This is a genomic window from Streptomyces sp. NPDC038135, assembly GCF_055601245.1.
The window spans coordinates 55,258-167,525 of record NZ_JBVJXS010000003.1; the positions used below are offsets into that span (position 1 = coordinate 55,258).

Annotated in this window: 100 protein-coding genes, 10 tRNA genes and 1 other RNA gene (2 of these 111 only partly in view); 52 read left to right on the top strand and 59 right to left on the bottom strand. The window is 72.3% G+C overall.

Annotated features, from left to right (window positions below):
- The 10 genes from ACZ7JA_RS08645 to ACZ7JA_RS08690 all read left to right on the top strand — a co-directional run.
- On the top strand, positions 1 to 3,550 hold the 3' portion of the coding sequence (locus ACZ7JA_RS08645) for a phage tail tape measure protein (protein WP_470807759.1). The gene continues 803 nt to the left of window position 1, outside the view; only the last 3,550 of its 4,353 coding nucleotides appear in the window; its start codon lies off the left edge, out of view; it ends in the stop codon at positions 3,548 to 3,550.
- On the top strand, positions 3,551 to 4,549 hold the full coding sequence (locus tag ACZ7JA_RS08650; RefSeq protein ID WP_470807760.1) for a phage tail family protein: 999 nt from the start codon (positions 3,551 to 3,553) through the stop codon (positions 4,547 to 4,549).
- A gap of 14 nt (positions 4,550 to 4,563) precedes the next feature.
- Complete coding sequence (locus tag ACZ7JA_RS08655; RefSeq protein WP_470807761.1) at positions 4,564 to 5,721, top strand: siphovirus ReqiPepy6 Gp37-like family protein; 1,158 nt, start codon at positions 4,564 to 4,566, stop codon at positions 5,719 to 5,721.
- An 11-nt stretch (positions 5,722 to 5,732) separates the two neighbouring features.
- Positions 5,733 to 6,674, top strand: coding sequence for a hypothetical protein (locus ACZ7JA_RS08660; protein WP_470807762.1), 942 nt, complete (start codon positions 5,733 to 5,735; stop codon positions 6,672 to 6,674).
- A 1-nt stretch (position 6,675) separates the two neighbouring features.
- Positions 6,676 to 8,091, top strand: coding sequence for an SGNH/GDSL hydrolase family protein (locus tag ACZ7JA_RS08665; RefSeq protein WP_470807763.1), 1,416 nt, complete (start codon positions 6,676 to 6,678; stop codon positions 8,089 to 8,091).
- A 13-nt stretch (positions 8,092 to 8,104) separates the two neighbouring features.
- Positions 8,105 to 8,281 carry a hypothetical protein gene (locus ACZ7JA_RS08670; RefSeq protein WP_470807764.1) on the top strand — a complete coding sequence of 59 codons (177 nt, stop codon included), beginning with the start codon at positions 8,105 to 8,107 and terminating at the stop codon, positions 8,279 to 8,281.
- A gap of 95 nt (positions 8,282 to 8,376) precedes the next feature.
- Complete coding sequence (locus ACZ7JA_RS08675; RefSeq protein WP_470807765.1) at positions 8,377 to 9,168, top strand: peptidoglycan-binding protein; 792 nt, start codon at positions 8,377 to 8,379, stop codon at positions 9,166 to 9,168.
- Positions 9,169 to 9,180: 12 nt separating this feature from the next.
- A complete protein-coding gene (locus tag ACZ7JA_RS08680; protein WP_470807766.1) occupies positions 9,181 to 9,366 on the top strand; it encodes a hypothetical protein in 186 nt (61 codons plus the stop codon).
- A complete protein-coding gene (locus ACZ7JA_RS08685) occupies positions 9,366 to 9,791 on the top strand; it encodes a hypothetical protein (RefSeq protein WP_470807767.1) in 426 nt (141 codons plus the stop codon). The genes ACZ7JA_RS08680 and ACZ7JA_RS08685 overlap by 1 nt, the downstream gene beginning before the upstream one ends.
- The gene (locus tag ACZ7JA_RS08690; protein WP_470807768.1) at positions 9,788 to 10,162 is read left to right on the top strand and encodes a hypothetical protein; all 375 of its coding nucleotides are present in this window, start codon (positions 9,788 to 9,790) and stop codon (positions 10,160 to 10,162) included. Before ACZ7JA_RS08685 ends, ACZ7JA_RS08690 begins: the two co-directional genes overlap by 4 nt.
- 98 nt (positions 10,163 to 10,260) lie before the next feature.
- Here the strand turns inward: ACZ7JA_RS08690 and ACZ7JA_RS08695 are convergent, their stop codons facing one another.
- A complete protein-coding gene (locus ACZ7JA_RS08695) occupies positions 10,261 to 10,503 on the bottom strand; it encodes a GntR family transcriptional regulator (protein ID WP_470807769.1) in 243 nt (80 codons plus the stop codon).
- A 151-nt stretch (positions 10,504 to 10,654) separates the two neighbouring features.
- Here ACZ7JA_RS08695 and ACZ7JA_RS08700 point away from each other — a divergent pair, with 151 nt between their 5' ends.
- Complete coding sequence (locus tag ACZ7JA_RS08700) at positions 10,655 to 11,014, top strand: hypothetical protein (RefSeq protein ID WP_470807770.1); 360 nt, start codon at positions 10,655 to 10,657, stop codon at positions 11,012 to 11,014.
- A gap of 436 nt (positions 11,015 to 11,450) precedes the next feature.
- Here ACZ7JA_RS08700 and ACZ7JA_RS08705 read toward each other — a convergent pair.
- From ACZ7JA_RS08705 to ACZ7JA_RS08750, 10 genes are all read right to left on the bottom strand, one after another.
- Positions 11,451 to 11,523, bottom strand: a tRNA-Lys gene (locus ACZ7JA_RS08705).
- An 89-nt stretch (positions 11,524 to 11,612) separates the two neighbouring features.
- Positions 11,613 to 13,139 (bottom strand): amino acid permease, encoded by a 1,527-nt coding sequence (locus ACZ7JA_RS08710; protein ID WP_351661321.1) that lies wholly within the window; start codon positions 13,137 to 13,139, stop codon positions 11,613 to 11,615.
- 93 nt (positions 13,140 to 13,232) lie between these two features.
- Entirely contained in the window at positions 13,233 to 14,462 is a 1,230-nt protein-coding gene (locus ACZ7JA_RS08715) for a low temperature requirement protein A (RefSeq protein WP_351661324.1), read from the bottom strand.
- 5 nt (positions 14,463 to 14,467) lie between these two features.
- Positions 14,468 to 14,854 carry a nuclear transport factor 2 family protein gene (locus ACZ7JA_RS08720; protein WP_351661327.1) on the bottom strand — a complete coding sequence of 129 codons (387 nt, stop codon included), beginning with the start codon at positions 14,852 to 14,854 and terminating at the stop codon, positions 14,468 to 14,470.
- Between the two features lie 39 nt (positions 14,855 to 14,893).
- The gene (locus ACZ7JA_RS08725) at positions 14,894 to 15,499 is read right to left on the bottom strand and encodes a DJ-1/PfpI family protein (protein WP_351661330.1); all 606 of its coding nucleotides are present in this window, start codon (positions 15,497 to 15,499) and stop codon (positions 14,894 to 14,896) included.
- 4 nt (positions 15,500 to 15,503) lie between these two features.
- Positions 15,504 to 15,929 carry an ester cyclase gene (locus ACZ7JA_RS08730; RefSeq protein WP_470807771.1) on the bottom strand — a complete coding sequence of 142 codons (426 nt, stop codon included), beginning with the start codon at positions 15,927 to 15,929 and terminating at the stop codon, positions 15,504 to 15,506.
- An 88-nt stretch (positions 15,930 to 16,017) separates the two neighbouring features.
- The gene (locus ACZ7JA_RS08735) at positions 16,018 to 17,526 is read right to left on the bottom strand and encodes a GMC family oxidoreductase (RefSeq protein ID WP_389451669.1); all 1,509 of its coding nucleotides are present in this window, start codon (positions 17,524 to 17,526) and stop codon (positions 16,018 to 16,020) included.
- A gap of 36 nt (positions 17,527 to 17,562) precedes the next feature.
- On the bottom strand, positions 17,563 to 18,036 hold the full coding sequence (locus ACZ7JA_RS08740) for a VOC family protein (protein ID WP_393432853.1): 474 nt from the start codon (positions 18,034 to 18,036) through the stop codon (positions 17,563 to 17,565).
- A gap of 22 nt (positions 18,037 to 18,058) precedes the next feature.
- Positions 18,059 to 18,352: a putative quinol monooxygenase gene (locus ACZ7JA_RS08745; protein ID WP_351661341.1), complete on the bottom strand. Its 294-nt coding sequence runs from the start codon at positions 18,350 to 18,352 to the stop codon at positions 18,059 to 18,061.
- 32 nt (positions 18,353 to 18,384) lie between these two features.
- Complete coding sequence (locus ACZ7JA_RS08750) at positions 18,385 to 19,092, bottom strand: DJ-1/PfpI family protein (RefSeq protein WP_351661344.1); 708 nt, start codon at positions 19,090 to 19,092, stop codon at positions 18,385 to 18,387.
- Positions 19,093 to 19,457: 365 nt separating this feature from the next.
- On the opposite strand from ACZ7JA_RS08750, the gene ACZ7JA_RS08755 reads away from it, so the two are divergent.
- The 5 genes from ACZ7JA_RS08755 to ACZ7JA_RS08775 all read left to right on the top strand — a co-directional run bounded on the left by ACZ7JA_RS08755 (position 19,458) and on the right by ACZ7JA_RS08775 (position 25,415).
- Entirely contained in the window at positions 19,458 to 20,849 is a 1,392-nt protein-coding gene (locus tag ACZ7JA_RS08755) for an MFS transporter (protein WP_351661347.1), read from the top strand.
- Between the two features lie 62 nt (positions 20,850 to 20,911).
- Positions 20,912 to 22,075: a ferritin-like domain-containing protein gene (locus tag ACZ7JA_RS08760; RefSeq protein ID WP_351661350.1), complete on the top strand. Its 1,164-nt coding sequence runs from the start codon at positions 20,912 to 20,914 to the stop codon at positions 22,073 to 22,075.
- Positions 22,076 to 22,096: 21 nt separating this feature from the next.
- On the top strand, positions 22,097 to 22,780 hold the full coding sequence (locus ACZ7JA_RS08765) for a type 1 glutamine amidotransferase domain-containing protein (RefSeq protein WP_470807772.1): 684 nt from the start codon (positions 22,097 to 22,099) through the stop codon (positions 22,778 to 22,780).
- A complete protein-coding gene (locus ACZ7JA_RS08770; RefSeq protein WP_389306343.1) occupies positions 22,777 to 24,444 on the top strand; it encodes an MFS transporter in 1,668 nt (555 codons plus the stop codon). Before ACZ7JA_RS08765 ends, ACZ7JA_RS08770 begins: the two co-directional genes overlap by 4 nt.
- Complete coding sequence (locus ACZ7JA_RS08775) at positions 24,444 to 25,415, top strand: aldo/keto reductase (protein ID WP_351661357.1); 972 nt, start codon at positions 24,444 to 24,446, stop codon at positions 25,413 to 25,415. The genes ACZ7JA_RS08770 and ACZ7JA_RS08775 overlap by 1 nt, the downstream gene beginning before the upstream one ends.
- A 16-nt stretch (positions 25,416 to 25,431) precedes the next feature.
- Here the strand turns inward: ACZ7JA_RS08775 and ACZ7JA_RS08780 are convergent, their stop codons facing one another.
- From ACZ7JA_RS08780 to ACZ7JA_RS08850, 15 genes are all read right to left on the bottom strand, one after another.
- A complete protein-coding gene (locus ACZ7JA_RS08780) occupies positions 25,432 to 26,349 on the bottom strand; it encodes an NAD(P)/FAD-dependent oxidoreductase (RefSeq protein WP_351661359.1) in 918 nt (305 codons plus the stop codon).
- Positions 26,350 to 26,365: 16 nt separating this feature from the next.
- The gene (locus ACZ7JA_RS08785) at positions 26,366 to 26,806 is read right to left on the bottom strand and encodes a CoA-binding protein (protein ID WP_450745996.1); all 441 of its coding nucleotides are present in this window, start codon (positions 26,804 to 26,806) and stop codon (positions 26,366 to 26,368) included.
- A complete protein-coding gene (gene glgB, locus ACZ7JA_RS08790) occupies positions 26,803 to 29,040 on the bottom strand; it encodes a 1,4-alpha-glucan branching protein GlgB (RefSeq protein WP_470807773.1) in 2,238 nt (745 codons plus the stop codon). The genes ACZ7JA_RS08785 and glgB overlap by 4 nt, the downstream gene beginning before the upstream one ends.
- Positions 29,037 to 31,082, bottom strand: a complete 2,046-nt coding sequence (locus ACZ7JA_RS08795; protein WP_389306336.1) for an alpha-1,4-glucan--maltose-1-phosphate maltosyltransferase — start codon at positions 31,080 to 31,082, stop codon at positions 29,037 to 29,039. Before ACZ7JA_RS08795 ends, glgB begins: the two co-directional genes overlap by 4 nt.
- 212 nt (positions 31,083 to 31,294) lie before the next feature.
- On the bottom strand, positions 31,295 to 32,089 hold the full coding sequence (locus tag ACZ7JA_RS08800) for a MinD/ParA family ATP-binding protein (protein ID WP_351661366.1): 795 nt from the start codon (positions 32,087 to 32,089) through the stop codon (positions 31,295 to 31,297).
- Between the two features lie 22 nt (positions 32,090 to 32,111).
- On the bottom strand, positions 32,112 to 33,347 hold the full coding sequence (locus ACZ7JA_RS08805; protein WP_351661368.1) for a PP2C family protein-serine/threonine phosphatase: 1,236 nt from the start codon (positions 33,345 to 33,347) through the stop codon (positions 32,112 to 32,114).
- A 6-nt stretch (positions 33,348 to 33,353) separates the two neighbouring features.
- Entirely contained in the window at positions 33,354 to 33,854 is a 501-nt protein-coding gene (locus ACZ7JA_RS08810) for an ATP-binding protein (RefSeq protein ID WP_351661370.1), read from the bottom strand.
- A 14-nt stretch (positions 33,855 to 33,868) separates the two neighbouring features.
- Positions 33,869 to 34,180, bottom strand: a complete 312-nt coding sequence (locus ACZ7JA_RS08815; RefSeq protein ID WP_351661372.1) for an STAS domain-containing protein — start codon at positions 34,178 to 34,180, stop codon at positions 33,869 to 33,871.
- 26 nt (positions 34,181 to 34,206) lie between these two features.
- Complete coding sequence (glgX, locus tag ACZ7JA_RS08820; protein WP_470807774.1) at positions 34,207 to 36,351, bottom strand: glycogen debranching protein GlgX; 2,145 nt, start codon at positions 36,349 to 36,351, stop codon at positions 34,207 to 34,209.
- On the bottom strand, positions 36,348 to 36,689 hold the full coding sequence (locus ACZ7JA_RS08825) for an STAS domain-containing protein (protein WP_351661376.1): 342 nt from the start codon (positions 36,687 to 36,689) through the stop codon (positions 36,348 to 36,350). Before ACZ7JA_RS08825 ends, glgX begins: the two co-directional genes overlap by 4 nt.
- Positions 36,686 to 38,524, bottom strand: coding sequence for an AGE family epimerase/isomerase (locus ACZ7JA_RS08830; RefSeq protein ID WP_450752935.1), 1,839 nt, complete (start codon positions 38,522 to 38,524; stop codon positions 36,686 to 36,688). Before ACZ7JA_RS08830 ends, ACZ7JA_RS08825 begins: the two co-directional genes overlap by 4 nt.
- A 145-nt stretch (positions 38,525 to 38,669) precedes the next feature.
- Entirely contained in the window at positions 38,670 to 40,118 is a 1,449-nt protein-coding gene (locus tag ACZ7JA_RS08835; protein ID WP_470807775.1) for a maltokinase N-terminal cap-like domain-containing protein, read from the bottom strand.
- A 67-nt stretch (positions 40,119 to 40,185) separates the two neighbouring features.
- On the bottom strand, positions 40,186 to 41,403 hold the full coding sequence (locus ACZ7JA_RS08840; RefSeq protein WP_470807776.1) for an IS701 family transposase: 1,218 nt from the start codon (positions 41,401 to 41,403) through the stop codon (positions 40,186 to 40,188).
- A gap of 500 nt (positions 41,404 to 41,903) precedes the next feature.
- The gene (locus ACZ7JA_RS08845; RefSeq protein ID WP_351661384.1) at positions 41,904 to 42,599 is read right to left on the bottom strand and encodes an SDR family oxidoreductase; all 696 of its coding nucleotides are present in this window, start codon (positions 42,597 to 42,599) and stop codon (positions 41,904 to 41,906) included.
- Between the two features lie 47 nt (positions 42,600 to 42,646).
- Positions 42,647 to 43,993, bottom strand: a complete 1,347-nt coding sequence (locus ACZ7JA_RS08850; RefSeq protein ID WP_389306325.1) for a sugar phosphate nucleotidyltransferase — start codon at positions 43,991 to 43,993, stop codon at positions 42,647 to 42,649.
- 470 nt (positions 43,994 to 44,463) lie between these two features.
- On the opposite strand from ACZ7JA_RS08850, the gene ACZ7JA_RS08855 reads away from it, so the two are divergent.
- Positions 44,464 to 45,309, top strand: coding sequence for a helix-turn-helix transcriptional regulator (locus ACZ7JA_RS08855; RefSeq protein WP_351661388.1), 846 nt, complete (start codon positions 44,464 to 44,466; stop codon positions 45,307 to 45,309).
- Between the two features lie 435 nt (positions 45,310 to 45,744).
- Here the strand turns inward: ACZ7JA_RS08855 and ACZ7JA_RS08860 are convergent, their stop codons facing one another.
- Together ACZ7JA_RS08860 and ACZ7JA_RS08865 are read right to left on the bottom strand one after the other, a co-directional pair.
- Positions 45,745 to 46,575 (bottom strand): hypothetical protein, encoded by an 831-nt coding sequence (locus tag ACZ7JA_RS08860; RefSeq protein WP_470807777.1) that lies wholly within the window; start codon positions 46,573 to 46,575, stop codon positions 45,745 to 45,747.
- A 143-nt stretch (positions 46,576 to 46,718) separates the two neighbouring features.
- Positions 46,719 to 47,450 (bottom strand): class I SAM-dependent methyltransferase, encoded by a 732-nt coding sequence (locus ACZ7JA_RS08865; protein ID WP_351661392.1) that lies wholly within the window; start codon positions 47,448 to 47,450, stop codon positions 46,719 to 46,721.
- Positions 47,451 to 47,756: 306 nt separating this feature from the next.
- Here ACZ7JA_RS08865 and ACZ7JA_RS08870 point away from each other — a divergent pair, with 306 nt between their 5' ends.
- Complete coding sequence (locus ACZ7JA_RS08870; RefSeq protein WP_470807778.1) at positions 47,757 to 49,682, top strand: helix-turn-helix domain-containing protein; 1,926 nt, start codon at positions 47,757 to 47,759, stop codon at positions 49,680 to 49,682.
- 88 nt (positions 49,683 to 49,770) lie between these two features.
- Here ACZ7JA_RS08870 and ACZ7JA_RS08875 read toward each other — a convergent pair whose 3' ends face one another.
- Together ACZ7JA_RS08875 and ACZ7JA_RS08880 are read right to left on the bottom strand one after the other, a co-directional pair.
- Positions 49,771 to 51,933, bottom strand: a complete 2,163-nt coding sequence (locus ACZ7JA_RS08875; protein ID WP_470807779.1) for a DEAD/DEAH box helicase — start codon at positions 51,931 to 51,933, stop codon at positions 49,771 to 49,773.
- Between the two features lie 835 nt (positions 51,934 to 52,768).
- Positions 52,769 to 53,119 (bottom strand): metallopeptidase family protein, encoded by a 351-nt coding sequence (locus ACZ7JA_RS08880; protein ID WP_351661397.1) that lies wholly within the window; start codon positions 53,117 to 53,119, stop codon positions 52,769 to 52,771.
- 83 nt (positions 53,120 to 53,202) lie between these two features.
- On the opposite strand from ACZ7JA_RS08880, the gene ACZ7JA_RS08885 reads away from it, so the two are divergent.
- The 5 genes from ACZ7JA_RS08885 (at position 53,203) to ACZ7JA_RS08905 (ending at position 55,578) form a co-directional block, all read left to right on the top strand.
- Entirely contained in the window at positions 53,203 to 54,759 is a 1,557-nt protein-coding gene (locus tag ACZ7JA_RS08885) for a metallophosphoesterase family protein (protein ID WP_351661399.1), read from the top strand.
- Between the two features lie 80 nt (positions 54,760 to 54,839).
- Positions 54,840 to 54,912: transfer RNA gene (locus ACZ7JA_RS08890), tRNA-Glu, on the top strand.
- A 38-nt stretch (positions 54,913 to 54,950) separates the two neighbouring features.
- Positions 54,951 to 55,025 (top strand) — tRNA-Asp (locus ACZ7JA_RS08895).
- 24 nt (positions 55,026 to 55,049) lie between these two features.
- Positions 55,050 to 55,123 (top strand) — tRNA-Phe (locus ACZ7JA_RS08900).
- Positions 55,124 to 55,266: 143 nt separating this feature from the next.
- Positions 55,267 to 55,578: a hypothetical protein gene (locus ACZ7JA_RS08905; RefSeq protein WP_351661401.1), complete on the top strand. Its 312-nt coding sequence runs from the start codon at positions 55,267 to 55,269 to the stop codon at positions 55,576 to 55,578.
- A gap of 173 nt (positions 55,579 to 55,751) precedes the next feature.
- Here ACZ7JA_RS08905 and ACZ7JA_RS08910 read toward each other — a convergent pair whose 3' ends face one another.
- Entirely contained in the window at positions 55,752 to 56,834 is a 1,083-nt protein-coding gene (locus tag ACZ7JA_RS08910) for an ABC-2 transporter permease (RefSeq protein WP_470807780.1), read from the bottom strand.
- Positions 56,835 to 56,974: 140 nt separating this feature from the next.
- Between ACZ7JA_RS08910 and hrpA the strand changes: the two genes are divergently transcribed.
- The 3 genes from hrpA to ACZ7JA_RS08925 all read left to right on the top strand — a co-directional run bounded on the left by hrpA (position 56,975) and on the right by ACZ7JA_RS08925 (position 61,503).
- Complete coding sequence (hrpA, locus tag ACZ7JA_RS08915) at positions 56,975 to 60,919, top strand: ATP-dependent RNA helicase HrpA (RefSeq protein ID WP_470807781.1); 3,945 nt, start codon at positions 56,975 to 56,977, stop codon at positions 60,917 to 60,919.
- Positions 60,920 to 61,013: 94 nt separating this feature from the next.
- A tRNA-Asp gene (locus tag ACZ7JA_RS08920) sits at positions 61,014 to 61,088 on the top strand.
- 223 nt (positions 61,089 to 61,311) lie between these two features.
- Positions 61,312 to 61,503 carry a DUF6274 family protein gene (locus tag ACZ7JA_RS08925; protein ID WP_351661406.1) on the top strand — a complete coding sequence of 64 codons (192 nt, stop codon included), beginning with the start codon at positions 61,312 to 61,314 and terminating at the stop codon, positions 61,501 to 61,503.
- Between the two features lie 465 nt (positions 61,504 to 61,968).
- Here the strand turns inward: ACZ7JA_RS08925 and bldC are convergent, their stop codons facing one another.
- Together bldC and ACZ7JA_RS08935 are read right to left on the bottom strand one after the other, a co-directional pair.
- Positions 61,969 to 62,175 (bottom strand): developmental transcriptional regulator BldC, encoded by a 207-nt coding sequence (gene bldC / locus ACZ7JA_RS08930; RefSeq protein WP_003949541.1) that lies wholly within the window; start codon positions 62,173 to 62,175, stop codon positions 61,969 to 61,971.
- Between the two features lie 519 nt (positions 62,176 to 62,694).
- Positions 62,695 to 63,537 (bottom strand): DUF8083 family protein, encoded by an 843-nt coding sequence (locus ACZ7JA_RS08935; protein WP_470807782.1) that lies wholly within the window; start codon positions 63,535 to 63,537, stop codon positions 62,695 to 62,697.
- 198 nt (positions 63,538 to 63,735) lie between these two features.
- On the opposite strand from ACZ7JA_RS08935, the gene ACZ7JA_RS08940 reads away from it, so the two are divergent.
- Entirely contained in the window at positions 63,736 to 64,830 is a 1,095-nt protein-coding gene (locus ACZ7JA_RS08940) for a Leu/Phe/Val dehydrogenase (RefSeq protein ID WP_351661410.1), read from the top strand.
- Between the two features lie 328 nt (positions 64,831 to 65,158).
- Positions 65,159 to 65,407, top strand: a complete 249-nt coding sequence (locus ACZ7JA_RS08945; RefSeq protein ID WP_199211120.1) for a DUF3073 domain-containing protein — start codon at positions 65,159 to 65,161, stop codon at positions 65,405 to 65,407.
- Positions 65,408 to 65,473: 66 nt separating this feature from the next.
- Here ACZ7JA_RS08945 and purM read toward each other — a convergent pair whose 3' ends face one another.
- The 7 genes from purM to purS all read right to left on the bottom strand — a co-directional run bounded on the left by purM (position 65,474) and on the right by purS (position 73,227).
- The gene (gene purM / locus ACZ7JA_RS08950; RefSeq protein WP_351661414.1) at positions 65,474 to 66,541 is read right to left on the bottom strand and encodes a phosphoribosylformylglycinamidine cyclo-ligase; all 1,068 of its coding nucleotides are present in this window, start codon (positions 66,539 to 66,541) and stop codon (positions 65,474 to 65,476) included.
- 35 nt (positions 66,542 to 66,576) lie between these two features.
- Positions 66,577 to 68,106 (bottom strand): amidophosphoribosyltransferase, encoded by a 1,530-nt coding sequence (gene purF, locus ACZ7JA_RS08955; RefSeq protein WP_351661416.1) that lies wholly within the window; start codon positions 68,104 to 68,106, stop codon positions 66,577 to 66,579.
- A 202-nt stretch (positions 68,107 to 68,308) separates the two neighbouring features.
- Positions 68,309 to 68,752, bottom strand: a complete 444-nt coding sequence (locus ACZ7JA_RS08960) for an META domain-containing protein (protein ID WP_351661419.1) — start codon at positions 68,750 to 68,752, stop codon at positions 68,309 to 68,311.
- A 56-nt stretch (positions 68,753 to 68,808) separates the two neighbouring features.
- The gene (locus ACZ7JA_RS08965) at positions 68,809 to 69,606 is read right to left on the bottom strand and encodes a maleylpyruvate isomerase family mycothiol-dependent enzyme (RefSeq protein WP_351661422.1); all 798 of its coding nucleotides are present in this window, start codon (positions 69,604 to 69,606) and stop codon (positions 68,809 to 68,811) included.
- 416 nt (positions 69,607 to 70,022) lie between these two features.
- Positions 70,023 to 72,281, bottom strand: coding sequence for a phosphoribosylformylglycinamidine synthase subunit PurL (gene purL / locus ACZ7JA_RS08970; protein ID WP_389299996.1), 2,259 nt, complete (start codon positions 72,279 to 72,281; stop codon positions 70,023 to 70,025).
- Positions 72,278 to 72,958, bottom strand: a complete 681-nt coding sequence (purQ, locus tag ACZ7JA_RS08975) for a phosphoribosylformylglycinamidine synthase subunit PurQ (protein ID WP_351661428.1) — start codon at positions 72,956 to 72,958, stop codon at positions 72,278 to 72,280. The genes purL and purQ overlap by 4 nt, the downstream gene beginning before the upstream one ends.
- Complete coding sequence (gene purS, locus ACZ7JA_RS08980; RefSeq protein WP_250404436.1) at positions 72,955 to 73,227, bottom strand: phosphoribosylformylglycinamidine synthase subunit PurS; 273 nt, start codon at positions 73,225 to 73,227, stop codon at positions 72,955 to 72,957. Before purS ends, purQ begins: the two co-directional genes overlap by 4 nt.
- A gap of 312 nt (positions 73,228 to 73,539) precedes the next feature.
- Between purS and ACZ7JA_RS08985 the strand changes: the two genes are divergently transcribed.
- From ACZ7JA_RS08985 to ACZ7JA_RS09000, 4 genes are all read left to right on the top strand, one after another.
- The gene (locus ACZ7JA_RS08985) at positions 73,540 to 73,857 is read left to right on the top strand and encodes a histone-like nucleoid-structuring protein Lsr2 (RefSeq protein ID WP_250404435.1); all 318 of its coding nucleotides are present in this window, start codon (positions 73,540 to 73,542) and stop codon (positions 73,855 to 73,857) included.
- Positions 73,858 to 74,015: 158 nt separating this feature from the next.
- Positions 74,016 to 74,087 (top strand) — tRNA-Gly (locus tag ACZ7JA_RS08990).
- An 82-nt stretch (positions 74,088 to 74,169) separates the two neighbouring features.
- Positions 74,170 to 74,242 (top strand) — tRNA-Gly (locus tag ACZ7JA_RS08995).
- A 332-nt stretch (positions 74,243 to 74,574) separates the two neighbouring features.
- Positions 74,575 to 74,650 (top strand) — tRNA-Gly (locus ACZ7JA_RS09000).
- Positions 74,651 to 74,718: 68 nt separating this feature from the next.
- Here the strand turns inward: ACZ7JA_RS09000 and ACZ7JA_RS09005 are convergent.
- The 6 genes from ACZ7JA_RS09005 to ffs all read right to left on the bottom strand — a co-directional run bounded on the left by ACZ7JA_RS09005 (position 74,719) and on the right by ffs (position 83,494).
- Positions 74,719 to 75,618, bottom strand: coding sequence for a phosphoribosylaminoimidazolesuccinocarboxamide synthase (locus tag ACZ7JA_RS09005; protein ID WP_351661432.1), 900 nt, complete (start codon positions 75,616 to 75,618; stop codon positions 74,719 to 74,721).
- Between the two features lie 70 nt (positions 75,619 to 75,688).
- Complete coding sequence (locus tag ACZ7JA_RS09010; RefSeq protein ID WP_470807783.1) at positions 75,689 to 77,185, bottom strand: N,N-dimethylformamidase beta subunit family domain-containing protein; 1,497 nt, start codon at positions 77,183 to 77,185, stop codon at positions 75,689 to 75,691.
- Between the two features lie 234 nt (positions 77,186 to 77,419).
- Positions 77,420 to 79,408 carry a hypothetical protein gene (locus ACZ7JA_RS09015; RefSeq protein WP_470807784.1) on the bottom strand — a complete coding sequence of 663 codons (1,989 nt, stop codon included), beginning with the start codon at positions 79,406 to 79,408 and terminating at the stop codon, positions 77,420 to 77,422.
- 268 nt (positions 79,409 to 79,676) lie between these two features.
- Positions 79,677 to 80,927: a phosphoribosylamine--glycine ligase gene (gene purD / locus ACZ7JA_RS09020; protein WP_351661441.1), complete on the bottom strand. Its 1,251-nt coding sequence runs from the start codon at positions 80,925 to 80,927 to the stop codon at positions 79,677 to 79,679.
- Positions 80,928 to 81,025: 98 nt separating this feature from the next.
- Entirely contained in the window at positions 81,026 to 83,317 is a 2,292-nt protein-coding gene (locus tag ACZ7JA_RS09025; protein WP_470807785.1) for a DNA polymerase III subunit gamma and tau, read from the bottom strand.
- 78 nt (positions 83,318 to 83,395) lie between these two features.
- Positions 83,396 to 83,494, bottom strand: an RNA gene (gene ffs / locus ACZ7JA_RS09030) — signal recognition particle sRNA small type.
- A 72-nt stretch (positions 83,495 to 83,566) separates the two neighbouring features.
- Here ffs and ACZ7JA_RS09035 point away from each other — a divergent pair.
- Positions 83,567 to 83,654: transfer RNA gene (locus ACZ7JA_RS09035), tRNA-Ser, on the top strand.
- 199 nt (positions 83,655 to 83,853) lie between these two features.
- Here the strand turns inward: ACZ7JA_RS09035 and ACZ7JA_RS09040 are convergent.
- The 3 genes from ACZ7JA_RS09040 to ACZ7JA_RS09050 are packed head-to-tail and all read right to left on the bottom strand — an operon-like array spanning position 83,854 to position 85,519.
- On the bottom strand, positions 83,854 to 84,129 hold the full coding sequence (locus ACZ7JA_RS09040; protein ID WP_393432700.1) for a hypothetical protein: 276 nt from the start codon (positions 84,127 to 84,129) through the stop codon (positions 83,854 to 83,856).
- The gene (locus ACZ7JA_RS09045; RefSeq protein WP_470807786.1) at positions 84,126 to 84,359 is read right to left on the bottom strand and encodes a hypothetical protein; all 234 of its coding nucleotides are present in this window, start codon (positions 84,357 to 84,359) and stop codon (positions 84,126 to 84,128) included. Before ACZ7JA_RS09045 ends, ACZ7JA_RS09040 begins: the two co-directional genes overlap by 4 nt.
- 8 nt (positions 84,360 to 84,367) lie before the next feature.
- Positions 84,368 to 85,519 (bottom strand): MFS transporter, encoded by a 1,152-nt coding sequence (locus ACZ7JA_RS09050; RefSeq protein ID WP_470807965.1) that lies wholly within the window; start codon positions 85,517 to 85,519, stop codon positions 84,368 to 84,370.
- 256 nt (positions 85,520 to 85,775) lie between these two features.
- On the opposite strand from ACZ7JA_RS09050, the gene ACZ7JA_RS09055 reads away from it, so the two are divergent.
- Entirely contained in the window at positions 85,776 to 88,565 is a 2,790-nt protein-coding gene (locus ACZ7JA_RS09055; protein ID WP_470807787.1) for a SpoIIE family protein phosphatase, read from the top strand.
- Between the two features lie 107 nt (positions 88,566 to 88,672).
- Here the strand turns inward: ACZ7JA_RS09055 and ACZ7JA_RS09060 are convergent, their stop codons facing one another.
- The 4 genes from ACZ7JA_RS09060 to ACZ7JA_RS09075 all read right to left on the bottom strand — a co-directional run bounded on the left by ACZ7JA_RS09060 (position 88,673) and on the right by ACZ7JA_RS09075 (position 93,986).
- Positions 88,673 to 89,293, bottom strand: a complete 621-nt coding sequence (locus tag ACZ7JA_RS09060; RefSeq protein ID WP_389451729.1) for a poly-gamma-glutamate hydrolase family protein — start codon at positions 89,291 to 89,293, stop codon at positions 88,673 to 88,675.
- A gap of 22 nt (positions 89,294 to 89,315) precedes the next feature.
- Complete coding sequence (locus ACZ7JA_RS09065) at positions 89,316 to 91,136, bottom strand: copper resistance CopC/CopD family protein (RefSeq protein ID WP_470807788.1); 1,821 nt, start codon at positions 91,134 to 91,136, stop codon at positions 89,316 to 89,318.
- Between the two features lie 110 nt (positions 91,137 to 91,246).
- The gene (locus ACZ7JA_RS09070; protein WP_470807789.1) at positions 91,247 to 91,843 is read right to left on the bottom strand and encodes a GNAT family N-acetyltransferase; all 597 of its coding nucleotides are present in this window, start codon (positions 91,841 to 91,843) and stop codon (positions 91,247 to 91,249) included.
- Positions 91,836 to 93,986, bottom strand: a complete 2,151-nt coding sequence (locus ACZ7JA_RS09075) for a penicillin acylase family protein (RefSeq protein ID WP_470807790.1) — start codon at positions 93,984 to 93,986, stop codon at positions 91,836 to 91,838. Before ACZ7JA_RS09075 ends, ACZ7JA_RS09070 begins: the two co-directional genes overlap by 8 nt.
- A 137-nt stretch (positions 93,987 to 94,123) precedes the next feature.
- On the opposite strand from ACZ7JA_RS09075, the gene ACZ7JA_RS09080 reads away from it, so the two are divergent.
- The 4 genes from ACZ7JA_RS09080 to ACZ7JA_RS09095 all read left to right on the top strand — a co-directional run bounded on the left by ACZ7JA_RS09080 (position 94,124) and on the right by ACZ7JA_RS09095 (position 96,063).
- On the top strand, positions 94,124 to 94,726 hold the full coding sequence (locus ACZ7JA_RS09080; protein ID WP_351661469.1) for an HhH-GPD-type base excision DNA repair protein: 603 nt from the start codon (positions 94,124 to 94,126) through the stop codon (positions 94,724 to 94,726).
- Positions 94,727 to 94,788: 62 nt separating this feature from the next.
- On the top strand, positions 94,789 to 95,490 hold the full coding sequence (locus tag ACZ7JA_RS09085) for an HdeD family acid-resistance protein (RefSeq protein ID WP_351661472.1): 702 nt from the start codon (positions 94,789 to 94,791) through the stop codon (positions 95,488 to 95,490).
- 80 nt (positions 95,491 to 95,570) lie between these two features.
- On the top strand, positions 95,571 to 95,891 hold the full coding sequence (locus ACZ7JA_RS09090) for a hypothetical protein (RefSeq protein WP_470807791.1): 321 nt from the start codon (positions 95,571 to 95,573) through the stop codon (positions 95,889 to 95,891).
- A gap of 46 nt (positions 95,892 to 95,937) precedes the next feature.
- Positions 95,938 to 96,063 carry a hypothetical protein gene (locus ACZ7JA_RS09095; RefSeq protein ID WP_351661478.1) on the top strand — a complete coding sequence of 42 codons (126 nt, stop codon included), beginning with the start codon at positions 95,938 to 95,940 and terminating at the stop codon, positions 96,061 to 96,063.
- A 17-nt stretch (positions 96,064 to 96,080) separates the two neighbouring features.
- Here the strand turns inward: ACZ7JA_RS09095 and ACZ7JA_RS09100 are convergent, their stop codons facing one another.
- The gene (locus ACZ7JA_RS09100; RefSeq protein WP_470807792.1) at positions 96,081 to 97,652 is read right to left on the bottom strand and encodes a helicase HerA-like domain-containing protein; all 1,572 of its coding nucleotides are present in this window, start codon (positions 97,650 to 97,652) and stop codon (positions 96,081 to 96,083) included.
- Between the two features lie 115 nt (positions 97,653 to 97,767).
- On the opposite strand from ACZ7JA_RS09100, the gene ACZ7JA_RS09105 reads away from it, so the two are divergent.
- Positions 97,768 to 98,064, top strand: a complete 297-nt coding sequence (locus ACZ7JA_RS09105; RefSeq protein WP_004943146.1) for a type II toxin-antitoxin system VapB family antitoxin — start codon at positions 97,768 to 97,770, stop codon at positions 98,062 to 98,064.
- A gap of 121 nt (positions 98,065 to 98,185) precedes the next feature.
- Positions 98,186 to 98,797, top strand: a complete 612-nt coding sequence (locus ACZ7JA_RS09110; protein ID WP_389451945.1) for a LytR C-terminal domain-containing protein — start codon at positions 98,186 to 98,188, stop codon at positions 98,795 to 98,797.
- 117 nt (positions 98,798 to 98,914) lie between these two features.
- Here ACZ7JA_RS09110 and upp read toward each other — a convergent pair whose 3' ends face one another.
- Positions 98,915 to 99,550, bottom strand: a complete 636-nt coding sequence (upp, locus tag ACZ7JA_RS09115; protein ID WP_351661484.1) for a uracil phosphoribosyltransferase — start codon at positions 99,548 to 99,550, stop codon at positions 98,915 to 98,917.
- A 96-nt stretch (positions 99,551 to 99,646) separates the two neighbouring features.
- Here upp and ACZ7JA_RS09120 point away from each other — a divergent pair, with 96 nt between their 5' ends.
- The 8 genes from ACZ7JA_RS09120 to ACZ7JA_RS09155 all read left to right on the top strand — a co-directional run bounded on the left by ACZ7JA_RS09120 (position 99,647) and on the right by ACZ7JA_RS09155 (position 104,288).
- A complete protein-coding gene (locus ACZ7JA_RS09120; RefSeq protein WP_389451747.1) occupies positions 99,647 to 99,865 on the top strand; it encodes a hypothetical protein in 219 nt (72 codons plus the stop codon).
- 334 nt (positions 99,866 to 100,199) lie between these two features.
- The gene (locus ACZ7JA_RS09125) at positions 100,200 to 100,736 is read left to right on the top strand and encodes a tRNA adenosine deaminase-associated protein (RefSeq protein ID WP_351662144.1); all 537 of its coding nucleotides are present in this window, start codon (positions 100,200 to 100,202) and stop codon (positions 100,734 to 100,736) included.
- 56 nt (positions 100,737 to 100,792) lie between these two features.
- Complete coding sequence (gene tadA / locus ACZ7JA_RS09130) at positions 100,793 to 101,224, top strand: tRNA adenosine(34) deaminase TadA (RefSeq protein ID WP_351662147.1); 432 nt, start codon at positions 100,793 to 100,795, stop codon at positions 101,222 to 101,224.
- Between the two features lie 45 nt (positions 101,225 to 101,269).
- A tRNA-Ser gene (locus ACZ7JA_RS09135) sits at positions 101,270 to 101,354 on the top strand.
- A gap of 190 nt (positions 101,355 to 101,544) precedes the next feature.
- The gene (locus tag ACZ7JA_RS09140) at positions 101,545 to 101,724 is read left to right on the top strand and encodes a hypothetical protein (protein ID WP_351661487.1); all 180 of its coding nucleotides are present in this window, start codon (positions 101,545 to 101,547) and stop codon (positions 101,722 to 101,724) included.
- Between the two features lie 10 nt (positions 101,725 to 101,734).
- Positions 101,735 to 102,028, top strand: a complete 294-nt coding sequence (locus tag ACZ7JA_RS09145) for a Dabb family protein (protein ID WP_470807793.1) — start codon at positions 101,735 to 101,737, stop codon at positions 102,026 to 102,028.
- A gap of 175 nt (positions 102,029 to 102,203) precedes the next feature.
- On the top strand, positions 102,204 to 103,040 hold the full coding sequence (locus ACZ7JA_RS09150; protein WP_351661491.1) for an RNA polymerase sigma factor SigF: 837 nt from the start codon (positions 102,204 to 102,206) through the stop codon (positions 103,038 to 103,040).
- Between the two features lie 312 nt (positions 103,041 to 103,352).
- Entirely contained in the window at positions 103,353 to 104,288 is a 936-nt protein-coding gene (locus ACZ7JA_RS09155) for an RNA polymerase sigma factor SigF (protein WP_351661493.1), read from the top strand.
- A gap of 77 nt (positions 104,289 to 104,365) precedes the next feature.
- Here ACZ7JA_RS09155 and ACZ7JA_RS09160 read toward each other — a convergent pair whose 3' ends face one another.
- Positions 104,366 to 104,563, bottom strand: coding sequence for a hypothetical protein (locus ACZ7JA_RS09160; RefSeq protein ID WP_351661495.1), 198 nt, complete (start codon positions 104,561 to 104,563; stop codon positions 104,366 to 104,368).
- Positions 104,564 to 104,768: 205 nt separating this feature from the next.
- On the opposite strand from ACZ7JA_RS09160, the gene ACZ7JA_RS09165 reads away from it, so the two are divergent.
- The 3 genes from ACZ7JA_RS09165 to ACZ7JA_RS09175 all read left to right on the top strand — a co-directional run bounded on the left by ACZ7JA_RS09165 (position 104,769) and on the right by ACZ7JA_RS09175 (position 108,721).
- Positions 104,769 to 105,263: a MarR family winged helix-turn-helix transcriptional regulator gene (locus tag ACZ7JA_RS09165; RefSeq protein WP_351661497.1), complete on the top strand. Its 495-nt coding sequence runs from the start codon at positions 104,769 to 104,771 to the stop codon at positions 105,261 to 105,263.
- Positions 105,264 to 105,345: 82 nt separating this feature from the next.
- Positions 105,346 to 107,796 (top strand): MFS transporter, encoded by a 2,451-nt coding sequence (locus ACZ7JA_RS09170; protein WP_470807794.1) that lies wholly within the window; start codon positions 105,346 to 105,348, stop codon positions 107,794 to 107,796.
- Positions 107,797 to 107,899: 103 nt separating this feature from the next.
- Positions 107,900 to 108,721, top strand: a complete 822-nt coding sequence (locus tag ACZ7JA_RS09175) for a YceI family protein (RefSeq protein WP_470807795.1) — start codon at positions 107,900 to 107,902, stop codon at positions 108,719 to 108,721.
- 66 nt (positions 108,722 to 108,787) lie between these two features.
- Here the strand turns inward: ACZ7JA_RS09175 and ACZ7JA_RS09180 are convergent, their stop codons facing one another.
- Positions 108,788 to 109,483 carry an ANTAR domain-containing protein gene (locus ACZ7JA_RS09180; RefSeq protein ID WP_351661503.1) on the bottom strand — a complete coding sequence of 232 codons (696 nt, stop codon included), beginning with the start codon at positions 109,481 to 109,483 and terminating at the stop codon, positions 108,788 to 108,790.
- A 205-nt stretch (positions 109,484 to 109,688) separates the two neighbouring features.
- Between ACZ7JA_RS09180 and ACZ7JA_RS09185 the strand changes: the two genes are divergently transcribed.
- Positions 109,689 to 110,159 (top strand): PPOX class F420-dependent oxidoreductase, encoded by a 471-nt coding sequence (locus ACZ7JA_RS09185; protein WP_389300052.1) that lies wholly within the window; start codon positions 109,689 to 109,691, stop codon positions 110,157 to 110,159.
- 46 nt (positions 110,160 to 110,205) lie between these two features.
- Here the strand turns inward: ACZ7JA_RS09185 and ACZ7JA_RS09190 are convergent, their stop codons facing one another.
- A complete protein-coding gene (locus ACZ7JA_RS09190; RefSeq protein ID WP_470807796.1) occupies positions 110,206 to 110,964 on the bottom strand; it encodes a TetR/AcrR family transcriptional regulator in 759 nt (252 codons plus the stop codon).
- A 242-nt stretch (positions 110,965 to 111,206) separates the two neighbouring features.
- Positions 111,207 to 112,268: the 3' portion of a glycosyltransferase family 39 protein gene (locus tag ACZ7JA_RS09195; protein WP_470807797.1), read on the bottom strand. 1,149 nt of this gene lie beyond the right edge of the window; only the last 1,062 of its 2,211 coding nucleotides appear in the window; its start codon lies off the right edge, out of view; it ends in the stop codon at positions 111,207 to 111,209.

Sequence of the window (112,268 nt, forward strand, 5' to 3'; positions counted from 1 at the left end):
CATGACGGCCCAGATCGCCAAGGGCGGCAAGGGCGCCTCGGACGGCCTGCAGACCGTCCTTGACCGGCTCCGCAACATCAAGGACCCGGTCAAGCGCAACACCGCGGCGGTCGCCCTATTCGGCACCAAGGCCGAGGACATGGCACAGGCCCTCTACAGCCTGGACCCGTCCAAGGCCACCGACGCCCTGGGCAAGGTCAGCGGCGCCGCCAAGAAGGCCGGCGACGACCTCAGAGACAACGCCGGAGCGAAGTTCGAGCAGTTCAAGCGGCGCGCGCTTATGACGATCGGCGCGGCGGCCTCCCGCTACGCGCTGCCCGCGCTGCTGAAGTTCGGGACGTTCCTGCTGGACGACGTCCTGCCACCGGTGCGTACCGTGACAATGTGGCTGGCCGACCACCTGGCCCCGGTGATCCAGACCGTGGCAGACGTCATCTCCGGGACCGCTTCCTGGATCCGCCAGTACGGGGCATGGTTGGCCCCGCTCGCCGTCATCGTCGCCGGCCTGACCCTGGCCATGTCCGCCAACGCCATCGCCACCGGCATCGCCATGGGCGTGATGGCCGCCTACTCCATCGCGGTGCGCGGCGTCATGGCCGTGACCCGGGCCTGGGCCGCCGTGCAAGCCCTGATGAACGCCGTCATGTCGCTGAACCCGTTCGTGCTGGTCGCCATCGCTGTGATCGCTCTCGGCGTCGCCCTGGTCGTCGCCTGGAAGAAGAGCCAGACCTTCCGGGACATCGTCCTAGGCGCCTGGTCGGCGATCCAGGCCGGGGCGATGTGGCTATGGACCAACGGCATCAAGCCCATGGTCGACGGCTTCATGACCGGCCTGAAGTGGGTGGGCACCGCCGCGTCGTGGCTCTGGTCCAACGTGCTCTCCCCCACCTTCTCCGCCATCTCCACCGGCGCCCGGATCCTGGCGACGATCCTGACGATCGTGGTCTTCGGGCCCATCTACCTGGCCGTCAAGGCCCTCGGTGTCGTCTTCGGGTGGCTGTGGTCGAACGCGATCAAGCCCGTCTTCGGGTGGATCGCCGCTGGAGCTCAGCTCTGGTGGGCTGGCGCGAAGGTCGTCTTCGCTTACTTCATGGCCGGCGTGCGCCAGCTCGGCGCGGTCTTCGCCTGGCTCTGGCGGAACGCCGTGAAGCCGGTCCTGGGCTGGATCGTCGCCGGAGCACAGGTCGCGTGGGCCGGAGCCAAGGCGATCTTCGGCTTCTTCATGGCCGGCCTGCGCCAGATCGGCGGCTGGTTCAAGTGGCTCTGGCAGAAGGCCGTTTCCCCTGCTCTCTCCGGCATGAAGTCCGTGATCTCCACGGTCTACAACTCCGGGATCAAGCCCGTCTTCGAGTCCCTGAAGTCGGCGGTCGGCAAGGTCGGTGACGCCTTCGAGGCCGGGCAGAAGGCCGTGAAACGGGCCTGGGACAAGATCAGCGGAATCGCAAAGGCCCCCGTGAAGTTCGTGATCGACACCGTCTACAACGGCGGCATCGTGAAGGTGTGGAACAAGGTCGCCAAGGCCTTCGGTGCCCCCCAGCTGAGCGAGTTTCACCCCAAGGGGTTCGCGCGCGGCGGCGTGCTCCCCGGCATGTCGTCGTACCGGGGCGGCGACGACCAGCTGGTGCCGATGCGCAAGGGCGAGGGCGTCTACGTCTCCGAGGCCATGCGCGACCCCTACGAGCGCGCCCGCCTGCACGCGGTGAACGCGGCCGCCATGCGCGGCCAGTCACTGAGCCAGTATCAGGGCGGCTTCGCCAAGGGCGGCATCTTCGGCTGGGTCGGCTCGGCCACGTCCAAGGTGGGCGACCTAGCGAAGTCGGGTGTGTCCTGGCTGAAGGACGGCGTCAAGGCCTCCGCCGAGGCCGGGCTGAACGCCGTGGTTCGGCCGCTCATCGAGAAGATCAGCGGCTCGGCGTCCCTGTACCGGGACATGATCACCAAGATCCCGGAGCGGATCATCAAGGACATCGTCGGCTACTCCGGCAAGGCGGACGAGAAGCTGGGAGCGGCCGGCATCGGCGGCGGCGGCTTCAAGAAGGGCCTGGCCTGGGCCCGCACCCAGGCCGGGAAGCGATACCAGTGGGGCGGCAACGGCAACCCATCCTGGGATTGCAGCGGTCTGGTCTCAGCCATTGAGTCCGTCATCCGCGGCCAGTCCCCGCACAGGCGTTGGGCGACCGGTGCCTTCTCCGGCGCCACCGCCCCGTCCGGCTGGGTGCTGAACAAGCGCTCCCCCTACATGATCGGCGTCACCAACTCCGGCGTCGGCCACACCGCGGGCACCCTGAACGGGGTCAACGTGGAGTCGCGGGGCGGCGACGGCGTGGTGATCGGCTCCCGAGCCCGGTCCTACCGGGACAGCCTGTTCACCCACCACTACGGCTTCGCGGCCAAGGGTTACGCCTCCGGCGGCAAGCCGCGCGCCGGCGAGCTCGCCTGGGTGGGGGAGCTGGGTCCGGAGCTGGTCCGCTTCCGGGGCGGCGAGCAGGTCTACAACCACGCCGACTCCATGCGGATGTGGGAGGGCCTCGGCGCCCGCGGCTTCGCCAAGGGCACCCAGTTGTCCGGGAAGTACCGGACGGCCGCCCAGGAGAAGGCCACCAAGGAGATCCCCGGCGACCTGAAGGCCTTCAGCAAGTCACTGACCGGCTCGGCAGCGGACATCGCCAAGGCCGCCGGGGAGCTGACCAAGGACCTGAAGGCGGCCGGCATCGGCGGCAAGGCCCTCACGGCCTCGATCAGCAAGGCTTCCGCCAAGCTGCAGGAGTTGGCCAAGCGGCGCGACGCCGTCAGCGGCCGGATCGCTGAGGCCCGGCAGGCGGCGACCGACCAGGCGAAGTCCGCGAAGGACTTCCTGGGTCTGTCCAACCTGTCCTCGGCCGCCACGGTCGGCGATGTCCTGTCATGGATGGGGGGCCGGCAGTCAACGCTGAAGGGCAGTCAGGCCTCGATCGCCGCCCTATCCAAGAAGGGCTTGTCCCAGGACCTCATCGGCCAGGTGGTGGCCATGGGCCCGGAGAGCGGCCTGGCTGGGTTGCTGGCCGGGGCAAGCGCTGCACAGGTCAAGCAGCTGAACGCCATGGCCAAGTCGGGCGCCAAGCTCAGCGCGTCCTACGGGCGGACGACGGCAGACGCCATGTTCGACGCCGGGAAGTCCGGCGCGAAGGGATTCCTGACCGGGCTGCTGGCCGAAGAAAAAGCCATCAAGGCGGCCATGGCCAAGCTCGGGGCGGGCGCCATCAAGGCCATCCGTTCCAAGAAGGGCATCGACGCACACTCGCCGTCCCGCAAGGGCAAGCAGGCGGGCGCCGACCTCGGGGCCGGGCTGGTGGCAGGCATGGCCGCGGCGGGCCCGGCGATCGAGTCGGCAGCCGCACGGATGGGACAGACAGCAGGACGGGTCACGCCGCGCTCGAGCAGCGGGCAGCCGGCACCGCAGCCCGGCCACACCTACAACATCTACGCCCGCACGGCTGACATCACCGTGCGCGACCTGGAGCTGTTGCAGCGCCAACAGGACGCACTCGCCAGAGTGGGGAGGCCACGCTAAATGCCGCTGATTACCGCGCCGGTCGTCACCCCGCCCGACACCGGGCCACCGCCCGGCGAGGGCGGGGGCGGGGGTACGCCGCTGCCGCTGCCCGAAGTCGGGAATGCCACCGCTACCTATACCGACCCGACGGGAACGGTGTGGCCGCTCAGTGACCAGGCCGCCGGCTGGTTCACCCTCGCCGCCGGCGTGTCCGGGCTCGGTGCGGCTGGGTACGCGCTGACGACCGACGCCCACCCGCGCGGCGGCGCACGGCTGCGCTACGCCCAACCACAGCCGCGGGCGATCGTGTGGCCGCTCTACGTCTACGGCGACGACCACATGCAGTTCGTCACCAGGTGGCGGGCGCTCGCGACCGCGTTCACGCGGACCCTGCGCGACGGGCCCGGCTGGCTGGAGATCACCCGGCCGGACGGGTCTCGCCGGCGGATCGCGGTCTACTACCAGGAGGGGTTCGAGGGCCGCGGCACGAAAGGGTCCGGGATCGTCTCGGACGCCGCGGCGATCACGCTGTGGTGCGAGGACCCGTACTGGATCGACCCGACCGTGAACGCCGTGCACCGCGAGGCCAGCAGCCTGACCGACTTCTTTGTGCCCTACCCGACCGTCTCGTCATCGCAGGTTCTCGGCGCGACCACCGTGACCAACCCAGGCGATGTGGTGGTGTGGCCGACGTGGACCATCACCGGTCCCGCGAGCCTGATCACTTTCACCCGCACGTGGCAGGTCAACGGCCAGACCTTCGCTGAGTCCTTCGCTCTGAGCCCGTCGGCAGTCGGGCACGGCAACCTGGCCGCCGGGGAGCGGGTCACCGTTTCCACCGACCCGCCGACCGTGCGCTATCAGGACGGCTCGAACTGGGTCGGTGCGCTCAACTGGCCCTCGGCCACGTTGTGGGGGCTGGAGCCGGGCGACAACGAGGTGACGTTCCAGATCGAGGGATCCGGGCCCGGCTCGGCGGTGGATCTGGCGTTCAGCCCTCGATACGAGACAGCCTGAAAGGGGGGCGGCGGGTGGCCGTGCAGCTGCTCATCACGAACCGGAACATGGTCGTGCAGGGCGACCCCATCGACGTCTGGACGAACCTCGACGCGACAAAGAAGTTCAACGAGCCCGGCTCGGGCAGCGTCGACGTCCCCGCACGGCCAGACGTCATGGCCCAACTCCAGCCCGGAAACCGGCTGGTCGTCATCCGCGATGGCGCTGTGTGGATGGCTGGCCCTATGGAGATCCCCGCCGATTTCTCGTGGTCGGTCAGCGAAGAGCCGGGGTGGGGAAAGGTCACGATCAACTTCTCCGACGACCTCGCCACCGTGGCCGGCTACATCACATGGCCTGCCCCGGCCAGCGCGTGGACAGCGCAGCCCGCCAACACCTATCGGCAGATCACCGGCACGAACGCGGGAGCGATCATCCGTAGCCTGGTCGATGAGAACTGCGGGCCGGGAGCCCTCGCAGAGCGCCGAATCCCCGGGCTCATCCTGGACGACGTCACCGGCGCCGGCACCGTGTCGACCGTCAGTACGCGATTCGAGCCGCTGTTGGACGTCTGCAGGCGCATCGCTGTGGACGGCGGGATCGGATTCCGCACGCGGCAGGACGTCGGGCAGATCCGCTTCGGCTGCTACGCGCCCCGTGACCGTACAGCGACCGCGCGATTCAGTATCGGTCTGGGGAACCTGCGCGCGATCCAGTCGAAGCAGTCGGCGCCGACCGTCACACACGCCCTGATAGCCGGTACGGAGCCTTCATTCGGCACGACGGGGCGTACGCACCTTCAGGTCGCCGACGCTGCGGCGGCCGCCACGTGGTGGCGCGTCGAGAAGTACGTCGATGGCTCGGCGGCGAATGACACGAACGGTGAGCTCACACAGGCAGGCAAGGAAGAGCTCGCCGGCGGCGCCGCCCCGGTCGAGCTCGCCACGGTCACTGTCGATACGCCCGACCTCAAGGCAGGCAGAGACTTCGACCTCGGCGACAAAGTCACCGTGGCGCTCCCGTACGGCGTCGAGGTCGCCGACCTCGTGCGCTCGATCCACCTGCAGGCAACCCCTGAATCCGGCGAGTACGTCACGACCCTGGTCGGATCCCCCGACGCGACCACCGACCCGCAGCTGGTCAAAGCCCTGCGCACGCTCGGCCGCCGACTCGGCCGGCTCGAAACACGATAGGAGGTGCTCGCGTGGCGCAAGATTCCTGGCCGAGCCCGGCCCACAACAGCCGGGTGGTCAACGACGTCGAGTACGAGAAGATAGCCGCCCGCTTCTCCGGCGACGGCGTCTACGGCAGCCCCGCCGACACCGCAGTCGTGACCGCGGGCACCGGCCTCGGCGTGAACCTACGCCCCAACGTGTACGCCAGCGTCCGCGGGCACGCCTGGACCTCCGGCCCCGACGCAGTCAGCCTGTCGATCGGCCTCAACACCAGCGGCCAGATCCGCAACGACTACGTGATCCTGCGCCTGGACCGATCCACCTGGACCGTCCGCGCCGTCGTCAAGGCGGGCACCCCGGGGTCCGGCCCGCCGGCGCTCACACAGGACACCGGCGACACCGGCGTGTATGAGATCCCCCTGGCGCAGGTGCGCGTGATCAGCGGGTCCTTCAGCGTGACCGTCACCCGCAGCGAGTTGTACGTCGGCACCCGCGTCCGCCCGTGCACGTCGTCCACCAGCAACCCGGCCCCGGCCGCAGGCGAGATGGCGTTCGAGACCGACACGGGCGTCCTGCGCGTGTGGGACGGCGCCGTCTGGCGGGTCGTCTCCGACGACTCCGGCGTCATCGGCATCAACAAGTCCCTGTCGCCGTGGACGAACGAGGTCGAATCCGTTCTGCAGAAGCGCAACGGGGCCGTCCATCTCCGGCTCGGCTCGATGAAGCGCGCGGGCGGCACGCTCGGCGCGACCACCGAGTCCCAGCTGCCTGTCCTCATCCCCTCCGCCTACCGGCACCCGACCCGGGACCAGTACGGACTGGCGTACTGCACCGGCACCGAGATCGCGAGGTTTGCCATTTACTCCGACGCGCACGAGTCCCGACCCGGCCAGGTATGGCTGATCAACCACCCGTCGATCGCCACCGGGGACTTCGTGCTCCCGGTGTCCGGCATCAGCTGGGCGGTGTGACATGCGCTACCTGTTCGGCGCCACTATGGCGGACTACGTCGTACGGCCGACCGATGGCCTGTGGGGCGTCGCGCCCGGCGTGACCGTCACCTTCTGGAATGCTCCGGTCGGCGGAGTCCAGTACACCGACCTCCGCAACGGCGCCAGCGACTCGATCACCCAGGTCACCACCGATGAGCAAGGGCTCCTGCCGCAGTTCTCCGGCCCTGACGGGGTCACTGGCATGTGGGCGGACGCCGGCGGCTCTTCGCGCGCCTGGTTGGACGCCCATGGCGCGGCCACCCCGACTGTAGGAAAGGGCCTGTACGTGCCGCCCGGTTGGGGTGACTCCTGGAAGGCCAAGAGGGACGCTGCCCGGTCCGGGGGCAAGGCCAAGCTGATGTGCATCGGCGACTCGATCACCTACGGCTACTGGTCCAGCGATCTCCTCAGCAAGAGCTGGGTGGGCATCGTCCGCACCGCCCTGCAGGGCTCTTACGGCGACGGCGGCAGCGGCATGTTCTCCGCCAACCGTTCCGCCGAGTTCATCGGGGCCGGCCGGGACGCGACCGTTGCTCTCTGGCGGGCGAACGGGTCGATCACCAGCACGACGGGCACATGGACGGACACCGGCCTCTTCTACGGGCCCGCCGTCAGCAGCATGTACGCCACCGCTGCCGCCACGGCCACGTTCAAGGTCCGCGGTACCACCGTCAACATCTACACCCTGGCCGGGGTGAACACCCCGAACGCCGGCTACACCTACCAGATCGATGGGGCTGCCGCGGTCGCCGTCGCCGACCCCGGTCTCTCCACCGGCACGGTCCAGGTGAAGACGATCACCGGACTCGCTGCCGGGGACCACACGGTCGTCATCTCGTACAACGGCACGGGCGGGGCCAGGCTCCAGCTCATCGGCGTGAGCGCCGAGAACGCGTCCGGCATCGTCGTGGACAACATGGGCCGCAGCGGGGCGTCTACGTCCACGTTCTTCACCAGCGGCACCGGTAACACCCTGTGGAACGGCGGCTCGAGCAACGCCGCTGATCTGATCATCTACTCGCTGGCGATCAACGACGCCCAGGCCAGCGTCGCGGTCGACACCTGGGTCAGCAACGTGATCTCGACGCTGTCCACCTTCAAGGCAGTCAACGACGGCGCGACCGACTTGCTGTTCCTCTTCCAGCACCGAGGCAACTACACCACCGGCACGTTCTACGGCCAATACCTGACCAGGGCTCGCGGCCTCGCGGAGGCCTACGGGGCTGCACTGGTGAACGTCTGGCCCCTGGGACGCAACTCCTACAGCTACTGGACCAGCCTCGGCTACTGGGGCGACTCGGCCAACGCCGGCGCGCCCGGCACGGACGTCGTGCACCCCTCCGACGCGGGCCACCAGGCCATCGCCGACGCCGTCCTGCCCGTCCTGACTGCCTGAGTTGGAGGCTCGGATGCCACTCACTACGGCCGCCGCACCTCCGGAGTCGAGGCCGGTCCCAGCGCCGATCGCGGTGACGGACGGCTACGGCGTCAGCATCGGCGGCCTCATCCTGCACCAGGTCGACGGCCGCCTCGCGGTCCGCTTGCCCGACGGCAGCGACCGCTTCATCTCCCTCACCGACAGCTAGCGCAAGGGCCCCCAACCCGAGCCCGCTTCGCAGCACACCGCCACCGCCCCGCGCCGACCTCCCGGCCGGGGCCTTCGTCATCCCTGGAGCATCCGTTGAAGCTCGTCACCCGCGCCCAGCTCGGCTGGCCCGCGTCGGCCGCGCCGACACAGACGTCCACCAAGGGCGTCAAGGTCCACTACGAGGGCAGCCCGGTCAGCACCAAGCTGCTCACCGACCACGACGCGTGCATCGCCGAGTGGAAGGCCATCCGCAAGTCGCACCTGGCGAACAAGGCCGAGAACTACAGCGACATCGCCTACAACTACGGCGCCTGCCCACACGGCTACCTCCTTGAAGGCCGCGGCATCGGCAAGCGCACCGGCGCCAACGGCAACCAGCCCCTGAACATCGCGCACTACGCGATCGTCGGCCTGGTCGGCAGCGAGGGCCTGACCAAGCCCACCGACGCCATGCTCGGCGCGATCCGCGACGGCATCGACCTGCTCCGCAAGCACGGCGCCGGAACCGAGATCAAGGGCCACCGCGACGGCTATGCCACCACCTGCCCCGGCGCCGCCCTGTACGCCTGGGTGCAGAAGGGCGCACCTCGCCCGGGCGGCACCACCACTGCCGAGCCGTCGAAGAGCGCCCCGAAGTACGAGCCGTTCCCCGGCGCCACCTTCTTCAGGGCCGGCCGCCGCTCACCGGTCATCGCCGCCATGCACAAGCGCCTGGTCGCCGTGGGATGCGGCCGCTACCAGTCCGACGCCAACGCCGACGTCTGGGGATCTGGCGACGAACGCTCCTACGCGGCCTGGCAGCGCCACCTCGGCTACGCGGGCAGTGACGCCGACGGCAAGCCGGGTCCCACCTCCTGGGCCAAGCTCCACGTTCCCAACGTCTGAGAGGACGCACGCATGAAGATCAGTGAGGTGTTGAAGGCCATCGTCGGCGGCCTGGCGGCAGGAGCCGCTGCGGCAGCGACCGCGGTGCAGGACGGCCAGGTAACGGCCGCCGAGGGCATCACCATCGCCGTGGCCGTCCTCGGCGCGTACGGCGTCACCTGGTACGTGCCCAACAAGCAGACGCCGGGAGACGTCTGATGCGCCCGGCGGCTCGGCGGCTTCGGCAGCAGCTGGGCCGCCGTGGCGCACTCCTGTCCCTGAAGGGCGTGATGGCCGTCTGTTACGGCATGGGCCAGGTCTTCGCGCCGACCGGGGACCGCATCGGGCTGGCGCTGCTGCTGAAGCTGTGGCCGCTCGACGTCTGGGGCTGGGCATGGGCCACCGCCGGTGCCATCGCCCTGGTCTGCGCATGGCTACCGCCTCGCAAGGACTGGCCCGGCTTCCTCGCCGTCTGGCTCATCGCCACCCCCTGGGCGATGGCCTACTTCCTGTCCTGGTGGCCGCTGGACGAGTCACCTCGCGGCTGGGTCGTGGCCTCCATCTTTGGGGCCTGGGGCGGCGTGAACCTGGTGGCCATCGGCTGGGCCGAGCCGCCGCGCGCACGACCGGAGGACCCCGCGTGAGACCTGAGATGCTGACCGCGCTCAGCGCGCTCGCCGTTGCCATCGTCACCGCGATGGGCGGCGTACTCACCACCGTAGTCGGACGTCGTCAACCCCGGTCCCGCGGCGCCGACAGGCGCGACGACTTCACCGCGGTGACCGACAAGCTGAGCGAGCACATCGAGCGGCTGGAGCGCCGCATCGATGAGCAGCAGGAAGAATCGGAGCGGGACCGCGACCGCATGACCGCCCAGGACGTCGCCATCCGCTACCTGGTCGGCTGGGTCCGCGTGCTGGTCGGCTTCGCGCGGCGGGCACAGTTGGAGCCGCCGCCACCGCCCGAACCAGTCCCGGAAGAGGCACGCCCCTACCTGCACGACGTGGGACTCTGAGCCCCGGACCGGCCCCGGTGTGGGAGGCCGGCCCGGGACGCCTGTTCCCGCGCATACGCCCCCGCTCTCCCCTGCACGGGGAGGGCGGGGGCGTTCCGTCATGTCTGCGGGCTGTCCACCACGTAGGTTCCCTTGCCCCGTACCGTCTGGACCAGGCCGCGCTCGGTGAGCAGCTGCACCGCGGCCCGGGCAGTCGGCCGGGACACGCTGAATTCGTCGCAGATGCCGGCCTCGGAGGGAATGCGGCGGCGCGGCGGATAGGTGCCGTCGCCGATGCGGGCAGCGAGGACCGCAGCGATCTGCTCGTAGAGGGGTTCAGGCCCGTCGAGATCCACGGTCATATATCGACCGTAGGAGTCTTACGACAATGCTTCTCGCCAGGTGACGTGACCTGACAGCACCTGACAAGTAGCGGTAGCGTCGAAGCGTGGAAGACCCCCGCGACCGTGCGACCGGCCCGGGGGTGTGGCCGACTATCGAGGGAGAGTCGACATGGCGCACGGTACCGCCGAGCAGCAAGCGCCGGCGAGCCTCACCGTGGACTTCGGTGTGATGTCCATGCTTACCGTCCCCGAGATGAACGTCCTGACCGTTGCGCAGCGACGCGGAGCGCTCTGCGTGTGGTGCCCCGAACGGCTGACTGCTGAGACCGCGATCCCCTTGGGCGACCGCCGGTACGAGATCGACGGCGAGCAGATGACCGGCTTCCCCCGGGCCTGCCGTTCGTGCGGGCGCCGGGCCGCCATCCGCGAGGCTCGCGTCCACCCGCTGGACTGCCCGGTGTGCCAGGTGGCACCGCAGGACTGCCGCGAGATGGCGGCCATCAATCGGCTCGCCTCGGATGGCTGCTGATGAGCGCCACTGACCCAGGCTTCGCCGCTCTCCGCGCGGCCGGCTATTGCGGGCACAAGCACCCGAGCAGGACGGCGCACTGCACCAGGCCGCCGGGGCATCGCGGGAAGCACGGCAGCTACTACATCGGCCGCCGGGACCCCACGGACGCGGTAGGCCTTCAATGGCCATAGACCTCCGGCTGACTCTCTGACGGCGAATCGGGAGTCAGCCGGAGATAGCGGCCGCCCTGCGCCCCCGTCGCAGGGCGGCCCCACCAACCCTCCCCCGGGGGATGCTGCGGCCCAGCCGGACGCCGATCCGGCTGGGCCGCAGTGCTTCTTCCGTGGGTGACCGATCGACTCTCGGGCCAGCTTCGGGCCAGCAGACAGCCTTGAAGCCCCGTCAGAACGGCAACACCCCCAGCTCGGAGGCCTCTGAGCTGGGGGTGTTCCTGTAGGCCCTGTGGGACTCGAACCCACAACCAATGGATTAAAAGTCCACTGCTCTGCCAATTGAGCTAAGGGCCCAGGCGATGTTGCCTGTCCGAGCATAGCCGGACGCGGCCGGGTCTCCGATCGGGTATCGGCGACCCGGCCGCGTCGGGTGGGGGAGGTGACTAGTTCTCGACCGTTCCGGCCGGCTCGGGGGCGCGGGTGACGGCCGGTCGCAGGAACCAGTGGCGGGCCGAGGCCAGCCACCAGGTCGCGGCGAAGCCCAGCACGACGAGGACGGCGACCGGGGCGTAGTTGAAGGTCTTCCAGGTGACCGGGGAGACCTGGGGGAGCATGAACAGGACCGTGATGACCGCCACCCAGGTGACGGAGACCAGGCCGACGGGGATCGACCAGCGGCCCAGGTGCCACGGGCCCCGCTCGAAGGCCGCGCCCCTGCGGACCCGGAGGAAGGTCGGGACGACGTAGGCGATGTAGAGGCCGATGACCGCGATCGAGGTCACCGCCGCGTAGGCCGTGGAGTTGATGAGGTAGGGCAGACCGAGGGCGAGGGCGCCGAGCGCGGCCAGCCAGACCGCCGCCACGGGGGTGCGGGTGCGGGGGCTGACCGTGTGCCAGACGCGGGAGAAGGGCAGCGCGCCGTCGCGGGAGAAGGCGTAGATCATGCGGCTGTTGGCGGTCACCGAGGCCATTCCGCAGAAGAGCTGGGCGCCGATCACGACCAGGAGCAGGAGCTTGCCGGCCGTGGCGCCCAGCGCGTCCAGGAGGATCTGGGCCGGGGGCGCGCCGGTCGGGGAGGCCAGCTCCTTGTCGTACGACTGGATGGCGAAGGTGAAGCCGAGGAGCAGGACGAAGCCGGCGATCCAGGAGGTCCAGATGGAGCGGACGATGCCCTTGGGGCCCGCCGTCGAGGCGTCGTGGGTCTCCTCGGTCATGTGGGCCGAGGCGTCGTAGCCCGTGAAGGTGTACTGGGCCATGAGCAGGCCGAGCAGGACGACGTAGAGGCCGCTGCCCCAGCCGGTCTCGTTGACGAACTTCGTGAACACGAAGGACGCCGTCTGGTGGTGGTCCGGGACGAGGGCCAGCGCGCCGACGATCACCGCCACGCCCAGGACGTGCCACCAGACGCTGACGCCGTTCAGGAAGGCGACGATCCGGACGCCGAAGGTGTTCAGCAGGCCGTGCAGGAGCAGGATCGCCGCGAAGAGCAGGACGGTGCGGCCGGGGGTCACCTCGAAGCCGAACTGCAGGTTCAGCCAGGCGCCGAGGAAGGACGCGGCGCCGAAGTCGATGCCGGCCGTCACCGCCACCTGGCCCAGCACGTTGAACCAGCCGGTGAACCAGGCCCAGGCCGCCGCCGACCGGGGCGGCGCCAGGCGGTGGGCCCAGAAGTACAGGCCCGCCGACGTCGGGTACGCCGAGCAGATCTCGGCCATCGACAGCCCCACGAACAGGGTCATCAGGCCGACCGCCACCCAGCCCCAGGTGATCACCGCGGGACCGCCGGTGACCATGCCGAACAGGTACAGGGTCAGGCAGCCGGACAGCACCGAGATGATCGTGAAGGACACGGCGTAGTTCGAGAACGCCGACATACGGCGGGCGAGGACCTGGGTGTAGCCGAGCTGGGCAAGCCGTTCCTCGTCCGACGGCCCGTCCGTGCCACTCGTCGCTATCGCGTCTTCTGTCATGCCCCCAGCGATTCCCTTTCGCGCCCCGTGACATGCGTCACACGGATGTCGCCCTGGCGTGGATCCGGGTGTCGTCGGTGGGGTGCGGTGCCGTCAGGGGCTGTGCAGGGTGTGGGGCACCGCGGGGGCCTTGGTCTCCACGAGGATCTGGCAGGAGAGGCCGCAGACCAGGAAGGCCTCCAGCAGCAGGGGCGGAAGGCCGCCGCCGGCCAGGCCGAGGAGGGTGAACGCCGCGGCCAGGCCCAGGCGGGACCAGGCGCGCAGATCGCCGCCGAGACCGACGTTGAGCAGGTGGATGCCGCCGACGCCGAGCAGGAACACGGCCATGCCGAAGCAGAGCACCGGACCGCCGTCCAGCGCCGGGTGCCCGTGGCCGCGTGCGTTGGCGGCCTGCGCGGCGAGCAGCCCGCCGACGCCGGTCACCGTGATGCCGCCGTGCACGAACAGGTGGCCGTACACGTAGGCCTGGCCGGTGAGCCGCCACTGGCGCAGCGGTGAGGGGTCGACGTGGTCGAAGACCAGCCACCACTGGCAGGCGGCGATCAGGAAGGAGCCCGCGACCACGGCCATGGTCTCGGCGCGCAGCCCGCTGGCGGCGATGCCGATGGCGTTGAGGGCGACGACCTCGCCCAGCACGATGATGGTGAACAGGCCGAACCGCTCCGGGATGTGCGAGGCGTTGAACGGCACCCGCGCCACCGCCGAGGCGGACAGGATCGGTGTCAGCAGCTCGGCCAGCAGGCCGGCGCCCCACAGCAGGTAGCAGTGGGGCGTGGGCAGCAGCGCCGACACCCCCCAGATCGCCGCGCCGAGCCCGTACCCCTGGAGGAAGCGTGTGGTCAGGGTCCGGGCCCGGGGCACGTGGTAGTGCGCCCGCAGGTAGAGGCCCAGCAGGATCAGCCGCACCAGGAAGTAGCCGAGGGCGAAGCGTTTCGCTCCGGCGGTGCCCGTGAACGCCCGGGGCACCGCCACGGAAACCGACAGCACCGCCATCATCGCGACGATCATGATGAGCCGGTAGATCCGGTCGTCGTTGTCGAAGCGGTCGGCGTAGAAGGAGTAGCCGACCCAGGCCCACCAGATCGGGACGTACAGCGCCCCGAACCGCAGCACGCCCGCCCAGGTCGGGGCGTGCAGCAGGACCTCGGTGAGCTCGGCCACGGCCACCACGAAGACCAGGTCGAAGAAGAGCTCCAGGGGTGAGGCGGCCCGGTGGTGCCCCTCCTCGGGCACCCTGAGCCGCACCCGCCCCCGGTGCAGTCGCACCTTGCCGGTGTAGGTGCCGCGCGCGACGCCCGCCTCCGGCGCGCCCACCCCCCGCATGCCGGTCAGCCCCCGGCGACCTGGGTGTGGGCGTCGTCGTGGTAGCCCTTGATCTCGGTGATCAGGCCGTCGTCGCCGACCCGGAAGGTGTCGATGCCGCGGTCCTCCACGACCCCGCCGTCCTTCTTGTGGGCGGTGATGTGGAAGGTGAACGCGGCCTCGTCGCCGCTGACCACCACGTCGGTGACGCGGAACTCCACCCGGTCGACGACCTCGAAGACGCCGTCGAAGAAGGCGGTCACCGCGGCCCGGCCCCGGTTGGCGGGCGCGCCGACCGGCTCGTGCTGGACGACGTCCGCGGCGAGCAGGGCGGTGAACCGCTCCCGGTCCCGCTTGGCGAAACTCTCCGCGTACCCCTCGACGGCGGCGCGGATCTGCTGCTGGTCTGGCATGACTTCTCCGTACGTAGGTGTCGGGCGGTGCGTGCGGGGTCAGGCCTGCGCCTCCACCTCGCGGACGAAGGCGGCCATGAAGTCGCCGGTCACCTGGGGGTGCTTGGCGGTGATCAGGTCGCCGTCGACCACCAGGTCGGCGGTGCCGCCGTCCGCGTAGACGATCTCGGCGCCGGCGTTCTCCACGTCGCAGACGATGTTGTGCGCGCAGGTGACCCTGCGTCCCTCGAGCAGGGCGCGGTCGGCGCACAGCAGCCACAGCGAGTGGCAGATGGCGCCGACCTTGAGGCCCGGCGCGGCCATCGCGGCCCGCAGGAACTCCACCGCGGGCGCCTTGTTGCGGCTGCCCGGGCCCGGCACCTCCACCTGGTAGCGCAGCCGGTCCATGGCGTACGCGCCGATCAGGACCACGCCCACGTAGTCGGCGAGGTCCAGCGCGGAGACCTCGCGGGTGACGGTGACGTGCTCCTCGACACGGCCGTTGTCGGGGTTGCTGCCGAACGTGAGCGAGGGCTGCCCCCACAGGTGGGAGACGTAGTCGACGGCGTACCCGCGCCCGGGGAAGTACGCGTTGAAGTCGCGGAACTCCGACGGGTCGAAGTGCTCCTCGATCAGGACCGCGATCCGGCCCTTGGCCGCCGGCACCGGGTCAGCCGCCCAGACCGAGCGGGCCGAGGAGCTGGCGCGGGTCGAAGAAGGCGTGGACCTCCTTGATGCGCCCGTCCTCGATGCGGAAGATGTTCGCGCCGCGGACCGTGATCGGCTCGCCGGTGGGGGCCACGCCCATGAACACGCCGAGGTGGGTGCCGGTGATGGTGAAGGACGCGGCGACCTTGTCCCCCTGCTCCAGCAGCTCGTCGATGGTGAAGACGCGGTCCGGGAAGCCGCCGTACCAGCGCAGCGCGAACTCCTTGTACGCCGGCAGGCCGTGGATGCCGTCCGGGGAGATCGGGTTGTCGAAGACCACGTCGGGGGCGAGGATCTCGTCGGCGATCCGCAGGTCGCCGGGAGCGGTCAGGAACTGCTCGTAGTAGGTGCGGACGAGCTTGGAGCCCTCGTCGGACACTTCGGCCATGGGGTCAACTCCTCAGTCTTGGCGGGGATCACGGGCCCGGACCGCCGCCGCCGGAAGGTCGCGCGGCGGTCCGGGGCCGTCCGGTGGCTCAGGCGTCCGCGAGGAACCACCCGGCGGCGCGCTCACCGATGACGTAGCAGGTCAGGTTGGGGTTGGCGCTGACGTGCGTGGGCATCACGGAGGCGTCCACCACGCTCAGGTTCTCGATGCCGTGCACCCGCAGCCGCTGGTCCACGACCGCGCTCTCGTCGCCGCTCGGGCCCATCTTCGCGGTGCCGACCGGGTGCCACAGGGTGGCGGAGTTCTCCCGGATGTAGCGCAGCAGCTCGGTGTCGTCGTCGACCTGGGCCTGCGTGAGCTTGTCCGACAGACCGCTGGAGAGGTCCCTGATCTGCTTGGAGTTGGCGATGTCCCAGGCCAGGCGGACGCCGTCCAGGGCGATGGCGCGGTCGGCGTCGGTGCCGTAGGAGTTGAGGAAGATGTCCGGCTGGACGGTGGGGTCGGCGCTGCCGAGCGACACCCGGCCGCGGCACTCCGGCTTCTGCAGCACGCTCATCACGCTGATCGGCCGGTGGGTGACCGGGACGTAGCGGCTGACGAAGTACATCTGCATGTCGTTGAAGTGCTGCGAGCCCGGGTTGGTGTAGCGGACCAGGACCTGCACGTCCGGGTCGTCGGGGTCGGTGACGCCCTCGCGGGGCAGCAGGCCGACGGTGATCTGCTGGTGCTCGATCAGGTTCTCGCCGACGTTCGGCTGGTCCAGGACCACCTCGATGCCGAGGGCGCGCAGCCGCTGCTCCGGGCCGACGCCGGAACGCAGCAGGATCGCCGGGGAGTTGAGGGCGCCGGCGGAAAGGGTGACGTGGTCGGCGTACACCTTCTCCAGCCGGCCGCCGGTCTCCACCTCGACGCCGACCGCCCGGGTGCCCTGGAAGAGCACGCGGTGCACGGTGGCGCCGGAGCGGATGGTGAGGTTCTTCCGGCGGCGGGCCTCGGTGAGGTAGGCGACCGCGGTGGAGACACGCAGGTCGCCGCGGCGGTTCATGGGGATCGGGCCGACGCCGGTGGACTCCGGGTCGTTGTGGTCGGCGACGTAGCCGAAGCCCTGGTCGATGCAGGCCTCCAGGTAGGCGGCCTGGAACGGCACGAGCTGGTCGCGGGTGTGGCGGACGATCGGGGTCGGGCCGTTCTTGCCGTGGAACGGTCCGTCGAAGTCCTGGTCGTCCTCGATCTTGGTGAAGTACGGCAGCATCGAGCGCCACGACCACTCGTCGTTGCCCAGGTCGGCCCACTCGTCGTAGTCCGCCGGGATGCCGCGCAGCGCGATGGCGCCGTTGACCGCGGAGCAGCCGCCCGCCACCTTGCCGCGGGCGTAGGTGAGGGACCGGCCCGGCACCGCCTCGGCGCTGTAGCCCCAGTCGTGGTCCTCCACGGAGACGGTGCGCGCGTTGGTGATGTCACCGGGGATCTCGGAGACGTCCGCCCAGTCGGGCCCGGCCTCCAGCAGCAGGACGCTGACGCCGGCGTTCTCGGTGAGTCGGCTCGCGAGCACGGCGCCCGAGGAGCCCGCGCCGACGACTATGTGGTCATACTTCATGGGTTCTCCCTCTTGGGACCGCTACCGGGGCCGGGTTCACAGACCCGGGAACTCATCGGTCTCGATCCAGGTCTCGATGGCCTGCTTCTCCGCGAGATCGACGTACTCGTACCGGACTCCCAGGGCGTCGGGCTCCGTGATGATCCAGCCGGGCGTGGCGCCCTCCGCGCTCCGCGAGGCCGCCGCGACGCCGATGCCCTCGGCCGCGAGCGCCCCGAGCCGGCCCTCCATGTCCGGCTCCCAGAGGCCGAGGTAGAGGATCCGGCCCTCGTTGGCGGTGGAGAAGATCCCCTCGTCCCCGTCGGCCTCGATCAGCTCGTAGTACGGCGGGCCCTGTTTCGAGAAGGCGACGTGCACGACCTGCTCGTGCGGGTGCGGGTCCTCGAGTCGCGGATTCGTCACGTGCGCGGGCTTGGTGAATTCCAGGCCGTGCGTCCGCTCGTAGTACTCGATCGCCTTCTCCAGATCGGGCACGACCACGCCGATGTGGAAGTAGGGCTGCTCGCTCATGTCCGCTCCCTGTGATTCCCGTTCACTCGTCGACCGGGTCGTACGCGTCGAGCTGCGGCGGCCGTGCGAGGTACGTCAGCATCTCCGGGACGATTTCCTTGAGGTATTCCTTGGCGCTGTGTTCGGCGAGCGCCGCGTCGTCCACGTACTGCTCGACGACCAGGTACCTGCGGGGGGTGGTCCGGTGCCGTACGAACTCGAACACCGGGGTGCCCGGCTCGTTCGCCCGGACCTGCCGCACCAGGAGCTTCAGCACCTTCTCGAAGGGCTCCTCGCTGCCCTCGGCGACGTCCAGGACTGTGGTGCACGTGATCACTGGTCCTCCAGTTCCGCTCGGCGGGCGGGGCCTCAGTGCAGCGGCGGGAGCAGGATGTCCGCCGTCTCGTCCTGGATCTTGGCCTCGGCCCCGGGGTACGCGAACAGCTCGGTGCCCAGCTCGCCGAACAGGGAGTAGCCCTCGGCGGCGCGGGTGTCGAACCACATCGACATCTCGTGGCCGACCTCCTCGCCGAACAGGTGGTTGACCATCGCGAGGGTGCCGGCGTTGATCGAGGCGGCGCCGGCGGTGGTCCAGATGCGGTCCTCGGGCGCGCCGAGCCACATGCGGCGGGGCTCCACCACATTGGCGCCCTCCTCCTTCAGCCGCCGGGAGATGGGCGGGCTGCAGGTCACCGGGGTCTTGCCGAGGATGCCGGCGCGCTGCAGGATGCCGACGCCGACGCAGTTGGCCCCGATGAACTTCCCGTTGACGTGGTGGTGGCGGATGGTGTCGAGGATCCGCTCGTTCTTGGTGGCGGCGCCGGAGCCGCGGCCGCCGGGGACGTACAGCACGTCGTACAGGTCGTCGTCCCGCAGTACCGCGTGCGGCTCGACCCGGGCGCCCATCTGCATGGTGACCGGGCCCTCCTCCAGGGCCACCAGCTTGACCTCGATGTCCTCGCCGGCCGTCTCCTTCAGGTAGACCGCGACACCGATCATGATCTCCCAGGGGATGATGGTGTCCGACTCGCTGCACCGGTCGTACGCGAGCACCGCGATGCTCTTGATCTCAGCCATGGATTGTTCTCCAGTCCGCTCCGGGATTACCGGACCGCGGCATTCGCCGAACTCGGCGGCCTGCGCGGAATTTCCGGCTTCTGGTGGCGAAGCTAGCGCGCCCGGGAAAGGGCCCAGGAGCCTTCGGCGGATACTTTCTGAACTTCCGGCCGGGGCGTACGCAAGGCGCTTTTCCGCGACTCGCGAATACTTTCTGAACTCGCCGCGCAATACGCGGTGGGGGGCACCGGAGCGGTGGCCGCCGGGGACGGACGGGCGGCGGCCGGCGGTAGGACGGTCGGATCAATCACGCCCGCATCCGGCCGAGTTCACGAAGTAGAGGTGGGTTTCTGGCCGCACGCGCGGGCGCCCACAAGCCTGGCGGCATGACATCTGAGAGCTCTGAGCTGCTGACCCGGCCTGCCGGCGGGGGCCGGCAGGCACGGCGGAGCGCGGGGACGGCGGGTCGCTTCTTCGGCATTGTCGTGGGCAACTTCCTGGTCCTGCTCGACGCCTCCATCCTCAACGTGGCGGTGCCGGACCTGCGTGACGATCTGCACGCCTCGGCCAGTGCGCTGCCGTGGACGGTGGACGCCTACACCGTGGTGTTCGCCGGCCTGATGCTGGCCGCGGGCTCGATCGCGGACCGCTTCGGACCGCGCCGGATCTACCGCGCGGCCCTGATCTCGTTCGGCGTCGTCTCGGCGCTGTGCGCGGCGGCGGACTCCGCCGGCATGCTCATCGCCGGGCGGGCCCTGCTGGGCGTCGCCGCGGCGGGCCTGGTGCCGGCCTCGCTAGCCCTGCTCGCCGGGCTCTACCCGGACCCGGCCAAGCGCTCCCGCGCCGTCGGCGCCTGGGCCGCGATCAGCGCGCTCGGACTGGTCTCGGGGCCCGTGCTCGGCGGGGCCCTGGTCGCGCTCGGCGGCTGGCAGCTCGTGTTCCTCGTCAACCCGCCGATCGCGCTGATCACCGTGGTGCTGGCGCGGTCGCTGTCGGCCGACCGGCCCACCGCCCACCGCCCGATCGACTACCCCGGCCTGCTGCTGTCCATCGCCGGTCTGGGCGCGCTCACCTTCGGGCTCGTCGACGGCGGCACCGACGGCTGGGGGCGTGCCGTGCCGGTGACCGCCCTGGTGGCCGCGCTGCTGGCCTTCGTCCTGCTCGCCGTCGTGGAACGCCGCGCCGCGGACCCGGCGCTGCCGCCGGCGCTGCTCTCGCTCTCCCGGGTGCGGGCCGACCTGGTGGCGGGCTCCGCCGCCTCCTTCGCCTTCTACGGGCTGCTGTTCGCCATGACCCAGTGGATGGTCGAGGACCGGGGCATGTCGGCGCTGCGGACCGGGCTCGCGTTCCTGCCCATGACGCTGCCGCTCGCCGTCCTGCCGTTCTTCACCGGCCGGCTGGTCGCGAAGACCGGCACCCGGCCGCTCATCCTGTTCGGCCTCACCGCCGGCGCCGTCTCCGGCCTGATCCTCTCCTTCTCCGGCACCGAGACCCCGCTGGCGCTCCTCGTCGCCGCCCAGATCGCCCTCGCGCTGTGCGCCACCACCGCGATCCCGGCCTCGACGGCCGACATGGCGACGGCCGCGCCGCAGCGCTTCGCCGCCACCGCCCAGGGCGCGCTGAACGCCTCCCGCCAGGCCGGCTCGGCTCTCGGCGTCGCCGTGCTCGGCACGCTCGGCCCGATGCACCGGATCGGCCTCGGCGTCGTGGCGCTCGGCGTCGGCTCGGTCCTCCTCGTCGGCCTGCTCGGCCGGGCGAAGCCCGCGCAGGACGCCTGACCGGCCCGACCGCACTCCCCCGCCCGCCCTCACCCTGCTGACACGTTGAAAGGAAGCGAGCCATGACCACCGCCCAGGACGAGACCGTCTCGGCCCCGGTCCGGCGCAACGTCGCCTGGATCCGCTCCGCCCTCCAGACGGCGATCGAACTCGAGCACTCCACCCTGCCCGTCTACACCGCGGCGATGCTCTCGCTCGAGGTGCAGAACTTCACCAGCTACAACACGATCCGCAGCGTGCTGATGGAGGAGATGGTGCACATGTCCATCGCCGCCAACATGCTCGCCGCGATCGGCGGCCGGCCCCGGATCAGGAACCTCGACCCGAAGTTCCCCTCGCACGGCCTGCCCGGCGGCGTGGAGCCCGACCTGCACCTCGGTCTGGCCCGGCTCTCCAAGCCGCAGCTGCGCAACTTCATGCGGCTGGAGTCCCCGCTGTTCCTGCTCCCGGAGGAGTACGGCCACGAGGACTTCCCGACGATCGGCAAGCTGTACGCGCAGATCAGGGACGCCATCGTCGCCAACGCCGCCGAACTGCGCGCGGCGGTGCAGGGCGGCGGGGTCGCCAACCAGGTCGGCGACAACATCGGCTTCAAGACCATCGTGCCGACGCCCGGAGTGGACCCGGTGGACCAGCTGCTCGAGGGCATCGACGAGATCCTGCAGCAGGGCGAGGGCGCGGCCAGCGGCACGATCCGCACCGGCGCCGCCTACCAGCACGAGGAGTCTCACTACGGGAAGTTCGCCGAGCTCTGGTACGGCCGCACCTACCGCGAGCCGGAGCCCGCGGTCGAGCTGACCCCGGAGACCGAGGCCGTGCACTTCCAGGGCGCTCGGATCGACTGGCCGTCGGTGATCAACACGCTCGCGGTGCCCGCCGACGGCTACGACAAGCTGCTGGCCGAGGACCCGGACGGCAAGGAGGTCGCCGAGGCGCTGCTCGTCTTCGACCAGGACTACAGCGACATGATGGCCCACCTCGACGCGATGTGGAACGGCGACCCGGACCAGCAGTGGCCGACCTTCGGCGAGGCGGTCCACAACATGATGAAGCTGCGGGTGTTCTCCTCCTTCACCTTCATGCAGCGCCGGATCCCGCCGGAGCTCGTCGACGACCTGCCCCGGCTGTACCCGGCCGAGTTCGGCTTCCTGCACACCTACACCGACCTCGACAAGCCGGTGTTCTACGGCCCCCGCTTCCGCAATCTCAACGCCGCCCAGGCCTGAGCGCCCCGCAGGAGAGTCACCATGCCCCGTACGAAGAGGGTCCTCATCGTCCTCACCAGCCACGCCGAGCTGGGCGGCACCGGCCGCGAGACCGGCTTCTACCTGCCCGAGGTCGCCCACCCCTGGCGGGTGTTCACCGAGGCGGGGCACGGGGTGGACCTCGTCTCCGTGCGCGGCGGCCGGCCCCCGGCCTCCGGGACCGACCTCACCGACCCCGTGCAGAAGGCGTTCCTCGCGGACCCGGAGATGGCCGGGAAGCTCGCCGCCACCCCGCGGCCCGAGGACGTGGACCCCGCCGCGTACGACGCCGTCTTCTTCGCCGGCGGCCACGGCACCATGTGGGACTTCCCCGGCAACCCGGCGCTGTCCGCGCTGGCCCGCGACGTCTACGAGGCGGGCGGCGTGGTCGCGGCGCTCTGCCACGGGCCGGCGGCCCTGGTCGGGGTCCGGCTCTCCGACGGCCGCCCGCTGGTCGACGGCAAGCGGCTGACCGCGTTCAGCAACGCCGAGGAGGCCGCGGTCGGCCTCACCGGCGTCGTCCCGTTCGCCCTGCAGACCGCCCTGGAGGAACTGGGCGCCAAGCACGAGGCGGCGCCCGAGTTCACCGCCCACGCGGTGACCGACGGCCGCCTGGTGACCGGCCAGAACCCGGCCTCCGCCACGGACACCGCCATGGCGACGGTGCTGGCCCTGGCGGCCACGTGACGACGCACCCGGCCGCGGGCGGCGCCGCCGCGGGTGGTCCGGGCGCCCCCGTCGCGGGCGCCCGGACCGCCGCCGTGCCGGCGCCCGCGCCGCCGCGGCCCCCGGCGCCGGACCCGTACGCGACGGGCCGCGCCCGCTGGCTCGTCCTCGCGGTCGGGCTGACCTGCACCTTCCTCGTGGTCGGCGGGGTCTCCATCGCCAACCTCGCCATGCCCTCCCTGCAGCGGACCCTGCACGTCGGCTTCGGCGCCGTGCAGTTCGTCGTCGCCGGGTACGGGCTGGTCTACGCCGTCTTCCTGATCACCGGCGGCCGGCTGGGCGACGTCCTGGGCCGCCGCCGGGTGCTGCTCGCCGGCCTGGTCCTGTTCACCGCCGCCGTGCTGGTCAGCGGGCTCGCCCCGGACGCGGCCGTGCTGATCGGCGCCCGGCTGGTGCAGGGCTTCGGCGCCGCGCTGATCTACCCGCAGATCCTGTCGATCATCCAGGACACCTTCGACGGCGCCGAACGCAACTTCGCCCTCGGCCTGTTCGGCGCCACCATCGGCGTCGCCATCGTCGTCGGCCAGCTCGTCGGCGGCGCTTTGATCCAGCTCGACATCGCCGGGCTGGCCTGGCGGCCCGCGTTCCTCGTGCTGGTCCCGCTCGGCACCGCCGCGCTGCTCACCGGCCGCCGGGTCATGGCGCCGGACCGGCCGGCGGGCCGCCCGCACATCGACCTGGCCGGCACCGGTCTGCTCGGCGGCGCCCTGCTGCTGCTCGTCCTGCCCCTGCTGATCGGACCGGGCACGGGCTGGGCCTGGTGGAGCCTGCTGATGTTCGCCGCCGCAGTCCCGGCGTTCACCGTCTTCGTCCGCTACGAGCGGCACCTGGACCGCACCGGCCGCACCCCGCTGCTGCGCCCGTCGCTGTTCCGGCAGCGCGCCTTCGGCACGGGCATGGCCATCGGGGTGCTGTTCTTCATCACCATCGTCGGCCTGGCCGTCTACACCTCGCTGACCTTCCAGGTCGGCCTCGGTCTCGACCCGCTCCAGGCGGGCCTGGCCTTCGCGCCGGTCGGTGTCGCGTTCTTCGCCTCGTCCCTGCTGGTGCCCCGGCTGGTGCCGCGGCTCGGCAGGTCCGTGCTGGTCATCGGGCACGTCCTGCTGCTCGGCGGGCTGGCCGCCGCCTGGGCCGTCGTGCACGCGGCCGGCTCCGGCCTGTCGGCGGGCGAGCTGGCCCTGCCGCTGCTGCTGGTCGGCACCGCCCAGGGGCTGACGATGTCCCCGCTGATCGGGGTCGTCCTGACCGGCATCCGGGCCGACGACAAGGGCTCCGCCTCGGGCGCCCTGACCACCGCCTTCCAGGTCGGCCAGGCCCTCGGCGTGGCCGGGATCGGCACGGTCTTCTCCGTCCTCGGCGCCCGCCCCGGCGTGGCCGGTGCGTCAAGCCGTTACCAAGTCGCCTTTCAATCCGCCCTGTTGGTGATGGCCGCACTTACGCTGGTCTCGTTCGTCCTGGTATTCCGGCTTCCGAACCCGCACGACAGCCGGCCCCACCACCACTTCCTGTGGGTGCGGCACGGCCGCCGCACGGGCCTCGCACACGCCTTGTACCTGCTGACCGGCGGTCACGCGGTGGGCCGCCGGCTCGGCCACTGGTTCCACCACCACGAAGGGAAACACTGATGCGTCAGGTCGCTCTGGGCAGCCAGGGACTGCGGGTATCCGCGCAGGGTCTCGGCTGCATGGGCATGAGCCAGTCGTACGGAGTAGGCAACGACGAGGAGTCGATCAGGACCATCCACCGGGCCCTCGATCTGGGCGTGACCCTGATCGACACGGCCAACGTGTACGGGGCGACCGGCCTGTACGGCATCGGCGCCAACGAGAAGCTGGTCGGCTACGCGCTGCGGGAGCGCCGGGACGAGGTCACCCTCGCCACCAAGTGCGGCATCGCCGACGTGCGGCCCGGCGCCGGCATGGAGCTGCGCGCCGACCCCGACTACATCCGGCGGTGCTGCGACGAGTCGCTCCAGCGGCTCGGCGTGGACCACATCGACCTGTACTACCTGCACCGGATCGACCCGAAGACCCCCGTCGAGGACTCCATCGGCGCCTTCGCCGACCTGGTGAAGGCGGGGAAGGTCCGCTACATCGGGGTCTCCGAGGTGTCCGCGGACGAACTCGAACGCGCCCACGCCGTGCACCCGGTGACGGCCCTGCAGAGCGAGTACTCGCTGTGGAGCCGCGAGATCGAGGCGGAGGTGCTGCCCGCGGCCCGCCGGCTGGGCATCGGCGTGGTCCCGTTCTCGCCGCTCGGCCGGGGCTTCCTGACCGGCGCGGTCACCAGCCGGGACACCATGGCCGCGAACGACATGCGCCGCAACCTGCCGCGCTTCTCGCAGGACAACCTCGACGCCAACCAGAAGGTCGTCGACGTCATCCGGGACATCGCCGCCGGCCACGAGGTGCTGCCCGGCCAGGTCGCGCTGGCCTGGGTGCACGCACAGGGCCCCGAGGACATCGTGCCGATCCCGGGCACCAAGCGGACGAGCTACCTGGAGCAGAACACGGCCGCCGCCGATCTCACCCTGACCGACGACGACCTGTCCCGGCTGGCCGAGGCGGCCGCCCGCATCCAGGGCGCCCGCCGCTGACCCGCTCCCCCCCGCCTCAGTCCGCCTTCAGCTCCGGCGGATGCAGGAAGTAGTTGGCGGCCGACGCCGCCTGCGCCCCCTCGTGGACGGCCGACGTCACCTGGTGGGAGTGCAGCGCGGTGAGGTCGCCGGCCGCGTAGACGCCCGGCACGCTCGTCTTCTGCTCGGAGTCCACCTCGACGTAACCGGTGGGCGCGAGCCGGACGCCGAGCTGCCGGGCGAGCGTGGTCTCGGGGGTGGCGCCCTGGATGGAGAACAGCGCGTCCAGTGCCAGCCGGCGGCCCCCGCGGGTCACCACGGCGGTGAGCAGTCCGCCGGCGCCCTCCACCTCCCCGATCCGGTCGTGCACCACGGGGATGCCGGCGCCCTCCAGACGGCGGCGGAACTTCGGGCTGATCTCGTCGCTCGCGCTGTTCGTCAGCAGCCGCACCCGGTCGGTGAGGCTGTGCAGCTGCATCGCCTCGCCCGCGGCCGCGTCGGTGTGCCCGGCGACCAGGATGCTGCGCCCCCGGTTCTCGTAGCCGTCGCAGGTGATGCACCAGAACATCGACCGGCCCACGTACGACTCCCAGCCCGCGAAGTGCGGGAAGTGGTCGAGGACGCCGGTGGCCAGCACCAGCGTCCGGGCCCGCCAGGAGTGCCCCTGGGAGCGGACCGTGAAGCCGCGCTCCGCGTCGCCCTCGGCATGGGTGATCAGGTGGTGCGCGATCCGCGCGTTGGCGTACCGGCCGAGCTGCTCCCGGCCGAGCTTGCGCAGGTCGACGGTCGGGATGCCGCCCGGGAACCCCAGGTAGTTGTGGTTGGTCTGGTGGTGCGTGGAACGCCCGTGGCCCGTGTCGAAGACCAGGACCTCGCGGTTGTAACGGGCCAGGTAGAGCGCGGCGGACAGCCCGGCGGGGCCGCCCCCGACGACGACGGCGTCGGCATCCTGCATGGTCCTCTCCCCCTTCTCAGGTCGTGCGGCTGAGTTCCCCGGCCAGCTCCAGCTCCGCGTGGACCGCGCCGAGGCAGCGGTTCATGACCACGCGCAGTCCCCCCGCCACGGCGATGTCCCGCGCCTCGTCGGAGACGATGCCGAGCTGCAGCCACAGCGTCCGCGCCCCGATGGCGACGGCCTCCCGGGCCACGTCGGGGGTCTCGGGCGCCGGCCGGAAGACGTCGACCACGTCGACCGGCTCCCCGATCTCGAGCAGCGAGGCGAAGGCGGGCCGGCCCAGCACCTCGCGGTGGTAGGGGTTCACCGGGATCACCCGGAAGCCCTTGCGCTGGAGGTAGGCCGGGATCTCGTGCGCGGACTTGCCCTCCTCCACCGAGGCGCCCACCACCGCGATGGTGCGCGCCCCGCCCAGGATCCTGAGGTACTCGTCCCACAGGTACTCGCCCACGGTCATGTCCCCTCGTCGTGTCGTTCGCCGCCCGCGGCCCGGTGCCGGGGGCGCAGCCAGATGACGCCGAGGGGCGGCAGGGTGACCTCGACGCTCCACTCCTGGCCCTGCCAGGGCACCGGACGGGCCTGCGCAGGCTCGGAGTTGAGCACGCCCGAACCGCCGTAGCGGGCCGCGTCGGTGTTGAGCACCTCGGTCCACTCGCCGCCGCCCGGCACCCCGATCCGGTAGCCGTGGCGCACGCTCGGCCCGAAGTGGTGCACGCACACCAGCGGGCCGCCGTCGCCGTCGTACCGGACGAAGGAGTACACGTTGTCCTCGGCCGCGTCCGCGTCCAGCCAGGCGAAGCCGCGGGGGTCGGCGTCCAGGTCCCACAGGGCGGGCAGCCGCAGGTACAGGGCGTTGAGGTCGCGCACCAGGTCCCGCACGCCCGCGTGCGCGGCGTCGGCCGTGGCCGCCCAGTCGGTCCCGGTGTCGTGCGACCACTCGCTCTCCTGCGCGAACTCCTGTCCCATGAACAGCAGTTGCTTGCCGGGGAAGCCCCACATGAAGGCGAGGTAGGCCCGCGCGTCCGCGAACCTGCGCCAGCGGTCGCCGGGCATCCGGCCGAGCAGCGAGCCCTTGCCGTGCACCACTTCGTCGTGGCTGACCGGCAGCAGGTGGTTCTCGGCGTACGCGTACACCATGGGGAACGTCAGCGCGTGGTGGTGGTGCTGCCGGTGCACCGGGTCCCGGCCCATGTAGCCGAGGGAGTCGTGCATCCAGCCCATGTTCCACTTGAACCCGAAGCCGAGCCCGCCGTGGTCGGTGCGCCGGGTCACCCCGTCCCAGGCCGTGGACTCCTCGGCGACGGTGACCACGCCGGGGCAGCTCCGGTACACGGCGGCGTTCATCTCCTGCAGGAACTCCACCGCCTCCAGGTGCTCCCGGCCGCCGTAGGCGTTGGGCAGCCAGCCGCCCTCGGGGCGGGAGTAGTCGAGGTAGAGCATCGAGGCGACGGCGTCCACCCGCAGCCCGTCGACGTGGAACTCGGTGCACCAGTACAGGGCGTTGGCGACCAGGAAGTTGCGGACCTGATCACGGCCGTAGTCGAAGACGAGGGTGCCCCAGTCGGGGTGCTCGCCGCGCCGCGGATCGGGGTGCTCGTACAGGGTCGTGCCGTCGAAGCGGGCCAGCGCCCAGTCGTCCTTGGGGAAGTGCGCCGGCACCCAGTCGAGGATGACGCCGATGCCCGCCCGGTGCAGGGCGTCCACCAGGTACCGGAAGTCGTCGGGGGTGCCGAGCGCGGCCATCGGCGCGTAGTACGAGGTGACCTGGTACCCCCAGGAGCCGCGGAACGGGTGCTCGGCGACGGGCAGGAGCTCCACATGGGTGAAGCCCAGCGCCTTCACGTAGCCGGGCAGTTCATCGGCCAGCTCGCGGTAGCCGAGGCCCGGCCGCCAGGAGCCCAGGTGCAGTTCGTACACGCTCATCGGCGCCCGCTCGGCGCGCCGGCTGCCGCGCCGCGCCATCCACTCGCCGTCCGTCCACCGGTGGCGGGAGGTGAAGACGGCGGAGGCGGTGCCGGGCGCGGCCTCGGCCGAGCGGGCCAGCGGATCGGCCTTCTGCCGCCAGGTGCCGTCGGGCCCCAGGATCTCGAACTTGTACCGGCAGCCGTCGCCCACACCCGGCACGAACAGCTCCCACACGCCCGAGGCGCCCAGGGAGCGCATCGGGTGCCCGGCGCCGGCCCAGTGGTTGAAGTCCCCGACCACGCGCACGGCGCGGGCGTTCGGCGCCCACACCGCGAACGCGGTGCCGGTGACCGACCGGTGCTCGCACACCCGGGCGCCCAGCACCGTCCACAGCCGCTCGTGCCGGCCCTCGGCGATCAGGTACAGGTCCAGCTCCCCCGGCACCGGCGGGAAGCGGTACGGGTCGTCGGTCTCGCACTCGCAGTCGGCGTACCGCACCCGCAGCCGGTAGTCGGGCACGTCGTCCGGGCCGCCGGGCAGCAGGCCGGAGAAGACGCCGCCGCCCTCGTGGCGCAGCTCGGCCAGCACGTTCCCGGCCGGGCCGACGGCCGACACCGCCTCGGCGAGCGGCTTGAGGACGCGCAGGGTCACGCCCCCGGGTCCCGGGTGCGGGCCGAGCAGGGCGTGCGGGTCGGCCGTCTCCGACGTGGTCAGGCGCTTGAGGTCGGTGGCCGTCGGCCGGGCCGGGGCCGGGCGGACGGGGTGGGGGGAGACCGGCGGGTTCACGAGAGGTGCGTCCTGTCCGTGATGATGTGGGCGACCTGGTCGCGGGGGTCGAGGCGTACGTAGTTGTCGCGGCCCCAGCGGTACGTCTCGCCGGTCAGCGCGTCGTGCGCCTCGAAGGTGTCGGCGCGGTCCAGACCGAGGGCGGGGAGGTCGAGGTGGACGGTGGCCTCCCGCACGGTGTGCGGGTCGAGGTTGAGGACCACCAGCACCCAGTCGTCGCCGGCCCGCTTGGAGAAGCAGACGACGGCGTCGTTGTCGGCGCGGTGGAAGCGCAGGTTGCGCAGCCGGCGCAGCGCGGGGTGCTCCCGGCGCAGCCGGTTGAGGGTGGTGACCAGCGGGGCCAGGGTGTCGCCTGAGGCGTCTGCGGCCTTCCAGTCCCGGGGTCGGAACTGGTACTTCTCCGAGTCCAGGTACTCCTCGCCGCCCGGTCCGGCGGGCACGTTCTCGTACAGCTCGTAGCCCGCGTACATCCCCCAGGCCGGGGCCGCCGTCGCGGCGAGCACGGCCCGCACGGCGAAGGCCGCGCGGCCGCCGTACTGCAGGAAGGCGTTGAGGATGTCGGGGGTGTTCACGAAGAGGTTCGGGCGCAGGTAGGCCGCGCTCTCCTCGCCGCCCAGACCGGCCAGTTCGGAGAGGTAGGACTCGACCTCCTCCTTGGAGTTGCGCCAGGTGAAGTAGGTGTACGACTGGTGGAAGCCGATCCGGGCCAGGCCGTGCATCATCGCGGGCCGGGTGAACGCCTCGGCGAGGAACAGCACGTCGGGATCGGTGGTGTGCACCTCCTCGATGAGCCGCTCCCAGAACCGGACCGGCTTGGTGTGCGGGTTGTCCACGCGGAAGATGCGCACGCCGTGCGCCATCCAGTGGCGCAGCACCCGCAGGCACTCCGCGTACAGCCCCTCGGGATCGGCGTCGAAGTCGAGCGGGTAGATGTCCTGGTACTTCTTCGGCGGGTTCTCGGCGTAGGCGATCGACCCGTCGAGCCGGTGCCGGAACCACTCGGGGTGCGCGGTGACCCAGGGGTGGTCGGGCGAGCACTGCAGCGCGAAGTCCAGCGCCACCTCCAGGCCCAGCTCACCGGCCCGCGCGACGAAGTGGTCGAAGTCGTCGAGGGTGCCGAGGTCGGGGTGGACGGCGTCGTGGCCGCCGGCCGGGGAGCCGATCGCCCACGGTGATCCGGGGTCGTGCGGACCGGCGGCCAGGGTGTTGCCGCGGCCCTTGCGGTGGGTGGTGCCGATCGGGTGGACCGGCGGCAGGTACACCACGTCGAAGCCCATCGCGGCGACCGCCTCGAGCCGCTCCGCCGCGGTGCGCAGGGTGCCCGAGCGCGGCGGTTCCAGCACGCCCTCGGCGTTCACCGTCTCCGCCACGGCGCCCTCGGAGCGCGGGAACAGCTCGTACCAGGCCCCGTACAGCGCCCGCTCCCGGTCGACGCGCAGCGGGAGCTCCTCGGAGCGGGTCACCAGCTCGCGCAGCGGGCGGGCGGCCAGTACCTCGGTGACCTCGGCGCCGAGTGCGGCGGCCAGCCGCTCGTCGGGGCCGAGGGCGCCGTCCGCGAGCCGGGCCCGGGCCGCCGTCAGCACCTCGCGGGCCCGCCCCTCGTCGGACGGCAGGGCGTCCAGCGCCCGGTCGAGGAGCCGCGCGCCCTCCGCGAGGACCAGCTCCACGTCGATCCGGGCCGGGATCTTGATCCGGGCGGTGTGCCGCCAGGTCGCCACGGGATCGCTCCAGGCCTCCACCCGGTACGTCCACTCGCCCTCCCGGCCGGCCGCGACCTGCGCGGCGTAGCGGTCGGTGCCCGGCGCGACCAGCCGCATCGGCGTCCAGGGGCCCGGCACGCCGTCCGGGCCGGTCAGGACGACGTTGGCGGCGACCGCGTCGTGCCCCTCCCGGAAGACCGTGGCGGACACCTCGAACAGCTCGCCCGGCACGGCACGGGCGGGACGGCGGCCCGCGTCCACCTGGGGGCGGACGTCCCGCACGGGTATCCGGCCGACGGTGGGCGCCGGGCGACGGACGTCGGGCTTGCCTCGCATGGTCATGCCTCCTGGCACCTGGGTGCGGTCGTGAACCCGGCTGTGGCGGGCGCCGGGGGTGTCGGGGTCTCGGGGTCCCGGCTGGGGCGGGCGTCGGGGATCTCGGGCCCGGCCGTGGTCGGCGTCGGGGTCCGAGCCCCGGACATGGCGGGCGCCGAAGTCGGGCCCGGGCGTGCCGGGTCCCCCAGTCGGGGTCCGGACGTGGGGGGCCGTCGGGGTCAGGGGAGGGAAGGGGGGTGTGGCGGGGGGCGGCGCAGGGCCGTGGTGCCGTTGCTGACGTCGGTGATGATGCGGCGGTAGCCCGCCACCAGCGGATGGTGCGGATAGGCCGTGCTGAACAGCCGCTCCCCGGCCAGCGCCGCCATCTCCGGGGCGTACGGCAGGGACACGGTGACCGGGGCGCCGAAGGCGTCCGCCACCCTCGCGCGCAGCGGCTCGTGGGGCGTGCCGGACGGCACCAGGTTCACCGCGACGCTCAGCCGTCCGCAGCCGAGGCGCTCGGCGAGCGACTTGGTCTCGGCGGCGCCCGCCATGTCCAGCCGGTCCGCCCGGGTGACCACCACCAGGGCGTCCGAGCTGGCCATCGAGGTGACCGTCTCGTTGTTGAACCCGGCGTGGGTGTCGAGGAGCAGCACGTCGAGGGCGAGCGAGTCGATCAGCCGGTCGAAGCCCTCCCGGAGCAGGCCCACGTCGTAGCCGCGGCCCAGGATCTCGTTGATGACGCCGGCCCGGCTGCGGGCCGGCACCACGAAGAACCCGTCGTGCCCGGCGTCCGCCTCGGCCGGATAGGCGGCCTCCTCGATCTCGCAGCGCCCGATCAGGTAGTCGCTCAGGGAACGCCGGACGGTACCGAGCGCGTCCCCGAACATGACGTCCAGCGCCGGGGTCTGGATGTCGGTGTCGACCAGCGCGACCCGGTGGCCCGAGGAGGCCAGGAGCACCGCCAGGTTGGCGGCCGTGCTCGACTTCCCCGTACCGCCCCGGTACGAGTGCACGGTGATGATCTGGGACATGGTCTCCACCCGGGGTCCTGCGTCAGGAGGCGCGCCGGTGCACGGCCATCATGGTGATGTCGTCCGACTGCTCGGCGGGTCCGACGAACTCGTTCAGCACCCCGTCCATGTGGTCGAGGAGTTCCTCGCCGCGCACCGCCGCCCCGGTGAGCTGGCTGAGCATCAGCTCGTTGCCGAAGAACCGGCCTGAACCGGACCGCGCCTCGGTCACCCCGTCGGTGTAGATGAAGAGCGTGTCGCCGGGGCTGATCTGCGCGTATCCCAGCGAGAAGGTGACGTCGGGGATGACGCCGACCGCCGGTCCGGTGGGTTCCAGCAGCACCGGTTCGGCGCCGTCGGCGCTCACCAGCACCGGCGGGTTGTGGCCGCCGTTGATGTAGACGAGGTTGCCGGTCAGCGGGTCCAGGACGCCGAAGAACAGGGTGGCGAAGTAGCCCTGCCGGATGTGGTTGCGGGTCAGGTAGTTGTTGGTGCCCACCACCGCGTTCAGCAGCGGCGTCGCCCCCACGACGGGGATCGCGCGGGTCTGCTCCTCCCAGACGGTGGACTCGTTCAGCACGTCGGCCGCGATCAGGCTCTGCAGCCCGCTCTGCTCGGCGGTGTGCCGCAGCAGGCTGCGGATCAGCGCCATGAACAGGGCGGCGCCCACGCCCTTGTCGCAGACGTCTGCCACCACCAGCGCCAGCCGGCGCCGGTTGACCAGTTCGAAGACGTCGTAGAAGTCCCCGGCGACGGTCCGGGCCGGCCGGAAGCGGACGTCGATCTCCCAGTCGTCGGGACTGGGCAGGGTGTCCGGCAGGAAGCCGAGCTGTATCTCCCGGCCGATCTCCAGCTCCCTCTCGTAGCTGAGCAGTTCGGCGTGCGCGGCCACGTCCTGCAGGGTGCGGCTGAACTCGGTGCGCTCGTGGCAGTCGCGCAGCCGGGCGCGGACCAGTTCGGGGTGGAACGGCGGCACCAGGTAGTCGGCGCCCGCCTGGACGTGCCCGCCGAGCAGATGCAGGTCGTGGTCGGCGTACGCCACCACGGTGGGCTGCCGCCCCTCGTCGTCCAGCCGCCGTACGACCGCCTTCACCGTGGCCGGGGCGAGCCGGGCGGACACGAGCAGTACGTCTGTCTCCCCCAGCTCGCCCGGCGCCTGTGCGAGGGTCTCGCCGGGCGTGCGCCGGCTGACCTCGAACCGCAGCTCGCGCAGCGTCGCCAGCAGCTCGTCCGGGGCGCGGCGGTGTTCGTCAAGGAGCAACACCTTCGTGTGTGACATCTCGTCTCATCCGTCGTGGTGGCCGCGGCGGATCGTCAGCGTGCTGACGTTCCGCCCCGCCACCAGCTCGTAGTCGAAGCCGTCCACCGCCGTGAGCGCCAGGAAGACGCCGAGCCCGCCGACGGCGCGCCGGGCCAGCGGCATCTCCAGGTCGGGCGACTTCATCCCGCCGCGCGGGTCGAAGGCCGGGGCGTCGTCGACGAAGCGCACCCACACCCGGTCGGGGGCGATCCCGCCGTCCACGCAGATGTCGCCGCTCGCCCCGCGGTAGCCGTGCATCACGATGTTGGTGGCCAGCTCGTCGGCCGCCAGCCGCAGCCGGTAGGTCTCGCTGCTGCTCAGCCGTCCCGACCGTCCTAGCTCCAGGACGAACCCGGCGACCAGGTCCAGGGATTCGAGGTCGGCCGGGACGCGCAGCCGCGTCGCGGTCCGGGCGGCGAGCGGCAGGTCGCACCACTCCTGCTCGGCGGTGTGCTCGGCCGGCGCGGCCCCCGAGTCGATCGCCATCTCCGTGGCCCCTCTCAGGCGTCGATCAGCTCGATGCTGTGGTCGAAGCCGGCCAGCCGGATGGTGCGGCTCACCGGCTCCGTCGCCCCGATCACCGCGATGCGCACCTCGTCGCCCATCTTCTGGCGGGCGAAGACCAGGGAGCGCAGGCCGGCGCTGGCCAGGAAGTCGAGATGCCGGGCGTCTATCTCCAGCCGCACCGCGCCCTGCTCGGCCGCCCGGTCGATCAGGTCGTGGAAGCGGGGCGCGGTGGACGCGTCCAGCTCTCCCTTGATCTCGATCGTCGCGATGCCCTCGGACACGCTCAGGATTCCGTCGAACGACATGAACAGCTCTCCTTCTGTGAGGGGGTTCAGCCGGTGCGCCGGTCCCGGCCGACGAGGATCACCAGCGCGTGCGGGCCGAGGTGGTAGCGGCCCGGGTGGTGCAGCTCGGGCTCGGCGCCGAGCGGGCCGGGGCGGTGCGGGGCGCCCAGCCCGGTGTCGGCGAACAGATGCCAGGCCTGCCCCTCGGGCAGTCCGGGCAGCTCCAGGTCGTGCGACTCCCAGTGGGCGTTGGCGGCCACGTACACGTGGTCGTCGCGCACGGTGCCACCCCGGGCGTGACGCCCGCAGCGCATCCAGGCGAGGACCCTGCTGTGCGCCGACCAGTCCGGGTCCCAGGCCCGCACCCCGTGCCAGCCGAGGTCCGGGTAGCCGCTGCCGACCCGGTCGGAGCCGGTCGGGTGGTCGGCGGAGCGCAGCACCGGGTGGGCGTGCCGGAAGGCGATCAGGGCCCGGGTGAACTCCAGCAGCTCCGCGTTCGCCTCGACGAGCCCCCAGTCGAACCAGGACAGCGCGTTGTCCTGGCAGTAGCCGTTGTTGTTGCCGCGCTGGGTGCGCCCGACCTCGTCCCCGGCCAGCAGCATCGGCACGCCCTGGCTGGTCAGGAGGATGCCCAGCATGTTCTTCATCTGGCGCGTCCTGAGGCCGCGGACGTGCGCCGAGTCGCTGGGGCCCTCCTCCCCGCAGTTCCAGCTGTGGTTGTCGTTCGCCCCGTCGCGGTTGTCCTCGCCGTTGGCCTCGTTGTGCTTGTCGTTGTACGAGACCAGGTCGTGCAGGGTGAACCCGTCGTGCGCGGTGACGAAGTTGACCGACGCCGAGGCGGTGCGGCCCCGGTACAGGTCGGGAGAGCCGGCCATGCGGGTGGCCAGCTCGCCGACCAGTCCGGGCTCGCCCTTGACGAACCGGCGCACGGTGTCGCGGTACTTGCCGTTCCACTCCGACCAGCGGCCGTAGTTGGGGAAGGCGCCCACCTGGTAGAGCCCGGCCGCGTCCCAGGCCTCGGCGATCAGCTTGGTGTGCCGGAGGATCGGGTCGTGGGCGAGTTGCTCCAGCAGCGGCGGGTTGGGCAGCGGGGTGCCGTCGGGCGCCCGGTCGAGGATCGCGGCGAGGTCGAAGCGGAAGCCGTCGATGTGGTACTCGGACACCCAGTAGCGCAGGCAGGACAGCACGAAGTCGCGGACCACGGGGTGGTTGCAGTTGACGGTGTTGCCGGTGCCGCTGAAGTTGTAGTACTCGCCCTGGGGCGTGAGCATGTAGTACGTCGCGTTGTCCAGGCCGCGGAACGAGATGGTCGGGCCCTGCTCGTTGCCCTCCGCGGTGTGGTTGAAGACCACGTCGAGCATGACCTCGATGCCGGCCCGGTGCAGTTCCCGGACGAGGGTCTTGAACTCGTCTGCCTGCATCCCGAACCGTCCCGTGGCCGCGTAGCCGGCCTTGGGGGCGAAGAACGAGACGGTGTTGTAGCCCCAGTAGTTGTGGAGCCGGCCGCCGGTCGCCGGGTCGGTGCGCGGGTTGTCCAGCTCGTCGAACTCGAAGACCGGCAGCAGCTCCACGCAGTTCACGCCGAGCTCCGCCAGGTACGGGATCTTCTCCCGCAGGCCGGCGTAGGTGCCCGGCGCGCTCACCCGGGACGAGGGGTGCCGGGTGAAGCCCCGGACGTGGGTCTCGTAGATGACCAGGTCCTCGGTGGGGATGCCCAGCGGGGTGTCGTCGCCCCAGTCGAAGTCGTCGTCGAGCACCTTCGCCCGGTACGGGTAGACGTCGTCCCAGTCCGGTTCCCGGCCCCACACGTCCCGGCCCGAGATCAGCCGGGCGTAGGGGTCGCTGAGCACCTTGCCCGCGTCGAACCGGTCGCCGGCCCCCGGATCGAAGGGGCCGTCGGCGCGGAAGCCGTACTCCAGGTTCTCCGCGTCCAGGTCGAAGACCGTCATCGCGTACACGCTGCCGATGCGGAACTCCGGTGGGAACTCCAGTTCGGCCATGGGGCGCCGGGCGCCCCGCTCGAAGAGGACCAGCCGCATCGCGGTCGCCCGGTCGGAGTAGACCGAGAAGTTGATCCCCCCGGGCACCGGATGGGCGCCGTACGGGAAGGGCCGTCCGGCCCGGACCCGGTGGCCGCCGATCCGGCGGGTGGGGAACGCGTCGACGCGCTCACGTACGTCCGGGGTGGTCATCGGCCCGTGTGTTCCCGTGCCGCGTCCAGGTCTTCCTCGATCTCGAAGAAGTCCAGGAACCCGGTGGCGGACATCACGAACCGGACCTCCTCCGACAGGCCGACCAGCGTCACCCGGGTCTCGAGCTGCTGCGCCCTGCGGTGCACGATCAGCAGGGTGCGCAGCCCGGCGCTGGAGACGTACGAGACGCCGCCGAGGTCGATCAGCAGCCGGCTGCCCTGTCCGACGAACGGCAGGAGCTGGGCCTGGAGCCCGCCGGACGTGGTCGAGTTGATCTCTCCTTCGAGGACGACGACCGCGGTGTCGCCCTCGGTGCGGGAGCTGAGCTTGACGGTCATCCCGCCACCTCCGTCCGGGCCACGGGGGCCAGCCGAACCTTCACCTTGACCCGGCCCGACGTCTCGGGGAGCTGCACCAGCAGGCCCTCGGCGTCGAAGCCGGTGTGCGGCTCACCGTCGATCTCCACGGACTCGATGCGCACCGAGCCCCGCGGCAGCAGGTCGGGAGCCACCCGCAGCACCCGGCCCTCGATCAGCGCCGGGTCGGGCTTGAACCAGAAGTCCATCGCGCTGCCGCCGAGCAGCAGGTTGTTGTAGACGGCCGCCAGGTAGCACAGCTCCGCCGAGTGGTACATCGACATCGAGTGGCTGCCCTTCAGCCGCTCGACCCCGAGCAGGTACGGCAGCCCGCTGGCCAGCGTGTTGAAGTAGACGGCGCCTTCGTCGTGGTCGAGGAAGAAGGCGTTGTAGAAGGCCTGCGCGTCGCGGGCCTCGCCCTGGAAGTCGGCGCGGCCGGTGACTCCGCACAGGATGAGGTAGGCGAGGATCGCCTGCTCCTGCTGCCACCACGCCTTGCGGTCGTGCCAGGTGAACCGGTGCCGGTCCTCGCCGTCCCGCCGCACCCGCTCCACCACGTCGTACCAGCCGCCGCGCTGCCGGTCCGCGCCCCACTCGGGCATGGTCTCGCCGAGGGAGGTGGCCAGTTCCAGGTAGGCGTCCTTGGGGCGCAGCGAGTGCATCCGCAGCAGGTTCCAGGCGATCTTCAGGTTGTGGCCGACGACCGCCCGGTCCTGCTGCCAGCCGTGCGTGGTGTCGTGCGACCAGTCCTTGTGGAACCGCTCCTGGACGAAGGGGCTGTGCCCCGGGTCGGGGAAGCGGCCGACGACGGTGTCGAAGGTGTACTCCAGCATGTCGGCGTAGGTCTTCTCGCCGGTGGCCAGGTACAGGTTGATCAGGTAGGCCGGCGCGTGGTCGCCGACGGAGTTCCAGTTCTTGCGCGCCCGGTTGGGGCCGAGCGACTCGTGCTCGGCGCTGAGCAGGATCGGGTCGATGTGGGAGAAGTACCCGCCGTGCTCCGGGTCCAGGTAGAACCGGTCGAAGAGCCGGATGGTGGCGTCCGCGTCCGCCTTGATGCGGGGGTCGCCGGTGATCCGGTACGTCTGGACGGGGCCGGCCAGCGCGTAGATCTGCTCGTAGGCGGGCAGCGCGTCGTAGTCGTCGGAGAACTCCGAGGTGAAGAGCTTGGTCTCGACGTCGCCGTCGACCTTCAGGCCGTGGTACCAGTACACGACGTTCTCGTCGGCGTCCACGAACCGCATGTGCTCGCGCAGGTACTCGGTGCCCCGCTCGGCGACCTCCAGGTACTCGTCGTCGCCGGTGAGCAGGAACGCGGAGGCCATGCCGTACACCAGCCGGGAGATGGTGTCGGTCTCCTGGACGTGGCTCGCGGTCTTGTCGCCGCTGAGCCGGATCTCGGTGCGGTAGCGGGTGAAGTCCACCGGCCCGTCGCCGAACTGGGCCTTGCGGTAGAAGGCGGCGATCTCGCGTATCTGCCGGATCCACCAGCCGGCCTCCTCGAACCGGTGGTCGTCCGGCTGCCGCCCGGTGAAGATCAGCCGCTTCGCCTCGAACCGCGGCCCGCCGGCCCCCGGGTAGAAGATCCCGTACGCCAGGACGTACCGGCCCTCCCCGATCAGCGAGTCGATGTGCCCGGTCGCGTCCTGGTACGGCTCCCCGAGGTTGTGCAGCAGCTCGGCGGACGGCCCGCCGTCCAGGGAGACCTCGAAGGGACGGCCGTCGGCGGTGACGAGGGTGAAGACGCGTGCCTCGCGATCGAATCCGGCCACCCGGCCCGCGACGGTGTCGGAGAACGTGAAGTTGACGGTGTCGGACATGGTCACACCCTTCGCTTTATGTTTTCGAATTCGCCCGGGACTGATGAACCATCGAATCTCCCGTTCTTGACATTTCGCGAACTTGTCATATCTTCAGCGCACTCGTTTGCCGTGGACAAAGAGCGGTCGCGGACTTCCTGAACTTTCAACTCTGCCGCCGGCGTTCTTCCGTGAGCCGGCGCACGGCGGCCAGCGGAATCGGCAGCCAGGCGGGCCGGTTGTGCGCCTCGTAGACCGCCTCGTACACCGCCTTGTCCGCCTCGAAGGCGCGCACCAGCAGGGGCGCCCGGCGCGGGTCCTGACCGCCGCCGGCGGCGTAACCGGCGCAGTACGCCTGCCGGTTGTGCACCGACCAGGCCGTGGCCCGGCGGCCCAGCCGGGCGGCACGCGGGTCGCCGGCCGGGATCTCGCCCGGCGGCAGGCCCAGCAGCTCGGTCAGCGCGTGGTGGGCCGCGTAGTCGAAGGAGCGCAGCATCGCCGCGACGTCGCGCAGCGCGGGCTGGGGGCGGCGGCGCTCCTCGGGGGAGTGCCCGGGCTCGCCCTCGAAGTCGATGAGCACCCAGCCCCGCCCGGTGCGCAGCACCTGCCCCAGGTGCAGGTCGCCGTGGATCCGCTGGACCAGCGGCGCCCGGCCGCGCAGCACCCGGATCCGCAGGTCGTCGTGGAGTCCCCACAGCTCCCGCGCGTACGGCGCCAGGTGCGGCACCGCCCGCAGTCCCGCCGCCAGCCGGTCGCCCAGCAGGTCCAGCAGGGCCACGGACTCCCGACCGCTCAGCGGCCTGCTGCCGAGCTGCCCGGCCAGCGCGGTGTGCACCCGGGCGGTGGCGAGCCCCAGCCCGTACGACTCCTCGGCGAAGCCGCCGAGCGGCGCGGGGACGCCGCCCTCCCCCTCCAGACAGGCGCGGGCCCGGCCGGTGGCCGCCGCCCAGCCGTCCCCGTCGGAGCGCACGAACTCCTGCAAAATGCCCAGCGTGCAGGCGCCCAGCGGGGAGTCGCCGGTGGCGCGCACCTGCCCCAGCGGCGCCGCGCCCGGCACACCGCCGGCCCGCTGCAGCGCTCCCAGCAGCTCCAGTTCGGGGCTGGTTCCGGGCACCGGCCTGCGCAGCACCTTGAGCATCGCCCGGTCCCCGAAGGCCACCGAGGTGTTGGACTGCTCCGCCGTGCTCGCCACTCCGGGCAGGCCGTACGGAAGCTCGCTCCCGGGCAGCCTCTCGAAGCGCACCGGGCCGCCCCGCTCGGCGCCGAAGCACCCCAGCAGCCGGGTCATCGACTCCGGGTCCTGCGTGGCCTCGTACAGCGTGAGCGCGGTGCCGTCCGGCGCGTCGAGCCGCCCGATCACCGAGCCGGGCGGCTCGGCGCCGGGCCCGCGCCGCACGCCGACCAGTGCCTGGTACGGCCCGTCCGGTCCGGCGTCGAACACGGCGAGCAGCAGCCCCGGTTCACCCGGCAGCACCCGCTCCAGCAGCCGGACGCCGACCCGCGGCACCCCGCCGTCCTTGCCCGCGAACCAGCGCCGCCCGGGCAGCCAGGCCCCGAGCAGACCCCCGAGCCCCGCCCGCACCCGCTCCACATCCGCGTCCACCAGCGTCGTCATACGCCCCGCACCCCCGTCCGGCCCGTCCCCACGAAGGTCCGGCCCGGGTTCGTCTCCGCCGTGGTCGTCATGCGGCCCGCACCCCCACCCGCATCCGTGCCGCGGGCACCCGTGGCGCCGGGGGGCGGGAGTCGGTGCGCGGCGCCGACGAGAGGACCGTGGCCGCGTGGGCCAGGGAGACCATCGTCATGTGGTGGTGCCAGCCCCGGTAGGAGCGGCCCTCGAAGTCCCGGATGCCCAGGCCCTCGCTGACCTCGGTCAGGTCGCGGGCGACACGGCGCGCGAGCATGGCGGTGCGGTAGACGGTGCCGAGCTGGGACTGCGGCAGGTTCGACAGCCAGTACCCGCTCGGGGTGCGCCGCCCCGGGTCCTGCCAGGCGCCGACCAGGATCAGTTCCTGCGGGTCGGCGGCAGCCGGCCGGGACGCCTCGGGTCCGGTGCGGCGCAGCAGGACCCTGGTGGCGCCGACCGAGGTGGCCCGCAGGGCGTCCGCCTCGTGGTCGTACCACTCCACCGGAAGGCACTGCCTGCTCAGCTCCGGCACCAGGGCCAGCGGGGAGCCGGGCGGGCACGGGGCGCCCGTGTCCTCCGACACCGGCTCCGGGGCCCCGGGCCGCACCGCCGGCCGCACCGGCCGCAGCGCCAGCGAGCGGACCGCCGGATCGACGCGCACCACGAACGGCACCCGGCGCTCCAGCAGCAGCGCGCACACGCCGTACGCGTCGCTCTCCCGCAGGTCCATCACCACCGGCCGGTGCGGCAGACCCCACTCCCCGGCCATCGCGGACACCGCCTGGACCGCGCACTGCTCGGGCGGGCACGAGCCGACGTCCTCCGGAATGCAGGCCCGCCGGCGCAGGGCCGCCTCGCCCGCCCAGCTCTCCGGCAGCGCCAGGCGCCAGTCGACCGGGCACGACGCCCGGTCCGAGGCCAGCCACACGCCCACCGCCTGCTGGCAGTTGACGACCCTGCCGTACTGCGACACCCAGCGCCGTTCCACGCCCACCGAGTGCTGCCCCACCTTCGCGATCACCAGGGGGTGCACCACCCAGGCGCGCGGCTCGATCCGCAGCAGCAGGTCCGCGAGTTCCCGGCGGACCGGTTCGGCGGCCCACGGGGACTTGGTGATGAACTGGTAGAGGCTCTGCTCCACCCCGCCGCCCGCGCCGTCCGCGATCGCCCGCATCGTCTTGCGGCCGGGCACGGACAGCAGGCCCCGCACGTACAGCTCGCCCCAGCGCCGCTGGTCGCTGCGCGGAATGGAGCGGAAGGCGCGGGAGAGCATCTCGGAGATCAAGCTCTCGGAAACCGGGGGAACCTCTTCCCCGGAGACCGTGGAAATCTGTGCGGAAACCGCGGCGGCAATGTCGGCGGGCCCCGCTGTCTGACGTTCGCCGGGCATGACTCGGCCCTCTCTGGAAAGCGTGAGGATTCACCCGGGGCCGGCGCGGCGGACGCGTAGCGGCGTCCGCCGGCGCGCCGGCCCCGGCAGGAGCCCGTCGGCCCAGGGGGGCGGGCGACGGGAGCGGGACGGGGACGGGCGGTCGGGGGAACGGCCCGCCCTCGTCCTTGCGTGCGGCCCCGGACGGGGCCGTGGCGGGCGGGTCCTGGGTCGTGTCCGCGAAGCCGCGCCGTTCGGCCCGTAGGGCTGGCGTCGCGGCGTCCGGTGCGTGCTCTCGGGGTGCCGGCCGGATGCCCTCGTACTGGGTGTACTCGGGCTTTCGGCCGGTGCGGCGAGAGTGCGTGCCGGGCCTCGTGACGCAGGCGCGACTCCGCGGACACGGCCTAGGGCCGCAGGGCGAGCAGCGGGTCCGGGGCCAGCGCGCGGAACAGCGGCTCCCAGTCCGCGGGCGCCGGGCCCGGCTCGTTGTAGACCTCGAACGTGCGGCGCGTGGCCGCCGGTGAGCCGAGCGCCCGCACACAGGCCTCCGCCACCGAGGCGCGCGAGACCCAGCCGTCACCGCGGTCGCCCTGCTCCAGCCGGACGCCCGCGCCCGCGCCGCCGTCGTCGGTCAGCCAGCCGGGCCGTACGACCGTGTAGGCCAGCCCGGAGTCGCGCACCGCGTCCTCGCCGCGCAGCCGCCAGTCGAGCAGCCGCCCGTAGGCGTTCATCGGGTGCTCGCGCCGGGTCACGAATATCTGGCTGACCAGCACGAACCGAGGCCGCTGCGCGTACTCGGCGGCCGCCGTCAGCACATTGCGCACACCGCTGTACACGGTGGTCTCCGGGCTGTCCGGACCGGAGTCGGCGGTGCCCGGCTCGACGCTGAACACCACGGCGGCGCAGCCGCGCAGCGCCGGTCCCAGCGTGTCCGCGTACCGTACGTCCGCCTGCCACGGCTCGACGCCGGGCGGCGGGGGCGTTCCCCGCTCCGGGTGCCGGCTCACCACGCGGACCCGCTCGCCCGCCTCGGCCAGTCTGCTGGTCACGAGGGCTCCGAGCCGTCCCGCCCCGCCGATCACCGCTATGGGGCCGTGCATGTGCATGATTCCCCCTATGTGTCTGCCGTCCGCCGTCCCCGGCGGGTTCACACCCAGCGCAGGACGTCGTCGGCGTTCCTCAGCTCGGTCGCGGCGGGCAGCCCGGTCAACGTGGGCACCGTGAGCCGCGGGTAGACCGTGACCCCGCGGAACCTGGACCCGGGCCGCAGCACGGCCCCGTCGCCGATCGCGGTGCGGCCCTCGAGCCGTGTCGGGCGGGCGCGTTCCGAGTGGACGACGGCCATCGGGCCGACGTAGCTGTCCGAGACGTCCGCGTGGGCGCCGATCACCGCCGACTCGCCGACGGCCGAGTGCGCGAGCGTGCTGCCTTCGCGGATCTCGGCCCCGTCGCCGACGTCCGCGTGCTCCAGCCGTACCCCCGGTCCGATCTCGACCTCGCGGCCGATGCGCACACCGGGACCGATCAGCACCGAGCCCTCCTCGATCTTCTGGGCGAGGGTGGTGCCGGTCAGGTCGTCCTTCGTCTGCAGGCTGCTGTCGTGGATCCAGCCGTGCGGTCCGGCCTGCCCGGTCCGCTCCATGAGCCGGTTCATCTGCTCGTACCCCCCGTCGAGTACGAGCCGCAGGGTGTCCAGGTAGTCCGGCACGTTGCCCAGGTCGCCGAGTCCGCCGATGGCGTGGACGGCCACCGGGTGCCCGTTGCCGGCCAGCCAGGGCAGCAGGTCACCGCCCCAGTCCAGCCGCTGGTGGGAGCGCCGGAACAGTTCCGGCTCCCTTGCCAGCAGCCGCAGCCGGGCGCAGTCGACCAGGTACATCCCGGCGTTGGTGGGCAGGGTGGCCCGCTCGTCGGCGACCGCGTCCGGGAAGAGCTCGCGCAGCCGCCCCGCGGCCGGCTTCTCCACGAAGCCCGTCACCAGTCCCGCCGCGTCGGTGCGCATCACCCCGTACTTGTCCGCGATCTCCCGGGCCGTGCGTTCCACCGCGGCCACCGTGACCACGGCGGCGTGCCGGTCGTGCGCCGCCCGCAGGGCGGCCAGGTCGAAGTCGAAGAGCGAGTCGACCGGCAGCACCAGGGCCTGGCCCTGCAGGTCCCACTGTTCGAGGTTGTGCAGCGTGGCGCCGGCCGAGCCGACGTTGTAGCGGTCAAGGCGCGACCGGGAGTACCGGATGTCCACGCCGTGCCGCTCGCCGTGCCCGAGGAGCAGTTTGATCTGGCTGCGGTTCTCCAGGCCGTGGGCGACCACGTGGAAACGGCGGATGCCCTGGTCCCGGCAGGCTTCGACGACCCATTCGATGAGCCGCCGGCCGACGAACGGAATGAGCGCCTTGCTGCGGATGTAGTCGGCCGATTCGAGGGTGATGGGTTTCGCCCGTTCCCCCCGGCCGCCCGCGAGAATGATTCCGACGGTCTCCGGATTCCGACGAGGGACCATCTTTTCCCCCCTATGAATGCGTCGGACGTCCGCCCGGACCTTCGGTCAGCCCCATTCCGGGTCGTTCACGGGACTGCCGGCCGTCTGAGTCGCCGACTGGACGTGCGCGGCCCGTTCGGCCGACTGGACGCCGAGTCCGAGGAGGAGCACGAGGGTGAATATCGCGGTGAATCGACTGGCGTTCGTTCCCTTGGAATTCATGTGGATTCCCTCCCAGGTGGCTGATTAGGCGCTGTCGCCTCCGCCGCGAGAAGCATGCCGCAGCCAGGGGCCGATTTTCTTCGCTTGGTAGCCTCGTGATCGCGCATTGCGCATTTCTGAAGGGGGAACGAATGTGCAGGAAGTCGGACAATCCCTCCCATTCCCATGTCGTCAGGCTGTGCGACGACGGACTGGCCCGCTATCGGGAAGCGCTTACGAAAGGTCCGATTGATGGGGAAGTCCCGGACTGCCTGGTCGAGCTGGGTCTGATGCGGCCGCTGGCCGAAAACCCGCTGATCATGGGAGTGGTGCCGCCGGACATCGCGGTGAGCGAGTTCTGCCGGCCCATCGAGCGCGCCATCCTCGTCCAGCAGCAGGCCGTCGCGGCCGTCCGGGAGGCGCTCAGCGCCGCCGAGGACGTCTACCGCGAGGAGCAGGGCACCGCCTCCGCCGACATCCGTCTGCTGCACGGCGAGGACGTGATCAGCGCCGCGCTGCAGAAGTCCGCCGACGCCTGCCGGGCGGAGCTGCTGACGGCACAGCCCGGCGGGGGACGGGCCACCGCACTGCTCAGCAAGGCGCTGCGCCGGACCCTGGAGCTGGCCGAGCGCGACATCCGGCAGCGCACGCTCTACCAGCACTCCGTGCGCACGCACGGCCCCACGCTCTCCTACATCGAGCAGGTGACCGCGGTCGGCGTGGAAGTGCGCACCCTGAACGAGCTGTTCGACCGGCTCATCATCTTCGACCGCAAGATCGCCTTCATCCCCGACCCCCGGCACGACCTGCGGACCACCGCCCTGGCCATCGAGCACCCGGCGATCGTCCACTACCTGGCGACGGTCTTCGACCACGCCTGGCGGCGCGCCGAGCCGCTGAGCATCACCCAGGAGCGGTCGCGCCCTCCGCTGATGACCGACGAGACCCGGCGCGCCGTCCTGCGGCTGATGATCGAGGGCCACACGGACGCGGCGATCGCCAAGCGCCTCGGCATCAGCGCCCGCACCGTCTCCACCCACATCGGCCGCGCCGCCGAAGCCCTCAACAGCAAGAGCCGAGCCCAACTCGCCTACGCCCTGGCCGAGTCCAAACTCCTGGAAGACACCCCCACCTGACCCCACACCCCAGGCCCCACCCCCCAAGGCCCCCGACCCGCAGGGCCGCCGGCGCCGCACCCGCCCGAGACCCACGGCCCCAGAGGCCGCCGCCGGCGCCCCGCCCCCTGGGCCCGCCTACCCGCAAGCCGCCAGGACGCCCCCTCCCCAGCGCCCACAACCACAAGCCACCGCCGCACCCCCCAAGACCCCCGGCCCGCAAGCCGCCCGGACGCCCCACCCCCCAAGGCCCCGACCCGCAAGCCGCCGACGGCGCCGCACCCCCACAGGGGCCACCCGCACCCGACGACGATGGCCGCACGGGTGGTGCGGGTGGGAACCCGACCCCGCCGAAGGCGAAGCCGAGGCGGACCGGAGGAGACGAAGCAGAGGCGGCCCGGAGGAGACGAAGCCGAGGCGGACCGGCGATGGCGAAGCCGAGCCGGAACACCCCCGCTAAACCCCCGCCGCGGCCAGCACCCGCGCCACCCCACCCCGCCCCACCCCCGCCGGCACCCCCACCACCGCCCGCCCCGGCATCCGCGACCGCAGCTCCCGCAGCACCGGATCCAGCATCCGCGGAGCCGCCGTCACCACCGAAGTCCCCGGCCACAGCGCGAGCCCGACGGCCGCGGCGGAGAGCCCTGCGTCGTCCAGGTAGACGAGGTGGGCGTGCCCGAGCCCGGGCGAGGCGGCCCGCGCGGCCACCGCGAGACGGGTACCGGCCTCGCCGATGGAGATCAGCCGGGCGCAGGCGGCCTCCGGGTCGCCCAGCGCCAGCGAGGACAGCGCGGACTCGCCCTCCTCCCCGCTGCCCCGGCCCGCCCCGGCCCGTTCTCCCAGCACCAGGCAGTGCGGCCGCGCCGAGCGCGCCGCCTGCCGCACCACCAGCCGGGTCTCCTGCTCGCCGCAGGGCACGGCGAGCGGGACGCCCGACAGCCGCCGCACCTCGTCGTACCCGTCCGGGAAGTGCTCGGCCGGCACCACCACGGTGGCGCCGGCCTCCAGGCAGTCCCGCCACGGCGGCCACGGCGCCGCCGCACGGCCCTCCGCACCCGGGGCGACCACCACGAACGGCCGGAACCCGGACGCGCCCAGACCCGTCACCATCTGGGTGAGCACCGAGCCCACGTTGGGCAGCGAGAAGAAGCGGTCCGGGTGCGCGGCGGCGAACGGATGGTCCTTGTCCCGGGGCAGCGTCTCCAGGCAGACGACCCGGCCGTCGCGCCCGGCGACCGCCGCGAGCTCGGCCCGGAAGGCGTCCCGCGCGGAGAGGCCCACAGCCACCACTTCCCCCCGTCGGCGGACCGGCGGCCGTCCAGCGGCGCGCCGTGTCCGAGTCCAACTGCTCCCTGAACGGCCCTCGGCAGCGGCGTTCCCGCCCGTACCGACGGCCTGGCCGGTCACCCGGCTCCGGCGCGCCCGGGTGGTCAGCCCCGGCCCGCGCCCTCGTCCACGCCGATCTCCAGCAGCAGGTGCTCGACGACGTCGTCGCCGTACGCCTCCTCGACCAGTTCCACGGACCGCACCACCCGCAGCGCCCGCCCGCACTCCCGGGCGATCCGGTGCAGCTCCCCGAGCACGCCCCGGCTGCTGAAGTGCAGCAGCGCGCGACCGCCCGGGGCGAGCATCAGCGGGGCCTCGGCCAGATAGCGCCGGTGCGCGCGGTAGCCGGGGTCGACGTAGGCCCGCTCGTGCATGGAGCGGTAGGCGTAGTCCTCGGGCGCCCGCACGTAGTTGGAGCTCCAGAAGACGGTGTCGAAACGTTCCTGCCGGAGTTCGGTGAACAGATCGCTCCGCACCGCCCGCACCCGGTCCGCCACTCGGTGCCGCGCGGCATTGCGCTCGGCGTTCTCCACCGCCCGCGGATTCACGTCGGCGGCCACCACCCGCGCGCACCCCGCAAGCGCCGCACTCACCGCGATGACCCCCGTTCCGCAGCCCATTTCCAGGAATGAACCACTCCATTCACCGGGGTCCGCCCGGTCGAGTCCGAGCAACCCGAGCGCGACGGCGGTCGAGGGCGAGAAGACGGGAGCAAACACTTCGTCAAGAAGGTCCCATCGCAGGCCCATGAATTCGAATTCGGAAGGCCGGTCGGCCCGCGTCAGCGACAACCGGCTGCGCTCCAGCGAGCGCACATAACTCTGCGTTCCCGACATGCTCTCGTCCCCCCGTTGGACGCTTCGCGGCGGCGGCGTCAGCCTGCACAACCGGCGCGGTGTCAGGGCTTATTGTCGGGCAGCCGGACACCCGGGCGGAATGTGCAGCGGTAACCGCCGCACACCGCGCCGACGGTGTCCCGGTCACCGCGGCACGTTCCCAGGGAAGGGAATTCGGCCATTAACCGTTCCAACCTCATTGTTTCCAGCCATCGTTGACGCCCGTCGTGCACGCAATCTAGGTTCACGAAAGTCCGGCGGAGCCGGACACTGCAGGCGCCGCTGATCAAACAGGGGGTGAGGTCGGTGCGGCCCACGGACGACTTCGTACAGGACGAACTGCTCAGACTGCTCGAACTGCTCGCCGCCGAAGCCCCGCCCCACCGATTCCAGCCACTCCCGGCCACCGGCGCCGCCGCACCGGTGCCGGCCGAGTCCCTGGCCCTGCTCAACCGGGCCCGCACCCTGGCCCTCGACGTGCACGGCCTGCTCACCCGGCACCAGCAGCGCGAGGCCGCCCTCGCGGCCCTCGTGGACACCGCGCGGGAACTGACCCTCCCGTACGACGTGGACGCGCTGCTCCAGGTGATCGCCCGCCGGGCCCGGCTGCTGCTCAACTTCGACATGGCCTGGATCGCCCTGCGGGACCCCGCCGACGGCCGCTCCCACGTCCGCGTGTCCGACGGCCACGCCTCCACGATCACCCCGGGCTTCGTCATCCCGGCGCAGGGCGGCGTGGGCAACGCGGCCGCCGAGCGCTCCGCGCCCTACTGGACCGCCGACTACCTCACCGACGACCGGTTCCCGCACTCCGCGGCCACCGACGAGGTCGTCACCGTCGAGGGCCTGCACGGCCTCATGGCGGTGCCCCTGAAAGAGGGCAGCAGCACCTTCGGCGCGCTCTACGGCGCCAACCGCTCGGTACGCCACCTCACACCCGACGAGATCACCCTCGTCTCCTCACTGGGCGACCTCGCCTCCCTCGCCATCAAGAAGGCCCGGCTGCTCGCCCGGACCCGCTCCGAGCTCAGCGAACTGGAACTGGACGTCTCCCGCGCCCTGGACTCCTCCACCGCCGAGCGCCTGGCCGGCGGCGTCCACACCCGGCTCATCGACATGGTCCTCGGCGGCCGGGGCCTCGGCGAGGTCGCCGCGCGCGCCGCGGCCGAACTGGGCGGCGCCCTGATGGTCCGCGACGCCACCGGCCGGACCCTGGCGGTCACCGCCGGCTTCCCCGACGTCGACGAGGCGGAACTGTTCCAGCGGACCCTGGACGCCCACACCGAACTCGCCCCCATCCGCTCCGCCGACGGACTGTGGCTGTGCCCGGCCACCGCCGGCCGCGAGGTGCTCGGCACCGTCGTCCTGGCCCCCGACGGCCCGGCCGCCGACTACCAGCTCCGGCTGCTGCGGGCCACCGCCCAGTCCACCGCGGTCCTGCTGCGCATCCAGGCCGGCGCCGACACCTCCGCCGACGGCGGCCGCAGCCAGCTCCTGCAGGACCTGATCGGCGACTCCCCCCGCGCGCCCGAACAACTCGCGGTGCACGCCCGGCGTCTCGGCGTCGCCCTCGACGACCCGCACGTGGTGCTGATCGCCCGGCCGGACGGCGGAGCCGGCGGACGCGCCCTGGTGTGGGCCTCCTCGTACGCGCACCGGATGTCCGGCCTGCAGACCACCGTGGACGACTGCCTGGTCCTGCTCGTCCCCGGCACCGACCCCTCGGCGGCCGGCCGGGCCGTCACCGCCGAGCTGGCCTCGGTCACCGGCCGCCGGGTGACCGTCGGCTCCGCCGGCCCGGTCGCGCACCCCGGCCCGCTGCACGGCACCTACCAGGAGGCCAGGCGGTGCCTGGAGGCGCTCACCGCGCTCGGCACCGACGGAGGCAGCGCCTCGGCGCAGGAACTGGGCTTCCTCGGACTGCTCCTCGCCGACAGCCCCGACATCCCGTCCTTCGTGCGGACCACCATCGGCCCCGTCATCGCCTACGACGACCGCCACCGCACCGACCTGGTCCACACCCTCGAGGCCTACTACGCCTCCGGCGGCAGCCCCCGCCGGGCCGCCGAGACACTGCACGTCCACCCCAACACCGTCTCCCGGCGCCTGGAACGGATCACCGAACTCCTCGAACCCGCCTGGCAGGAGCCCATGCGCGCCCTGGAGGTCCAGCTCGCCCTGCGGCTGCAGCGCACCCGGCACGCCATCCGCTCACCGCTGTCCGCCCGCTGAAACGGAAACGGCCGCGGGCCCCGGAGAAGTCTCCGGGGCCCGCGGCCGGTTCGGCGCTGGAGACCGGCGGTCAGCCGGTCATCCGAGGTCAGCCGTTGCGCTTCCAGCGCGGCTTGTCGTCGCGGCGCCCGAAGGAGCCGGAGCCACCGCCGCGGTGGTCGTCACGACGGCCGTAGGGGCGGTCGTGACCGGCGGAACGGAAGCCCGGACGGTCGTCACGGCGCTCACGGTTGAACGGACGGTCGCTGCCCCGGTGACCACCGCGGTCGTCGCGGCGGAAACCGCCCCGCTCGTCCCGGCGCTCGAAGGGACGGCCACCGCGGTCGCGGTCGGCGGGACGACGGTCGTCACGACGCTCGAAACCCCGGCCGCCACGGTCACCGCGGTCGTCACGACGCTCGAACGAACGACCACCACGGTCGCCGCGGTCGTCACGACGCTCGAAACCACGGTCGCGGTCCCGGTCCCGGTCGAACGGACGGCGGTCGTCACGACGCTCGAAACCCCGGCCGCCCCGGTCGTCACGACGCTCGAAACCCCGGCCGCCACGGTCGCCGCGGTCGTCCCGGCGCTCGAAGCCACGGCCACCACGGTCGTCACGACGCTCGAACGAACGACCACCACGGTCACCGCGGTCGTCACGACGCTCGAAACCACGCCCGCCGCGCTCACCGCGCTCGTACGGCGCCGAAGCCGCCGGACGGTCCTCACGCTCGGTCTCACGCTCGGCCGGCTGCTGCGCCACGGCCTCGACCACGGCCTCCGCCGCGGCCGCCTGGGCCTCGGCCACCGCGGTCTCCGGGTCCTCGCCCCGCTCCCGGGCGACCCGGGCCACCAGACGGTCGGCCTCCTCGCGCAGCTCGGCGGCCCGGCGCTGCGCGCGCTCGAGCTGCTTGGTGAGCTGGGCCAGGTCGCGCTCGGCCTGCTGGGCCGCGTTGTTCGCGGACTCGGCCTGGACCTCGGTCATCGACCGGGCGCCGGTGATCTCGGCGACCTCCGGGTCGAAGGCGCCCGCGCCCTGGATGATGTGGCGCGCGGCGTCGACGCCCGCGTCCTCCATCAGCCGGAAGATCTGGCGCCGCTGGTGCGGCAGCGACAGGGAGACGACCGTGCCGGTACGGCCCGCACGCGCCGTACGGCCCGCCCGGTGCAGGTAGTCCTTGTGGTCGCCGGCCGGGTCCACGTTCAGCACCAGGTCGATGCCGTCCACGTGGATGCCGCGCGCCGCGACGTCCGTCGCGACCAGCACGTTGACGTAGCCGTCCTTGAAGTCGGCCAGCGTCCGGGTCCGCGCGCCCTGGGTCATGCCGCCGTGCAGCGCGTCGGCCTTCGCACCGGCCTCACGGAGCTGCTCGGCGACCCGGTCCGCGCCCAGCTGGGTGCGGACGAAGATGATCGTGCGGCCCTTGCGGGAGGCGATCGCGGCCGTGACCGGCGCCTTGTCCTTGGGCTTCACGATGAGGATGTGGTGGGACATGGTCGTCACCGCACCCTGGGCCGCGTCCACCTCGTGGCTGACCGGGTCGTTCAGGTAGCGGTCGACGAGCGTCTTGATCTCGTTCTCCATGGTCGCGGAGAACAGCATCCGCTGGCCGCCCGCCGGGACCTGGTCGAGCAGCTCGGTGACCTCGGGCAGGAAGCCCAGGTCGGACATCTGGTCGGCCTCGTCGAGGACGGCGATCCGGGTGTCCTCGAGGGAGCAGGCGCCGCGGTTGATGAGGTCGCGCAGCCGGCCCGGGGTGGCGACGAGGACGTCGACGCCGCGCTCCAGGGCGTAGATCTGGTTGCCCATCGACGTACCGCCGCAGACGACCTTCATCTTCAGGCCGAGGACGTCGCCGTACGGCTGGAGGGCGTCGGCCACCTGCATGGCCAGCTCACGCGTCGGGGTCAGGATGACCGCGCGGGGCTTGTGCTTCTGCGTGCGGCCGCCGGCCAGCGTGGCCAGCGTCGGCAGACCGAACGACAGGGTCTTGCCGGAGCCGGTGCGGCCACGGCCGAGGATGTCCTTGCCGGCCAGGGCGTCCGGGATGGTCGCGGCCTGGATCGGGAAGGGGGTGGTCACGCCGTTCTGCGCGAGCTTGCGCACGACGCCCTCGGGGAGACCGAGGTCGGCGAAGGTGATCTGGGGGGACTGAGGGGTGTCAGCGGTCTCGGGGACCTCGGTGATCTCGGTCGTCCCGTCCACGAGCTCGTCGTTGACGTTCTCGTTCTCGGGCATGACGATCTGATCAGTACTGGACACGGACATGCGAATGCGAAACCTTCCGGAGTCTCTTCGGCACGCGCCCGTCAACTCCGTGAGTCGCAAATGACCGCCTCAATGCGGTCCGCCACGGCAAGGGAGAGTACGCGCCACACGGCGCGCTCTGTGGTGGCGCCGGGCAAATGGGATCAAACGATCTACCACCATACGCACCCACCACCCCCAAAGGCAAACCCGACCCCATCACCACAGGTCAGCGGCCCTCCCGACCCCCCACCTCACACCGGCACCCCCGCCACCGGCGCCGGCTCACGCCGCACCCACTGCGCCCGCGCCTCCTCATGGGCCGACGAGGAGGGCTCCGCCGACGGCGGCGCGGACGACGGCTCCGGAGGCGTCGACGCCGGAGGCTCCGGCGGAGCCGAGGTCACCGGAGGCGACGGCTGGACCTTCGTCGGCACCGGATCCCCCGGCTGCGAACTCTTCCCCGGCCGCGCCGACGCCGACGGCTCACCACCCTCCCCGGACGGCGACGCCGAGGCCGACGCCGACTTCCCCGGCCGCGCCTTCCCCCCGTGCTCGTGCTTTCCGTCACCCCCCGAACCGCCGTACCCGGAACCGCCCCCACCACCCCCCGGAGCACCGTCCGGCGCCTCACCCCCACGCTGCCCCGCCGAGTGCGCGGGCCGGGCCCGGCCGTCGTCGTCACCGACGCTCACACACCCCGCGGCCACGGACACCGCCAGCGCCGTGACGGCCAGACGGACGGGTACGTACAAGCGGCGCACGGCGGCCACCTCCGAAGGCGGGAAAGGAAGTCAACCTCCCCAACTCCCGCCGCCCGCAAGAGGACACGCACCGCCCCCGAACCCCCGCCCGCTCACCCGTAACCGAGCGCGTGCAGCCGGGCGTCGTCGATGCCGAAATGGTGCGCGATCTCATGCACCACCGTGACCTCCGTCTCGGCGACCACGTCCTCCCGCGACCCGCACATCCGCAGCGTCGGCCCCCGGTACACCGTGATCCGGTCCGGCAGCACCCCCGCGTACCACTCGCCCCGCTCCGTCAGCGGCGTCCCCTCGTACAGACCGAGCAGCTCCGGATCGTCGGCCGGCGGTTCGTCCTCGACGAACACCGCGACGTTGTCCATCAGCCGCATCAGCTCCGGGGGAATCCGGTCGAGCGCCTCGGCGACCAGTTCCTCGAACTCCTCGCGCGTCATCTCCAGCACACGGTCATTGTCCGGCACGAGACCGCCGCACGAGAGAGCCGGACCGCCGCATATCCACACCGGACCGTGGGCATACGGGCCCAATGGTCCGCGTCCCCGTCGCAGCCCTGAACCGCAGGCTCCACCGCAAACCCGACCGCACCCGCACCACCCCCGCCCTCCCCGACCTCGAACTCGCCGCCCGCCCCCGCCCCTGGCTCAACGCCCTCGGCCTCACCGCCGTGGTCCTCGCCGGCGCCTGGCTCGGCCTCCTCGTCGTCGGCAACGTGCGCGCCCCGGTCGGCCCGATGGACACCACCATGGCGCTGCGTCCCTCCCTCACCGGCGGCACGAAGATCAACGTCTCCCCGCTCGGCGCGCTGACCCTCGACAGCCACATCGCCCCCGTCCGCCTGGACGTCAACATCGACCAGCTCGACCCGCCCCGCGCCCAGGCCCTCGTCGACCACCCCGAACGCCTCTCCGGCCTCCAGGACGAGGTCGCCCACGACGTCGAACACGGCACCCTCGACCTGGCCCTGCGCTCCTGCGTCGCCGTCGTCACCGGCGCCACCGCCCTCGGCCTCGCCGTCTACCGCCGCCCCCGCCGCGCGATCACCGCCGGCGGCCTCGCCCTCACCCTGCTCGCGGCCTCCGGCGCCTGCGCCTACGCCACCTGGAACCCCAGGTCCGTCCTCGAACCCCGGTTCTCCGGCCTGCTCTCCTCGGCCCCGTCCGTGGTCGGCAACGCACGCAGCATCGTCACCGAGTTCGACGTCTACCAGCAGGAACTGGCCCGCCTCGTCACCAACGTGACCAAGCTCTACGACGTCACGTCCACCCTCCCCGCCTACCAGCCGGACCCCGCCACCCTGCGCGTCCTGCACGTCTCCGACATCCACCTCAACCCCGCGAGCTGGAAGATCATCGCCTCGCTCGTGAAGCAGTACAAGGTCGACGTCATCGTCGACTCCGGCGACACCATGGACCACGGCACGGCCGCCGAGAACGGCTTCCTCGACCCCATCCCCGACCTGGGCGCCCCCTACGTCTGGGTCCGCGGCAACCACGACTCGCGCGCCACCCAGCGCTACCTGGAACGCATGAAGAACGTCCACGTCCTGGACGACGGCCGCGCGCGCACCGTCGCCGGCCTGCGCTTCGCCGGGATCGGCGACCCCCAGTACACCCCCGACCGCTCGGTGGCCCCCGGCGGCGACGCGGCCGAACGCCTCGCCGGCGACCGCCTCGCCTCGGCCCTGCGCGACCAGCGGGCGGCCGGCACCCCGGTGGACGTGGCCATCGCCCACGAGCCCGTGGCGGCCCGGGAGACGGACGGCCAGGTGCCCCTCGTGCTCTGCGGCCACCTGCACCACGAGGGCACCGAGCTGCTGAAGTACGGCACCCGGCTGCGGATGGAGGGCTCGACCGGGGGCAGCGGGCTGCGCGCGGTGGAGGGCAAGTACCCCGACCCCATCCAGGCCTCGATCCTCTACGTCGACCGCGACAGCCACCGCCTGCAGGCCTGGGACGAGATCAAACTCGGCGGCCTCGGCCTGACCACGGCGGAGGTGAGCCGCCACCTCCCGGAGGACGTCCTCGCCCACCGCCGGACCGGCACCACACCGAGCCCGGGCACCGCCTCCCCGGCCACCCCGTAAACCGTTTTGGCGAACCCCGCCGCCATCCCATATGCTTCTCACGTCCCCGACGCGCTGAGAAGCGCGCAGGCGGGCCGATAGCCCTCATCGTCTAGCGGCCTAGGACGCCGCCCTTTCAAGGCGGTAGCACGGGTTCGAATCCCGTTGGGGGCACGCAATACCGTGTGCGACACTGTTGCACGCAAGAGCTTGGTCCTGTGGAGCAGTTTGGAGTGCTCGCCACCCTGTCAAGGTGGAGGCCGCGGGTTCAAATCCCGTCAGGACCGCTGAGGCTTCCCCGGAAGCCTCGTGGCTGGGTAGCTCAGTTGGTACGAGCGTCCGCCTGAAAAGCGGAAGGTCGCCGGTTCGACCCCGGCCCCAGCCACAACGAAGGCCCCGATCCCCGGATCGGGGCCTTGTTGTGTTCCGTGACCGCTTCGGTCCGGGTGCCCCGAGCCGGTGGCGGCCCGTGGGGCGGGGGCGCTACGTTCTCGCTGCTGGAGAGGGCTTGTGGGGGACGGGGGAACGATGGGCCGGGGCGAGGGGCGTGTGGTGCGGGACGTCGAGGTGGAGAAGTACCGGGCCCGGTACGGGCTGCTGGCCGTCGTGGTCAGCAATGTCGCGATCGCCGGGGTCGCCGCCTTCGGGGTGTGGCGGCTGGACGGGGACAAGTCCGTGATCGTCGGTGTGCTGACCGCCGCGTTCACCGCGGTGAGCAGCATGACCACCGCCTATCTGGGGATCAAGGCCGTGTCCAACACCGCGCGGGCGATCGCCCTCGGGGACCGGCCGGGCCGGGGAGAGCGGGCGGCGGCGTCCGCCGAGCCGCCCGCGTCCTAGGTCGTGTCCGCGAAGTCGCGTCGTTCGCCCGTGGGGCTGGCGTCGCGGCGTCCGGTGCGTGCTCTCGGGGTGCCGGCCGGATGCCCTCGTACTGGGTGTACTGGGGCTTTCGGCCGGTGCGGCGAGAGTGCGTGCCGGGCGTCGTGACGCAGGCGCGACTTCGCGGACACGGCCTAGGGCTTGTCCGCGCCGGGGGCGGGCGGAGCTTCGCCGGGCGGGGTCTGGCGGCCGCCCGGGTGGCGGTGGCGCCAGATGAGGAAGACCGCGCCGGAGACGACGGCCCACCCCACCAGCACGAGGAACGGGAAGGCGTGCTGGTGGCCGCGGAAGTAGACGGCGGTGTGCTGGGCGTTCACGGAGGCTCCCGGCGGCAGCCAGCGGCCGATGAGGCCGAGCGGGGAGGGCAGCAGGGGCCAGGAGACGGCGCCGCCGGACGAGGGGTTGCCGAGGAGGACCATCAGTCCCCAGGTGGGCAGCATGGCCCAGCGGCCTACCAGGGTGTTGAACATCGTGAACACCATGCCGCTGGCGAACATCGTCAGGGCGAGGATCAGCCAGGACTCCGCGAACGGCAGGTCCAGTGCGCCGAGCAGCCAGTCCACCACCGCGGCGATGGTGAACCCGCCCAGCACGCTGTATCCGGCGGTGTAGGCGATGCGTTCCGCCGGGTTCAGGGCCCGTGCGTGCACGCTGAGCTGGATGGAGCCGACGAAGCCGATGATCACCGCGGCGAGTGAGATGTAGAAGAGGGCGAGGCCGCGCGGGTCGCCCCGCTGCAGGGGCTTGAGGTCCCGCACCTTCACGGTTGTGCCGGTGGCCTCGCTGACCTGCACCGCGGCCTGGGCGAGGAGCTGGGAGACGGACGCCCCGGAGGCGGAGGAGACGTCCAGGATGATCGTGCGGCCGTCGGCGGGCGCCTCGAAGACCGCGAACACCTTCTGTTCGTCGACGGCCCGCACGGCGTCCGGCCGGTTGGCGTAGGGGTGGAGCGCGAGGGAGGCGTCCAGGGCGTGTTCCATGCCGTCGATGAACCGCCGGGCGGCCGGTTCGTCGTGGGGGCCGACGACGGCGGTGGGGATGGTGTGCGGGGTGGGGCTGGCCATCGCGTAGGTGTAGGAGCCGGCGAAGAGTCCGGCCACGGCGGCGAGGATCAGCAGCAGGACGGTGGCGGGCAGGAAGGGTGATTCGCGGAAGGCGGCCCAGCGTTCGGCCCAGGTGGGCGGCCGGCCGTGGGCGCCGTGCGGCGAATCGGACATATCGCTCACGCTAGTTCATCGGCCTCCTCTCCGGCGGCAGGCGGCCGCCCGCCCCGCACGCGGCGCGCGGAGGGCCCCGGCGCGGCCCGCGGGCAAATCGTTCGCCAGGGATTTCCGTGAGGTGAGATCCTGGACCGCGTATGTCTACGCATCCCGCCCCCGCCCTCGGCTCCCTCGCCCCCCGTCTGACCGAGCTTTCGCTGCGCGACGCGCACCGGCTCGGCCGGCGGCTCGAGGGCGCGCGCAAGATCCGTAAGCCGGAGGCCCGCGCGGCCGTCCTCGCCGAGATCGAGGGCGAGGTCGCCAGGGCCGAGGCCCGGATGGACGAGCGGCGCTCCCGTGTGCCCGCCGTCGGCTATCCGGAGCAACTGCCGGTCAGTCAGAAGAAGGACGAGATCGCGGCCGCCATCCGTGATCACCAGGTCGTGATCGTGGCCGGTGAGACGGGTTCGGGCAAGACGACCCAGATCCCGAAGATCTGCCTGGAGCTGGGCCGTGGTGTGCGCGGCATGATCGGGCACACGCAGCCGCGCCGGATCGCCGCGCGCACGGTCGCCGAGCGGGTCGCGGAGGAGCTGCGGACGCCGCTCGGGGAGGCCGTCGGCTGGAAGGTCCGTTTCACGGACCAGGTGAAGCAGGACGCCACGTTCATCAAGCTGATGACGGACGGCATCCTGCTCGCGGAGATCCAGACGGACCGTGAGCTGCGGGCCTACGACACGATCATCATCGACGAGGCCCACGAGCGGTCCCTGAACATCGACTTCCTGCTGGGTTATCTGGCGCAGCTGCTGCCGCGCCGGCCGGATCTGAAGGTCGTCATCACGTCCGCGACCATCGATCCCGAGCGCTTCTCCCGGCATTTCGGTGACGCGCCGATCGTGGAGGTCAGTGGGCGGACGTATCCGGTGGAGGTGCGGTATCGGCCGCTGCTGGAGGAGGACTCGGACGACGCGGACCGGGACCAGATCACCGCGATCACCGACGCCGTCGAGGAGCTGATGGCGGAGGGGAAGGGCGACATCCTCGTCTTCCTGTCGGGCGAGCGGGAGATCCGGGACACAGCGGACGCTCTGACCAGGAAGAACTACCGGTTCACGGAGATCCTGCCGCTGTACGCGCGGCTGTCGCACGCCGAGCAGCACCGGGTCTTCCAGCCGCACACCGGGCGCCGGATCGTGCTGGCGACGAACGTCGCGGAGACGTCCCTGACGGTGCCGGGGATCAAGTACGTGATCGACCCCGGTTTCGCCCGGATCTCCCGGTACAGCCACCGTACGAAGGTGCAGCGGCTGCCCATCGAGCCGGTGTCGCAGGCGAGCGCCAACCAGCGCAAGGGCCGCTGCGGCCGTACCTCGGACGGCATCTGCATCCGGTTGTACGGGGAGGACGACTTCCTCGCGCGGCCGGAGTTCACGGACGCGGAGATCCTGCGGACGAACCTGGCGAGCGTCATCCTGCAGATGACCGCGGCCGGCCTCGGCGACATCGAGAAGTTCCCGTTCATCGATCCGCCGGACCACCGCAATATCCGCGACGGTGTGCAGCTGCTGCAGGAGCTGGGCGCGCTGGACCCGGACCAGAAGGACCCGCGCAAGCGGCTGACGGACACCGGGCGCAAGCTGGCCCAGCTGCCGGTCGACCCGCGGCTGGCGCGGATGGTGCTGGAGGCCGACCGGAACGGCTGTGTCCGCGAGGTGATGGTGATCGCGGCCGCGCTGTCGATCCAGGACCCGCGGGAGCGTCCGGCGGAGAAGCAGGCCCAGGCGGACCAGCAGCACGCCCGGTTCAAGGACGAGACGAGCGACTTCCTGGCGTATCTGAACCTGTGGCGGTACGTCCGTGAGCAGCAGAAGGAGCGGGGTTCCAGCTCGTTCCGGCGGATGTGCAAGCAGGAGTACCTGAACTTCCTGCGGATCCGCGAGTGGCAGGACATCTACACCCAGCTGCGCACGGTGGCCAAGCAGATGGGCATCCATCTCGCCGAGGAGGAGGCCCCGGCCGACCGGATCCATGTGTCCCTGCTCGCCGGCCTGTTGTCCCACATCGGGATGAAGGACGTGAAGGACGGCAACAAGAACGAGTATCTGGGCGCCCGCAACGCCAAGTTCGCGGTGTTCCCGGGTTCGGCGCTGTTCCGCAAGCAGCCGAGGTTCGTGATGTCGGCTGAGCTGGTGGAGACGAGCCGGCTGTGGGCCCGGGTCAACGCGAAGATCGAGCCGGAGTGGGTGGAGCCGCTCGCGGGCCATCTGCTGAAGCGGACCTACAGCGAGCCGCACTGGGAGAAGGACCAGGCGGCGGTGATGGCGTTCGAGAAGGTGACGCTGTACGGCGTGCCGATCGTCGCCCAGCGGAAGGTGAACTACGGCCGGATCGACCCGGAGATCTCGCGGGAGCTGTTCATCCGCAACGCGCTGGTGGAGGGCGACTGGCGTACGCACCACAAGTTCTTCGCCGACAACCGCAGGCTGCTCAGCGAGGTCGAGGAGCTGGAGCACCGGGCGCGGCGCCGGGACATCGTCGTGGACGACGAGACGCTGTTCGACTTCTACGACCAGCGGGTGCCCGAACACGTGGTGTCCGGGGCGCATTTCGACTCCTGGTGGAAGCGGAAGCGGCACGAGCAGCCGGAGTTCCTGGACTTCGAGCGGGAGATGCTGATCCGGGAGTCGGCGGAGGCGGTCACCAAGGCCGACTATCCGGACACCTGGCGGCAGGGGCCGTTGAAGTTCCGGGTGACGTACCAGTTCGAGCCGGGTGCGGACGCGGACGGCGTCACGGTGCACATTCCGCTGCAGGTGCTGAACCAGGTCACCGACGAGGGCTTCGACTGGCAGATCCCGGGCCTGCGGGAGGAGGTGGTGACGGAGCTGATCCGTTCCCTCCCGAAGCCGGTCCGCCGCAACTACGTGCCGGCGCCGAACTACGCCCGGGCGGTCCTGGAGCGGGCGGTGCCGTTGCAGGAGCCGTTGACGGTGACGATGGCGCGTGAGCTGAGGCGCATGGTCGGTGTGCCGTTCGACGCGGAGGACTTCGACTGGTCGAAGGTTCCGGACCATCTGCGGATCACCTTCCGCATCGTCGACGAGCGGCGGCGCAAGCTCGCCGAGGACAAGGACCTGGAGGCGCTGCGGCTGAGTCTGAAGCCGAAGGCGCGCAAGGCGCTGTCGCAGGCCGCCGCGGCCACGGCCTCCCGGCAGGGCGGGGAGTCGCTGGAGCGCTCGGGTCTGACGGACTGGACGATCGGCGCGCTGAGCCGGGTCTTCGAGACGCGCCGGGCGGGGCAGCCGGTGAAGGCGTATCCGGCGCTGGTGGACGACGGCGACACGGTCTCGGTGCGGCTGTTCGACACGGAGGAGGAGCAGGCGGAGGCGATGTGGCGGGGTACCCGCCGGCTGATCCTGCGCAACATCCCGGTGAATCCGGCGAAGTTCGCGAGCGACCGCCTCACGAACGCGCAGAAGCTGGCTCTGTCCGCCAATCCGCACGGTTCCGTGCAGGCGCTCTTCGACGACTGCGCGATGGCGGCGGCGGACAAGCTGATCGGGGACTTCGGCGGGCCGGTGTGGGACGAGGAGTCGTACCGGAAGCTGTACGACAAGGTGCGCGCGGAGATCGTCGACACGACGGTCCGTGCGGTCGGGCAGGTGCAGCAGGTGCTGGCGGCCTGGCAGGCCTGTGAGCGCCGTCTGAAGGCCGTGCGCAGCCCCGCGCTGCTGGCGAACCTGGCGGACGTCCGCAAGCAGCTGGACGCGCTGGTGAAGCCCGGTTTCGTGACGTGGGCGGGGATAGGGCGGCTGCCGGACCTGATGCGCTACCTGGTGGCGGCGGACCGGCGTCTGCAGCAGATGCCGACGGGCGTCCAGCGGGACACCACCCGTATGGAGAAGGTCCACGAGATGCAGGACGAGTACGCCTGGCTGCTGGAGCAGCTCCCGCAGGGGCGGCCGGTGCCGCGGCAGGTGCTGGACATCCGCTGGATGATCGAGGAGCTGCGGGTGAGCTACTTCGCCCATGCGCTGGGCACGGCGTACCCGGTCTCGGACAAGCGGATCGTGAAGGCGATCGACGCGGCGGCTCCGTAGCCGGGCGGATACGGTGGGTGAGTTCGACCAGGGGGCTCACCCTCCTGTACAGTCCTTCTCGCAGCACAGCGCAACACCGAGTGCCGCGAAACCTGGTCCTGTGGAGCAGTTTGGAGTGCTCGCCACCCTGTCAAGGTGGAGGCCGCGGGTTCAAATCCCGTCAGGACCGCAAGTGAGAAGGGCCCCGAGAGGGGCCCTTCTTCTTTTTGCCGTCGCGCTGCCCGAGCGCTGCCCGCGTGCCGCCGCCGGGGGCGCGACTCCGGCCCCGCCCCGGCCGCTCCCCTGCCGCTCTCCGGGCCCTGAGGGGCCGCCCGCGCCCTTGACGGCGTCTTCCGCGCTCGGTACCCAGAAGGCAGGGCGTGTTCCGTCCCGGGGGCCCGTGGAGGTGGCGTATGGCGGCATCGGCCAGGCACGAGACGCGGGCGCTGCTGCGGGCGCATCTGTCGGCCGCCTCGTCCTACGGGCATCTCACGCGCCACTGCCCGGTCTGTCATCGCCTGCTGCGGCTGGTGCTGGACGCCGGCCCTTATTCCCAGGACGTGGACGAGGAGCCCGTCGCGGAGGAGCGGCCGCGCAGCGCCTGATCCTCGCCCGGGTGGTCCAACACCCGTATGTGCGGGGGGTGCTGGAGCACGCGGGGCCCCAATAGCGCACGCGTGCCGCAGGTTTCAAGCACCCTGGCGTGTGACGGGAGTCACCGCATGAGTTTTCAAAACTGCGGAACTTACCCCCCTCATACAACGGGTCGATTTAATATGTGCAATTGCACCGCCGTCGGAGTGCGCACACAGCCGATCCGACAGCCCTCCCCAGAGTCCGACAAGGACGCTCACAACCGCCGCACCGGCCCCGGACCAGCGCACAAAAAAGATCGCGCTGGACCCGGCGGAGTCCAGCGCGATCTACGACGCACCCTGTGTCGCTGCCAACAACGTTCTCTTCGGCTTGGGCGTGGGCCCTGTTGGGGCAGGTCCCGCGTCGCTTGGAGCTAGGGTTTCGGGCGCCTCGGCCTGTTGGGGGAACGACCGTTTCGCCCTGTTTTCAGTTGTTCAGGCCTCGCTGCGCTGCTGCGGGATGCCCGCGAGCAGTGCGCGGACCTCGGCTTCGCGGTAGCGGCGGTGCCCGCCGAGCGTACGGATCGACGTGAGCTTGCCGGCCTTCGCCCACCGCGTGACCGTCTTGGGGTCGACACGGAACATGGTGGCGACCTCAGCCGGGGTCAGCAGCGGCTCGGCATCAGGGGTGCGAGCGGTCATGAGCGGCCTCCTCGGGAGAACCGAACCTTCTCGGTTCTTTCCTCTAAATTCTGCACCTTGACCCGCGTTGCCCGAAATGGTGGACGCGGGTCGAGTCGGTTATAGGACGAACGGCTTGTCCTCGGCACTACAACTACACCATCTGTCCAGCCGCGTCGGCCAAACCGATGGAATTGCCCTCCCAGGTGTTCATCAGCGACGGAAGCCGATGGACCATGCCATAGCGGACAGTCACGCCTCTGTGACGATCAGTCACAGCGGCGATCAGGAGTCACCAGACCCCCTATAGCGTGCAATGCGGAGAATCCGCCCATGATGGAGCATAGTTGAGCGGAGGAGCCCTCCCCGGACTCCTTGTCCTATTTTGGCATGAGGGGTGGCAACCAGGGCAAGGCACTTGTAAGTGCTGTCCATCACCCTTGGGACATAAGCCCGGATCGGGACCAACATCCCGTCAGGTGGTCCAAGTGACCTGAACCGTACGCTGTTCGGGGCGATTCGGACCGTGACGTACGTCACTCAGTTCGCGGAGCGCCGGTCCCGTACCGTCCGCCACCGCTCCACCAGCCGTCCGTACGCCTCACCGGCGGCCGCCCCGTCGCCGCGGCGCAGCGCCTCCATGCCGTCCGCCACGTCCGCCGCCGAGTGGTCGTCGGCCAGCTCCCCGGCCGGCACCGCGTGCACCAGGCCGCCGTAGTCCAGCTCGACCACCGAGCGCGGGTGGAACTCCTCCAGCCAGCGGCCGACGTCCACCAGCCCGTCGATCAGCGGCCCTTCCTGGATGGTGTCCTTCAGCGTGCGCAGCGCCCGGGCCACCCGCCGCCGGGCCTGCACCATCGGGGTGCGGTAGCGCAGCATCGCCGGCACCTCGCCGGACGCCTCGTCGTACCGCCGCTCCTCGTCGGCGACCAGCACGAACCAGTTCAGCGGGATCTGCCAGGTCGCGGTGCGGATCCAGGGGCGGGCGTCGGGGTTGCGGGCCAGCCAGCGCTCGTAGTCCTGGGCGGCCTGGCGCCGCACCACCGGCGGCAGCACCGCGTCCAGCACGGGCGGGGGCAGCTCCTCGCCGAGGCCCTCCAGGGCCAGCCAGCCGCGCAGCCGGGTCCGCCAGGGGCAGACGCAGAGCACCCCGTCGGTCTCCAGCACGAAGGCGTCGCCGCTCTCGTGCACCGGTACCGGGACCGGCGGTGTGGGCAGCAAGTCGGCGAGCGACCGGCGCAGTTCGTCCTGGTAGGAAGGGCGGTCCGGGCGCCGGGCGTAGCGGGCCCAGTGGGTGCGTTCCGGCTCCGGGAAGGCGGTCAGCGGCTCGTAGACACGCAGGTACGCGGCATACGGGACGACCACCGAGGACACCTTGGGCACGCCTGCTCCCTCCCCATCGGGCCCGGCTCGAAACCACACCAAATCGTTTCACGGCGATACGTGCGTACACGGCCCCAGAGAGTGATCCTGAACACTGCGCGGATGGTGAGGGACCCGAGGCTCTACGCTCATGCCACGACCCCGCCACCCGTACGGGGCCGCACCCCACTCGCCGCTACTTACACAGGAGTCACCACAGTGACCGACGTAACCGGCGCGCCTGCTGATGTCCTGCACACCCTGTTCCAGTCGGACCAGGGCGGCCATGAGCAGGTCGTGCTCTGCCAGGACCGCGCCAGCGGTCTCAGGGCCGTGATCGCCCTCCACTCCACCGCTCTGGGCCCGGCCCTCGGCGGTACGCGCTTCTACCCCTACGCCACCGAGGCCGCGGCCGTCGCCGACGCCCTGAACCTCGCGCGCGGGATGTCGTACAAGAACGCCATGGCCGGTCTGGACCACGGCGGCGGGAAGGCCGTGATCATCGGCGACCCGGAGCGCGACAAGACCGAGGAGCTGCTGCTCGCCTACGGTCGCATGGTCGCCTCGCTCGGCGGGCGCTACGTCACCGCCTGCGACGTCGGCACGTACGTCGCCGACATGGACGTCGTCGCCCGCGAGTGCCGCTGGACCACCGGCCGCTCCCCCGAGAACGGCGGCGCCGGCGACTCCTCCGTGCTCACCGCCTTCGGCGTCTACCAGGGCATGCGCGCCTCCGCCCAGCACCTGTGGGGCGACCCGGTGCTGCGTGGCCGCAAGGTCGGCATCGCCGGCGTCGGCAAGGTCGGGCACCACCTGGTCCGGCACCTGCTGGACGAGGGCGCCGAGGTCGTGATCACGGACGTGCGCGCGGAGGCCGTCCAGCGCGTCCTCGACCAGCACCCCGAGGTGACGGCGGTCGCCGACACCGAGGCGCTGATCCGGGTCGAGGGGCTCGACGTCTACGCCCCGTGCGCGCTCGGCGGCGCCCTGAACGACCTGTCCGTGCCGGTGCTCACCGCCCAGGTGGTCTGCGGCGCGGCCAACAACCAGCTCGCCCACCCGGGCGTGGAGAAGGACCTCGCCGACCGCGGGATCCTCTACGCGCCGGACTACGTCGTGAACGCCGGCGGGGTCATCCAGGTGGCGGACGAGCTGCACGGGTTCGACTTCGACCGGTGCAAGGCCAAGGCGGCGAAGATCTTCGACACCACCCTGGCGATCTTCGCACGTGCGAAGGACGACGGGATTCCGCCGGCCGCGGCGGCCGACCGGATCGCCGAGCAGCGGATGGCCGAGGCCCGCGCGGGCCGCTGATTCGGGCCCCCGCAGGACTCCGGTCGCCGCGATCGGACGTCCGATCGCACAGGTGAGCGGTACCCGCCGGCGGGAACGTGGAGAGAACTCTCACTTCCGTCGGCGGGTCGTACCCCGATAAGTGGTTAAAATCGCCATTGACCAGCGAGGACGGGGCGCCTCGAGGGTCCTGTGCACACGCGCGTGCTGCGGGCGACGTACCGTATGGGCGCGGGCTCAGGTACCGTGGAAGCCCTACGGACCGGCCTCTCCACGGAGGGCCCGTTCCGATCATGAACGCGTGTCAGACTCTGGGGCCGTCGAGCCCCGTCACCGAGGGGGTCGAGCCATGGGGCGCGGCCGGGCCAAGGCCAAGCAGACAAAGGTCGCCCGCCAGCTGAAGTACAACAGCGGTGGGACTGACCTGTCACGTCTGGCCAATGAACTGGGCGCATCGACTTCGAGCCAGCCGCCGAACGGCGAGCCGTTCGAGGACGATGAGGACGAAGACGACGACCTGTACTCGCGCTACGCCGACCTCTATGAGGACGACGAGGACGAGGACGAGGGTCCTTCACAACATCGTCGCGGCGCTTGACCTTGCTTTGAGCACGTATCCGGTCGGTGGCACAGCCACCGACCGGCTTCTGTGCTGTCCGCGGGTTCAGACCGCGTAGTCCCCGACCAGCTCGGCGCCGGTCTCCTTGTCGCCGCGCTCGGTGATCTCACCGGCGACCCACGCGTCGACCCCGCGGTCGGCCAGGGTCGCGAGGGCCACGTCCGTCGACTCCTCGGGAACGATCGCGATCATGCCGACGCCCATGTTGAGCGTCTTCTCCAGCTCCAGGCGCTCGACGTCGCCGGTCCGGCCGACGAGGTCGAACACCGCGCCCGGGGTCCAGGTGGAGCGGTCGACCACGGCGTGCAGCGCGTCGGGGACGACCCGGGCCAGGTTGGCCGCGAGTCCGCCGCCGGTGACGTGGCTGTACGCGTGCACCTCGGTGGTGCGGGTCAGGGCCAGGCAGTCCAGCGAGTAGATCTTGGTGGGCTCCAGCAGCTCCTCGCCGAGGGTGCGGCCCAGCTCGGCCACCTCGGACTCGAGGGCCAGGCCCGCGCGGTCCAGCAGCACATGGCGGACCAGGGAGTACCCGTTGGAGTGAAGCCCGGAGGACGCCATGGCGATCACGGCGTCACCCTTGCGGATACGATCCGGGCCGAGCAGCCGGTCGGCCTCCACGACACCGGTGCCCGCGCCGGCGACGTCGAAGTCGTCCTCGCCCAGCAGACCCGGGTGCTCCGCCGTCTCGCCGCCCACCAGGGCGCAGCCGGCCAGGACGCAGCCCTCCGCGATGCCCTTCACGATCGCCGCGACACGCTCGGGGTGCACCTTGCCGACGCAGATGTAGTCCGTCATGAACAGCGGCTCGGCGCCGCACACCACGATGTCGTCCATGACCATCGCGACCAGGTCGTGGCCGATGGTGTCGTAGACCCCCAGCCGGCGGGCGATGTCGACCTTCGTGCCGACGCCGTCGGTGGCGGAGGCGAGCAGCGGGCGCTCGTAGCGCTTGAGGGCGGAGGCGTCGAAGAGCCCGGCGAAGCCGCCGATGCCGCCCAGCACCTCGGGGCGCCGGGTCTTCTTCACCCACTCCTTCATGAGTTCCACGGCGCGGTCGCCCGCCTCGATGTCGACGCCCGCCGCTGCGTAGCTGGCACCAGTTGTCTCAGACATGACTGTGAGAGCTTTCGTGTCGTACTGCAGGGGTGTTACGGGCGCCGGATCGCGTCGGAGGCGGCCGTGGCGGCCGGGCCGGCCGCGAGCTCGGTCTCCAGGAGCTGCTTGCCGAGCAGCTCCGGGTCCGGCAGGTCCATCGGGTACTCGCCGTCGAAGCAGGCGCGGCACAGGTCCGGCTTGGCGATGGTGGTCGCCTCGATCATGCCGTCGATGGAGATGTAGGCCAGCGAGTCGGCGCCGAGCGAGGTGCCGATCTCGTCGATGGTCATCCCGTTGGCGATCAGCTCCGCGCGCGTGGCGAAGTCGATGCCGAAGAAGCAGGGCCACTTCACGGGCGGGGAGGAGATCCGGATGTGGACCTCGGCCGCGCCCGCCTCGCGCAGCATGCGGACCAGGGCCCGCTGGGTGTTGCCGCGCACGATGGAGTCGTCGACGACGACCAGCCGCTTGCCCTTGATGACTTCCTTCAGGGGGTTCAGCTTCAGGCGGATGCCGAGCTGGCGGATGGTCTGCGAGGGCTGGATGAAGGTCCGGCCGACGTAGGCGTTCTTCACCAGGCCGGCGCCGAACGGGATGCCGGAGGCCTCCGCGTAGCCGATGGCGGCCGGGGTGCCGGATTCCGGGGTCGCTATGACCAGGTCGGCCTCGGCCGGGGCCTCCTTGGCGAGGCGGCGGCCCATCTCCACGCGGGAGAGGTACACGTTCCGGCCGGCGATGTCGGTGTCCGGGCGGGCCAGGTACACGTACTCGAACACACAGCCCTTGGGCTTCGCTTCCGCGAATCGGGAGGTGCGCAGGCCGTTCTCGTCGATGGCGACGAACTCGCCCGGCTCGATCTCCCGCACGAAGCTGGCGCCGCAGATGTCGAGGGCGGCGGACTCGGAGGCGACCACCCAGCCGCGCTCCAGCCGGCCGAGGACCAGCGGGCGGATGCCCTGCGGGTCACGGGCGGCGTAGAGGGTGTGCTCGTCCATGAAGACGAGGCTGAAGGCGCCCTTGACCCGCGGGAGGACCGCGTGGGCGGCCTCCTCGATGGTCAGCGGCTTGCCGTCCTCGTCGACCTGCGCGGCCAGCAGGGCCGTCAGCAGGTCGGTGTCGTTGGTGGCCGCGACCCGGGTGGAGCGGCCGTTGTTGTCCTTGGGCAGGTCGGCGACCATCTCGGCGAGCTGCGCCGTGTTGACCAGGTTGCCGTTGTGGCCGAGCGCGATCGAGCCGTGCGCGGTGGCGCGGAACGTCGGCTGGGCGTTCTCCCACACGGATGCGCCGGTGGTCGAGTAGCGGGCGTGTCCGACCGCGATGTGACCCTGGAGCGAACCGAGCGAGGTCTCGTCGAAGACCTGGGAGACCAGGCCCATGTCCTTGAAGACGAGGATCTGGGAGCCGTTGCTGACCGCGATTCCCGCGGATTCCTGACCCCGGTGCTGGAGGGCGTAGAGCCCGAAGTAAGTGAGCTTTGCGACCTCTTCACCCGGAGCCCAGACACCGAAGACGCCGCAAGCGTCCTGGGGGCCCTTCTCGCCGGGAAGCAGATCGTGATTGAGTCGACCGTCACCACGTGGCACGGCTCCGAGTGTAGGCGAGGTCGACCACTGGTCCGAATTGGGGATGCCCGGCCACCCTGGAGCGGCGTTTACCGATCACCTTGGCGGTTTCCCGGTTTTCGCAGGTCAGCGCTCTGTCATGCGGTGAGGATCGGGCGTGGGCCCGCTCCCCCGGGTCGCACTCCACGGCTTTCTGCGGGGTGCGCGAGTGAGGTGTCGCACATCATTCGCGGGCGGCGCGGCTGAGGTGCAGCCGGTCGCCGTCGCCGTCGGTGAGCGTCAGCTTCCCGTCCGCCGCCCTGGCGGTGATGGTGCCGGTGGTGAGGAAGCGGGCGAAGGCGCGCTCGAAGGTCATGCGGTCCTCGCCGCAGGCCATCTTGGTGGAGCGGATGTCGCCGAACGTGATCCGGTCGCCGTGGACGGTGGCCCGGGCGCCGAAGCCGTTGCAGCCGAGGTTGCCTGCCGCCTTCCCGTCGGCGTCGATCCGCAGGCGCGCGGTGGCGGGCGCCCGCAGGGTGGCGCCGCCTGCGGTGAGGCCGTCGACCCGCCAGTCGACGCCGGTCACGGTGTGCCGTGCGCCGGCCGAGCCGCTGTTCGCCTGCCCGGCGGGCGTGCTGCCACAGGCCACCGTGAGCGGGACGAGCACGGCGGCCGCTGTCAGGGACATGCGCTGCTTGTACCGGTTCATACGGATTCGACGCGGCACCCCGGCCGTCGGTTCCGTCACGCCATGAGCGGCAGCAGCTCCCCGATGCCGGCCCGCTCTCCGCTGGCGCTGACCAGCGCCCCGGCGACGGCGTCCGCGAAGTCCAGCCGGCCGGTGGCCAGCCGGATCCAGGTCAGCGGATCGGTCTCCACGACGCTGGGCGGGGTCCCCCGGGTGTGCCGGGGCCCTTCCACGCACTGCACCACGGCGTACGGCGGCACCCGCACCTCCGTGGAGGCGCCGGGGGCCTTCACGGCGAGGGCGTCGGCGAGGAGCCGGGTGGCGGCGGCCAGCGCCTGGCGGTCGAAGGGCGTCTCCAGGCCGGGCACGGCGGCGTTGAGGTCGTCGGTGTGCACGACGAGTTCCACGGCCCGCGTGACGAGGTAGTCGTCCATCGGGAGGGCGCCCGCGTTGGTCCGCAGGAGCCGGCCGCCGGGGTGGGCGTCGAGCAGGGTGCGCAGGCCCGCGTCGACCTCGGCGAGGTAGGCGTCGAGGTCGGGCCGCTCGGTGACCAGGCCGCGGGTGAACTCATCGATCGCGGCCGAGTTCGCGGCGGTGGCGAACGGCCACTCGGCGACCGGGACGTCCTGCTTCGGCGGGGCCGGCAGCTCCGCGGCCCGGTGGACCGCGGTGACGGCCATGCCGATGTGCGCGACCAGCTCCCGTACGGTCCACGAGCCGAGCCGGGTGGGCAGGGCGAGCTGCTCGGGGCCCAGGCCCCGGACGGCCTCCCGTACGTTGCCGAGCTGGGCGAGGACCGCGGCACGGGTCCTGGCGGGGTCATAGGCGCGAGCACGCCTCTTGGCCGGAGACATGCCAGTGACCCTATGCCGCGAGAGGGCCCGGGATCAGCCGGTTTCCGCCCGGTGAGCCACTCGCCCCGCCGCACGGGGCTTCAGGCCGTCCTCCGAAGCACGGCAGGCGGAGCCGAGGAAGCCAGGGGGTGCGCGCGGCCCGGGGCGCCGGCCCTCCTCCGACGCACCGCGGGCGGCTCGACCGCGTCCGGGGGCGTCGGTGGCCACGGCCGGGCGACTCGCCGTCGCGCCGGTCTCTCCCGGGCGCTCTTCCGGGCCGGGCCGAAGGCCTGCTTCCGGGGTCGCCGGGACCCGTACGGCACCGGTCGGGCGCTCCTCAGCCACTCCACAGGGGCGCGGGGCGCTCGGCGACCCGGGAACGCGTGCAGGCCCCGTCCGGGGGGCCGGGCGGGGCCTGCGAGGGCGCGGGTGAAGGGTTACGCCAGGAGGGCCGGGATCGTCGCCTCGTGGGCCTCGCGCAGTTCGGCGAGGGTGAGCGCGAACTCGCCCTGGACCTCGACCGAGTCGCCGTCCACGACGCCGACGCGGGTGACCGGGAGGCCGCGTGCGCCGCACATGTCGTTGAAGCGCACCTCCTCCGAGCGCGGCACGGCGACGACGGCGCGGCCGGCCGACTCGGAGAAGAGGAAGGTGAAGGCGTCCAGGCCGTCCGGGACGACCAGGCGCGCTCCCTTCCCGCCGAGCAGCGCCGACTCCACGACCGCCTGGACCAGACCGCCGTCGGACAGGTCGTGCGCGGAGTCGATCATGCCGTCGCGGGAGGCGGAGATCAGGATCTCGGCCAGCAGCCGCTCGCGCTCCAGGTCGACCTTCGGGGGCAGGCCGCCGAGGTGGTCGTGGACCACCTGGGACCAGGCCGAGCCGCCGAACTCCTCACGCGTGTCGCCGAGGAGGTACAGGAGCTGGCCGTCCTCCTGGAAGGCGACCGGGGTGCGGCGGGCCACGTCGTCGATGACGCCGAGGACGGCGACCACCGGCGTCGGGTGGATGGCCGCCTCACCGGTCTGGTTGTAGAGCGAGACGTTGCCGCCGGTCACCGGCGTGCCGAGCTGCAGGCAGCCGTCCGCGAGCCCGCGGATGGCCTCCGCGAACTGCCACATCACCGCCGGGTCCTCGGGCGAGCCGAAGTTCAGGCAGTCGGAGACGGCGAGCGGCCTGGCGCCGGTCGTCGCCACGTTCCGGTAGGCCTCGGCGAGGGCGAGCTGGGCCCCCGTGTACGGGTCCAGCTTCGCGTACCGGCCGTTGCCGTCCGTCGCGATGGCGACGCCGAGACCGGTCTCCTCGTCGATGCGGATCATGCCGGAGTCCTCGGGCTGGGCGAGGACGGTGTTGCCCTGCACGAAGTGGTCGTACTGCGAGGTGATCCACTTCTTGGAGGCCTGGTTGGGGGAGGAGACCAGCTTCAGGACCTGGTCCTTCAGCTCCTCGCCCGTCGCCGGCCGCGGCAGCTTGTTCGCGTCGTCCGCCTGGAGCTCGTCCTGCCAGGACGGGCGGGCGTACGGGCGCTCGTAGGTCGGACCCTCGTGGGCGACCGTGCGCGGGTCGACGTCGACGATCTTGCCGCCGTGCCAGAAGATCTCCAGCCGGTCGCCGTCGGTGACCTCGCCGATGACGGTGGCGATGACGTCCCACTTGTCGCAGATCTCGAGGAACCGGTCCACCTTCTCCGGCTCGACCACCGCGCACATGCGCTCCTGCGACTCGCTCATGAGGATCTCCTCGGGCGAGAGCGTGGAGTCGCGCAGCGGTACGTCGTCGAGGGTGACGCGCATGCCGCCGGAGCCGTTCGAGGCCAGCTCGGACGTGGCGCAGGACAGACCGGCCGCGCCGAGGTCCTGGATGCCGACGACCAGCTTCTCCTTGAACGCCTCCAGGGTGCACTCGATGAGGAGCTTCTCCTGGAAGGGGTCGCCGACCTGGACGGCGGGGCGCTTGGAGGGCTTGGCGTCGTCGAAGGTCTCGGAGGCGAGGATGGAGGCGCCGCCGATGCCGTCGCCGCCGGTCCGGGCGCCGTACAGGATGACCTTGTTGCCCGCGCCGGACGCCTTGGCGAGGTGGATGTCCTCGTGCCGCATCACACCGATGGCACCGGCGTTGACCAGCGGATTGCCCTGGTAGCAGGCGTCGAAGACGACCTCGCCGCCGATGTTGGGCAGGCCCAGGCAGTTGCCGTAGCCGCCGATGCCGGCGACGACGCCGGGCAGCACGCGCTTGGTGTCGGGGTGGTCGGCCGCGCCGAAGCGCAGCGGGTCGACCACGGCCACCGGGCGCGCGCCCATCGCGATGATGTCGCGCACGATGCCGCCGACACCCGTGGCCGCGCCCTGGTAGGGCTCGACGTACGACGGGTGGTTGTGCGACTCGACCTTGAAGGTGACCGCGTAGCCCTGGCCGACGTCGACCACGCCGGCGTTCTCGCCGATGCCGACGAGCAGCGCGTCCGACTGGGGCGCCTTCTCGCCGAACTGGCGCAGGTGGACCTTGGAGGACTTGTACGAGCAGTGCTCGGACCACATGACCGAGTACATGGCGAGTTCGGCGCCGGTCGGGCGGCGGCCGAGGATCTCCACCACCCGCTCGTACTCGTCCTTCTTGAGGCCGAGTTCGGCCCAGGGCAGCTCGACGTCGGGGGTCGCGGCCGCGTGCTCGACCGTGTCCAGAGGCGTCCGGCTCATGCGTTGACCAGCTTCTTGAGGATCGAGGTGAAGAAGGGGAGGCCGTCGGTACGGCCCGTACCGATCAGCGGCTCGACGGCGTGCTCGGGGTGCGGCATCAGGCCGACGACGTTCCCGGCCTCGTTGGTGATGCCGGCGATGTCGTTGAGCGAGCCGTTCGGGTTGACGTCGAGGTACCGGAACGCGACCCGGCCCTCCGCCTCCAGCTTGTCCAGCGTGTACTGGTCGGCCACGTAGCGGCCGTCCATGTTCTTCAGCGGGATGTGGATCTCCTGGCCCTGGCGGTAGTCGCCGGTCCACGCCGTCTCCGCGTTCTCCACCCGCAGCCTCTGGTCGCGGCAGATGAAGTGGAGGTGGTCGTTGCCGAGCATGCCGCCCGGCAGGAGGTGGGCCTCGGTGAGGACCTGGAAGCCGTTGCAGATGCCGAGGACCGGAAGTCCGGCCTTCGCCTGCTCGATGACCGTCTCCATCACCGGCGAGAAGCGGGAGATGGCGCCGGCCCGCAGATAGTCGCCGTAGGAGAAACCGCCGGGCAGCACCACGGCGTCGACCTGCTTGAGGTCCTTGTCCTTGTGCCACAGCGCGACCGGTTCGGCACCCGCGATGCGGATCGCGCGCTGGGTGTCCCGGTCATCAAGACTTCCCGGGAAAGTGACGACGCCAATACGAGCGGTCACTTGGCCGCCTCCGCGACTTCCGCACCCTCTTCCACCTTGACGATGAAGTCCTCGATCACCGTGTTGGCGAGGAAGGATTCCGCAAGATCGTGGATGCGGGCGAGCACGGCCTCGTCGACCGGCCCGTCAACTTCCAGTTCGAAACGCTTTCCCTGACGGACGTCCGAGATCCCCTCGAAACCCAGGCGCGGCAGCGCACGCTGGACCGCCTGGCCCTGGGGGTCGAGGATCTCCGGCTTGAGCATGACGTCGACTACGACGCGTGCCACTGGCACTCCCGGTGTGTGGTGCTGAGCAGGTTCCTTCAGACTACCCGCACAAAATTTCTACGCGAGTAGAGTTGTAGGAAACTACGTGAGCCGCATCACGATCGGGTGACAGGGGCGCTCCCTCGCGAAAAGTTCTGGGAAAGTTCCACAGACCCACCCACGACATCTATTGCACGGGGACACGCGGGCGGATTTAGTCGGGCTTCACTTTGCATTGCCGGGCACTGTACAAATGAATTGGCAATAGCCGATACTCGGCACGTCATCGCTGGATGAGCTGTATCGACGTGCCGCACGAAGGGACCGATATTCGTGGCGCAAAAGGTCGTGGTCACGCTCTTTGACGACATCGACGGCTCGGAAGCGGCGGAGACGATCGCCTTCGGACTCGACGGCAAGTCGTACGAGATCGACCTGAACGAAACCAATGCCGGAGAACTGCGCAAGGCGCTCGCGCCCTACGTGGAGGCGGGCCGCAAGCGCTCGCGGTCCGGCAAGGCGTACAAGCAGACGGAGGTCGCTCCCGACCCGGCGGCCGTCCGCGCCTGGGCCCAGGCGAACAAGATGGACGTGCCGGCGCGTGGACGCATCCCGAAGAAGGTCTACGAGGCGTTCAGCGCCGCGCAGTGAGGGCCCGCGAAGGGGCGAGCCCTCAGGGTCCGTCAGCGGGCCCTGGGGGCCGTGCACTTGGCCGCGCCGGGAGGCGACTTGCGCTACCCCCCTGCTGATCAGCTAATGTCTGGGACACGCCGAGGGGCGAGGCCGAAAGGCCGGATCCCGCGGACCGTGCGGGTGTAGTTCAGTAGTAGAACATCCCCCTTCCAGGGGGAAGGCGCAGTGTGCAATTCCTGTCACCCGCTCTGGCACCGGTCGTCCCGACCACTCCTGTGGATCAGGTAGGCTGGTGCTCGCACCGATCGGTGGGAGCCGGTCGGGGGCAGTGCGGACGTAGCTCAGTTGGTAGAGCGCAACCTTGCCAAGGTTGAGGTCGCGAGTTCGAGCCTCGTCGTCCGCTCGGGAGAAAAGCCCCGGTCTTCTGGACCGGGGCTTTTTCGTGCACCCGCTTCTTCCGAACGTTCTCTCCGGGCGCCGGACATGTGAGGGTTGCCACATCCTTGCGGCCCGCACCGGGGCACGCCCGCGTGCGACGGCCCAGGCGCATCATCCGCACCACGCACCCCGCAATCCCCTGCGCCGACGTGGAGTTGACCCCCGCCGGCGACTCGCCGGACGTGCGGGACCCGCCCTGCCGGGATCCGGCGGCCTCCGGTGCGGGGGCCGCCGTGCGGCAGTGCGTCCCGCGCACCCGCCGGGTTGGGTATAGTTGCTCTCGCGCCACGGCGCAGCGCGGACGTAGCTCAGTTGGTAGAGCGCAACCTTGCCAAGGTTGAGGTCGCGAGTTCGAGCCTCGTCGTCCGCTCCAGAGAAGAAGCCCCCGGTTCCGGCCGGGGGCTTTCTTCGTGCCCCGGAACTTCTCCGGGGCACGACGCGTCAGGACCAGGCGGTGCCGGTCAGCCGCTCGTACGCGTCCACGTACTTCTGCCGGGTCGCCTCGACCACCCGCTGCGGCAACGCCGGCGGCGGCTGCTCGCTCCGGCGGTCCCAGCCGGACTCGGCGGACGTCAGCCAGTCCCGGACGTACTGCTTGTCGTACGACGGCTGCGCGCGGCCGGGCTGCCACTGGTCGGCCGGCCAGAAGCGCGAGGAGTCCGGGGTGAGCACCTCGTCGGCGAGGACCAGCGTGTCGCCGTCGAAGCCGAACTCGAACTTGGTGTCGGCCAGGATGATCCCGCGGTCGCGGGCGATGTCCCGGGCGCGGGAGTACACGGCGAGCGTGGACTGCCGGAGCTGGGCGGCGGTGTCCGCGCCGACCTGACGGGCGACCTCCTCGTAGGAGACGTTCTCGTCGTGCTCGCCGACCTCGGCCTTGGTGGCCGGGGTGAAGATCGGGGCGGGCAGCTCCGAGCCGTCCACCAGGCCCTCGGGCAGGGCCAGTCCGCAGACGGTGCGGGACTCGACGTACTCGGCGAGGCCCGAGCCGGTGAGGTAGCCGCGGGCCACGCACTCGACCGGGACCATCCGCAGCGACTTGCAGACCAGCGTGCGGCCCGCCCAGTCGGCGGGGGCGTGCTCGGGGAGCTCGGTGCTGATCACATGGTTCGGGGCCAGGTCGCGCAGCTGCTCGAACCACCACAGGGAAAGCCGGGTGAGGACACGTCCCTTGTCGGGGATCTCCGTGGGCAGCACCCAGTCGTAGGCGGACATGCGGTCGCTGGCGACCATCACGAGGTCGCCCGCCTCGTTCTGGTACAGCTCGCGCACCTTGCCGGTGTGCAGGTGCACCAAGCCCGGAACCTGGATCGGCTCGGGCTTTTCTACGAATCCGGACACGGTTCCTCCCCGTGGTTCTGTCCAAGTGCCTCGATTCTCCCGTATGCGGGTGATCGGGGTGCGCCCAGGGTCAGTCCCGTTTGCAGATGCGGTCCAGCAGGTTCGCCGTGGCCCGCTGGATGCGCGGGTCCACATGGCCGGGCCGGTCCAGGGACGGCGACCAGGCGAACGTGCCGGAGGCGAACACCCAGGCCCCGGAGGGCGCCCGGTACAGGGAGGTCTCCTGGTGCCGCTGGACGCCGTCGTTGTCGGTGTAGGGGGAGTGCGCGAGCAGGATGCGCTCGTCGTGCTCGGGCAGCGGGGTGCGCGGGAAGTAACGGTCCGCCTCGCCCGCCACGAGGCCCTCGATCTCGTCGCCCTCGCGCGCCCCGGTCGCGTCCCACAGCCAGTGGCCCGCGTTGCGGACGATCAGCGGATGCGGCTCGGGGACGCGGCCGGCGTACTGGATGCCGACGACCTGCTGCTCGGGCCGGTCGATCTCGCGCCACAGTACCGGCTTCCCCGGGCCCTTGCGCTTGCGGCAGGTCAGCAGCCGGTCGGGCACCCCGGACGCGGACGGACCCAGCTCCACCTGCCAGTACATGGTGTTCGCGGACAGGAAGATCAGGGAGGTGCCGTGGTCCCGGGCGTCCTCCACGGCCCGGCGCATCGGCACCGACCAGTACTCGTCGTGGCCGGGGAAGACCAGCCCCCGGTACCGGGTCGGGTCGACGCGGCCGGCGTGCAGGTCGCGGGCGTCGGCGTAGGCGATGTCGTAGCCGTAGCGCTCGGCCCAGCGGATGAAGTCGTAGGCGTGGCCGACGTGCAGGGGCAGTCCGGCGCCCGCGTACGGACGGTCGAAGGAGACCGTGGTGGCCGCGTCCGGCTCGCCGAGCAGACAGCCCTTCTCGTCCCAGGCGTGGTACAGGCTGGCGCCGGTGCGGCCGTCCTCCGGGTAGAGGTTGTACGCCTGCCAGGTGATGTCGGGCAGGAGCAGGAGCAGATCGGCCGGGTGGTTGTCGCGGACCGTGAAGGGGACGTGGGAGCGGTAGCCGTCGGCGGTGGTGAGGACGGCCACGTAGGCGCCGACCGCCCAGTTCGCGGGCACCTGGAGGCGCCAGGAGAGCCACCAGTGGTGGCAGGACACCGTGCGGTCGGCGGCCAGCGGCGCGGGCTGGACGATGCCGGAGAGGCGGGGGCTCGTGGTGATCTTCGAGGCGCCGTCGCCGCCGTAGTGGCCGATCCGGTAGATGTCGACGCCGAACTGCTGCGGCGGGTCGACCGTGATGTGGAAGTCGATCGCCTCGCCGGGCGCGACCGCCCCGGAAGAGGTGAAGCCCTTGATCTGGCGGTACACGTCGTCGGCCGAGCGGGGCCCCGGCCCGGACGTGCGCGGCGCGGGGACGCGCGGCCGCTCGCCCGCGGGCTGCTGCGGGCTCGGGTCGACGTACCAGGGCACGACGTGCCCCGTGTCGTCGAAGTACGTCTCACTGCCGCGCAGCCAGGGAACCGGTCCCTGGCCGAAGGGGTCCGTGACGGCGTGCGCGAGCGCTCCGGACTCCCAGCGGCGGATGTGGTCCGAGGCCATGGACGCTCCCCTCCCTCATGCCCCCGTTGCCAGCGTGGTGCGTGCTGCTCGGTCGTGCTGTCGTATGTCGCATGCCTTTGCCATGTGCGCGGTCGGTCCCAGCACATCACATAACGCACGGACCTGGTCACTGTTCGTTGCGAATTGACCTGAACTGGAAGTCTGCCCTCCGTTACGGCGTCGGGTCCGCCGAAGCCTCTCAGGTGGAGCGCCGGGCGAGGCGCCGGGCGCGGTTCAGACGAGCCGGACCGGCTTCTCCGGGCGTATCCCGGACGCGCTCAGCCAGTCCCGGAGCGGGCCGGGGTCGCCCTCCTCGATCAGGTGCAGCACCTTGGGTCCGAGGTCGGCGGCCCGCTCGCCGTCCAGCAGCAGGGAGGGGCCGTCCAGCCAGTCGAGGGCGGGGGTCGCACCGGCCGTGTCCACGGCGGCGCAGCAGACCATCGCCGTGACGTGATCGGCGAGCAGGTCGCGTCCGGTGCGCGGGGGCTGGAGCGGGAACAGCGGCAGGGCGCCGTCGTCCCAGAGCGAGCTGTCCGGGAACAGCCCGGCGGCGGTCGCGCCCTTGGGCGCGGCGGCCTCCTCCCGCGCCAGCTCCGCACTCAGCCCGGCGGCGAGAACCGCGCTGCGCTCGGTGCCGGGGTCGGAGTCGTCGTCGTCCTCCGTGCCGGGGGCGTCGTCCTCCGTGCCGGGAGCGGGGTCCTCGGCGGCGGGGAGGACGTGGTCCGAGGTGCCGGTCGGTTCGGCGGGCGCGGTGGGACGGCCGGTCGGCACGGGGTCCGTGTCGACGGGGGTGCCGGCGTCGGCGGAGGTGCCCGCGTCCGCGGCGGCGGCCGGCCCGGGCGGCTCGTCGCCGGCGTCCGGCTCCAGGGCCGTCGTCCGGCCGCCGTCCGGGCTCCCGGCCGGGTCGCAGGCGGAGCCGGCGGGCGGGTGGCCGTGTTCCGTGAGGTGGTCCAGGACCCGGGCGAGCGTGGGGCCTCCCTGGCCGGGGGCGGCAGGGGCGGGCCGGACTCCGAGGGTGTCCAGGACGCGGTGCAGGCGGGCCGCGTGGGCGCGCCAGGTGCGGTCGACGACCTCCTCCGGGTACGCCTGCCAGTCCACCGGCGCCCAGTCCGGGCCGGTCTCGGCCGGGCCGCCGTGGAACAGGCGGGCGGCGAGCAGGGAGGCGGCCTCGTCCACCGTGCCGGGCTCCTCCAGCAGGTCGCAGGCGGGGCGCTCACCGAGCCGGGAGGCGAAGCCCTCGGCCAGACGGTCGCGCCGGGACAGCTCGGTCAGGGCGGACACCACGCCCGCGTCCAGCCGGGAGGGCCAGCGGCCCATGCGCCAGGCGGGCAGCGCCACTTTGGTCAGCAGCCGGTCCCAGCCCGCGTAGGCGAGGCCGACCTGCTCCTGGGCGACGATCCGCAGGCCGTAGTCCACGGCCTGCGCGCGCTCGGCGGCGGCCGCGGCGACCCCGCGCTCCATCAGGGCCGCGTGCTCGCGGCAGCCGCGCAGCATCAGCCGGGCGACCCAGCCGAGGGTCGCGCACACGACCCGGGTCAGCGGACAGCGGCCGGGCGTCGAGGCGACCGCCACCGCCGCGTCGAGACCACGGACGAAGCGCCGGGCGGCGGCTATGTCCGGGTGCGCGGAAGGGCCCGTACCGGCGACGACCGGGGCGAGGACCGCGCGCAGCTCGCCGACGCGCATCCACCACAGGAACGGGGAGCCGATGACGAGGACGGGGGCCGAGGCGGCCCGCCGGCGGCCGTCGGGGCCCGGTCCGGGACCGGGGCCGGCGGCTTTGTCGTGCGCCGGGCGCTGGGGCGGGCCGTGGGCCGGGTGGGCCCGGTCCTCCAGCCAGCTGTCGCAGTCCGGGGTCAGCGCTATGGCCGAGGGCGCGGGGACGTCGAGCCGGTCGGCGAGGTCGCGCACCAGCCGGTACAGGTCAGGGGCCGACTTCTCGGCGACCGGGACCGTGGGGCTCACAGCCGGCCGGGCACGGGCCACCACCAGCGCTACGCCGGTCGCGGCCAGCAGCACGAGCGCGGCCGGCACACCCACCGCCCAGCGGGCGGTGTCCCAGCCCGGGCCGGTGAGCCGGCCGGTGGCGCCGCCGGTCAGCAGGACCACCTCGACGGCCGCGGGCAGCAGGGCAACCCCCAGGGCCCGGCCGCGGACGCGCAGCACGGCAAGGGCCCGCGAGCGCGCTGCCTGCGCGCCCAACTCGACTCCGGTTCCGGTCATGATCGGACCTCACCCCCTCTGCCGGTCCCGCGCTGTCCTGGCGTTGCTCACTCCCCCACTGTGGCACCCGTCACTGACATCGCAATGCCGGTGGGCCAAGTGCCGGAACGCTTGCGCCGCACCATAGTTGGGGCCCCCGCCGCCGTCAGCCGTATGGGGGATTGCTCACTCGATGGAATGGCTCTGGTCAAAGGTGGGCGACAGACAGCAAGGAACAGGCCCCGGATTCGGGTCCGGGGCCTGGGTGTGCGGGAGGGTGCGGGGCCGGTCAGGCGCCCGCCGCCCGCGCCGCGATGTCCGTGCGGTGCTGGGAGCCGTCGAGGCGGATGCGGTCCACCGCCCGGTACGCCCGCTCGCGGGCGGCGGCCAGGTCCGCGCCGGTCGCCGTGACCGAGAGCACCCGCCCGCCCGCGCTGACCACCGCGTCGCCGTCCCGCTTCGTCCCGGCGTGCAGGACGTAGGCGTGCGGGGCGTCCTCGGCGGCCACCTCGTCCAGACCGGTGATGGGGTCGCCGGTGCGCGGGGCGCCGGGGTAGTTGTGCGAGGCGACGACGACGGTGACGGCCGCGTCCTCGCTCCAGCGCAGCGGCTCTAGGTCGGCCAGGGTGCCGTTCGCGGCGGCGAGCAGCACGCCGGCCAGCGGGGTCCGCAGGCGGGCCAGCACGACCTGGGTCTCGGGGTCGCCGAAGCGGGCGTTGAACTCGATGACGCGCACGCCGCGCGAGGTGATCGCGAGACCGGCGTACAGCAGCCCGGAGAACGGGGTGCCCCGGCGCCGCATCTCGTCCACGGTCGGCCGCAGCACCGTCTCCAGCACCTCTTCGACCAGCTTGGGGTCCGCCCACGGCAGCGGCGAGTACGCGCCCATGCCACCGGTGTTGGGGCCCTCGTCGCCGTCCAGGGCCCGCTTGAAGTCCTGGGCGGGCTGGAGCGGTACGACGGTCCGGCCGTCGGTGACGGCGAACAGCGACACCTCGGGGCCGTCGAGGAACTCCTCGATGACCACACGGTCGCAGGCCGCCGCGTGCGCCTTGGCCGCGTCCAGGTCGGAGGTGACCACGACGCCCTTGCCCGCGGCGAGGCCGTCGTCCTTGACGACGTAGGGCGCTCCGAAGGCGTCCAGGGCCTCGGCGACCTCGGCCTCGGTGGTGCAGACGTACGACCGGGCGGTCGGCACTCCGGCCGCCGCCATCACGTCCTTGGCGAACGCCTTGGAACCCTCGAGCCGCGCGGCCTCCCCGGAGGGGCCGAACACCGGGATGCCCGCCTCGCGCACCGCGTCGGCCACCCCGGCGACCAGCGGGGCCTCCGGGCCGACGACGACGAGGCCGGCTCCGAGGTCGGCGGCCAGCGCGGCCACGGCCTTGCCGTCGAGCGCGTCGACCTGGTGCAGCTCCGCCACCTCGGCGATGCCGGCGTTGCCGGGAGCGCAGTGCAGGGCGGTGACGTCGGGGTCGAGGGACAGGGAGCGGCACAGGGCGTGTTCGCGGGCACCGCTGCCGATGACGAGGACCTTCACGGGGCTCAGCCTACTGGCAAGGTCGCCGAAGCCCGCCGGGCGGGTTTCCTGTGGGTTCCTACGAACGCCGGGCCGGACCCGCCGCCGGACGGGCCCCGCTACTCGTGGGTGAACTCCTCCACCACCGTCGCGCCCAGTTCCCGCACGATCAGGCCCTGGCCGGACAGCGCGGACTCGTCCAGGTCGGGATCGTCGTCCTCGGGGATGTCGTCCTCGGGTGCGACGGGGGGCGGCTCGGGGGCGCGGGCGGGCTGGGGAGCGGGGGCGGGCCGCGCCGGGGCGGGCTGGCCGCCGCCCCGGGAGGCGCCGGGCGCGGGCGCGGCAGGCTCGGGCGCCGCGGGACGGGGGGCGGCCGGGGCGCCGTAGCCGCCGGCGGGAGCGCCGCCGTAGCCCGCGCCTCCGCCGCCTCCGCCGAAGCCCGGCGCGCCGCCGGACGGCGGGGGTGCGGAGCCGCCCGAGGGGTCGACGACCGCCTCGATCTTCCACTGCACGCTGAACTGCTCGGCCAGCGCCTGGCGCAGCACGTCCTCGCTGCCGCTGCTCGCGAAGTTGTCCCGGGCGCCGGCGTTGACGAAGCCGATCTGGAGGGTGGTGCCGTCGAAGCCGGCCACCTGGGCGTTCTGGCTGAGCAGGATCCAGGTGAAGCGCCGGCGGTTCTTGACGGCCTCGAGGATGTTGGGCCAGAGCACGCGGGGGTCGAGCCCGCCGGCCTGGGGGGCCGCCGGGGCGGGGGCGCTCATCGCGGGGGCGGCCGCCGGCGCGGTCGGCTCCGGGCGCTGCGGCTGGGAGTGGGCCTGAGCGGCGCCACCCTGCTGCGGGCCCGTCGCGGCCGCCGTGGGCCAGCCGCCGGGCCGCCGGCCGCCACCGGCCGCAGCGGCGGTCGGCCAGGCGCCGGGCGCCGGGGCGGCGGCGGGGGCCGGGGGTTCGGGAGCGGCGGGGGGCGACACCGGAGCGGGTGCGGGGGCCTGCGCCTGCGCCACGGGTGCGGGAGCCGCCGGGACAGGGGGCGAAACCGGAGCGGGTACGGGAGCGGGGGCCGGCGGCTCCCCGGCGCCCGGGCCGGCGTGGACGCCGGGGCCGGCGGGCTGTCCGCCCGGTCCCCGTACGGCCGCGCGGGCCGCGGCGGGACCGCCGCCGGCCGGAGCGGGCGCACCGCCCGGGGCCATGCCCGCGTGGGCGTCGGGACCGGGGACGTAGCCCATGGCGGGCGCACCGCCACCGCCGGAGAAGGCGACGCCGCGCTCCAGCCGGTCGAGGCGGGCCAGGAGGGACCGCTCGTCGCCGTAGGCGGCGGGGAGCAGCACCCGGGCGCAGATCAGTTCGAGCTGGAGGCGCGGGGAGTTGGCGCCGCGCATCTCGGTGAGGCCTTCGTTGACCAGGTCGGCGGCGCGGCTCAGCTCGGCGGCGCCGAAGGTGGAGGCCTGCGCCTGCATGCGCTCCAGCACGTCGGCCGGGGCGTCGATGAGGCCCTTCTCGACGGCGTCCGGGACCGCCGCCAGGATCACCAGGTCCCGCAGCCGCTCCAGCAGGTCGGCCACGAACCGGCGCGGGTCGTTGCCGCCCTCGATGATCCGGTCGACGACCTCGAAGGCGGCGGCCCCGTCACCGGTGGCGAAGGCCTCGACGACGGAGTCGAGCAGCGACCCGTCGGTGTACCCGAGCAGGGAGGTGGCCATGGCGTACGTCACACCGTCCGCCGCGGCGCCGGCGAGGAGCTGGTCCATGACGGACATCGAGTCACGCACGGAACCGGCGCCGGCCCGCACGACGAGCGGCAGCACGCCCTCCTCGACCGGGATGTCCTCCCGTCCGCACACCTCGCCCAGGTAGTCCCGCAGGGTGCCCGGCGGGACGAGCCGGAAGGGGTAGTGATGGGTCCGCGACCGGATGGTCCCGATGACCTTCTCGGGCTCGGTCGTGGCGAAGATGAACTTGAGGTGCTCCGGGGGCTCCTCGACGACCTTCAGCAGCGCGTTGAAACCGGCCGACGTGACCATGTGGGCCTCGTCGATGATGTAGATCTTGTACCGGCTGCTCGCGGGTCCGAAGAAGGCCTTCTCGCGCAGCTCACGGGCGTCGTCCACACCACCGTGAGAGGCCGCGTCGATCTCGATGACGTCGATCGAGCCCGGCCCGTTCCTGGCGAGGTCCCGGCACGACTGGCACTCGCCGCAGGGCGTCGGGGTGGGACCCTGCTCACAGTTGAGGCAGCGGGCCAGGATGCGCGCGCTGGTCGTCTTGCCGCAGCCACGCGGCCCGCTGAACAGGTACGCGTGATTGACCCGGTTGTTCCGCAGCGCCTGCTGCAGCGGGTCGGTGACATGCTCCTGCCCGATGACCTCGCCAAAGGTCTCCGGGCGATAGCGGCGGTACAGCGCGAGAGACGACACGCATACGAGGTTATAGGCGTCCACTGACAACCAACCCCGCCCAAGGTTCCCGCCCCGGACCGGCCCGCCCCGCCCGGGAACGCAAGCGCCCCCCACGCACCCGCCAGAGCCGACCTACCCTTGCTGCCTTCCGGCCCTGGGGGAGTTCAGTCAGATAGCGCCGCGTGAGGGGCTGCGCCCACAGTACCCGATGGCGGCCTGCGAGAACGAGTTCGCGAGCACTCCCCTCGGTCATGTAATGTTTCCGGCGGAGGATTCGCCTAGAGGCCTAGGGCGCACGCTTGGAAAGCGTGTTGGGGGCAACCCCTCACGAGTTCGAATCTCGTATCCTCCGCCAGTGCCTCACCGGGCACGATGTCGAAGGGCCCCACTGCTCGCAGTGGGGCCCTTCGACGTTGTCCGCCCGGTCGGCCGCCGGGACCGGGCCCGCCTTCGGCCGGGTTTCCGTCGACGACCGTGCCTGCGAACGCGCGGCAGGTCCGGGAAGTCGTCGCCGTGGTCCCGGCCGCCCGCGCCGGTCCCTCGGCTTCGCCGGGTCAGGCGGTCGCGTCCGGGTCCCAGCCTTCCGGTCCGGCTCCGCGCCAGTCGATCCACGGGGCGCCGGGCACGTCCGACGGGTCGATCTCCAGGCCGGCCCGGCGGAGGAACTCCGCTATGTCGGTCGCGTTGTGGGCGAGGCCCAGGAACTCGCCGTTCACGCGGACGCGCCGGCCGCCGGAGGGCGCCGGGGGGTGCACGGTCACGCGGACCGGTCCGGACGGCATGCCCTCGGAGTCGTCCGGGGCGTCGGCGCCCGTGTCCCAGCCGGTCATCGGCGGTACCGCTCGCTCATGGGCCCGTCCGCCCGGCCCAGCTCCCGAATCTCCCACCAGGCGGCGGGGCCGGGGCGCCGGTGCCGCCAGTACGGATGGAAGAACGTCCGGGTCGACAGCCGGTACAGACGCCGGCGCAGATCCGTGCGGCCAGGATGCTCGGCGAGCTGCCGGTACGTGGCACTCCACTCCTTCTGCGCCTGCGCGAGGTCGTCGGGAAACGTTCGCATGACCGAATTCAATCATGTGTTCGATTTTCTGAGCCAGCGCGGCGGCGGGCGAGCCCCAGGGCCCCGCCGAGGGCGAGCAGGGCGCCCAGGGCCGCGTAGCCGTGGTCGAGGGTGGTGCGCGAGGCGACCAGCGCGACCAGCAACGGGCCTCCCGCGTCGCCGAGTTCCCGGCCGAGCTCGGCGGCGCCCATGGTCTGGCCCAGGCGTTCCGGCGGGGCCGAGGAGGCGAGGGCGGCGAAACCCAGCGGAGTGATCAGGCCGGTACCGGCGCCGATCAGGACCGCCGCGGACAGCACGCCGGCGAGGCCGGGCAGCATGGCGCAGCCCAGGCCCGCGGCCGCCAGCAGCAGACCCGCGGTGAGTCCGCCCCGTGCGGTGAGGCGCCCCTCGTCCAGAGCCCGCCCCGCTTTCGGCTGGACCACCGCCGCGCACCCGGCCAGCGCCGACACCGCGGCACCGGTGGCCACCGGTCCGAGCCCGGCGGTCCGGCCGGAGACCGGCAGGAATCCCACCCCGGCCGACAGCGCGGCGGTCGCCGCGGCCAGCGCCGACGTCGGGACGAGGAACGCCGGGTCGGCGAGCCGCCGGGCGAGGTCGAGCACCGTCTGCCGGGCCCTGGGCAGCGGGGCCACGACGGGCACGGCGGCGGCGGCCCAGACGGCGACCGCGGCGCCCAGCACGGCGAGGACGGCGAAGAGCAGCCGCAGGCCGCCGGCCCGGACCAGCACGCCGCCGAGCAGCGGGCCCAGCGTGTAGCCGACGGACTTGCAGAAGCCGTAGCCGCCGAACGCCCGGCCGTGTCCGGCCGCCGGGTTCAGCCGGGCGACCAGCGCGGAGGCGGACGGCGAGAACGCGGAGGCCGCGGCGCCCTGCCCGAGGCGCGCCGCCCAGAGCCAGCCCGGGCTGTCCGCCGCCGCGTACAGCGCGGACGCGGCGGCGAAGGCCACGAGCCCGCCGAGCAGCACCGGACGGGCGCCGATCCGGTCGGCGAGGGTGCCGAACACCGGCTTGAGGACGACCTCGGCGCCGTCGTAGAGGGCGAGCAGTCCACCGAGCACCAGCAGGGAGGTGACCGCGCCCTCGGTGTCGCTGCCGAGGCTCGCGGCGATCCCGTGCGCGCCGAAGGCCGTGGTGAACCCGGCCGCGTACAGCGGCCACATCCGCCGGGCCGACGCGGACCGCGCGCTGCTCGCCCGGCTCATCGCAAGGTCCCTCTCCCCGCCCTTCGGCGGCGGGCACCGGACGGCGCCGTCGCGCCGGGACGGCGCCTCGGGGACCTCGACCGTACTCCGCCGGGGACCGGACGGGCGGGCGCGGCGTCCCCGGGGCGCGGCGCGACCACTGTGACGCGCGGTTCGGCCGGGACGCGTCGGCCTCGCTCGCTCCGGGATCGGGCAGTGGTGCTATCAAGGGGATATGGAGGGATTTTCCGGGCAGCCTGAGGGTTCGGCGGAGCACTGGTCCGCCGGACGTCCCCGACGGCGCCGTACCTCCCTGCTGGATCTGCGCAGCGTGGCCGGTCAGGTGCTCCTGCTGCAGGTCGTGATCGTGGTGCTGCTGGTCGTGGCCGCGGTGACGGCCGTGGTGCTGCAGGCGGAGCGGGACGCGCTGCGGGAGGGCAGCCGGGAGTCGGTCGTCGCGGCGCAGTCGTTCGCGAGCGCCCCCGGCGTGGCCAGGGCGCTGCGCAGCCCGGACCCGACGGTGCTGCTCCAGCCGAAGGCGGAGGCGGCCCGCAAGCGCTCCGGCGTCGACTTCGTCGTCGCCATGAACACCAAGGGCATCCGCTACACGTATCCCTACCCGAGCGAGATCGGCAAGAAGTTCGTCGGCACCATCGGGCCGGCGCTGCAGGGCAAAACGGTCGTCGAGCGGGCCGGCGGACCGCCGCTGCCGACGGGCCGGGGGATGGCCGTGCAGGCGGTGGTCCCGGTGACCGACGCCCAGGGCAAGATCGTCGGCCTGGTCTCCGCCGGGATCACGGTCAAGAACGTGACGGCGATGCCGGAACTGCCGATCACCCTGGGCGCCGGCGCCGTCGCGCTGGCGCTGGCCGTGGCCGGGACGACCCTGGTGTCCCGTCGGCTGCTGCGGCAGACGCGCGGCATGGCCCCCGGGGAGCTGGCGGAGCTGTACGAGCACCACGAGGCGGTGCTGCACGCGGTGCGGGAAGGCGTGCTGATCACCGACGCCGGGGGCCGGCTGCTGCTGGCCAACGAGGAGGCGACGCGGCTGCTCGGACTCCCGGACGACGCGCGCGGGCGTCCGGTGCAGGAGCTCGACCTGCCGGAGCCGGTCCGGCGGCTGCTGGCCTCGCCGGAGGCGGTCACCGACGCAGTGCATCTCGTGGGAAACCGGCTGCTGGCGATGAACAAGCGACCCACCTACCCGCGCAACGGGCGCGGGGGCAGCGTGGTGACGCTGCGGGACACCACCGAGCTGGCGGCGATCACCGGCCGTGCCGATGTGGCGCGGCAGCGGCTGAACCTGCTGTACGACGCCGGGGTGGGGGTCGGCACGACGCTGGACGTGGAGCGTACGGCCCAGGAGCTGGCCGATGTGGCGGTGCCGCGGTTCGCCGACCTGGTGACGGTGGACCTGCTGGACGCGGTGCTGCGCGGGTGGGAGCCGACGGCGGAGGGCTGGCGGCATCTGCGGCGCGCGGCGATCGCCGGGGAGCGGCGGAACGTGCCGGTGTACCAGCTCGGCGAAGTGATCACCTTCTCGCCCCTCGCCCCGCAGATGCGGACCCTGCAGGAGGGGCACGGGATGCTGGAGCCGGACCTGCGGCAGTCCTCCGGCTGGTGGGAGCAGGATCCGGAGCGGGCCCGGAAGTCCCTGGAGTGCGGGCTGCGTTCGCTGCTGTCGGTGCCACTGCGGGCCCGGGGTGTGCCGCTCGGCGTGGCGAACTTCTACCGCAGGGCCGAGTCGCAGCCGTTCGAGCCGGAGGACCTCTCCTTCGCCGAGGAACTGGCCGCGCGGGCGGCGGTCGCCATCGACAACGCCCGCCGGTTCACCCGCGAGCACGCGATGGCGGTGACGCTGCAGCGCAGTCTGCTGCCGCGCGGACAGCCGGAGCAGGACGCGCTGGAGGTCGCCTGGCGGTACCTGCCGGCGGAGGGCGGGGTGGGCGGCGACTGGTTCGACGTCATCCCGCTGCCCGGCGCCCGGGTGGCCCTGGTGATGGGCGACGTCGTGGGACGCGGGCTGCACGCGGCGGCGACGATGGGCCGGCTGCGCACCGCGGTGCACAACTTCGCCACGCTGGACCTGCCCGTGGACGAGGTGCTCGGCAACCTGGACGACCTGGTCGTCCGCATGGACAACGAGGAGAGCAGGGCGGCGGAGGACCTGGAGGGCGAAGGCGTGACCGGGGCGACCTGCCTGTACGCGGTCTACGACTCCGTGAGCGGGGCCTGCACGGTGGCCCGCGCGGGGCACCCGGAACCGGTGCTCGTGCGGCCCGACGGCACGGTCGACTGCCCGGGCGTACCGGCGTCGGCGCCGCTCGGCCTGGGCGGCTACCCGTTCGAGACCGCCGAGCTGACCCTGCCGGAGGGCACTCAGCTGCTGCTGTACACGGACGGCCTGGTGGAGGACCGCGGCCAGGACATCGACGTCGGCATGGAGCGGCTGCGCCAGGCGCTGGACGGGGGCGGCGACCGCTCACCGGAGGAGACCTGCCGGACGGTGATCGACACCCTGAAGCCGGCCCACTCCTCCGACGACATCGCGCTGCTGGCGGCCCGCACCCGGCGGTTCCCGCCCTCGCGGGTGGCCGAGTGGGACGTGCCGTCGGACCCGGCGGTGGTCCCCTCGGTGCGGGCGCGCTGCCGGGAGACGCTGGCGCAGTGGGGGCTGGAGGAGGCCGGATTCACCACGGAGCTGATCCTCAGCGAGCTGGTCACGAACGCGATCCGGTACGGCTCGCCGCCGGTCACCGTGCGGCTGCTGCACAGCCGCGGTCTGACCTGCGAGGTGTCGGACGGCAGCAGCACCTCGCCGCGGCTGCGGCGGGCGGCGTCCATGGACGAGGGCGGCCGGGGCCTGTTCCTGGTCGCGCAGTTCGCGCAGCGCTGGGGCACCCGGTACACCAGCCGCGGCAAGGTGATCTGGACGGAGCAGCAGCTCCAGGACGGCGCGACCGCCGCGGCCGGGCACACGCCGGTCGACTTCCTCCTCGAACAGTTCGACGACCTGGAGCCCTGAATCCGGTTCGACAACCTGGAGCCGTGAACCCGGTTCGACGACCTGGAGCCGTGAACCCGGTTCGACGACCTGGAGCCGTGAACCCGGCCCGGTGCTCGCGCCGCCGGTCAGCCGGGCCGCCGCGCCGTCAGCTCCGCGACGCCGGCGGCCAAGGCGTCCGCCACCGCCCGCGGGGGTGTCTCGGGCGCTCCCCGGTCCTCCTCCGGGCGCGAGGTCCGCGCGGCCAGCGGGAGTTCCACCTGGACGCCTCCGGCGCGGGTCAGGTTCACGGGGTTGCGCGGGTTGAGGCCCCGCAGTCCGGCCGGGATCAGCTCCAGGTCGGTCACGGTCTCGAAGGCGGGGGCGAGCAGGGCGAGCGGGCGGCCGAGAACCAGCGCGGCCGTGCGGTTGGCGCCGCCCAGGAAGACCGAGCGGGGGGCGTCGGGCCGCAGGTGGCCGTGCAGGGAGACGGCGAGGGACACGTGCGAGAGGAACTCCCGCAGGGCCTCGCTCGGGGCCTCGGACATCCGGTGTGAGGGGATGTGGGCCGGGGTGCCGGCCGGCTGGGTGAAGACCAGTGCGGTCGCTCCGGTGCGGGCCGCCGCCTCGCGAGCCAGTTCCGCCGTGCCGCCCTCCTTGCCGCCGTGCAGGGCCAGCAGGCCGATGTCCGACCGGACGGTCAGAGCGGCCTCGAACTCCACACCCTCGATGACCACCCGCTCGATGTCCACGCGCTCGCCGTGCTCCATGTCGCCCTCTCCCCCGGGTCGGTCACCGCACCACCCGTACGGTCTTCGACACGGTCACCTGGTCCACGTCCGACACCCGGACCGTCACCCTCATGGTCCACGTCCCGGGCATCGGCAGGGCGAAGGAGTCGGCCGCCCAGTAGCCGCCGCGGTCGGTGACCCTGGCGTCCAGGGGGCCGACCCGCTGGGCGGCGAGGGTCATCGTGAGGCGGAGTTCGGGGACGGAGGCCAGGCCGCCGTCGGGGCCGTAGACCACCGCCTGCACGGAGTTCGTGCCGACCCTTCCGGGGTCGAGGGTGATCTGCACCTTGCCGTGGCCGCCGGCGGTGCCGACGTCGAACGGGATCGTGGTGACCGAGGCTGCCGGGATGCCGGCCGGCGCCGCGTCGGACCGCGCCGCCTCGGCCGCCGCCCGGCCCGGCAGGGTGCTGGTCAGCAGGGTGGTCAGGACGAGGACGACGACACCCGTGGCCAGTTCGGCCAGCACGGTGCGGCGCAGCCGGTGCGGGGCGGGGACCGGCGGGGTGTCCGGGCCGGGCGCCGGCCGGGGCCCGGGCGGCAGCGGCGGGCCGGTGGCCGGCTCGGGGACGCGGGCCGGCCGGGCCGCGGGGGACGGGCTCATCAGGCGGGCCGTCCAGCGCCGGGAGCGGGAGGCGGCCGCGAGGAGCAGGGCCACCGCCGCCAGCTTGGCCAGCAGGACGTGTCCGTACGTCGTGCCGGTGAGCGCCTGGAGGGAGCCCAGGCCCCGCCAGGACTGGTAGACGCCGGTCACCGCGAGGACCGTCACCGAGGCGAAGGCCAGGCGGGAGAAGCGGGTGACGGTCCGCGCCACCGGCTCCGGCGTGCCCGCGGGGGCCGGCTCCGCCGCCGGGTCCCGGCGCAGCGTCAGCAGTAGGGCCGCGAGGCCGCCCAGCCAGGCGGCCATGGCCAGCAGGTGCAGGGCCGTGGACGCGATGGCGACCGGCACCTGCGGCCCCGCGGAGGCGTGTTCGGCCGCCGCCCAGGTCAGGGAGAGGGCCACGGAGAAGACGGCGGCCGCGGCCAGCAGGGCCCGGCGGGGGACGCGCCGCCACGCGCCCCGGCGCAGTACCGGGACGCAGGCGGCCGCGAGGAGCAGCAGGGTCAGGCGGGCGAGCAGGAGTTCACCGGGCCGGGTCGTGGCCGTGCGGGTGAGCGAGGACAGCGCGAACGCCCCCGTGGGCGAGGTGCCCTCCTCGTAGGGCGCCCGCAGCAGGAAGAGAGCGGCGGTCGAGACGAGCAGGACGCCCCAGGCGGCCAGTGCCGGACGGCGCAGCCGGGCGCGGCCGGGCGGCCGGCAGTACGCCGTGAACGCCGCCGTGCCGAGCAGGAGCGCCACGGACAGGTAGGCGAGGTAGCGCGCGATGTCGTAGAGGCCCGTCGTGGCCCGGTTCTCCGCGCGGTCCGGGAGCGGGGCGGCCGGCGCCGCCGTGCGCTCGCCCACCGAGAAGGTGAGCGCCCCGGACACCGGGTGGCTGTCCGCCGAGACCACCCGCCAGGTCACCGTGTAGGTGCCGGTTGCGAGCCTGTCGGGCAGCGGGACGCGGGCCGTGTCGGAGCGGCCGGGGGCGTGGTCCGCCTCGCCGGTGCGCAGGCGGTGGTTCTCCGGGTCGTAGACGCGGAACGAGTCCGTGAGCAGGCCGACGGACTCCGTGAAGGTCAGCGTGACCCGGCGCGGGGCGGACTTCAGGACGGTCCCGTCGGCGGGGTCGGTCCCGCGCAGGGCGGCGTGGGCCGAGGCGGGGACCGCGGTGCCGAGCAGGAGCAGGAGCAGGCCCGTGCCGAGCACCGTCAGCCGCCGCAGCCACCGGTGTGCGTCGCGCACTTCAGCCCTCCGTCCCCCGGCCCGGGCGGCCGCATGCGCTCCGGGTCACGTCAGCCCTCCACATACGTACGCGGCGATCGGCCGCCGTGCTCACCGCACCGGCCGGCGGATCAGACCGGATCGCCGGGGAAGGCCGCCTCCCGTTCCAGGAAGGCCAGCCGGGCGCGCTTCTCGGGCAGGTGCACGTCGGGGAGGTCGACCTCGGGCAGCACGACCTCGGGGCCGGGTGTGAAACCGTGGCGCCGGAAGCGTTCGACCGCCCTGGTGTTGCGCACGTCCGGGTCGACCACGATCCGGCGGCGGCCGAGCCCCAGCAGGGCGTACGCCGTCATCCCGGTGAGCAGGGCCGAGGTCCAGCCGGGGCGCCGCCCGGCGGGTCCGGCGGGGGCGAGGAGCACGTGGACGCCGATGTCGCCGGGGCGGACCGGGTAGCACTCGCCGACCCGGTCGGCGCCGGGTTCGTAGGTCTGCAGCAGGGCGGCCTGTGCGCCGTCCTTGGTGACGAGGTGGGCGTGGTGGGTGTCGAGGGTCGCCATGTGGGCGTAGACCTCGGTCACCTGAGCGCGGGTCAGACCGGTCATGCCCCAGAACGCGGCGCGTTCCTCGCGCACCCAGGCGTGCACGACCCGCGCGTCGCCCGCCGGGTCGAGGGGCCGGACGCGGACGGTGCCGTAGCCGTCGATGTGCCGTTCGAACAGGTCAGACATCGTTCTCCTGGGTTTCCTCGGGGGTGAGCAGGGCCCAGTCGGTGACGACCGGGGCGAGTTCCCCCTCGAGCCACAGGGGGAGCTGGTCGCGGTGGTGCGGTGCGCCGGGGACGCCGTCGGCGCCGAACGGGACCACCCAGCGGCTGTCCTCGCGGCGGGCGAGGTCCCAGACGTAGCGGGCGGCCGGGCCGCGGGCGGCGAGGTCGGTGAGGCCGGGGACGGCCGAGGTGCACAGCACGCAGTCGTGGTCGCCGGCCAGGCCCGGTTCCTGGTGCGGCTCCCGCGCCGGCAGCGCCCTCCAGGGGGCGAGCCGGTGGGTGTCCGACCAGGCGCCGGCCGGCTCCGCGGCGGCGGTCTCCGTCAGGGCGTCCCGTACGACGGCGTCCCGGTCGACGCCGTACAGCTCCTCGGCCGCCAGCAGGTGTTCGAGGGCGTGGCCGACGCGCGGGACGAGGGCCAGCCAGGGGAGTAGGACCTCGGGGTAGGCGGGCGGTTCGGTGAGGGCGGCGAACGCCGGGTGCGCGGCGAGCCGGCGGACGACCGCGGTGCGCACCGCCGCGTAGGCGGCGGCGCCGGTGCTGCCGACGTCCATGCGGCGGTCCCAGGCCAGCAGCCGGTCGCGGAGGCGGGCCGCCTCGGGGCCGAGGCCGTCGAGGGAGGCGACGCGGTCGAGCAGCGGACCGGCCGAGGCGAGGAACGTGTCGGTGTGGACGGTGTGCAGGTCGGCGGCTGACCAGGTGGGCCGTTCCCGGAGCAGGGCGCGGATGCGGTCGGCGCGGTGCGGCGGCGCGAACTCGACGCCGAGCGGAGCGGCCGGGCCCCGCCGCTGGTTGGCCATCACGGCGATGCCGTCGCCGTCCGGTCGGGCGTGCGGCGTCTCGTGCCAGCCGCGCCATTCGTGGCCGGGCCGCCAGGCGGGGACCACCCGGAGCCGGTTGTCGTCGGCGCGCACGGGGACGCGGCCGGCGACCCGGTGCAGCAGCCCGCCCTCGGTGTCGGCGGCCAGCACGACGTTGACCGGCTCGGCCCAGCCGTCGAGCGCCCGGTCGACGTCGCCGGCCCGGCGGGCGCGCAGGAGGGGGAGCAGACAGCCGAAGCCGAGGTCCTCCGTGACGCGGGGCGGATAGCGCAGGGCGAGGGCGACGGGCGGCTCGGCCGGGCCGGTCCCGTCGCCGGCGCCGCGGCCCGGCGGCGGAGCGGCCGTGACGCCCGCCTCCAGGCCCTCCGGGCCGCCGGCGATCACCGGCCCCCGCGCGGTCTCGATCACCTCGATCTCGACCGGGGCCTCCCCGGCGACCTCCACGGTCTCGGTGTGCCGCAGCGCCCGGCGCCAGACGCCGTCGGGGCCGAGGGCCTCCACGCCCGCGCCGGTGCGCCGCAGCCGCTCGCGGTAGACGTCCTGGTAGTCGGCCATGGCGTTGGTGATGGCCCAGGCGACGGTGCCGGTGTGGCCGAAGTGGGCGACGCCGGGCACGCCGGGGACGGCGAGGCCGACGACGTCGAACTCCGGGCAGGCCAGGCGGATCTGCTGGTAGACGCCCGGGTCCTCGATGAAGCGGTGCGGGTCACCGGCGAGGACGGGCCGCCCGGTGCCGGTGCGGTCGCCGGACAGGAGCCAGCCGTTGCTGCCTGCGGTGCCGGGGCCGTCGGTGGCGAACAGGCCGACCGACTCGGGGCCGAGGTGCCGTATCGCCTCCTCGCGCCACAGCTTGGCCGGGAAGCCGGCGAACAGGATGTGCGTGGCGAGCCAGACCCCGAGCGGGGTTGAGGGCTCCCAGCGGCCCGGGGCGAGGCCGGACCGCGCGAACTCGGGCGCCCGGCGGGCGCCGTCGGCCAGTCCCTCGTTGACGCCGTCGACGTACGCCCGGACCCAGTCCGCCGTCTCCGGGTCCCGGCTCTCCAGCGCGCCGAAGCAGCGCCGGGCGGTGTCGTCGAGGCGGGCGCGGCGGGCGAACACGTCCCAGGGCAGGGCGGCCGCGCCCAGGAAGGAGGCCGAGGCGCCCCGGGCCCGGTGCCGTTCGACCTCCAGCTGCCAGGCGCGGTCCAGGGCGGTCACCCGGCCCTGGGCGCGGGCCAGGGCGCGGGCGTCGGCGGCCCGCAGATGCGGGATGCCCCAGGCGTCGCGGTGAATCTCGCTGGTCACCTCGGAGCACCCTTTCTCTTTAGGTAAGGCTTGCCTAAGTCAAGGAGATCGTACGTGACACCCCGCCGGCCCGAGGGGAGCGGCCCGCACGACCGCGCCCGGCTGCGCCCGGCGCGCCGCCGGGGCACCATCGAGCCATGGACGCGACCGTGCACCTCGCCCAGGACCCCGAGGCCGACGCGCTGCTGGGGCGCAGCCCCCTCGCCGCGCTGACCGGGATGCTGCTGGACCAGCAGATCCCGATGGAGTGGGCCTTCAAGGGCCCGGCGACCATCGCGGGCCGGATGGGCGCCCGGGACCTGGACGCCCACGAGATCGCGGCCATGGACCCGGAGGCGTTCGCCGCGCTGCTCTCCGAGAAGCCCGCCGTGCACCGCTACCCCGGCTCGATGGCCAAGCGGATCCAGCAGTTGTGCCAGTTCCTGGTCGAGCACTACGGCGGGGACGCCGAGGCCGTCTGGCGGGACGCCGGCGACGGGGCCGCGCTGCTGAAGCGGCTTGAGGACCTGCCCGGGTTCGGCCGGCAGAAGGCGCAGATCTTCCTGGCGCTGCTCGGCAAGCAGCTCGGCGTGCGGCCCGCCGGCTGGCGGGAGGCCGCCGGGGCGTACGGCGAGGAGGGCTCCTTCCGGTCCGTCGCCGACATCACCGGACCCGAGTCGCTGACCCGGGTGCGGGCGCACAAGCAGGAGGCGAAGGCGGCGGCCAAGGCCGCCAAGGCGGCGAAGTCCGCGGGGAAGTAGCGCCTCAGCCGGATGGTCCAGTCCGGGTGGCGGGGCCGCCCGGGACGATCCGAGCATGAAGCATGACCGAGGCACCCAGCGGCGGCCCCTCCTGGGACCGTGAGTACGACGACCGGAGCGTCCACGGAGGGCACGCCCCCGACGACCGGAGCGTCCACGGGGGGCACGCCCCCCAGGGCCACCACGAACCCGAACCGCCCCTGGAAGGGCCTCTGCACGCCCTGTCCCGGGCGGCCTGGCAGGTCGTCCTGGGCACCGGGATCGCCTCCCTGGTCCTCGGCGTCCTGGTGCTGGTCTGGCCGGGCCCTTCCCTGCTCGTCGCGGGGGTGCTGTTCGGGGTCTACCTCGTCGTCAGCGGCGTCTTCCAGCTCGCCGCCGCCTTCGGCACCCACCAGCGGACCTCGCTGCGCGTGCTCGCCTTCATCAGCGGCGCCCTGTCGATCCTGCTGGGCCTGTTCTGCTTCCGCGGGCCGATGCAGTCGTCCCTGCTGCTCGCCCTGTGGATCGGCATCGCCTGGCTGATCCGGGGCATCACCCAGACCCTGGCCGCCGCCTCCGACTCCCGGATGCCCGCCCGGGGCTGGCAGATCTTCCTCGGCATCGTCACCTTCGTCGCCGGGATCGTGCTGATCGACTCGCCCTTCACCTCGGTCGCCGTGCTGACCCTGCTCGCCGGCTGGTGGCTGGTGATCGTCGGCATCGTGGAGATCGTCACCGCGATCCGCGTCCGGGGCATGGCCCGGCAGGTCCCGCGCACGGTGTGAGACCGGGGGCGGTGGGCCGAACGGGCGTATCCCGGGCGGCGCGTGCTGCGGCGGGGCGGCCGGGCGGGCACAGACCCGGTGTGAGCAGGACCGTACGTGAATCCCGCAGCCGCATCTGGCTGCGGGTGCTCGTGCTGCTCCTGGCGGTGTGGGTGCCAGGCGCCCATGTGCAGGCCCAGCCGGCGCCCGCCCCGGCCGCGTCGGCCGGCGCCTCGGAGCACGACCACCTGGACACCCTGCCGCGCCCGGCCGCCCGCGTCTCCCACCCGGCCGGGGCCCCCGAACGTCCCTCGCCCCTGCCCGCACCGGCGCCCGCCCGTACGGCGGCGCCCGCGGGCCCCGCCGTGCCGCGGCCGCCCGGCGCCGTCGCCCTGCTCCGCACGGTGGTCCTGCGCTGCTGACCGGGCCCTTCCCCCAGGTCCAGTCAGCACTACGCGAGGAACGACCATGCCCACAGACCCGTACGCGGTCCTGCGCGCCCTGCTGCGCGCGGAGGCCAGGCGCAGCGCGCCGGCCCGGCCGGAGAAGACGGACACGCGACCGCAGGGGCCGGCGAAGGAGGACGGCCGCTGATCAGCCGGCGGAGGCGGTCACCGCCTCCGCCGTGCGGTACCGAACAGGGAGCGGCTGATCTCGCGGCCGATCTGGGTGCCGACCGAGCGGGCCAGCGACTTGAACATCCCGCTGCCCACGACCTGTTCGACCAGCGACGGCTCCTCCTTCGGGGCCTTCTTCCCCCGGGTGCGCGCGGTCTCCGCAGCGCCCGCGGCCTCCTGGGCCCGGCCCGGCTCCGGCGCCCCGGCCGCCGGCCGCTCGCTCAGCCGCTCGTACGCCGACTCGCGGTCCACAGCCTGTGCATAACGTCCGTGGAGTGCGGACTCCCGCACGGCCTGGTCGAGTTCCGGCCCGTCCACCGGGCCCATCAGGGACTGCGGGGCGCGCAGCCGGGTCGCGGCGACCGGCGTGGGGGCGCCGGTCTCACTGAGCACGGTCACCACGGCCTCGCCGGTGCCGAGGCCGGTGAGGAGCTCCTCCAGGTCGTAGGCGGAGTCCGGGAAGGTCCTCACGGTCGCCTTCAGGGCCTTCTGGTCGTCCGGCGTGAAGGCCCGCAGCGCGTGCTGGACCCGGTTGCCGAGCTGGCCGAGGACGTCGGACGGCACGTCCTTCGGGGTCTGGGTGACGAAGAAGACGCCGACCCCTTTCGAGCGAATCAGGCGCACGGTCTGGGTGATCGACTCCAGGAACGCCCGGGAGGCGCCGCTGAACAGCAGGTGCGCCTCGTCGAAGAAGAAGACCAGCTTGGGCCGGTCGGCGTCGCCCACCTCGGGCAGGTCGTGGAAGAGGTCGGCGAGCAGCCACATCAGGAAGGTGGAGAAGAGCTGCGGTCTGTCCTGCACGGCGGGGAGTTCGAGGACGGAGACGACGCCCCGCCCGTCCGGCGCCGTACGCAGCAGCTCGGCCGTGTCGAACTCCGGCTCGCCGAAGAAGTCCGCCATGCCCTGCGCCTCGAAGGCGGTCAGGGCACGCAGGATCACCCCGGCCGTGGCGGTGGACAGTCCGCCGATGTCCCTCAGCTCGGCCTTGCCCTCGTCCGAGGCGAGGAAGGCGGCCACGGCCCTGAGGTCCTTGAGGTCGACCAGCTCCAGGCCCTTGGTGTCGGCGTAGTGGAAGATCAGGCCGAGGGACTGCTCCTGGGTCTGGTTGAGCCGGAGCACCTTGGACAGCAGCACCGGCCCGAAGCTCGTGATCGTGGCCCGCACCGGGATGCCGTGGCCGAGCCCGCCGAGCGCGAGGAACTCCGCGGGGAACCCCGCCGGCGTCCAGCTCTGGCCCGTCTCGGCCGCGCGGCTCCGGACCCGGTCGTTCGACACGCCCGGCCGGGAGATCCCGGAGAGGTCGCCCTTGACGTCCGCGAGGAACACCGGCACGCCCTGCGCGGACAGTTGCTCGGCGATCAGCTGGAGCGTCTTGGTCTTGCCGGTGCCCGTGGCGCCCGCGACCAGTCCGTGCCGGTTGAGCATGGGCAGCGGGACGCGCACCGGCGCCTCCGGGAGACACCGGCCGTCCCAGAGCAGGGCGCCGAGATCGAGGGCGCGACCGGTGAAGCCGTATCCGGCGCGGATCCGCTCGGCCTCGGCGGGCAGCGCCTCGCTGTCACTCATCCACGGCCCCTGTCTCCGAAAGCACCCGTTATGAGCCTCTTCGCTCCGGCATTTCCAGCGTCGCACTGCGCCGCCATGGCTGCGCCCGGAACGTCTGGACCGGTAGGCTTTCCGTGTGATCTTCAAGCGCATCGGAAACGGCCGGCCGTACCCCGACCACGGCCGGGAAAGCACCCGGCAGTGGGCGGACGTCGCGCCGCGCCCGGTCCGCCTCGATCAGCTCGTGACCACCAAGCAGCAGCTCGATCTGGAGACCCTGCTGGCCGAGGACTCGACGTTCTACGGCGACCTCTTCGCGCACGTCGTGAAGTGGCAGGGCGATCTCTACCTGGAGGACGGCCTCCACCGAGCGGTGCGCGCCGCCCTCCAGCAGCGCCAGGTGCTGCACGCGCGCGTGCTCGAACTCGACTGAGCCGCACGACACGCCCGTTGCCCCTTTCGGGTTCCGCTGTGCTGCATCTGGTGATCATCTAATAGGCATCGCCGCCCAGGCGCACTACGCTGCGTTCATGAGCATGCTGACTCCCCCCGGCATGGGCGGCCAGTACCGGATCACGGGGGGCAAATACCCTCGGATGCGCCCTCCCCGGCGGCGCGGCAGGCTGGTGGCCGCCGCGGTGGCCTCCGTCGCCGCGCTCGGGCTGATCGGCTGGGGCACCCTGCAGCTCATCGACGTCTTCACCCGCGGCGACAAGTCCGCGGCGGCCGGCACCAAGGCCGAGTGCCCGGTCGCGAAGGCCTCCGCCGCGCCCGCCAGGGCCCTGCCCGAGCCCCGCACGATCACCGTGAACGTCTACAACGCGACGACCCGCAGCGGTCTCGCCAAGGCCACCGCGGACGAGCTGAAGAAGCGCGGCTTCAAGATCGGCGACGTGGGCAACGCGCCCAAGGAGTACGACAAGAAGGTCAAGGGCGCCGGAGTGCTCCTCGGCCCCGCCACCGCGCTGGACACCTCGCTGCCGGTGCTCGCCACCCAGCTGCCCGGTGCCGAGCACCGCACCGAGGCCGGCCGCAAGGGGGCCGGCCTCGACCTGATCATCGGCGACAAGTTCGGCAGCCTGGCCCAGCGGGCCGCCGCCGACCAGGCCCTGGCCCGGCTGACCGAACCGAAGCGGACGACCGCCGCGTCGCAGAAGGGCTGCTGAACAGGGCCCAGTCCAGGGCCCGTCCGGCGGATCACGCCGGCGGCCCGGACCCCGGCTCGCCCACCCGCACCGGCGGGGAGGCGCCGGCCGGGGCGGGCCCGGAACGCCGGACGGGTTCTACTCGGCCGCGCCGTACAGCCGGTCGCCCGCGTCCCCGAGGCCGGGGATGATGTAGCCCTGCTCGTTCAGGTGGTCGTCCACGGCCGCCGTGACGACCGTGACCGGGGTGCCCGCGAGCTCCCGCTCCATGACCTCGACGCCCTCCGGCGCCGCGAGCAGGACCACGGCGGTGACGTCGTCGGCGCCGCGCTTGATCAGCTCCTGGATGGCCGCGACCAGCGTGCCGCCGGTCGCCAGCATCGGGTCGAGGACGTACACCTGGCGGCCGGAGAGGTCCTCCGGCATGCGCGAGGCGTACGTGGAGGCCTGCAGCGTCTCCTCGTTGCGGATCATGCCCAGGAAGCCCACCTCGGCGGTCGGCAGCAGCCGGACCATGCCGTCCAGCATGCCGAGACCGGCGCGCAGGATCGGCACCACCAGCGGGCGCGGCCGGGCGAGCTTGACGCCGGTGGTCCGGGCGACCGGCGTCTGGACGTCGACGGCCTCGGTGCGCACGTCCCGCGTGGCCTCGTAGGCGAGCAGGGTGACCAGTTCGTCGGCGAGCCGGCGGAAGGTCGCGGAGTCGGTGCGCTGGTCGCGCAGCGTGGTGAGCTTGTGAGCGACCAGGGGGTGGTCGACGACGTGGAGACGCATGTCCCTAACAGTAACCGCGCTCGGCCGCACTCCGCGCTGGCATCAAACCGCCCGACGGAGGGAAAGTGGGAGGGACGGACCCGGGGTGGTGTGACTGTGCCTGACCTGCCTGATCACGAGACCGACGCCGCCGTGGACGCCGGGCGCACGACAGGCCCCCGGCGGCCCGAGACGGACGCCGAGCGCCGGCGCCGCCGCGCCCAGTTCCTGCGCGATCTCGCCGAGGCCCGGGCACTGCGCGACCGCGTCCAGCCCCGGCGGGCCAAGGCGGCCCGGTTGCGCCACGCCATGCGGATGCGAACCTTCCGCTGGTAGGGGGATTCCGTCGTACGGTCGGGTGGGAAGAGACCCGTGGGAAGACAGCCGGTGGGAAAGACCGGTGAACGAACCGGTGTTGCCCGGGTGGACGTGCGTGAGCGCCGGTCTGGCCGCGTACGATCCGCAGGTGGCGGCAACGGACGTACGCGTGGACCGGCCACGGATCCACGATCGAAACTGCCGGACACAGGGAGCCGAAGACGTCCCCTGAACGTCTTGTTTCTGCCACGATTCCGATTGGGCGGAGCCCGGAGCACGGGCTCCGGCCGCTCAGAGACCTCCGCCGGGGGGACCCCCAACCGGCACGCCTATGACCAGTGGGAGAGTCACGGTGTACTTCGCCGCACTGCTCGCGCGCACCGAAGACGGGTGGGAAGCGAGCGACACAGAGCTCGATGATGTGGAGACCCTGTCGGATCTCGCCGACCTGGCCCGGGAAGCCTCTCCCGAAGAGGACACCGTGCTGGTCCTGATCGAGCAGGAGGACGCCTGGTTCGGTGTCGTCCGCGTGGACGGCGAGGAGGACCCTCGCATCTACGTCTCGGACGCGGCCGCCGCCGCCCGCAGCGCCTACGGGGAGCTGCTGCTCACCGACGAGCTGCTGGGCCGGGAGCCGGGCGCGGACGACGTCCCCGACCTGGATTCGCTCGATCTCGACGGCACGGAGGACGGCGAGTCCGTCGACGCCGAGGACGACGGGGACGCCGTCGCCTCCGACGCGGTGCCGCACAGCCCGGTGGGCGACAGCGAGATCCTCGACGACCTCGGCATCGGGGAGAAGGAGCTGCGCACCCTGGAGGCCGACGACGCCCTGGGCACGATCGCCGAGGCCCTGGGCGCCTCGGAGGTGCTGGAGACCGTCCGCTGAGCACCGAGGACACCACCGGCGCACCGGACCCGGTGCGCGATCCCTGGCGGCCCGCGATGCGGCTCGCCCTGGAGGAGGCCCGGCGGGCGGTGGAGGGCGGCGACGTCCCCGTCGGCGCCGTCCTGCTGTCCCCGGACGGCACGACGGTGCTGGCCGTCGGGCACAACGAGCGCGAGGCCACCGGCGACCCGACGGCGCACGCGGAGGTCCTGGCCGTCCGGCGGGCCGCCGCGCTGCTCGGGCAGTGGCGGCTGGCCGGCTGCACGCTGGTCGTCACGCTGGAGCCCTGCACGATGTGCGCGGGCGCGCTGGTCCAGTCCCGGGTGGACCGGGTGGTCTACGGCGCCCGGGACGAGAAGGCCGGAGCGGCCGGCTCGCTGTGGGACGTCGTGCGCGACCGGCGGCTCAACCACCGCCCGGAGGTCGTCGAGGGCGTCCTGGCCGAGGACTGCGCCCGGGTGCTCACGGAGTTCTTCCGGGACCGCTGAATTCCGATTTCAAACCACGCCCCACCTTGCTGTAAGGTCTCCCTCGGTAGCGTGTCCGAGCGGCCGAAGGAGCTCGCCTCGAAAGCGAGTGTGGCGCAAGTCACCGAGGGTTCAAATCCCTCCGCTACCGCTTCGCACGAGAGGCCCGGTCCGATGGACCGGGCCTCTCGTCGTATTCCCAACTCCCCAGACACCGGCCCGTGTTCCGGTCCGTCACGACTCGCACACGATTACCAGGCCTGAACACACGAGCGGGCGGATAAACTCACCGCCGACAACAGGACAGCCGAAGAGTCGCAGCAGGGGCAGGGGAGGCCGCGGTGGCGGTGAACGCCAAGAAGATCGCCGTGTACGTGCTCGCGGTGTTCGCGCTGTACGTGATCATCACCGACCCGGCCAAGGCGGCCGACTACGTCCAGATAGGCTTCGAGGGCATATCGGACGCGGCCAAGGCCGTGGGCGACTTCATGACCTGGGTCGCCGACGGAGCACAGAGCTGAGGTACACCCCATGATCCGTCATCTGGTCCTGTTCAGGCTCAACGAGGACGTCGAGCGCGACGATCCGCGGGTCGTGGCGGGCGTGGAGGCCTTCCGGGCGCTCGGCGGCCGGATCGAGGAGCTGCGGTTCTGGGAGTGCGCCTGGAACATCAGCGACCGGCCCATCGCCTACGACTTCGCGATCAACTCGGCGGTCGAGGACCGGGACGCGCTGCGGCGCTACCTCGAGCACCCGGCCCACCAGGCCGGCGTCGCGCTGTGGCGGGAGTTCGCCACGTGGGTGATCGCCGACTACGAGTTCTGACCCCCGCACGCCCCGAGCCCCCCGTCGCGAGGACGGGGGGCTCTTGCGCGTCTCGGGCCCCGAACTGAGCGCCACTTGGCCACAACACGGCGTTATACGGTGCTTGCACACAGTGCACATGTCTTGTGATGCTATGACCGCTTTTGACGGATGACTGACCGATGAAGAGGTGGCGTTGACCGTGTCGGCCAGTACTGCGCCGCCCCAGGACGAGGTGCCCAGCCCCGCCCCTCCGACCCCCGAGAAGCGCCGCGGCGCCGACACCCGCGCCCTGACCCAGGTGCTCTTCGCCGAGCTGAAGGACCTGACGCCGGGCACGCCGGAGCACGACCGGGTGCGCGGAGCGCTGATCGAGGCCAACCTCCCGCTCGTGCGCTACGCGGCCGCCCGCTTCCGCTCCCGCAACGAGCCGATGGAGGACGTCGTCCAGGTCGGCACCATCGGCCTCATCAACGCCATCGACCGCTTCGACCCGGAGCGGGGGGTGCAGTTCCCGACCTTCGCGATGCCGACCGTGGTCGGCGAGATCAAGCGGTACTTCCGGGACAACGTCCGCACGGTCCACGTACCGCGCCGGCTGCACGAGCTGTGGGTGCAGGTCAACAGCGCGACCGAGGACCTCACCACGGCCTTCGGACGCTCCCCGACGACCGCCGAGATCGCCGAGCGGCTCAGGATCGGCGAGGACGAGGTGCTCTCCTGCATCGAGGCGGGACGCTCGTACCACGCCACCTCCCTGGAGGCCGCGCAGGAGGGCGACGGGATGCCCGGCCTGCTGGACCGCATCGGCTACGAGGACCCGGCCCTGGACGGCGTGGAGCACCGCGACCTGGTCCGCCACCTCCTGGTCCAGCTCCCCGAACGGGAGCAGAGAATTCTGCTCCTGCGCTACTACAGCAATCTGACCCAGTCGCAGATCAGCGCGGAACTCGGTGTGTCCCAGATGCACGTGTCCCGGCTACTCGCGCGTAGCTTCCAGCGGCTGCGATCCGCGAATCGCATCGAGGCATAACCGGCGCACGGGAGCACACTCCGGAAAAGGCCAGCCCACGACGGATCGAAAGCAGGATCGATCACTCACCGGGAAGAGCGAATCCCCCATCGGTGCGGATCCCGACAGTTGTGCGCCGAAAGACCATCAGACCCCTTCTTTCCAGGGCCGATTCGCGGCTGGCATGTCGACATGTCACTACAGCGTGTTGCCGACATGTGACATTCTGCGGGAAGAGCGTTTGCCGGAGCTCCGGCTCCGGTATTCAGGTGAGGGCTGCGTTGCTCGAAAGGCAACGCCGCCGCGACCGTCCCGCGACCCAAAGGGGGTGGCATGTCCGCAGACCAGGGCAGCTCGAAGGTCCTCACGCCCACGAGCGAGGCAGCGCCCAAGGAGCTCCACGCTCTCGACGTCCTCGACGGCATCGAGGGCGTCACGGCCCTCGACGCCGTGCCGGCCCAGGCCGACCCGGCCGCCGCTCCTGCCCCGGCCCCGCCGGTCGCGGCGGACATCGACACCCGGACCCTGTCCCGGTCCCTGTTCCTGCGGCTCGCCGCACTCGACGAGAGCAGCCCCGAGCGCGCCTACGTCCGGGACACCCTGATCGAGCTCAACCTCCCCCTCGTGCGCTACGCGGCGGCCCGCTTCCGCTCCCGCAACGAGCCGATGGAGGACATCGTCCAGGTCGGCACCATCGGCCTGATCAAGGCGATCGACCGCTTCGACTGCGAACGGGGCGTGGAGTTCCCGACGTTCGCGATGCCGACGGTCGTGGGCGAGATCAAGCGGTTCTTCCGCGACACCTCGTGGTCGGTGCGCGTCCCGCGCCGGCTGCAGGAGCTGCGCCTGGCCCTCACCAAGGCCAGCGACGAGCTGTCCCAGAAGCTGGACCGCTCCCCGACGGTCACCGAGCTGGCCGCCGTGCTCGGCGTCTCCGAGGAGGACGTGGTCGACGGCCTCGCGGTCGGCAACGCCTACACCGCCTCCTCGCTCGACTCCCCGGCCCCCGAGGACGACGGCGGCGAGGGCTCCCTCGCCGACCGCCTCGGCTACGAGGACACCGCGCTGGAGGGCGTGGAGTACCGGGAGTCCCTGAAGCCGCTGCTGGCCAAGCTCCCGCCCCGGGAGCGCCGGATCATCATGCTGCGCTTCTTCGCCAACATGACCCAGTCGCAGATCGGCGAGGAGGTCGGCATCTCCCAGATGCACGTCTCCCGGCTGCTGACCCGGACCCTGGCCCAGCTGCGGGAGGGCCTCATCTCGGACTGACGGGCACCCGGACAGGGCCGCCGACGCGCCGTTGCGGCAGCGTCGGCGGCCTTCGTGTGTCCGGGCTGCCGGGTGTCCTACTTGAGCGCGAGCCAGGCGACGGCGGCGACGACGACCACGGCCGCCACGATGCCGATGATCAGGCCGACCCGGGGTCCGGACGAGGCGGGCTGCTGCTGCTGCCGGCCCTGGGGGCCCTCGTCGACGAACGCGCGGAACATCTGGGTGCTGCCTGCGGGGTCGTAATTGCCCTGAGGGCCCTGGGTGTTAGCCATGGCCCGAGACACTAGCGAATCCGGGGGTGCGACCCAAGTGGGGGTCCACCAGGACGGACGGGGCACGGGCGGCCACTCCGACCAGCACGTTTACGTTCGCAATACTTGCCTTTGCCAAGTTTTTGCGCCGATGGACCCCTACTTGTTTGCCTGCAGCAACCAACCGGCTCTATGGTTGCCCTAAGCAACGAATACGGGAGGTGCGATGGCCGAGCGGGCGCAGTACGAGGAGCTGGTGCGTCAGTTCAGCGCCTTCGGCGCCGTGAAACGGGACCTGGGACGGATACTGCCGTCGGAGTGCCCGGCCGGCGCGGCCGCCGTGCTGACCCTGCTCGGCCGTCACGGCGACATGCGCATGAGCAAGCTCGCGGAGCTGCTCTCCGTGGACATGTCCGTCACCAGCCGGCACGTCGCGCACGTCGTCGCGCGCGGCTGGATCGAGCGGCTCCCGGACCCCGCGGACAAGCGCTCGCGCATCCTGCGCCTGACGCCCGAGGGCCTGGAGCAGCTGGACGAGCTGTCCCGGCGGACCACGCACCTGCTGGCGGAGCGGTTGGCCGACTGGACCGACGACGAGGTCGGCCTGCTCATCGAGCTGATGGCGCGCCTGCGCGCGTCCTTCGGCGACTGCCGCTCGACGCCGGTCCGGATCCCCGCGCCCGTAGTCGAAGAGACCACCCGTACACCCGCAAGCACGTAAGTAAAGGAAGCCCATGGCAACGACCACACCAGCCGGTGTGCGGGCTCACGCCAAGCACGGGGGAGGCACAGGTCAAGCCCCGATGACCCACCGGCAGATCATGGAGGCCCTGTCCGGGCTCATGCTCGGCATGTTCGTGGCGATCCTGTCGTCCACGATCGTCTCCAACGCCCTGCCGGAGATCATCGGCGACCTCGGCGGCGGTCAGTCCGCCTACACCTGGGTGGTCACGGCCGCCCTGCTGTCGATGACCGCGGCCACTCCCCTGTGGGGCAAGCTCGCCGACCTGTACAGCAAGAAGGCGCTCGTCCAGATAGCCCTGGTCATCTACGTCGTCGCGTCGATGGCGGCCGGCCTGTCGCAGAACCCCGGCATGCTGATCGTCTGCCGCGTGGTGCAGGGCATCGGCGTCGGCGGTCTGTCGGCCCTGGCCCAGATCGTCATGGCGGCGATGATCTCCCCGCGTGAGCGGGGCCGTTACTCCGGTTACCTCGGCGCCACCTTCGCCGTCGCCACCGTCGGCGGCCCGCTGCTCGGCGGTGTCATCACCGACACCTCCTGGCTGGGCTGGCGCTGGTGCTTCTACGTCGGCGTCCCCTTCGCCGTCATCGCGCTGATCGTGCTGCAGAAGACCCTGCACCTCCCCGTGGTCAAGCGCGAGGTCAAGGTCGACTGGGGCGGCGCGACGCTCATCTCCGCGGCCGTCTCCCTGCTGCTCATCTGGGTCACCTTCGCCGGTGACAAGTACGACTGGGTGTCCTGGCAGACCTACGCGATGGTCGGCGGCTCGGTCGTGCTCGGCGCGCTCTTCGTCCTCGTCGAGGCGAAGGCCAAGGAGCCGATCATCCCGCTGCGCCTGTTCCGCAACAGCACCATCACCCTGGCGTCGCTCGCCTCGCTGTTCGTCGGTGTCGCGATGTTCACCGGCACCGTGTTCTTCAGCCAGTACTTCCAGCTCGCCCGCGACAAGTCCCCGACGATGTCGGGCGTGCTGACCATCCCGATGATCGGCGGCCTGTTCGTCTCCTCGACCGTGTCGGGTCAGTTCATCACCCGCACCGGCCGCTGGAAGGCCTGGCTGGTCAGCGGCGGCGTGCTGGTGACGGCCGGCCTGGCCCTGCTGGGCGGCATCCGGTACGACACCGACTACTGGAAGATGGCCATCTTCATGGCCCTGCTGGGTCTCGGCATCGGCATGATGATGCAGAACCTGGTCCTCGCCACGCAGAACCAGGTGGCGCCCTCGGACCTCGGCTCGGCCAGCTCCACGGTCACCTTCTTCCGCTCCCTCGGCGGTGCGGTCGGCGTCTCCGCCCTCGGCGCGGTGATGTCCCGCCGGATCACCCACTACGTCACGGACGGCATCGGGTCCCTGAGCCCCAAGTACCAGGCCGCCATGGCCGGCTCGGGTTCCACCGACACCATCCCGGACATGGACAAGCTGCCGCTGCCCATCCGGACGCTGCTGGAGAGCGCCTACGGCCACGGCATCGCCGACGTCTTCTACATCGCGGCCGCCCTCGCCGCCGTCGCCTTCCTGATCACGCTGTTCATCAAGGAGGTCCCGCTGAAGACCAAGGGCGCCCTGGCCCAGGCGGCGGACGCCGACGCGCCCGCCCTGGACCCGGCCGCCGCCCCGGTCGTCGCCGAGGCGCAGGCCGTTCCGGCCGCGGTCGCCGCGACCACCGGCACCGGGTCCGAAGGCACCGCTCCGGCGGCCGCCGCGCAGCCGGTGACCGCGGTCGCCACGGTCGCGGAGCCGGGCGCCGGCGGCGGCACCCCGGTGCACGGATTCGTCCGCGGCGCCGAGAGCGCCCCGGTCCCGCAGGCAGCGGTCACGCTGATCTCGCTGTCCGGCCGCCAGCTCGGCCGCTCGGTCGCCCAGGCCGACGGTTCCTACGCGGTGGACGCGCCGGGCACCGGCTCGTACGTCCTGATCGCCTCCGCCGACGGCTTCCAGCCGCAGGCCTCCACGATCGTGGTCGGCGAGGAGCCGCTGTCCTACGACATCCTGCTCAGCGGCACCAGCGGGCTGACCGGTGTGGTCCGCTCGGCCGGCAGCGCGCTGCCGGTCAAGGACGCGATGGTCATCGTCACCGACGTGCGCGGCGACCTGCTGGCCACCGCCGCCAGCGGTGAGCAGGGCGAGTTCGCCTTCACCGACCTGGTGCCGGGCGCGGTCACCGTCGCGGTCAACGCGAGCGGTTTCCGGCCGCGCGCCCTGCCGGTCGAGGTCGCCACGGCCGGGATCACCCGGATCGAGGTCGACCTGGACGCCGGCGCCCGGCTGCAGGGTGTCGTGCGGGCCCCGCACGGTCCGCTGGCCGACGCCCGCGTGACCCTGGTCGACCAGGCGGGCAACGTGGTCGGCACGGCCACCACCGGGACGGACGGGGCGTACGCCTTCACCGACCTGGACGGCGGCGACTACACCGTCATCGCGACGGGTTACCCGCCGGTGGCCACCGCCCTGTCCGTGCACGGCACCGGAGTCGACGACCACGACATCGAACTCGCCCACCCCGGCGAATAGTTCGACCCCCGGCCCGTGACGGCGCGCGCCTTGAGCGGAGACGCGCCCGTCACGGGCCGGCCTCATACGACCGAATTATCTGGCTTTTCAGGGAGAAAACAGGATGGGACTGTCCGCGAGGATCCGTACCCGGGACGGATGGGCCGTGTCGCACGCGGTCGTCACGATGACCGACATGACCGGTGCGCAGGTGCTGCGGGCCGAGGCGGACGCCGAGGGCGCCGTACGGGACGTCACCGAGCTGGCGCCGGGGGCGTACACGGTGATCGTGACCGCCGTCGGCTACGCGCCCGCCGCCGCCAGCGCCATCGTCACCGCGAGCGGGCGGGCCGAGGTCGGCACCGTCACGCTGGCCCGGCAGGGCGGCGCCGAACTGCCGCCGCCCGGCCCGTGGACCATCGACCCGGCGCACTCCTCCGTCGCCGCGGTCGCCCAGCACCTGGGCATCTCCAGCGTGCACGGCAGGTTCACGGAGTTCGGCGGGACCATCGAGATCGCGCCGGACGACGTCACCAAGTCCCGCGTCGAGGCGGTCATCCGGGCCGCGTCCGTCGACACGGGCAACGGCATGCGGGACACGCACCTGCGCTCCGCGGACTTCCTCGACGTCGAACGGCACCCGGAGATCAGCTACCGCTCCACGGGCGTGACGGTGGCCGGCCCGGACCGCTGGACCGTGCACGGCGAGCTGTCGATGCACGGCGTGATCCGGCCGGTCGACCTGGACCTGGCCTATCTCGGCACCGGCGCCGACCCGTGGGGCGGCACCCGCGCGGCCTTCCGCGCGACCACCGAACTGCACCGCGAGGACTTCGCGATGAACTACAACCAGGTCCTCCAGGCGGGCATCGCCGCCATCGGCACGACCCTCCGGGTCGAGCTGGACATCCAGGCGGTCCAGGGCGAGGCACTGCCCGCCGCCTGACGGGAACGGCCGACGGCCCGCCGCCACTCGCAGTGGCGGCGGGCCGTCGGCGTCGTTCCGGGCGGCTCAGTTCTCCGTGGCGCCCACGATGCGCCGGGCCAGGTCCCGCAGTTTGACGTTCTCCCGCTGGGACGCGCGCACCAGGCTCTCGAAGGCCGCCGCCGCGTCGATCTCCAGGCGCTCCATGAGCACGCCGGTGGCCTGGCCGATCAGGTCCCTGGTGTGCATGGCCTCGGTGAGCTGCTCCTGCACGGTCACCGAGTTCAGGGCGAGGCTGACGTGCGCGGTGAAGAGGCGGCCGAGGCGGGCGGTGGTGTCGTCGAAGGCCTTCGGCTTGCCGGAGTAGGCGGTGAGCACGGTGAGCCGGCGCCGGTCGGCGCGCAGCCGCAGCGACAGCACCGAGCGCAGCCCCAGGTCCGACAGCGGTCCCGGCCCCCGCTCGTCCTCGCTCCCGCTCTCGTCGTCGCCGCCGTCGCCGTCGTCCTCGGGCAGCCGCACCACCGGCGAGGTCCACAGCCGTTCCCAGTGCGGCAGCTCGGGGGCCTCGGCGTCCCGCACGATGTCGTCGGTCCAGGCGACCGTACGGCGGCCCTCACCACGGTCGATCTCCAGGACGCCGGCGTGCTCGGCGCCGGGCAGCAGCTCCACGGCCAGCCGGACGGCGGTGCGCAGCGTGGCCTGCGGGGTGGTGGTCTCGTGCAGCTGCCGAGCCGCCAGCGTGAGCGCCTCCGCCAGCTCCAGGCCGGCCGGAGAGCGGGTCACGTCGAAAAAGTCAGGGGAAGCCACCACGAACCTCTCGGATGTCACAGCCATACGGCCATGCTCAGGAGAGCTCCGCAGCACATTCCTGACTGCGAGCACACGACAACAGCACTTTAGCTGCTCCGTTGCGGTGAAGTGACGCCCGGACGAGCCTGTGCCCGACAGGGTCAGGCTCACCGGGCCCCGCTCGCCCTAGGCTGCCTCCATGGCACCGAACATCGCGACGAACACCCGTGTATCGCAGGCCGAGCTGCTGGACTTCGTACGCCCCCGGCACCGCGCCATCCTGCTCACCCGCCGGGCCGACGGCAGCCCCCAGGGCTCCCCGCTCACCTGCGGGGTGGACGACTCGGGCCGGATCGTGGCCTCCACCTACCCCGAGCGCGCCAAGACCCGCAACGCCAAGCGGGACGCCCGGGTCAGCCTGATCGTCCTCAGCGACGAGTGGAACGGGCCGTGGGTCCAGATCGACGGCACGGCCGAGGTCATCGACACCCCCGACTCGGTCGAGCCCCTGGTCGAGTACTACCGCAACATCGCCGGTGAGCACCCGGACTGGGACGAGTACCGCGAGGCGATGCGCAAGCAGGGCAAGTCGATCATCCGGGTGACGCCGGAACGCTGGGGCCCGGTGGCGACCGGCGGCTTCCCGGCCCGGCTGGTGGAGGGCGACTAGCCGGCGCCCGCGGCTCGGCCCGGCGACGGCGGCCGGCCGGTCGCGGTCAGCCCCTGGCGACCATCGCCTCGATGCCGGCGATCAGCAGGTCGAGGGCGAAACGGAAGTCCCGGTCCATCATCTCGTCGACCGTGTCGCCGCCCCGGGCCGCCGTCAGTTCCCGGGACTCCCGGAACGTCTCGGCGGTCCCCGGGTCCTGCTCGACCAGGCTCACGGCCTGGCGGTAGTACTCGTCCGCGGTCAGCCCCGTGTCCGCCGTCCGGGCCCGGAAGTGGGCCTCGACCGTGCCGTGGCCGTACACGAACTGGAAGACGGCCGAGATGGCGCCGGTGACGCCGTGCGCGGGCAGTCCGGCGCGGCGGACGACCCGCTGGACCACGTGGGAGAACGCCTGCCAGTTGGGGCCGATGTTGAGGTAGCGCCCCGCCAGCGGCGACAGCCAGGCGTGGCGCACCAGCAGCGCCCGGTACTCGCCGGCCAGTGCCCGCAGCTGCTCGCGCCAGTCGGCGCCGTCGTCCTCCGGGTCCGGCAGCACGAGTTCGCCGTAGGCGGCGTCCAGGGCGAGTTCGAGGAGGTCGTCCTTGGTGTCGACGTACCAGTACAGGGACATCGCGGTGACGTTCAGCTCGGCGGCCAGCCGCCGCATGGAGAACCCCGCCATGCCCTCGGCGTCCAGCAGCCGCACGCCGGCCGCGGTGATCCGCTCCCGGTCCAGGCCCGAGGGCTGGCCGCCCCGTCCGCCGCGCCGTGTCCTCGCCGCCAGCCAGACACTGCCCCGCGCCGACCCGTCACCGGTCCTGGCCACCGACGCACCTCTCTCGAACTCCGGTCACCGCCCCGGACGCGGGGCGCGCGGCCGTGTCGGTACGGGGCTTCACCGCGTGGGCGCGGCCGGCCGCACACCGCCCGCAGCGCCACGCATACCCAGGGTCGCGAGCTCTTAGGCGGTCCATGTGCCGGCCGACCCGGCCGGGGTGGGCGAACCCGCCGTGCACCGCACGGCCGGGGCCCCGCGGTGCACGGCGGGTCCGCCCCGGCCGTCCTTCGTCAGCCGCTCCGGGTCAGGTCGTAGAAGGTGGCCGAACCGACCGTCACCTTCTTGAAATTGGCCTGCACCCACGAGCTGATCTTCGACGCCGACCCGCTGCCGTCGCCGCCCATGCCACCGCCCATGCCGCCGCCGGCGATGAAGTAGTGGATCTTCCCTGCGGCCACGTACTCCTTGAACCGGGCCAGGGTCGGGGACGGATCGGTGCCGTTGAAGCCGCCGATCGCCATCACGGGGTCGCCGGTGGCGAGCTGGTAGCTCGCGGAGTTCTGGGAGCCGATGGCGGCGGCTGCCCAGGTGTAGTCACCCGCGTCCTTCTCCAGCAGTTTCCTGGCGGCGGAGCCGACCTGAGCACCGTTCAGCAGACCGCCGGCGCCCGTGCGACCGCCCTCGCCCATGGCGCCGCCGCCCGGGAAGCCGTTCCCGTTCTGCGGCGCCTGACCCTGGCCCTGGGTGTCGCCGTTCCGGCCCGGCATCCCCCCGCCGGGGAAGCCCTGACCCTGCCCCGGCGGGTTCCCGTTCCCGTTGGGCTGTCCCTGCTGTCCCCGGCCCGGCATTCCGCCGCCGAGGCCGCCCGGCATTCCGCCGCCGAGGCCGCCCGGCATTCCGCCGCCGTCGCCGCCGCCCGGGCGGCCGCCGCCGAAGCCCATCGTGCTCGCGCCCGCCGGACCGGCCGTCGGGATCGAGCCGGTGTGCGCCGAGTCCACCGTGCTGAGGGTGTACGCGGCCGGGCCGGCCAGCGCCGCCACCAGGCCCGCCGCCGCCGCGCCGAGGGCCAGTCGCCGGGAGATCCGCCCGGCGAAGACGAGCCCGAACGCGGCCGCCAGGCCGCCGACCAGCACCAGCCACCGCAGCCAGGGCAGGTAGTCGGGGGTGCGGTCGAGCAGGACGTAACCCCAGGCGGCCGCCGCCACCACGGCGGCGGCGAGGGTGATCGACGCCCAGGTCTCCCGCCGCCGTTCCCACAGCAGTCCGGCGCCCATGCCGGTGACGGCCGCGACGTAGGGGGCGAGGGCCACCGTGTAGTACTGGTGGAAGATGCCCGCCATGTAGCTGAAGAC

Excerpts from the sequence above, each read along its gene's own strand:
- ACZ7JA_RS08800 (WP_351661366.1), bottom strand. The coding sequence starts at position 32,089 with ATGTCCCAGATCATCACCGTGCACTCGTACCGGGGCGGTACGGGGAAG.
- purL (WP_389299996.1), bottom strand. The coding sequence starts at position 72,281 with ATGAGCCGGACGCCTCTGGACACGGTCGAGCACGCGGCCGCGACCCCC.
- tadA (WP_351662147.1), top strand. The coding sequence starts at position 100,793 with ATGCGGCTCGCCCTGGAGGAGGCCCGGCGGGCGGTGGAGGGCGGCGAC.
- ACZ7JA_RS08785 (WP_450745996.1), bottom strand. The coding sequence starts at position 26,806 with ATGACCGTGGGCGAGTACCTGTGGGACGAGTACCTCAGGATCCTGGGC.
- glgX (WP_470807774.1), bottom strand. The coding sequence starts at position 36,351 with ATGACCACCCCGGACGTACGTGAGCGCGTCGACGCGTTCCCCACCCGC.
- ACZ7JA_RS09095 (WP_351661478.1), top strand. The coding sequence starts at position 95,938 with ATGCCCACAGACCCGTACGCGGTCCTGCGCGCCCTGCTGCGCGCGGAG.
- ACZ7JA_RS08840 (WP_470807776.1), bottom strand. The coding sequence starts at position 41,403 with ATGCTCTCCCGCGCCTTCCGCTCCATTCCGCGCAGCGACCAGCGGCGC.
- ACZ7JA_RS09080 (WP_351661469.1), top strand. The coding sequence starts at position 94,124 with ATGGACGCGACCGTGCACCTCGCCCAGGACCCCGAGGCCGACGCGCTG.
- ACZ7JA_RS08750 (WP_351661344.1), bottom strand. The coding sequence starts at position 19,092 with ATGGCTGAGATCAAGAGCATCGCGGTGCTCGCGTACGACCGGTGCAGC.
- ACZ7JA_RS08885 (WP_351661399.1), top strand. The coding sequence starts at position 53,203 with ATGGTCCGCGTCCCCGTCGCAGCCCTGAACCGCAGGCTCCACCGCAAA.
- ACZ7JA_RS09055 (WP_470807787.1), top strand. The coding sequence starts at position 85,776 with ATGGAGGGATTTTCCGGGCAGCCTGAGGGTTCGGCGGAGCACTGGTCC.
- ACZ7JA_RS08650 (WP_470807760.1), top strand. The coding sequence starts at position 3,551 with ATGCCGCTGATTACCGCGCCGGTCGTCACCCCGCCCGACACCGGGCCA.
- ACZ7JA_RS08755 (WP_351661347.1), top strand. The coding sequence starts at position 19,458 with ATGACATCTGAGAGCTCTGAGCTGCTGACCCGGCCTGCCGGCGGGGGC.
- ACZ7JA_RS08765 (WP_470807772.1), top strand. The coding sequence starts at position 22,097 with ATGCCCCGTACGAAGAGGGTCCTCATCGTCCTCACCAGCCACGCCGAG.
- purM (WP_351661414.1), bottom strand. The coding sequence starts at position 66,541 with ATGTCTGAGACAACTGGTGCCAGCTACGCAGCGGCGGGCGTCGACATC.
- ACZ7JA_RS08850 (WP_389306325.1), bottom strand. The coding sequence starts at position 43,993 with ATGGTCCCTCGTCGGAATCCGGAGACCGTCGGAATCATTCTCGCGGGC.
- ACZ7JA_RS08665 (WP_470807763.1), top strand. The coding sequence starts at position 6,676 with ATGCGCTACCTGTTCGGCGCCACTATGGCGGACTACGTCGTACGGCCG.
- ACZ7JA_RS08960 (WP_351661419.1), bottom strand. The coding sequence starts at position 68,752 with ATGTCCCTGACAGCGGCCGCCGTGCTCGTCCCGCTCACGGTGGCCTGT.
- ACZ7JA_RS08795 (WP_389306336.1), bottom strand. The coding sequence starts at position 31,082 with ATGACCATGCGAGGCAAGCCCGACGTCCGTCGCCCGGCGCCCACCGTC.
- ACZ7JA_RS08735 (WP_389451669.1), bottom strand. The coding sequence starts at position 17,526 with ATGAAGTATGACCACATAGTCGTCGGCGCGGGCTCCTCGGGCGCCGTG.
- ACZ7JA_RS08925 (WP_351661406.1), top strand. The coding sequence starts at position 61,312 with ATGGCGGCATCGGCCAGGCACGAGACGCGGGCGCTGCTGCGGGCGCAT.
- ACZ7JA_RS09040 (WP_393432700.1), bottom strand. The coding sequence starts at position 84,129 with ATGACCGGCTGGGACACGGGCGCCGACGCCCCGGACGACTCCGAGGGC.
- ACZ7JA_RS08805 (WP_351661368.1), bottom strand. The coding sequence starts at position 33,347 with ATGTCACACACGAAGGTGTTGCTCCTTGACGAACACCGCCGCGCCCCG.
- ACZ7JA_RS08875 (WP_470807779.1), bottom strand. The coding sequence starts at position 51,933 with ATGTCCGTGTCCAGTACTGATCAGATCGTCATGCCCGAGAACGAGAAC.
- ACZ7JA_RS08845 (WP_351661384.1), bottom strand. The coding sequence starts at position 42,599 with ATGCACGGCCCCATAGCGGTGATCGGCGGGGCGGGACGGCTCGGAGCC.
- ACZ7JA_RS08965 (WP_351661422.1), bottom strand. The coding sequence starts at position 69,606 with ATGTCTCCGGCCAAGAGGCGTGCTCGCGCCTATGACCCCGCCAGGACC.
- ACZ7JA_RS08710 (WP_351661321.1), bottom strand. The coding sequence starts at position 13,139 with ATGACAGAAGACGCGATAGCGACGAGTGGCACGGACGGGCCGTCGGAC.
- ACZ7JA_RS09085 (WP_351661472.1), top strand. The coding sequence starts at position 94,789 with ATGACCGAGGCACCCAGCGGCGGCCCCTCCTGGGACCGTGAGTACGAC.
- ACZ7JA_RS08945 (WP_199211120.1), top strand. The coding sequence starts at position 65,159 with ATGGGGCGCGGCCGGGCCAAGGCCAAGCAGACAAAGGTCGCCCGCCAG.
- ACZ7JA_RS08905 (WP_351661401.1), top strand. The coding sequence starts at position 55,267 with ATGGGCCGGGGCGAGGGGCGTGTGGTGCGGGACGTCGAGGTGGAGAAG.
- ACZ7JA_RS09045 (WP_470807786.1), bottom strand. The coding sequence starts at position 84,359 with ATGCGAACGTTTCCCGACGACCTCGCGCAGGCGCAGAAGGAGTGGAGT.
- ACZ7JA_RS09010 (WP_470807783.1), bottom strand. The coding sequence starts at position 77,185 with ATGGCCTCGGACCACATCCGCCGCTGGGAGTCCGGAGCGCTCGCGCAC.
- ACZ7JA_RS09160 (WP_351661495.1), bottom strand. The coding sequence starts at position 104,563 with ATGGCTAACACCCAGGGCCCTCAGGGCAATTACGACCCCGCAGGCAGC.
- ACZ7JA_RS09100 (WP_470807792.1), bottom strand. The coding sequence starts at position 97,652 with ATGAGTGACAGCGAGGCGCTGCCCGCCGAGGCCGAGCGGATCCGCGCC.
- upp (WP_351661484.1), bottom strand. The coding sequence starts at position 99,550 with ATGCGTCTCCACGTCGTCGACCACCCCCTGGTCGCTCACAAGCTCACC.
- ACZ7JA_RS08670 (WP_470807764.1), top strand. The coding sequence starts at position 8,105 with ATGCCACTCACTACGGCCGCCGCACCTCCGGAGTCGAGGCCGGTCCCA.
- ACZ7JA_RS09070 (WP_470807789.1), bottom strand. The coding sequence starts at position 91,843 with ATGTCTGACCTGTTCGAACGGCACATCGACGGCTACGGCACCGTCCGC.
- ACZ7JA_RS09145 (WP_470807793.1), top strand. The coding sequence starts at position 101,735 with ATGATCCGTCATCTGGTCCTGTTCAGGCTCAACGAGGACGTCGAGCGC.
- hrpA (WP_470807781.1), top strand. The coding sequence starts at position 56,975 with ATGTCTACGCATCCCGCCCCCGCCCTCGGCTCCCTCGCCCCCCGTCTG.
- ACZ7JA_RS09015 (WP_470807784.1), bottom strand. The coding sequence starts at position 79,408 with ATGACCGGAACCGGAGTCGAGTTGGGCGCGCAGGCAGCGCGCTCGCGG.
- ACZ7JA_RS09185 (WP_389300052.1), top strand. The coding sequence starts at position 109,689 with ATGGCACCGAACATCGCGACGAACACCCGTGTATCGCAGGCCGAGCTG.
- ACZ7JA_RS08680 (WP_470807766.1), top strand. The coding sequence starts at position 9,181 with ATGAAGATCAGTGAGGTGTTGAAGGCCATCGTCGGCGGCCTGGCGGCA.
- ACZ7JA_RS08700 (WP_470807770.1), top strand. The coding sequence starts at position 10,655 with ATGGCGCACGGTACCGCCGAGCAGCAAGCGCCGGCGAGCCTCACCGTG.
- ACZ7JA_RS08835 (WP_470807775.1), bottom strand. The coding sequence starts at position 40,118 with ATGACGACGCTGGTGGACGCGGATGTGGAGCGGGTGCGGGCGGGGCTC.
- ACZ7JA_RS09060 (WP_389451729.1), bottom strand. The coding sequence starts at position 89,293 with ATGGAGCACGGCGAGCGCGTGGACATCGAGCGGGTGGTCATCGAGGGT.
- ACZ7JA_RS08730 (WP_470807771.1), bottom strand. The coding sequence starts at position 15,929 with ATGGCCGAAGTGTCCGACGAGGGCTCCAAGCTCGTCCGCACCTACTAC.
- ACZ7JA_RS09165 (WP_351661497.1), top strand. The coding sequence starts at position 104,769 with ATGGCCGAGCGGGCGCAGTACGAGGAGCTGGTGCGTCAGTTCAGCGCC.
- ACZ7JA_RS08830 (WP_450752935.1), bottom strand. The coding sequence starts at position 38,524 with ATGTCCGACACCGTCAACTTCACGTTCTCCGACACCGTCGCGGGCCGG.
- ACZ7JA_RS08760 (WP_351661350.1), top strand. The coding sequence starts at position 20,912 with ATGACCACCGCCCAGGACGAGACCGTCTCGGCCCCGGTCCGGCGCAAC.
- ACZ7JA_RS09050 (WP_470807965.1), bottom strand. The coding sequence starts at position 85,519 with ATGTGGCCGCTGTACGCGGCCGGGTTCACCACGGCCTTCGGCGCGCAC.
- ACZ7JA_RS09155 (WP_351661493.1), top strand. The coding sequence starts at position 103,353 with ATGTCCGCAGACCAGGGCAGCTCGAAGGTCCTCACGCCCACGAGCGAG.
- ACZ7JA_RS08715 (WP_351661324.1), bottom strand. The coding sequence starts at position 14,462 with ATGCGGGGGGTGGGCGCGCCGGAGGCGGGCGTCGCGCGCGGCACCTAC.
- ACZ7JA_RS08685 (WP_470807767.1), top strand. The coding sequence starts at position 9,366 with ATGCGCCCGGCGGCTCGGCGGCTTCGGCAGCAGCTGGGCCGCCGTGGC.
- ACZ7JA_RS09110 (WP_389451945.1), top strand. The coding sequence starts at position 98,186 with ATGGGCGGCCAGTACCGGATCACGGGGGGCAAATACCCTCGGATGCGC.
- ACZ7JA_RS08825 (WP_351661376.1), bottom strand. The coding sequence starts at position 36,689 with ATGACCGTCAAGCTCAGCTCCCGCACCGAGGGCGACACCGCGGTCGTC.
- ACZ7JA_RS08740 (WP_393432853.1), bottom strand. The coding sequence starts at position 18,036 with ATGAGCGAGCAGCCCTACTTCCACATCGGCGTGGTCGTGCCCGATCTG.
- ACZ7JA_RS08810 (WP_351661370.1), bottom strand. The coding sequence starts at position 33,854 with ATGGCGATCGACTCGGGGGCCGCGCCGGCCGAGCACACCGCCGAGCAG.
- ACZ7JA_RS09170 (WP_470807794.1), top strand. The coding sequence starts at position 105,346 with ATGACCCACCGGCAGATCATGGAGGCCCTGTCCGGGCTCATGCTCGGC.
- ACZ7JA_RS08855 (WP_351661388.1), top strand. The coding sequence starts at position 44,464 with ATGCGGCCGCTGGCCGAAAACCCGCTGATCATGGGAGTGGTGCCGCCG.
- bldC (WP_003949541.1), bottom strand. The coding sequence starts at position 62,175 with ATGACCGCTCGCACCCCTGATGCCGAGCCGCTGCTGACCCCGGCTGAG.
- ACZ7JA_RS09175 (WP_470807795.1), top strand. The coding sequence starts at position 107,900 with ATGGGACTGTCCGCGAGGATCCGTACCCGGGACGGATGGGCCGTGTCG.
- ACZ7JA_RS08815 (WP_351661372.1), bottom strand. The coding sequence starts at position 34,180 with ATGTCGTTCGACGGAATCCTGAGCGTGTCCGAGGGCATCGCGACGATC.
- ACZ7JA_RS08775 (WP_351661357.1), top strand. The coding sequence starts at position 24,444 with ATGCGTCAGGTCGCTCTGGGCAGCCAGGGACTGCGGGTATCCGCGCAG.
- ACZ7JA_RS08865 (WP_351661392.1), bottom strand. The coding sequence starts at position 47,450 with ATGTCGGGAACGCAGAGTTATGTGCGCTCGCTGGAGCGCAGCCGGTTG.
- ACZ7JA_RS08720 (WP_351661327.1), bottom strand. The coding sequence starts at position 14,854 with ATGCCAGACCAGCAGCAGATCCGCGCCGCCGTCGAGGGGTACGCGGAG.
- ACZ7JA_RS08780 (WP_351661359.1), bottom strand. The coding sequence starts at position 26,349 with ATGCAGGATGCCGACGCCGTCGTCGTCGGGGGCGGCCCCGCCGGGCTG.
- ACZ7JA_RS08695 (WP_470807769.1), bottom strand. The coding sequence starts at position 10,503 with ATGACCGTGGATCTCGACGGGCCTGAACCCCTCTACGAGCAGATCGCT.
- ACZ7JA_RS08910 (WP_470807780.1), bottom strand. The coding sequence starts at position 56,834 with ATGTCCGATTCGCCGCACGGCGCCCACGGCCGGCCGCCCACCTGGGCC.